This is a genomic window from Mycolicibacterium stellerae (assembly GCF_003719305.1).
GTDB classification, from domain to species: Bacteria; Actinomycetota; Actinomycetes; order Mycobacteriales; family Mycobacteriaceae; genus Mycobacterium; species Mycobacterium stellerae.
In genome coordinates this window covers 1-98,380 of record NZ_RARC01000025.1, presented here as the reverse complement: position 1 = coordinate 98,380, position 98,380 = coordinate 1, and the positions used below count along the sequence as shown (strand labels likewise).

Annotated in this window: 90 protein-coding genes and 2 pseudogenes; 66 read left to right on the top strand and 26 right to left on the bottom strand. The window is 65.6% G+C overall.

The window, feature by feature from the left end:
* The 6 genes from D6M19_RS24950 to D6M19_RS24925 form a co-directional block, all read left to right on the top strand.
* Positions 1-867 (top strand): L,D-transpeptidase (locus D6M19_RS24950; protein WP_123027966.1); only part of this gene is annotated, 867 nt, incomplete at its 5' end.
* Positions 868-911: 44 nt separating this feature from the next.
* On the top strand, positions 912-1,835 hold the full coding sequence (locus tag D6M19_RS24945; protein WP_123027950.1) for a DUF4129 domain-containing protein: 924 nt from the start codon (positions 912-914) through the stop codon (positions 1,833-1,835).
* Positions 1,832-2,323 carry a hypothetical protein gene (locus D6M19_RS24940; protein ID WP_123027949.1) on the top strand — a complete coding sequence of 164 codons (492 nt, stop codon included), beginning with the start codon at positions 1,832-1,834 and terminating at the stop codon, positions 2,321-2,323. Before D6M19_RS24945 ends, D6M19_RS24940 begins: the two co-directional genes overlap by 4 nt.
* On the top strand, positions 2,320-3,288 hold the full coding sequence (locus D6M19_RS24935; protein ID WP_123027948.1) for an AAA family ATPase: 969 nt from the start codon (positions 2,320-2,322) through the stop codon (positions 3,286-3,288). The genes D6M19_RS24940 and D6M19_RS24935 overlap by 4 nt, the downstream gene beginning before the upstream one ends.
* Positions 3,285-4,544, top strand: a complete 1,260-nt coding sequence (locus D6M19_RS24930; RefSeq protein ID WP_123027947.1) for a DUF58 domain-containing protein — start codon at positions 3,285-3,287, stop codon at positions 4,542-4,544. Before D6M19_RS24935 ends, D6M19_RS24930 begins: the two co-directional genes overlap by 4 nt.
* A gap of 5 nt (positions 4,545-4,549) precedes the next feature.
* Positions 4,550-5,023 (top strand): hypothetical protein, encoded by a 474-nt coding sequence (locus tag D6M19_RS24925; protein ID WP_407665404.1) that lies wholly within the window; start codon positions 4,550-4,552, stop codon positions 5,021-5,023.
* Here D6M19_RS24925 and D6M19_RS24920 read toward each other — a convergent pair.
* On the bottom strand, positions 5,007-6,998 hold the full coding sequence (locus D6M19_RS24920) for a M13 family metallopeptidase (RefSeq protein WP_123027945.1): 1,992 nt from the start codon (positions 6,996-6,998) through the stop codon (positions 5,007-5,009). The genes D6M19_RS24925 and D6M19_RS24920 overlap by 17 nt on opposite strands.
* Before the next feature lie 41 nt (positions 6,999-7,039).
* Here D6M19_RS24920 and D6M19_RS24915 point away from each other — a divergent pair, with 41 nt between their 5' ends.
* Together D6M19_RS24915 and D6M19_RS24910 are read left to right on the top strand one after the other, a co-directional pair.
* Positions 7,040-7,648: an Rv1363c family protein gene (locus D6M19_RS24915; protein ID WP_123027944.1), complete on the top strand. Its 609-nt coding sequence runs from the start codon at positions 7,040-7,042 to the stop codon at positions 7,646-7,648.
* Positions 7,645-8,334 (top strand): hypothetical protein, encoded by a 690-nt coding sequence (locus D6M19_RS24910; protein ID WP_123027943.1) that lies wholly within the window; start codon positions 7,645-7,647, stop codon positions 8,332-8,334. The genes D6M19_RS24915 and D6M19_RS24910 overlap by 4 nt, the downstream gene beginning before the upstream one ends.
* Here the strand turns inward: D6M19_RS24910 and D6M19_RS24905 are convergent.
* From D6M19_RS24905 to D6M19_RS24895, 3 genes are read right to left on the bottom strand one after another with little or no spacing between them, the layout of a single operon-like run.
* On the bottom strand, positions 8,321-8,728 hold the full coding sequence (locus D6M19_RS24905) for a CoA-binding protein (protein WP_123027942.1): 408 nt from the start codon (positions 8,726-8,728) through the stop codon (positions 8,321-8,323). The two genes, D6M19_RS24910 and D6M19_RS24905, sit on opposite strands and share 14 nt — an antisense overlap.
* Positions 8,725-9,252 (bottom strand): helix-turn-helix domain-containing protein, encoded by a 528-nt coding sequence (locus D6M19_RS24900; RefSeq protein ID WP_123027941.1) that lies wholly within the window; start codon positions 9,250-9,252, stop codon positions 8,725-8,727. The genes D6M19_RS24905 and D6M19_RS24900 overlap by 4 nt, the downstream gene beginning before the upstream one ends.
* Entirely contained in the window at positions 9,249-12,161 is a 2,913-nt protein-coding gene (locus tag D6M19_RS24895) for an MMPL family transporter (protein ID WP_123027940.1), read from the bottom strand. The genes D6M19_RS24900 and D6M19_RS24895 overlap by 4 nt, the downstream gene beginning before the upstream one ends.
* 312 nt (positions 12,162-12,473) lie before the next feature.
* On the opposite strand from D6M19_RS24895, the gene D6M19_RS24890 reads away from it, so the two are divergent.
* The 4 genes from D6M19_RS24890 (at position 12,474) to D6M19_RS24875 (ending at position 15,684) form a co-directional block, all read left to right on the top strand.
* On the top strand, positions 12,474-13,046 hold the full coding sequence (locus tag D6M19_RS24890; protein WP_123027939.1) for a hemophore: 573 nt from the start codon (positions 12,474-12,476) through the stop codon (positions 13,044-13,046).
* 169 nt (positions 13,047-13,215) lie between these two features.
* A complete protein-coding gene (locus D6M19_RS24885) occupies positions 13,216-13,596 on the top strand; it encodes a heme-binding protein (protein ID WP_123027938.1) in 381 nt (126 codons plus the stop codon).
* A gap of 50 nt (positions 13,597-13,646) precedes the next feature.
* The gene (locus D6M19_RS24880) at positions 13,647-14,324 is read left to right on the top strand and encodes a response regulator transcription factor (RefSeq protein ID WP_206428629.1); all 678 of its coding nucleotides are present in this window, start codon (positions 13,647-13,649) and stop codon (positions 14,322-14,324) included.
* Positions 14,325-14,337: 13 nt separating this feature from the next.
* The gene (locus tag D6M19_RS24875) at positions 14,338-15,684 is read left to right on the top strand and encodes a HAMP domain-containing sensor histidine kinase (protein ID WP_123027936.1); all 1,347 of its coding nucleotides are present in this window, start codon (positions 14,338-14,340) and stop codon (positions 15,682-15,684) included.
* Here D6M19_RS24875 and D6M19_RS24870 read toward each other — a convergent pair.
* The 3 genes from D6M19_RS24870 to D6M19_RS24860 are packed head-to-tail and all read right to left on the bottom strand — an operon-like array spanning position 15,675 to position 18,406.
* On the bottom strand, positions 15,675-16,043 hold the full coding sequence (locus D6M19_RS24870) for a DUF3054 domain-containing protein (protein WP_123027935.1): 369 nt from the start codon (positions 16,041-16,043) through the stop codon (positions 15,675-15,677). The two genes, D6M19_RS24875 and D6M19_RS24870, sit on opposite strands and share 10 nt — an antisense overlap.
* Positions 16,030-17,283, bottom strand: a complete 1,254-nt coding sequence (locus D6M19_RS24865; protein WP_234835035.1) for a M23 family metallopeptidase — start codon at positions 17,281-17,283, stop codon at positions 16,030-16,032. Before D6M19_RS24865 ends, D6M19_RS24870 begins: the two co-directional genes overlap by 14 nt.
* Positions 17,284-17,290: 7 nt before the next feature.
* Positions 17,291-18,406, bottom strand: a complete 1,116-nt coding sequence (locus tag D6M19_RS24860; RefSeq protein WP_123027934.1) for a lysylphosphatidylglycerol synthase transmembrane domain-containing protein — start codon at positions 18,404-18,406, stop codon at positions 17,291-17,293.
* 49 nt (positions 18,407-18,455) lie between these two features.
* Here D6M19_RS24860 and D6M19_RS24855 point away from each other — a divergent pair, with 49 nt between their 5' ends.
* A complete protein-coding gene (locus D6M19_RS24855) occupies positions 18,456-19,607 on the top strand; it encodes an AI-2E family transporter (RefSeq protein WP_123027933.1) in 1,152 nt (383 codons plus the stop codon).
* On the opposite strand, the gene D6M19_RS24850 is transcribed toward D6M19_RS24855, so the two are convergent.
* The 3 genes from D6M19_RS24850 to trmB are packed head-to-tail and all read right to left on the bottom strand — an operon-like array spanning position 19,608 to position 23,981.
* The gene (locus D6M19_RS24850) at positions 19,608-22,553 is read right to left on the bottom strand and encodes a trehalose monomycolate exporter MmpL3 (protein ID WP_123027932.1); all 2,946 of its coding nucleotides are present in this window, start codon (positions 22,551-22,553) and stop codon (positions 19,608-19,610) included.
* A gap of 52 nt (positions 22,554-22,605) precedes the next feature.
* Positions 22,606-23,274 carry an NYN domain-containing protein gene (locus tag D6M19_RS24845; protein WP_123027931.1) on the bottom strand — a complete coding sequence of 223 codons (669 nt, stop codon included), beginning with the start codon at positions 23,272-23,274 and terminating at the stop codon, positions 22,606-22,608.
* Positions 23,271-23,981 carry a tRNA (guanosine(46)-N7)-methyltransferase TrmB gene (trmB, locus tag D6M19_RS24840; protein ID WP_123027930.1) on the bottom strand — a complete coding sequence of 237 codons (711 nt, stop codon included), beginning with the start codon at positions 23,979-23,981 and terminating at the stop codon, positions 23,271-23,273. The genes D6M19_RS24845 and trmB overlap by 4 nt, the downstream gene beginning before the upstream one ends.
* A 226-nt stretch (positions 23,982-24,207) precedes the next feature.
* Between trmB and D6M19_RS24835 the strand changes: the two genes are divergently transcribed.
* From D6M19_RS24835 to D6M19_RS24825, 3 genes are all read left to right on the top strand, one after another.
* On the top strand, positions 24,208-25,218 hold the full coding sequence (locus D6M19_RS24835) for a hypothetical protein (RefSeq protein ID WP_206428627.1): 1,011 nt from the start codon (positions 24,208-24,210) through the stop codon (positions 25,216-25,218).
* On the top strand, positions 25,215-26,666 hold the full coding sequence (locus D6M19_RS24830) for a hypothetical protein (protein WP_123027963.1): 1,452 nt from the start codon (positions 25,215-25,217) through the stop codon (positions 26,664-26,666). Before D6M19_RS24835 ends, D6M19_RS24830 begins: the two co-directional genes overlap by 4 nt.
* A gap of 153 nt (positions 26,667-26,819) precedes the next feature.
* The gene (locus D6M19_RS24825; protein WP_123027929.1) at positions 26,820-28,649 is read left to right on the top strand and encodes a phosphoenolpyruvate carboxykinase (GTP); all 1,830 of its coding nucleotides are present in this window, start codon (positions 26,820-26,822) and stop codon (positions 28,647-28,649) included.
* Positions 28,650-28,764: 115 nt separating this feature from the next.
* On the opposite strand, the gene D6M19_RS24820 is transcribed toward D6M19_RS24825, so the two are convergent.
* Entirely contained in the window at positions 28,765-29,646 is an 882-nt protein-coding gene (locus D6M19_RS24820) for an alpha/beta hydrolase (RefSeq protein WP_164478680.1), read from the bottom strand.
* Between the two features lie 392 nt (positions 29,647-30,038).
* Between D6M19_RS24820 and D6M19_RS24815 the strand changes: the two genes are divergently transcribed.
* From D6M19_RS24815 to D6M19_RS24760, 12 genes are all read left to right on the top strand, one after another.
* Complete coding sequence (locus tag D6M19_RS24815; RefSeq protein WP_123027962.1) at positions 30,039-31,664, top strand: AMP-binding protein; 1,626 nt, start codon at positions 30,039-30,041, stop codon at positions 31,662-31,664.
* A gap of 63 nt (positions 31,665-31,727) precedes the next feature.
* The gene (locus D6M19_RS24810) at positions 31,728-33,209 is read left to right on the top strand and encodes an aldehyde dehydrogenase (protein ID WP_123027927.1); all 1,482 of its coding nucleotides are present in this window, start codon (positions 31,728-31,730) and stop codon (positions 33,207-33,209) included.
* Between the two features lie 318 nt (positions 33,210-33,527).
* Entirely contained in the window at positions 33,528-34,781 is a 1,254-nt protein-coding gene (locus tag D6M19_RS24805) for a cytochrome P450 (protein ID WP_123027926.1), read from the top strand.
* 284 nt (positions 34,782-35,065) lie between these two features.
* Complete coding sequence (locus D6M19_RS24800; RefSeq protein ID WP_123027925.1) at positions 35,066-36,193, top strand: NDMA-dependent alcohol dehydrogenase; 1,128 nt, start codon at positions 35,066-35,068, stop codon at positions 36,191-36,193.
* A 196-nt stretch (positions 36,194-36,389) separates the two neighbouring features.
* A complete protein-coding gene (locus tag D6M19_RS24795; protein ID WP_123027961.1) occupies positions 36,390-37,163 on the top strand; it encodes an MlaE family ABC transporter permease in 774 nt (257 codons plus the stop codon).
* 25 nt (positions 37,164-37,188) lie between these two features.
* Positions 37,189-38,019 (top strand): ABC transporter permease, encoded by an 831-nt coding sequence (locus tag D6M19_RS24790; protein ID WP_123027960.1) that lies wholly within the window; start codon positions 37,189-37,191, stop codon positions 38,017-38,019.
* 11 nt (positions 38,020-38,030) lie between these two features.
* A complete protein-coding gene (locus tag D6M19_RS24785) occupies positions 38,031-39,218 on the top strand; it encodes an MCE family protein (protein ID WP_123027959.1) in 1,188 nt (395 codons plus the stop codon).
* Entirely contained in the window at positions 39,215-40,240 is a 1,026-nt protein-coding gene (locus D6M19_RS24780; RefSeq protein WP_123027924.1) for an MCE family protein, read from the top strand. Before D6M19_RS24785 ends, D6M19_RS24780 begins: the two co-directional genes overlap by 4 nt.
* On the top strand, positions 40,237-41,313 hold the full coding sequence (locus D6M19_RS24775; RefSeq protein ID WP_123027923.1) for an MCE family protein: 1,077 nt from the start codon (positions 40,237-40,239) through the stop codon (positions 41,311-41,313). Before D6M19_RS24780 ends, D6M19_RS24775 begins: the two co-directional genes overlap by 4 nt.
* Before the next feature lie 2 nt (positions 41,314-41,315).
* Entirely contained in the window at positions 41,316-42,641 is a 1,326-nt protein-coding gene (locus tag D6M19_RS24770) for an MCE family protein (RefSeq protein ID WP_123027922.1), read from the top strand.
* A complete protein-coding gene (locus D6M19_RS24765; protein WP_123027921.1) occupies positions 42,638-43,807 on the top strand; it encodes an MCE family protein in 1,170 nt (389 codons plus the stop codon). Before D6M19_RS24770 ends, D6M19_RS24765 begins: the two co-directional genes overlap by 4 nt.
* The gene (locus tag D6M19_RS24760; protein WP_123027920.1) at positions 43,807-45,327 is read left to right on the top strand and encodes an MCE family protein; all 1,521 of its coding nucleotides are present in this window, start codon (positions 43,807-43,809) and stop codon (positions 45,325-45,327) included. Before D6M19_RS24765 ends, D6M19_RS24760 begins: the two co-directional genes overlap by 1 nt.
* A gap of 22 nt (positions 45,328-45,349) precedes the next feature.
* On the opposite strand, the gene D6M19_RS24755 is transcribed toward D6M19_RS24760, so the two are convergent.
* The gene (locus D6M19_RS24755) at positions 45,350-45,865 is read right to left on the bottom strand and encodes an Rv2253/PknI dimerization domain-containing protein (RefSeq protein WP_123027919.1); all 516 of its coding nucleotides are present in this window, start codon (positions 45,863-45,865) and stop codon (positions 45,350-45,352) included.
* Positions 45,866-46,115: 250 nt separating this feature from the next.
* On the opposite strand from D6M19_RS24755, the gene D6M19_RS24750 reads away from it, so the two are divergent.
* Complete coding sequence (locus tag D6M19_RS24750; RefSeq protein WP_123027918.1) at positions 46,116-46,895, top strand: SDR family oxidoreductase; 780 nt, start codon at positions 46,116-46,118, stop codon at positions 46,893-46,895.
* Between the two features lie 6 nt (positions 46,896-46,901).
* Here the strand turns inward: D6M19_RS24750 and D6M19_RS24745 are convergent, their stop codons facing one another.
* Genes D6M19_RS24745 through D6M19_RS24735 form a run of 3 tightly spaced genes read right to left on the bottom strand, consistent with a single transcriptional unit; the run spans position 46,902 to position 49,483 of the window.
* The gene (locus tag D6M19_RS24745; RefSeq protein ID WP_123027917.1) at positions 46,902-47,531 is read right to left on the bottom strand and encodes a TetR/AcrR family transcriptional regulator; all 630 of its coding nucleotides are present in this window, start codon (positions 47,529-47,531) and stop codon (positions 46,902-46,904) included.
* 45 nt (positions 47,532-47,576) lie between these two features.
* Positions 47,577-48,182 carry a TetR/AcrR family transcriptional regulator gene (locus D6M19_RS24740; RefSeq protein ID WP_268812334.1) on the bottom strand — a complete coding sequence of 202 codons (606 nt, stop codon included), beginning with the start codon at positions 48,180-48,182 and terminating at the stop codon, positions 47,577-47,579.
* A 20-nt stretch (positions 48,183-48,202) separates the two neighbouring features.
* Positions 48,203-49,483 carry a cytochrome P450 gene (locus D6M19_RS24735; RefSeq protein WP_123027915.1) on the bottom strand — a complete coding sequence of 427 codons (1,281 nt, stop codon included), beginning with the start codon at positions 49,481-49,483 and terminating at the stop codon, positions 48,203-48,205.
* A gap of 145 nt (positions 49,484-49,628) precedes the next feature.
* Between D6M19_RS24735 and D6M19_RS24730 the strand changes: the two genes are divergently transcribed.
* The 8 genes and pseudogenes from D6M19_RS24730 to D6M19_RS24700 all read left to right on the top strand — a co-directional run bounded on the left by D6M19_RS24730 (position 49,629) and on the right by D6M19_RS24700 (position 58,459).
* A complete protein-coding gene (locus D6M19_RS24730) occupies positions 49,629-52,280 on the top strand; it encodes an Ig-like domain-containing protein (RefSeq protein WP_164478678.1) in 2,652 nt (883 codons plus the stop codon).
* Between the two features lie 236 nt (positions 52,281-52,516).
* Positions 52,517-53,140 (top strand): TetR/AcrR family transcriptional regulator, encoded by a 624-nt coding sequence (locus tag D6M19_RS24725; protein WP_234835032.1) that lies wholly within the window; start codon positions 52,517-52,519, stop codon positions 53,138-53,140.
* Between the two features lie 17 nt (positions 53,141-53,157).
* Positions 53,158-54,036 carry an LLM class F420-dependent oxidoreductase gene (locus tag D6M19_RS24720; RefSeq protein ID WP_123027957.1) on the top strand — a complete coding sequence of 293 codons (879 nt, stop codon included), beginning with the start codon at positions 53,158-53,160 and terminating at the stop codon, positions 54,034-54,036.
* A gap of 150 nt (positions 54,037-54,186) precedes the next feature.
* A pseudogene (locus D6M19_RS35330) lies at positions 54,187-54,252 on the top strand (hypothetical protein); the annotation flags it as partial.
* 114 nt (positions 54,253-54,366) lie between these two features.
* Positions 54,367-54,900, top strand: a complete 534-nt coding sequence (locus D6M19_RS34935) for an IclR family transcriptional regulator domain-containing protein (RefSeq protein ID WP_234835030.1) — start codon at positions 54,367-54,369, stop codon at positions 54,898-54,900.
* A gap of 175 nt (positions 54,901-55,075) precedes the next feature.
* On the top strand, positions 55,076-55,972 hold the full coding sequence (locus D6M19_RS24710) for a TIGR03619 family F420-dependent LLM class oxidoreductase (RefSeq protein ID WP_123027912.1): 897 nt from the start codon (positions 55,076-55,078) through the stop codon (positions 55,970-55,972).
* The gene (locus tag D6M19_RS24705; protein ID WP_123027911.1) at positions 55,969-57,111 is read left to right on the top strand and encodes a sulfotransferase; all 1,143 of its coding nucleotides are present in this window, start codon (positions 55,969-55,971) and stop codon (positions 57,109-57,111) included. The genes D6M19_RS24710 and D6M19_RS24705 overlap by 4 nt, the downstream gene beginning before the upstream one ends.
* Positions 57,101-58,459 (top strand): hypothetical protein, encoded by a 1,359-nt coding sequence (locus tag D6M19_RS24700; RefSeq protein WP_234835029.1) that lies wholly within the window; start codon positions 57,101-57,103, stop codon positions 58,457-58,459. Before D6M19_RS24705 ends, D6M19_RS24700 begins: the two co-directional genes overlap by 11 nt.
* A 37-nt stretch (positions 58,460-58,496) precedes the next feature.
* Here D6M19_RS24700 and D6M19_RS24695 read toward each other — a convergent pair whose 3' ends face one another.
* Positions 58,497-58,886: a DUF3592 domain-containing protein gene (locus tag D6M19_RS24695; RefSeq protein WP_123027910.1), complete on the bottom strand. Its 390-nt coding sequence runs from the start codon at positions 58,884-58,886 to the stop codon at positions 58,497-58,499.
* A gap of 99 nt (positions 58,887-58,985) precedes the next feature.
* Between D6M19_RS24695 and fadD4 the strand changes: the two genes are divergently transcribed.
* The 4 genes from fadD4 (at position 58,986) to D6M19_RS24675 (ending at position 63,310) form a co-directional block, all read left to right on the top strand.
* Positions 58,986-60,518 (top strand): fatty-acid--CoA ligase FadD4, encoded by a 1,533-nt coding sequence (gene fadD4 / locus D6M19_RS24690; RefSeq protein ID WP_123027909.1) that lies wholly within the window; start codon positions 58,986-58,988, stop codon positions 60,516-60,518.
* A gap of 2 nt (positions 60,519-60,520) precedes the next feature.
* Entirely contained in the window at positions 60,521-61,516 is a 996-nt protein-coding gene (locus D6M19_RS24685; RefSeq protein WP_123027908.1) for a MaoC family dehydratase, read from the top strand.
* A 211-nt stretch (positions 61,517-61,727) separates the two neighbouring features.
* Complete coding sequence (locus tag D6M19_RS24680) at positions 61,728-62,120, top strand: VOC family protein (RefSeq protein WP_164478677.1); 393 nt, start codon at positions 61,728-61,730, stop codon at positions 62,118-62,120.
* Entirely contained in the window at positions 62,048-63,310 is a 1,263-nt protein-coding gene (locus D6M19_RS24675; protein WP_234835036.1) for an MFS transporter, read from the top strand. Before D6M19_RS24680 ends, D6M19_RS24675 begins: the two co-directional genes overlap by 73 nt.
* On the opposite strand, the gene D6M19_RS24670 is transcribed toward D6M19_RS24675, so the two are convergent.
* Positions 63,292-64,098 carry an IclR family transcriptional regulator gene (locus D6M19_RS24670; protein ID WP_123027905.1) on the bottom strand — a complete coding sequence of 269 codons (807 nt, stop codon included), beginning with the start codon at positions 64,096-64,098 and terminating at the stop codon, positions 63,292-63,294. The two genes, D6M19_RS24675 and D6M19_RS24670, sit on opposite strands and share 19 nt — an antisense overlap.
* A 159-nt stretch (positions 64,099-64,257) precedes the next feature.
* Between D6M19_RS24670 and D6M19_RS24665 the strand changes: the two genes are divergently transcribed.
* Genes D6M19_RS24665 through D6M19_RS24645 form a run of 5 tightly spaced genes read left to right on the top strand, consistent with a single transcriptional unit; the run spans position 64,258 to position 69,541 of the window.
* Positions 64,258-64,863: a tripartite tricarboxylate transporter TctB family protein gene (locus tag D6M19_RS24665; RefSeq protein ID WP_164478676.1), complete on the top strand. Its 606-nt coding sequence runs from the start codon at positions 64,258-64,260 to the stop codon at positions 64,861-64,863.
* Positions 64,864-64,894: 31 nt separating this feature from the next.
* A complete protein-coding gene (locus D6M19_RS24660; RefSeq protein ID WP_123027903.1) occupies positions 64,895-66,409 on the top strand; it encodes a tripartite tricarboxylate transporter permease in 1,515 nt (504 codons plus the stop codon).
* 36 nt (positions 66,410-66,445) lie between these two features.
* Complete coding sequence (locus D6M19_RS24655; protein WP_164478675.1) at positions 66,446-67,453, top strand: tripartite tricarboxylate transporter substrate binding protein; 1,008 nt, start codon at positions 66,446-66,448, stop codon at positions 67,451-67,453.
* On the top strand, positions 67,450-68,841 hold the full coding sequence (locus tag D6M19_RS24650; RefSeq protein WP_123027901.1) for an MmgE/PrpD family protein: 1,392 nt from the start codon (positions 67,450-67,452) through the stop codon (positions 68,839-68,841). Before D6M19_RS24655 ends, D6M19_RS24650 begins: the two co-directional genes overlap by 4 nt.
* Complete coding sequence (locus D6M19_RS24645; RefSeq protein WP_164478674.1) at positions 68,834-69,541, top strand: SDR family NAD(P)-dependent oxidoreductase; 708 nt, start codon at positions 68,834-68,836, stop codon at positions 69,539-69,541. Before D6M19_RS24650 ends, D6M19_RS24645 begins: the two co-directional genes overlap by 8 nt.
* Here D6M19_RS24645 and D6M19_RS24640 read toward each other — a convergent pair.
* A complete protein-coding gene (locus D6M19_RS24640; RefSeq protein ID WP_123027899.1) occupies positions 69,519-70,898 on the bottom strand; it encodes an MmgE/PrpD family protein in 1,380 nt (459 codons plus the stop codon). The two genes, D6M19_RS24645 and D6M19_RS24640, sit on opposite strands and share 23 nt — an antisense overlap.
* Positions 70,899-70,957: 59 nt before the next feature.
* On the opposite strand from D6M19_RS24640, the gene D6M19_RS24635 reads away from it, so the two are divergent.
* Both D6M19_RS24635 and D6M19_RS24630 read left to right on the top strand, forming a co-directional pair.
* The gene (locus tag D6M19_RS24635) at positions 70,958-72,331 is read left to right on the top strand and encodes an MmgE/PrpD family protein (RefSeq protein ID WP_164478673.1); all 1,374 of its coding nucleotides are present in this window, start codon (positions 70,958-70,960) and stop codon (positions 72,329-72,331) included.
* A 38-nt stretch (positions 72,332-72,369) separates the two neighbouring features.
* Positions 72,370-73,425: an aldo/keto reductase gene (locus D6M19_RS24630; RefSeq protein ID WP_123027898.1), complete on the top strand. Its 1,056-nt coding sequence runs from the start codon at positions 72,370-72,372 to the stop codon at positions 73,423-73,425.
* 4 nt (positions 73,426-73,429) lie between these two features.
* Here D6M19_RS24630 and D6M19_RS24625 read toward each other — a convergent pair whose 3' ends face one another.
* Positions 73,430-74,134 (bottom strand): GntR family transcriptional regulator, encoded by a 705-nt coding sequence (locus tag D6M19_RS24625; protein ID WP_123027897.1) that lies wholly within the window; start codon positions 74,132-74,134, stop codon positions 73,430-73,432.
* Positions 74,131-74,658 carry an HD domain-containing protein gene (locus D6M19_RS24620; RefSeq protein WP_123027896.1) on the bottom strand — a complete coding sequence of 176 codons (528 nt, stop codon included), beginning with the start codon at positions 74,656-74,658 and terminating at the stop codon, positions 74,131-74,133. Before D6M19_RS24620 ends, D6M19_RS24625 begins: the two co-directional genes overlap by 4 nt.
* Positions 74,659-74,767: 109 nt before the next feature.
* On the opposite strand from D6M19_RS24620, the gene D6M19_RS24615 reads away from it, so the two are divergent.
* From D6M19_RS24615 to D6M19_RS24590, 6 genes are read left to right on the top strand one after another with little or no spacing between them, the layout of a single operon-like run.
* Positions 74,768-75,883, top strand: coding sequence for a TIGR03364 family FAD-dependent oxidoreductase (locus D6M19_RS24615; protein ID WP_164478672.1), 1,116 nt, complete (start codon positions 74,768-74,770; stop codon positions 75,881-75,883).
* 19 nt (positions 75,884-75,902) lie between these two features.
* Positions 75,903-76,589, top strand: a complete 687-nt coding sequence (locus D6M19_RS24610) for a phosphonatase-like hydrolase (protein ID WP_123027895.1) — start codon at positions 75,903-75,905, stop codon at positions 76,587-76,589.
* Between the two features lie 15 nt (positions 76,590-76,604).
* Positions 76,605-77,660 (top strand): 2-aminoethylphosphonate ABC transporter substrate-binding protein, encoded by a 1,056-nt coding sequence (locus tag D6M19_RS24605; protein WP_123027894.1) that lies wholly within the window; start codon positions 76,605-76,607, stop codon positions 77,658-77,660.
* Between the two features lies 1 nt (position 77,661).
* On the top strand, positions 77,662-78,828 hold the full coding sequence (locus tag D6M19_RS24600) for an ABC transporter ATP-binding protein (RefSeq protein WP_123027893.1): 1,167 nt from the start codon (positions 77,662-77,664) through the stop codon (positions 78,826-78,828).
* Positions 78,825-79,751, top strand: a complete 927-nt coding sequence (locus D6M19_RS24595) for a 2-aminoethylphosphonate ABC transporter permease subunit (protein WP_123027892.1) — start codon at positions 78,825-78,827, stop codon at positions 79,749-79,751. The genes D6M19_RS24600 and D6M19_RS24595 overlap by 4 nt, the downstream gene beginning before the upstream one ends.
* The gene (locus D6M19_RS24590) at positions 79,726-80,523 is read left to right on the top strand and encodes an ABC transporter permease (RefSeq protein WP_123027891.1); all 798 of its coding nucleotides are present in this window, start codon (positions 79,726-79,728) and stop codon (positions 80,521-80,523) included. The genes D6M19_RS24595 and D6M19_RS24590 overlap by 26 nt, the downstream gene beginning before the upstream one ends.
* Before the next feature lie 4 nt (positions 80,524-80,527).
* Here D6M19_RS24590 and D6M19_RS24585 read toward each other — a convergent pair whose 3' ends face one another.
* Positions 80,528-82,696, bottom strand: a complete 2,169-nt coding sequence (locus D6M19_RS24585; RefSeq protein ID WP_123027953.1) for an acyl-CoA dehydrogenase family protein — start codon at positions 82,694-82,696, stop codon at positions 80,528-80,530.
* Between the two features lie 120 nt (positions 82,697-82,816).
* Between D6M19_RS24585 and D6M19_RS24580 the strand changes: the two genes are divergently transcribed.
* Both D6M19_RS24580 and D6M19_RS24575 read left to right on the top strand, forming a co-directional pair.
* Positions 82,817-84,040, top strand: coding sequence for an alpha/beta hydrolase (locus D6M19_RS24580; protein ID WP_123027890.1), 1,224 nt, complete (start codon positions 82,817-82,819; stop codon positions 84,038-84,040).
* 24 nt (positions 84,041-84,064) lie between these two features.
* Positions 84,065-85,483 (top strand): WS/DGAT/MGAT family O-acyltransferase, encoded by a 1,419-nt coding sequence (locus tag D6M19_RS24575; protein WP_123027889.1) that lies wholly within the window; start codon positions 84,065-84,067, stop codon positions 85,481-85,483.
* On the opposite strand, the gene D6M19_RS24570 is transcribed toward D6M19_RS24575, so the two are convergent.
* From D6M19_RS24570 to D6M19_RS24560, 3 genes are read right to left on the bottom strand one after another with little or no spacing between them, the layout of a single operon-like run.
* Positions 85,484-86,722: an alpha/beta hydrolase gene (locus D6M19_RS24570; RefSeq protein ID WP_123027888.1), complete on the bottom strand. Its 1,239-nt coding sequence runs from the start codon at positions 86,720-86,722 to the stop codon at positions 85,484-85,486.
* Positions 86,715-88,349: an acyl-CoA ligase FadD12 gene (fadD12, locus tag D6M19_RS24565; protein WP_123027887.1), complete on the bottom strand. Its 1,635-nt coding sequence runs from the start codon at positions 88,347-88,349 to the stop codon at positions 86,715-86,717. The genes D6M19_RS24570 and fadD12 overlap by 8 nt, the downstream gene beginning before the upstream one ends.
* 2 nt (positions 88,350-88,351) lie before the next feature.
* Entirely contained in the window at positions 88,352-89,161 is an 810-nt protein-coding gene (locus tag D6M19_RS24560) for a lysophospholipid acyltransferase family protein (RefSeq protein WP_123027886.1), read from the bottom strand.
* Positions 89,162-89,252: 91 nt separating this feature from the next.
* Here D6M19_RS24560 and D6M19_RS24555 point away from each other — a divergent pair, with 91 nt between their 5' ends.
* The 7 genes from D6M19_RS24555 to D6M19_RS24530 all read left to right on the top strand — a co-directional run bounded on the left by D6M19_RS24555 (position 89,253) and on the right by D6M19_RS24530 (position 94,649).
* Positions 89,253-90,032: a crotonase/enoyl-CoA hydratase family protein gene (locus D6M19_RS24555; RefSeq protein ID WP_123027885.1), complete on the top strand. Its 780-nt coding sequence runs from the start codon at positions 89,253-89,255 to the stop codon at positions 90,030-90,032.
* 10 nt (positions 90,033-90,042) lie between these two features.
* Positions 90,043-91,602: a helix-turn-helix domain-containing protein gene (locus D6M19_RS24550; protein ID WP_123027884.1), complete on the top strand. Its 1,560-nt coding sequence runs from the start codon at positions 90,043-90,045 to the stop codon at positions 91,600-91,602.
* 82 nt (positions 91,603-91,684) lie between these two features.
* Entirely contained in the window at positions 91,685-92,494 is an 810-nt protein-coding gene (locus tag D6M19_RS24545; protein ID WP_164478671.1) for a class I SAM-dependent methyltransferase, read from the top strand.
* A gap of 83 nt (positions 92,495-92,577) precedes the next feature.
* Complete coding sequence (locus D6M19_RS24540; protein ID WP_234835028.1) at positions 92,578-92,949, top strand: arylamine N-acetyltransferase; 372 nt, start codon at positions 92,578-92,580, stop codon at positions 92,947-92,949.
* The gene (locus D6M19_RS34930; protein WP_234835027.1) at positions 92,946-93,146 is read left to right on the top strand and encodes an arylamine N-acetyltransferase; all 201 of its coding nucleotides are present in this window, start codon (positions 92,946-92,948) and stop codon (positions 93,144-93,146) included. Before D6M19_RS24540 ends, D6M19_RS34930 begins: the two co-directional genes overlap by 4 nt.
* A 62-nt stretch (positions 93,147-93,208) precedes the next feature.
* Positions 93,209-94,126, top strand: coding sequence for a helix-turn-helix domain-containing protein (locus D6M19_RS24535; protein WP_123027952.1), 918 nt, complete (start codon positions 93,209-93,211; stop codon positions 94,124-94,126).
* A gap of 1 nt (position 94,127) precedes the next feature.
* Entirely contained in the window at positions 94,128-94,649 is a 522-nt protein-coding gene (locus D6M19_RS24530; protein WP_123027882.1) for a dihydrofolate reductase family protein, read from the top strand.
* On the opposite strand, the gene D6M19_RS24525 is transcribed toward D6M19_RS24530, so the two are convergent.
* Together D6M19_RS24525 and D6M19_RS34365 are read right to left on the bottom strand one after the other, a co-directional pair.
* Positions 94,646-95,221 carry a TetR/AcrR family transcriptional regulator gene (locus D6M19_RS24525; protein WP_206428625.1) on the bottom strand — a complete coding sequence of 192 codons (576 nt, stop codon included), beginning with the start codon at positions 95,219-95,221 and terminating at the stop codon, positions 94,646-94,648. The two genes, D6M19_RS24530 and D6M19_RS24525, sit on opposite strands and share 4 nt — an antisense overlap.
* Before the next feature lie 62 nt (positions 95,222-95,283).
* Positions 95,284-95,421: a hypothetical protein gene (locus D6M19_RS34365; protein WP_164478670.1), complete on the bottom strand. Its 138-nt coding sequence runs from the start codon at positions 95,419-95,421 to the stop codon at positions 95,284-95,286.
* Between the two features lie 279 nt (positions 95,422-95,700).
* Between D6M19_RS34365 and D6M19_RS24520 the strand changes: the two genes are divergently transcribed.
* The 3 genes and pseudogenes from D6M19_RS24520 to D6M19_RS24510 all read left to right on the top strand — a co-directional run.
* Positions 95,701-97,536 carry an acyl-CoA dehydrogenase gene (locus D6M19_RS24520; RefSeq protein WP_123027881.1) on the top strand — a complete coding sequence of 612 codons (1,836 nt, stop codon included), beginning with the start codon at positions 95,701-95,703 and terminating at the stop codon, positions 97,534-97,536.
* Entirely contained in the window at positions 97,536-97,994 is a 459-nt protein-coding gene (locus tag D6M19_RS24515; protein WP_123027880.1) for a MaoC family dehydratase, read from the top strand. Before D6M19_RS24520 ends, D6M19_RS24515 begins: the two co-directional genes overlap by 1 nt.
* Positions 97,995-98,120: 126 nt before the next feature.
* Positions 98,121-98,380, top strand: a pseudogene (locus tag D6M19_RS24510) (HNH endonuclease signature motif containing protein); the annotation flags it as partial.

Below are 98,380 nucleotides of genomic sequence, written 5' to 3'. Positions count from 1 at the left end.
CCAGCTCCCGCACCCGTGGACCCGCTCGCCCCGCCTGCCGACCCGCTCGCCCCGGCTGCCGACCCGTCCGCACCGCCCGCCGATCCGTTCGCCGCGCGACCCACAACCATTCCCGAGGGCACCCCGGCGGGTCAGAACCCGACCCCCTACACCGGTGATCCGGTGTTCCTCCCGCCGTCCTTCAACCCGGTCAACGGCTCCATGGTCGGCGTCGCCAAGCCGATCATCATCAACTTCCAGCGGCCAATCGCGGACCGCCCGATGGCCGAGCAGGCGATCCACATCTCGTCGAACCCGCCCGTGCCGGGCAAGTTCTACTGGATGAGCGACACCCAGGTGCGCTGGCGCCCGCTCGACTTCTGGCCCAAGGACACCACCGTCCTCATCGACGCGAGCGGTACCAAGTCGACCTTCCGCACCGGTGAATCGCTGGTCGCCACCATCGACGACAAGACGCACCAGATGACCGTCAGCCGGAACGGCAAGGTCGAGAAGACGTTCCCGGTGTCGATGGGCAAGCCCGACGGCAAGCACGAGACCAAGAACGGCACGTACTACGTCCTGGAGAAGTTCGCCGACATCGTGATGGACTCCTCGACCTACGGAGTCGCCGTCGACTCCGCGGAGGGTTACAAGCTGAAGGTCCAGGACGCGGTCCGGATCGACAACAGCGGAATCTTCGTGCACAGCGCTCCGTGGTCGGTCGGCGACCAGGGCAAGCGCAACGTCAGCCACGGCTGCATCAACCTCAGCCCGGCCAACGCGCAGTGGTTCTACGACAACTTCGGCAGCGGTGATCCGATCGTCATCAAGAACTCCGTCGGCACCTACAACCAGAACGACGGCGCCCAGGACTGGCAGATCTAACGCATTTCGTTGCGGCATTGACCTGACCGCGCCCAGGATGGGTTATGGCCCATCGGCCGCGCGTCGTCGCCGTGATTGTGTTGTTGATCGTGGCCGCTGTCGCGCTGCACGGGTACCTGCCGGGCGTCGAGACCCCGCCGCGAGAGCGGCCGACCAGCGGCCTCGGCAGCCTGTTCGCGGTCGTCGCGATGGTGGTGGTGTCGACGGCGATCATCGTCATCGCGATCGTCACGCAATCGCGGAGGCGACCCGCATCTCCTGGCGCAGGCGAACCCCCGCGGGAGATGGCGGGCGAGCGACGGCCGCTGACGTGGCGGATGGCTCTCATCTCCGTGGCCGTTGTCATTGCATGGCTGCTCCTGGTCGCGCTGCTGTCGCGGATGAACGCGCAGCTGGGCATCGAAGCGCCGACGCCCGACACGAGTACGCCGCCATCGGGCTCACCCCCACCCCCAGCTGAGCTGCCGGAGCCACCGCAGCCGTCGTCCGGCCTCTTCTCGCTATTGGCGGGGTCGATGGTGGTGCTCATGATGGCCGTGTTCGTCGGCGCGGCGATCGCGGGTCGCAGGCAGCGTCGTCGGGCCACCACACCGGTCTCGGCGGCAAGTGAATACCGTTCCGCCACAACGATGTCCACGTCTGATCCGCTTGCCAGGGCCGCCGAACTCGGGCTTGCCGAGGCGGGCGACCTGAGCCGCGAACCACGCGAAGCGATCATCGCCTGCTACGCCGCGATGGAGCGTGAACTCGAGAATTCTCCGGAAATCGTTCCGCGCGAGTCGGATACACCGTCGGAAGTATTGGCCCGTGCCGTCGAACACCACGCTCTGCGAGCCGACAGCGCAACCGGGCTCGTCGAGTTGTTCGAAGAGGCGCGGTTCAGCCCGCATGTGATGACCGAGGAACACCGTGAGACCGCGGTGCGGGTGCTCAGCCTCGTCCTCGACGAATTACGGAGCCCCGCATGACGCTCAAGAAGCTGGTGGCCGCCGGGCTGTGCCTGGTGATCGGCGTGCAGGTGCTGGCGATGCTGACACCCGACCGCCGCTTCGTCCTGGTGATCGTCGGGGTCGCGGTGGCCCTGGTGCTGCTGGCGCTGCGCTGGTATCTGGCGCGCGGAACGGGTTACGAGTCTGCCGAGCCGCCGATCAACGACGCCGAAGAGTCCTTGCGCCGCTGGCTGTCTCGGACCGAGACGCTGATCTCGTGGTCGGAGTCAACCCGGTCGGACTGGGACCGCCATCTACGTCCCATGCTCGCGCGGCAGTTCGGCATTGCCACCGGTCAGAAGCAGAACAAGAACCGCGACGGGTTCCGGGCCACCGGCCGGATGCTGTTCGGCGACGAACTGTGGGCCTGGGTGGACCCCGAAAACGTCGCACGAACCGATCAGCACGTGCCTGGGCCTGGCCGTGGCGCGCTCGACGAGATCCTTCGGAGGTTGGAGCAGGTATGACCCCTTCGTCACTGCCGGCCGCGACGACCACCGCCAACTGCGAAGCGGTACTCGACGAGATTCAACGCGTCGTGGTGGGGAAACGGTGGGCGCTTTCGCTGATCCTCACGTCGGTGCTCGCGCGAGGACACGTCTTGATCGAAGATCTTCCCGGCCTGGGCAAGACGTTGATCGCGCGGTCCTTTGCGGCCGCACTGGGTTTGGAGTTCACCCGCGTGCAGTTCACACCGGACCTGCTGCCCGCCGACTTGCTCGGATCGACGGTGTATGACATGCAGTCGGGCCGGTTCGAATTCCGGTCGGGGCCGATCTTCACCAACCTGCTGCTCGCCGACGAGATCAACCGGACACCGCCGAAGACCCAAGCCGCGCTGCTCGAGGCGATGGCCGAACGTCAGGTGAGCATCGACGGCGTCACTCACCGGCTACCCGACCCGTTCATCGTGCTCGCCACCGACAACCCGATCGAGTACGAGGGCACCTACCCGCTGCCCGAGGCGCAGCTTGACCGCTTTGCGATCAGGCTCGAACTGCGCTATCTGTCCGAACAGGAGGAGAACTCGATGCTGCGCCGCCGCCTGCAGCGCGGGTCGGCCGAGCCGACCGTGAATCAGGTGGTCGATTCCCATGATCTGATCGCGATGCGGGAATCGGTGGAGGAGGTGACCGTGCACGACGATGTGCTGGCCTACGTCGTCTCGCTGGCCAATGCCACCCGCCAGCATCCGCAGGTTGCCGTCGGCGCCAGCCCAAGGGCCGAGATCGACCTGGTTCAGCACGCGCGGGCACGCGCACTTCTGTTGGGCCGCGACTACGTGATACCCGAGGACGTGAAATCCCTTGCCGTTCCCACCATTGCCCACCGGATCAGCCTGAAGCCGGAGATGTGGGTGCGCCGCGTGCACGGCGCCGACGTGGTGGAGGAGCTCCTGCGCCGGCTGCCGGTTCCGCGGGCGCAGGCGTGATCGACACCCGCCGCACCGAAGCCGAGTTGCGTTGGCGTGCTTCACCGTTGACGCGCACGGTGGCCACCTGTGCAGGTGTCGTCCTTGCTGCTGTCCTGATCGGGTCGCGTTGGCAACTGATCGCGTTCGTCGCGCCACTGCTGGGTGTGCTGTGCTCGATCGGCTGGCAAAAGGCGCTGCCGAAGGTCTATGTGCACGCCGAGCCCGGCCTGCAGCGTTGCTTCGAGGGGGAGCAGACGCAGGTGAGCGTGTGGGCGAGCGCTGAACCCGACGACATCGCCGTGACGCTCGCGATAACCGGTGTTGACGGCATGCGGCTCGACGTCACGGGCGACGATCCCACAGGTAGGCGGACGGTCAGCGTCGCCGCCGACCGATGGGGCCGCTACCCGGTCCGCGCCACCGTCGGCATCGTCGCACCGGGCGGACTGCTGTCGGGCAGCGCGACGGTCGACGCCACCGACGTATTCGTGTTCCCCTTGGCCCCACCGCAATCCACCGCCATCCCGAAGACCGAACTGCTCGATCGGCTGGGCACGCATTTGACCCGGCACATCGGCCCTGGCGTCGAATACGCCGACATTCGGCCGTTCGTCCCCGGTGACCAGTTGCGGACCGTCAACTGGCCGGTGAGCGCGCGTCGCGGCAGCCTGCACGTCACCCAGCGGTTGACCGACCGGGCCGCCGACGTGGTCGTGCTGGTCGACATGTACTCCCAGCCGCCGGGTCCGGCCACGGCGGCGACCGAGCGGGCGCTGCGCGGGGCCGTCCAGGTCGTGCAGAGCGCGCTGCGCAGCGGCGACCGCGCCGGGGTGGTCACGCTCGGCGGGGGACGCCCGCGCTGGCTCGGCGCCGACATCGGCAGGCGGCAGTTCTACCGGGTGCTCGATACGTTGCTCGGCGCAGGCGACGAATTCGAAACCACCACAGGCACATTGGCACCCGGCGCCGCGCTGCCGCCGGGCGCGATCGTGGTCGCCTTCTCCACGATGCTCGACACCGAGTTCGCGCTGTCGCTGATCGACCTGCGCAAACGTGGACACACCGTCGTCGCCGTCGACGTCTTGGAAGGCGCGCCGTTCGAAGCCGGTAAAGACCCGCTGTTCACCCGGATGTGGACGATGCAGCGGTCGTTCATGTATCGCGATATGGGCACCGTCGGTGTCGACATCGTGTCGTGGCCGTCGGAGCACACCCTCGATCAGTCGATGCGGCTGGTGCCCGAGCATCGACGGCCGGTGCGGGGTCGGCGATGACGAACATTCTTCGCAGGGCCCACCCGCTGTCGACGGCATTCGGGCTGGTGATGGTCGCGGCGGCGGGATTCCAAACCGCCGGGCCCGCACTCATTTTCGCGATGCTGGCGGCGGGCGCAGTGCTGACGGGCATCCCGGTGCGGGTTGCGGCGACGGTGGCGGTGCTGTCGGCCGCCGCGGCGATCGTCGTCTCCGAAGCGCCACCGATGCTGGCCGCGGTGGCTGGCCTCTGCGCGGCCTGCTACCTGGTGTTGCGCTATACCGAGGGCGGCTCCACCCGGGTGCTGGGCGCGTCCGCGCCTGCACTGGTTGCGGCCCTTGGCTTTACCTTCGTCGGCGTGCTGGCGGCATCGTTTCCGTTCGAGCTGCCGTGGCTGCCGCTGCTTGCACCGTTGGCGGTGTTGGGGATCTACGTGCTGGCCACCCGGCCGTTCTACCAGGCGGCCGAGGGCAAACTGGAGATCAGTTCCAGATCCTGACCCGCCGCTGCGGCTCGAGGTAGAGGGCGTCGTCCTCGTCCACCTCGAACGCCTCGTAGAACGCGTCCATGTTCCTGATCACGCCGTTGCAGCGAAACTCGGGCGGTGAATGCGGGTCGACCGCGAGCCGCCGGATCGCCTCCGCATCACGGGATTTCGTGCGCCACACCTGCGCCCAGCCGAAGAACACCCGCTGCACGCCGGTCAGGCCGTCGATCACGGGCGCCGGCTCGCCGTTGCGGGACAGCTGGTAGGCCAGCAGCGCGATCGACAGGCCGCCGAGATCGCCAATGTTCTCGCCGACCGTGAAGGCGCCGTTGACGTGGTGGCCGTTGGACAGCGCGCGCGGCACGAACTCGTCGTACTGCTCGATCAGTGCCTTGGTGCGCGCCCCGAATTCGGCGCGGTCGTCGTCGGTCCACCAGTCCACCAGGTTGCCGTCGCCGTCGTACTTCGCCCCCTGATCGTCGAATCCGTGACCGATCTCGTGTCCGATCACCGCCCCGATGCCGCCATAGTTGGCGGCGTCGTCGGCATCGGCGTCAAAGAACGGCGGCTGCAGAATGGCTGCGGGGAAGACGATTTCGTTCATACCGGGGTTGTAGTACGCGTTCACCGTCTGCGGTGTCATGAACCATTCGTCGCGGTCAACCGGGCCGCCGAGCTTGGCCAGTTCGCGCTCGGAGCTCACGGCGTAGCCGCGGCGGTAATTGCCGTACAGATCGTCGCGCTCGATGACCAGCTTCGAATAGTCGCGCCACTTCGCCGGGTAGCCGATCTTCGGCGTGAACTTGTCCAGCTTGGTCAGCGCACGCTGGCGGGTGTCGGGCGTCATCCAGTCCAGCCGGCTGATGCTGACCCGATAGGCCTCCCGCAGATTGGCGACGAGTTCGTCCATCCTGGCCTTGGCGCCAGGCGGGAAATGCCGCTCCACGTAGAGCTTGCCGAGCGCATCGCCCATCAGGTTCTCCACCACCGAGACGGCGCGCTTCCACCGTTCCCGGATCGACTCGGTGCCGGACAGCGTGCGGCCGTAGAAGTCGAAGTCCTCCGCGACGAGGTCGTCGGTGAGCAGGAACGCACGCGCGTGGATCAGCCGCCAGCGGGCCCAGCGTTTCCAGTCCTCGAGGTCCGAGCCGGCCCACAGCGCCGCGAACGCGGTCAGGTAATCAGGTTGACGCACAACGAGTTCGGTGACCATCTCCGGGCTGGCACCCATCGCGCCGATCCAGCCGGCCCAGTCGAAGCCGGGAGCCTCTGCGGGCAGATCGGTGAACTTGCGCAGGTTGTAGGTGAGATCGGCGTCGCGTCGCTTTACGACGTCCCAGTGCGCGGCGGCAAGCTTGGACTCCAACGCGACGATGCGCTCGGCGGTGGCCTGCCACTCGCCGGGTTGGGGTTCCTCTCCGAAGACGAGCGCGAACATCGCGGCGATGTGGCGCGGATAGGCGGCCAGGATCTCGGCGTGCTGCTCGTCGCGGTAGTAGGACTCGTCGGGCAGTCCCAGCCCGGACTGGTTCAGGTGCAGCAGGTAACGCGTGGAGTCCTTGGAGTCGGTGTCGATGTAGGCACCGGTCCCGCCGCCGACACCGGTGTGCTGCAGCCCGCCCATCACCGAGGCGAGCGCGTCGGCATCTTCGGCGGCGTCGATCGCTGCCAGCTCGTCGAGCAGGGGCGCCACCCCGATCCGCTCGGCGGCCGCCTCGTCCATGAAGCTCGCGTACAGGTCACCGATGCGCTGCTGGTCGGTGCCCTTCTCGGCGTTTGCCGCGGCAGCCTGGTCGATGAGCTCGCGGATCTGCGCCTCTGCGCGGTCGTAGAGCGACCGGAACGCACCGTCGGTGGCCCGGTCGGCCGGGATCGCGTAATCGGCCAGCCAGCGGCCGTTCACGTGGCCGAACAGGTCGTCTTGCGGGCGGGCTTGTCCATCGACGTAGCGGAGGTCGATACCGGAATGAGTTGCTTCTACCGTCACCCCAACAGGGTGCCAGAAGTGCGGTAGGTACCCTCACGGCCATGCCCGACGACGAGCGCCCCGACGACGACGTCGCCGAGGACGACGGTCCCGTGTTTTCCGGGTACGGCGTCGCATCTGCAGCGCTCGGCCTGCTCTCGGCGGCTGCGATCGTCCTCGCGCTGATCATCTGGTCGGGCCACAAATCGGACGCCGACGAGCGCCGCTACCGGACCGAGGTGCTCGAAACCGCGGCCGCCTGGGTGACCGTGCTGATCAACATGAACTCCGGCGACATCGATTCCAGCCTGCAGAAGCTGCACGACGGCACGGTCGGCGAGCTGAACAACGAGTTCGAGGCGGTGGTCGAGCCGTACAAGAAGGTGGTCCAGACGCTGCAGAGCCAGACAAAGGGCCAGATCGACTCGGTCGCCATCGAGTCCATCTACCACCGTCCGCAGACCCTGCCCGACGGCAGGCCGGCGCCCCCGCCGACCCCGCAGCCCGCGCTCGCCGAGATGGTCAAGCGGACCGACACCGTGTTCGTGGTGGCGACGTCGATCAGTGACAACGTCGGCGGCAAGCCGCAAACGCTGCGGTGGAACGTGCGGCTCGACGTCTCCGATGTCGACGGCAAGCTGCTGATCTCCCGCCTGGAGCAGATCCAGTGAGGAACCGGCTTCGGGTGCTGGCGTTCGATGTCGCCGCGCCGCTCGCGGCGATCGCCGCCCTGATCTACATCGGCGTCGCGCTGGGATGGCCGCTGTGGTGGGTGTCGCTGGCATCGGTGCTGTGTCTGCTGATCGTCGAGGGCGTCATCGTCAACGCCGTGCTGGCGCGCCGCGACGGGGTGACGGTCGGCACCGACGACGACGGGCCGGTACTGCGATTGGCGGTCGTCGGGTTGGCGGCGGTCGCGTTGGTCGCCGCTGTGGTGATCGGCTACACGCAGTGGACGGTACCCGACCGCGCCATGGACGAGGACAGTGCGGAAGTCGTCGGCATCGCCAGCAGTGTGGCCGAGGCCAGCGCGACGTTCACACCGTCGAGTCCGACGGCGGCCATCGATCGCGCAACCGCGTTGATGTCACCGGACCGCGCGGACAAGTACAAGACCGAATTCGCCGCTGTGGCACAGCAATTGACGAAGAAGAATGTCTCGGCATCGGCCGCCACGATCTCGGCGGGGGTCGAGGCCATCGGCCCGCAGAACGCAAGCGTGGCCGTGGTCATGCGTGGCACCCAGAACGTGCCGGGTCAACCGCCCGACACGGCGGTGCTGGCGCTGCGCATCACGTTGGCGAAGGACAGTGGGCGCTGGCTCGTCGACGACGTGACACCGATCAACTCACGCTGAGCAGGCGAGCGTGCTCGACCTTCAGGCACCGGTCCATCACCACCTGCAGGCCTGCAGCCTCGCCGTCGCGGGCCACCTGCTCGTCGGCTAGGCCCGACTGCAGCCACAGGGTTTTCGCGCCGACCTTGATCGCGTCGTCGAGGACCGCGGGCAGATGCTCGTGGCGCCGGAAGACGTCGACGAGGTCGGGGACCACCGGTAGCGCCGCCAGGTCCGGGTATGTCGGCGTGCCGTCGATGTCGCTGACGGTCGGATTGACGAGGTAGCACGCGTAGTCACTGGCCGACTCGAGGTAGCGCCAGACGGAGTAGACGGCGCGGGCCCGATTGGCCGATGCGCCGACGATCGCGACAGTGCGCGTTTCGCGCAGGATGCGATCGATATCGGTGCTCAGTGAGGGCCGCCGCCCGTGCGGGGGGCCTTCATCTTCGCGAAGCGATCCGACAGCCGGCTCATCCGCACCATCAGCGAGGCGGACGGGCTGGTCTTGCCTTCGAGGTAGCCGGCGAGTTCCTCGCCGGGTACACCGATGCGCGACGCGAATTCCTGTGGTTTGAGCCCGGACCTGCCGAGCAGCACCCGAATCTGGCGGGCGACTTCGGCGCGTTCGTTGGCTTCCAGGCTATCCCTGGTGCGGGTCAGCACCTCTGACAGTGCCTTCGAAACCCCATATGGCCGTGTCGATTCCAACACCTCCTCGACTTGGCGCGCGGTCCTGCCGTACGGATCGCGCTTGATGGCGACGACGATGCGCTGCCATACCGTCAGGTCATCGGTTTCCAGTGCCTCGCGGATCGCGGCCGTCGGCCAGAATTCCACCGGCTGGTCGTCGTTGGCCGGGCGGCGGGACCGCTTCGGAGCGCCGGTGGGTATGCGTGCGGTGGCAGCGTCGCGGCCGGCGTCCACAGTCACCGTCACCTCGCCTCCTCCAGCATCGCGACCGCCACCGACAGGCACCGCTCCCTGACCTTGGCCCAATCAGCCTCCGCCTCGGGGCCCGACATCGGGATGTCGAACTCATCCGACGGATGCGGATCGGCCAATCGGCGCACCAGCTGGGTGGCCACCCATTGTTTCCTGGATGGCTCACCACAGTAGTACCGATCCATTCCGGCCAGAACCACAGCAGCGGTTTGAGTCTCCATCGAGTCGACCAAATCGGCAAACTCAGCGAAATCTTTCGTGCTGTTCCTGCACATGATCAGGTAGCTCTTCAGTCGCAGCGTCTCGGCGCCCGTCGGTATCGACAGCCGGTCGCCGGTCGGCAGTTGGACGTTGGTGGTCTCCATCGGGCTGTTGCGTTCCACCGGCGGGCGGTCCGTTTCGGCCTCGGTCTCCAGCGCGTCGAGGGCCACCGACAGCCGGCCGCGCCACATCGTCACGGGATGCATCGGCCGCGGACCGCGCTTCAGCTTGACCGTCTTGCCGTTGCCGACGACGTTGGTGTGCGAATGGCCGTTGGCGTGCAGGGCGTTGACCAATTTCGGGCCGTTGGCAGGCAGGCAGCCGCTGAACGCAAGGGGATCGGCGACGGAGATCGTGTGCGGGGCCATGTTCTTCAGCTTGGCCGCCGACTTGACCACCGTGCGGATGTCGATGCCCGACGCCGCAAGCGTCGAGATGTCGTCGGGGATGATGACCAGATCGCCGATGTCGGCCTTGGGAAGCGGCTTCTCGAAGTCCACCGACGGCAGGATGCGGTCCAGCCAGCAGGGCAGCCACCAGTTCCATTGGTCGAACATCGCCATGAGTGCGGGCACCAGGATCAGCCGCACCACGGTGGCGTCTACCGCGATGGCCACCGCGCACGCGACGCCGAGTTGGGCGACAAGCGGCATGCCCGCGAACGCGAAGCCGATGAACACCGCGATCATGATCAGCGCCGCACTGGTGATGGTGCGCGCGCTGGTGCTCACGCCGTAAGCGACGGCGTCGCGGGTGTTGTTGGTCTGCAGGAACCGCTCCCGGATACGGGTCAGCAGGAAGATCTCGTAGTCCATCGACAACCCGAACGTCATCGCCAGAACCAGCGGCGGGATCGTGCTGTCGAGCGACGAGATCGGCCGGAAGCCCAGCTCTTCGAGCCAGCCCCATTGGAAGACGATGACCAGGCTGCCGTAGGCGGCCGCCACCGACAGCACGGTCATCAGGACGCCCTTGAACGCCAGGAACACCGACCGGATGGAGACCAGCAGCATCACGAACGCGATGAGTGCAACGAACCCGAACACTGCGGGCTGCGTCTTGCTGACCCGGTCGTCGAAGTCCTTGATCAATGCGGTCGGGCCGCCGACGTCGATCGTCGCGTTGTCGCCGACCACCGGGGGCAGCTCGGCCCGCATCCAGTCGACGGACTCTCGGGAGGCCAGGTCCTCGGGGTCCACCGACAGCACCGCCGAGATCAGCGCGCTGCGGTAGTCGTTGCCGAACACCGCGGGCTGCACGGTGACCACGTTGGGTGCCTGCGACATCCGCTGTTGCACCTCTTGCAAGAGTGGTTCCTTGCCGGGCGCCGACGCGGGGTTACCGTCGGGGAACGTCACCAGAACGCGGATCGGGCCGAGCGCGCCGGGGCCGAGCGCATCGGCCGCCGCGTTCACGCCGCCGCGGATCTCGTGCGTCGGGTCGAACTGCCGCTGCATGCTGTTGCCGAGCACCATCGAGAACGCCGGTGCGGCCAGCGCAAGCAGAAGTACTGTCGCGCCAAGCGCCGACAGCCATGGCCGCCGCATCACCCAGCCGGTCCATCTGGTCCAGAACCGCGACTGTGTGGTCTCGGGCCGTCGCGACCAATGCAGTAGCCACGACCGTTTGGCCGCCGCCCGTCCGAACGTGGCCAGCACCGCGGGCGTCAGCGTCGTCGAGGTGAGCACGGCCACGGCCACCGCGAGGATCGCGCCCGTCGCCATCGACTGCAGCACCGGCGTATTGATCAGGTAGATACCTGTCACCGACGCGATGACAGTCAGACCGGACAACACGACGGCCAGGCCCGAGGTGGCCATTGCGGCGTCGGCGGCCTGCTCCGGCTCGCGGCCGGCCCGTAGTTCCTCTCGGAACCGCATCAGAATGAACAGTGAATAGTCGATGGCCAGTGCGATGCCGAACATCGACACCGTCGACGTCACGAACACCGACATCGTGGTGTACATCGACAGCAGATAGACCAGGCCCATGGTGACCGCGACCGTGCAGATTCCGAGGACCAACGGCATGGCGGCGGCGGCCAGCGAGCCGAACACCGCGAGCAAGACAATCAGGACGATCGGAAGGTTCCACTGTTCGGCCTGGGCGATGTCGTGTTTGGTGGCGGCCGTCGCAGCGGCGCCGAGCGCGCCCTGGCCGATGACGTAGAGCTTGACCTTGCCGTCGGAGAACTCGCCCGGCTGGTCGCCGTTGATCCCGACCTTCTGACGCAGCTGCTTGGCCACGTCGACTGCACCGGTGTTGTTGAAGTCCAACTGCAACGTCACGACGTAGGGCCGGTCCGGCTGGGGCGGCGGCTGCTGCGGGTTTGGCACCACCTTCACGCTGGGCACCTCGCCGGCAAGCCGCTCCAAATGCGCCACCGCGGCGTCCATGTCCGCGAAGGACGCATCGGCCCGCGGCGCCGCGACCAGGGCCAGCGGTGACGCCCCCTGGTCGGGGAACTGCTCCTCTAGCTCCTGCTGGACGTAAAGCGACTGCGAACCGGCGACCTCGAAGCCGCCGCCGGTGAGGTGGCCGGACTGGTTCATCCCGAGGTACACCGCGGGCGCGAGCAGAAGTAGCCACACCACGAACACCGCCCAGCGGAATCTGCGCAGGCCACTGCTCAAGCGCATCATGAACTGCTGGATAGCTTTCCCGCTTTCTCCCCGGCCCGGGTTACGTAGCGTGAGGATATATCAGCGTGCGACCGCCGGAAGCGGCCTAATTGACGCCTTAAGCTGCTCTAACCGACCTCTGGGAGTAGCGTCGGCTTGCTGTCGGCTCCCTATTGCCTGGCGTTCACCTGCGGGTTCGGTTGCTGGATTGGCCGCGCCGTTGCGCCGATGGCATTATGTCATCCTGGCCGCCACCGCTCCGGTGCCCCTTTGACCGCCAGCCGCAGCGGTTTGCGAGGCACCCGCTGCCTGCAAATCGTAAGGAGTTCATCGATGACCCCGACACACGCGCCTGCCCGTCGCATCCTGTTCGCCGCGTTCGCGGTCTGCGCCGCAGGCGGCGCCACGATCGCCGCACTTGCTGTTCCGGCGGGGTCGGCCATGCCGTCGGCAACCGCCGCATCGGATCCGTGTGCGGCCAGCTCGGTGGCCAAGACCATCGGGACAGTGGCCAACTCCACGGGTGCCTACCTGGACTCCCACCCGCAGACCAACCAGGCCCTGACGACGATCTCTCAACAGCAGGGCGGGCCCCAGTCGCTCGTCGCGCTGAAGACGTACTTCGACGCCAACCCGCAGGCAGCCAAGGATCTGCAGACGCTGCAGCAGCCGCTGACGGATCTGTCGGGCGAATGCAGGCTGCCGGTGACCGTGCCGCAGATTCTCGGTCTGCTGCAGGGCGCACAGCAGGGCGGCGGACTGCCCGGCGGTTTGCCAGGATCGCTGCCCGGCGCCCAGTCTGTCGGGATGCCGGGCACTTCCTTGCCTGCTCAGTCCTCTCCGGCCTCGGTCGTGACGCAGGGTACCGGCCCGCTGCCGGGTCCGGCGACGGTCGCCACGCGGTAGCTGGCCGAGCCACCACCGCGCAGCGGTCGCGACGCTGAGCTGGGGTTTTTGAAATTTTAAGTATCGGTTTCGCCGCAAGGCAGGAAAGTCGGCAGCGATTCTGATTAGCTTTCGGTGTGTGTAACCGCGATGGTTACTGCCACAACTCATTCGATGAAGGAGCCTGTAGATGTTGCTCTCTGCCCGTACTGCGCGGCGTGCGGTAGCTGGCGCGGTCGGAACCGGTGCGCTCGCCGGTGCGATGCTGTTCGGCGCTCTTCCGTCGGCGATGGCTGAGGAGCCCGCCAACTGCACCGCGGCCGACCTGGCATTCACGGCCGCAGGCGTCTCCAAGGCGACGTCCGACTATCTGTTCAGCCATCCAGACGTCAACTATTTCTTCACCAGCCTCGAGGGCAAGAACCGCGACGAGGTGCGCACCGAGGTGGACAAGTACATGAACGCCAACCCGATCGCGAAGGGCGAGCTGACCGGCATCCGCCAGCCGCTGGTGGATATCAAGAATCGCTGCGGCGACACCAACGGCGACGGCATCGCTGACACCCCGTAACCCGGGTGCGGGTCGGGGGAGAGCCGCCCGCCCAGGAGAGCACCGGTCGAATGGTGCTCATGGTCGACGACGATCCGGACGTCAGAACATCCGTGGCCCGAGGGCTGCGGCATTCGGGCTTTGACGTTCGGGTTGCGGCAACCGGGAAAGAGGCCCTGCGGCTCCTGTCCAACGAAAAACACGACGCCCTCGTTCTGGACGTCCAAATGCCCGAACTCGACGGCGTCGCGGTGGTCACCGCGCTGCGCGCGCTCGGCAACGACATCCCCATCTGTGTGTTGTCGGCGCGTGACACCGTCAACGACCGGATCGCGGGTCTGGAGGCAGGCGCCGACGACTATCTGACCAAACCGTTCGATCTGGGTGAGCTGGTGGCGCGGCTGCACGCACTGCTGCGCCGGACGAGTCTGTCCGACCAGTCGTCGGACACCATGACGGTCGGCCCTCTGACCATCGACACGGCGCGCAGGCTGGTGTTCGTCGACGGTGAGCGGGTCGATCTGACCAAGCGTGAATTCGACCTGCTGGCAGTGCTTGCCGAGAACGCCGGTGTGGTGCTCAGCCGCCAGCGGCTGCTCGAATTGGTGTGGGGTTACGACTTCGACGTGGACACCAACGTGGCCGACGTGTTCATCAGCTACTTGCGGCGCAAGCTGGAGCGCGACGGGCTGCCGCGGGTCATTCACACGGTGCGCGGGATCGGCTACGTGTTGCGAGACGAAGCTTAGAGACGAGCAGTGAGTGCGCCGGTTACCGAAGGTTCGTTCCCTCTCGCTGCGCACCAGGGTCGCGCTGGCCGCCGCGACCGCGGCCGCCGCCGTCGTAGCGGTGTTCACCATCCTGACATCGGTGGTTCTCGCCAATAACGATGCCGCACAACTGGATCGGCGGTTGGACTCGATCGTCGAGGCCAGCATGTATCCCGATCAGTTGTCCGACCCGCGGCAGGGTGTGCTGACCACCGGCCGGATGGAATCGACCGGGCAGGTGGTCTTCCAGCGCGGCCTTCAGCTGCCGCCGCTTCAACCCGGCACAGCAGACGTCGTGGTGAACGGCGTCGACTACCGGGTCCGCACCGTTCCCGTTGAGCAGCAGGGCGGTGTGCTGATCTCGATCGGCATCCGCGCCGACAGCATCCTGTTGAGCAGGGCGCGGATCCCGTTCTACGTGGCGGTGGGTCTGGTGACGGTGTTGATCGCCGCGGGCATGGGATGGCTGTTGTCCGGGCCGGCGATCCGACCGCTGCGGCGGCTCACCGAACACACAAGGCGGCTCGGCAAAGGGACCGAGGAGATGCCCGAAGTACACGGTGTCCGCGAGGCAGAGGAACTGTCCGAGGCGATGACGGGCATGCTCAGCCGGCTCGCCGCCGCACAGCAGGCCACCCAGAACTCGCTGCAGGCCGCCCAGGATTTTGCGGCGAACGCCGCTCACGAGTTGCGCACCCCGTTGACCGCGATGCGGGCCGACCTGGACACGTTGCGCATCCACGACCTGCCCGCCGATGAGCGGGCCGAGGTGGTCCTCGACCTGTCCCGGGCTCAGCGACGGGTCGAGGCGATCATCACCGCGCTCGGCCAACTCGCCTCCGGTGAGCTTGCACAGGTCGAGGACCGCGAAGTCATCGACGTGACCGATCTGCTCGACCGGGTGGCAAGGGAGAACATGCGGCCCGGCGGGTCGGTGGAGGTCGTCGTGGAGGCCGACGACAACCTTGGCACCATCTGGGGCTGGCCGGGCGGACTGCGGCTGGCCGTCGACAACATGGTGCGCAATGCCGTCAACCACGGACCGGCGACCAGGATCATGCTGTCGGGTCGCCGGATCGACGGCTCGATAACGATCACCGTCGACGACAACGGACGCGGGCTGCCGGCAGACGAGCACAACAACGTGCTCGGCCGCTTCGCGCGCGGAAGCACCGCTGCGCCAGGGGGTTCGGGACTGGGGCTGGCGCTGGTGGCCCAGCAGGCCACGCTGCACGGCGGGAGTATCGTGCTGTCGGACAGCCCGCTCGGTGGGCTGCGTGCCACCCTGACGGTGTCGGCAACGGATGAGCCGCAGTGGGATTCCGACGATCAGTACTGACCGGGGCGGCGGGCGATGGCCGCAACGGCGACGCGCCAGCCGAGCAGCACAACCGCCGTCGCAGCGGATGCCACCACGACGAAGCTGACCGCGACACCTGCGGAAGTGGCCTTGCGCAAGAGCATTCCGATCACCACCGTGGCGACCCACACCACCAGGCCGGTCGGAGTGATCGCGGTCGGACGCCGCCAGCCGCGGACAAGCAGCCAGCCGACCGCGGTGCCGACAAGGAACGGCCATGCGGTTTCGGCAACGCCCGCGACGGTCAGTCCTTCGGCATGGCTGCGGCGTCCGATGGTGCAGAACACCAGCACGCCGAAGACGTCCGCAAGCGCCGCAAGGGCGCTATTTCGTTTCATAGGTCATCACGTCGAGATCCATTGGGATCACCTTGGTTTCGTCTCGCTTGGCAACGCCGGGCTGCATTGATGCCTGCTCTCCGTCCAGAAGCGGGCCGAGCGCGTCTGCGTTGATGACCCTTGAGTCGAGCGTGAACGAGGTGAAGACGAAGGGCAGACCGTCAGACCGCAGCGGATCCGGGGTGCTCATCACATGGAAGTGCAGATGTGGCGCGTCGGTGTTGCCGGTGTTGCCCACCGAGCCGATCACCTGACCCGCCGTCAGTTGATCTCCGGGTTTCACCTTGACGGCGCCGGTCTTGATGTGCGCGTAGAGCGCATAGTTGCCGTCACCGAGGTCTTGCACGATGTGGTTTCCCGCGTATTCGTTGAGGGCAAGACCGGTCGGGGACTTACCGGGTACCTGCTCGGGCAGCCCGTCGACGGCGCCCACCACGGGACCGTCGGCCACCGCGTGGATATCTGCACCGAAGTAGGGATAGCTGTCCACCTTGGTCTGGTCGCCGGTGAACAGCAGGCCGTCGGCCCCCAGTTGCACGTAGTCGATCGCGAATCGCTCTGCGGCCCATAGCCCGCCGTCGATCGGGTTGAGCGCCATGCGGTGTGCCCCCATGTCGCAGCAACCGTTGCCGTCAAGCCATCCCGGCCCCGACAGCGGCGGCGAGATGACCACCGGCTTGCGGGTCTGCACGGTGACCGGCGCGACGACTTCGGTCATGGTGGCGGGAAACAGCGGCGGAATAGGCTTGGGAACCGAGATGCCGACCGTGTGCAGCAACGCGGTCGGCATGGCCGCATCCTTGTCCAGCGCGACGTCGAGCCACACGATCGCGGTTTGAGCTGGGCCTAGTTTCGTTGCGGGAGAGGGTGTTCCGATGATTCGCGTCCAGTAGGGGAGTCGATCACCTGACAGCTCCAGCAGGGTCCGGTCGCCCTCGCGGACGGCGACCGATGTCAACGTCACCTCCTGGTCGAGGACGTTGGTGAGCTTGAGTTCGTAGGCAAGGTGAACCTTGCCGTCGGTGCCGGGTACCGGGACGGGGGCCGCGACGACGTCGGCCACCACTGGGGTGGCGACCGGGGGGCCGGTCGTCGGGCTCGGTGCCGGTGACGCGGCCGACGTGGTCGCCGACTCCGACGACGCGGTGCTGCCCGACGGCGCCTCCGACGGCGAGCAGGCCGCTGCGAGCACTGTGAGAACGGCGAACACCGCTGAGATGGGTACAGATCGGCGGTTCACAGGTCTCCTACGGATCGGGTTGGCGCCTTGGCTCGGGTTCGGACGCGGGTTCGGGCGAGTCCGCTCCGTCGAACGGGGCGTCGGGGTCGACGTCCTTTTCGGTGCGGAACATGAAGAAGAACACCACCCAACCGATCAGGGCGATGAATATCCAGCTGACCAGTCGATAGATCAGCATCGCAGAGATCGCGGCAGCCAGTGTCATTCCGCTCGAAACCAGACCGGGCACCAGCACCGCTTCGACGACCAGCAGCCCGCCGGGCATCAGCGGAATCGACCCAACCGCCCGAGCCGCCGCGTAGGCGACCGTCAGCCCGGCCAGCGACGGCTTGCCGCCCGCGGCATAGGCGGCGAAGGCCAGACACGCGACGTCGGCGATCCAGTTGAACAGCGACCAGCTGAACGCGATCGTGAGGTCGCGGCGGCTCAGGCTGACCGACTCCAGTTGCGCAAGGTGTTCCCGCCACCTGTCCACCCCGGTGTCGGACGGTTTGCCGCGCAGCGAGTTGAACCGCGAAAGCACTCTGACCCCGATGCCGTCGATCAGATCGGGCCGCGATGCGACCGCCTGCGCGAGGAGCAGCAGGGCGATGAACCCGCCGAGCGTAAAGATAAGGGAGAACGGGCTTTTGGACGCACCGAGCAGGAACGCGCCGCCCAGACCGAGCAGGGCGAGACCGACCACCTGCAGCACACCCGACATCACCAGCTGCCAGGACGCCACCACCGGTGAGGCGCCCCAGATCCGCTGCTGGCGGTAGATGAAGGTGGCCGACAGCACCGGGCCGCCTGGCATGGTGGTCGACAGCGCGTTGCCCGCGTAGAAGGCGGCTTCCGATCGCCACTGGTGCACCTCGACGCCTGCCGACTTCAACAGCGTGCGCTGGATCTGGGCGAAGCTGTGCATCGATGCCATCGCCGCGACGACCGCGGCGAGCACCCACAGCCACTTGGCCGCGTACAGGCTGTGAAATGCCTTGAGTAACTGGTCCCACACCAGGGTGACCTCGACCGTCAGCACCACCACGGCGACGCCGATGATCGCCCAGCGCAACCACCAGTATTTGCCGCGGCTGGTTCCCCCCTGGCTGCCGGCGCCGTTTGCCGCCGCGTCGTGGGACACGAGTAAAGGGTAGCGGTGACGGTCTCCTACCGGCCGTTACGCTACCGGCATGGCCTCCACCGGATCTGGGTACGACGACGCGGTCCCGCCGCTGATCCACAAGGGTGCTGCCTGGTCGTGGCGTCTGCTGGTGATTCTCGCGTTCGCCGTCGCGATGGTCTGGGTGATCACGCGGCTCGAGGTCATCGTGGTGCCGATCGCCCTTGCGCTGATGCTGACCGCGTTGATGATCCCGGCGGTCGACTTCCTGGATCGCCGCGGCGCTCCGCGCGGTGGCGCGGTGGCGCTGGTGCTGCTCACCGGAATCGCGATCGTCGGCGGAATGCTGACGTTCGTCGTCAGCCAGTTCGTCACCGGCCTGCCCGGGCTGGTCGAACAGGTCACCCAGTCCATCGAGAGCACCCGCACGTGGCTGATCGAGGGGCCAGCGCATCTGAGCAAGGACCAGATCACAAATGCGGGCAACTCGGCGATCGAGGCACTGCGCAACAACCAGGCCAAGTTGACAAGCGGTGCGCTTTCGACGGCGGCCACCGTGACCGAAATCGTCACGGGCGCACTGCTTGTGCTCTTCACCCTGATCTTCTTCCTGCACGGCGGGCGCAATATCTGGCAGTTCGTCACGAAGATCTTCCCGACGAACGTTCAGGAGCGGGTGCGCGATGCGGGCCGGGCCGGGTTCCAGTCGCTGATCGGCTATGTGCGGGCGACGTTCCTCGTCGCGCTCGTCGACGCCGTGGGCATCGGCACCGGCCTGGCGATCATGGGTGTGCCGCTGGCTCTTCCGCTGGCGTCACTGGTGTTCCTCGGCGCGTTCATCCCGCTGGTCGGTGCGGTCGTCGCCGGATTCCTCGCCGTCATCGTCGCATTGCTCGCCAAGGGCTTCATCTACGCGCTGATCACCCTCGGGCTCATCATCGCTGTGCAGCAGCTGGAGGGCCACGTGCTGCAGCCGCTGGTGATGGGCCGGGCGGTGTCGATTCATCCGTTGGCCGTCGTGCTGGCGATCGCCGCGGGTGCGGTGTTGGCCGGCATCGTCGGGGCGCTGCTTGCGGTGCCGACGGTGGCGTTCCTCAACAGCGCGGTGCGGGTGCTGGCCGCCAAGGAACCCGAAGCCGAAGTTGAGGCGCAGGAAACCGGGCAGGGCAAGGTCATCGAGGCCGACGCCGACGACGTCTCGCCCGCCGACGAGCCCGCGTAGCTAGCGCCCTCGGCCTTCCCTGCGCAACAGGTCAGCGGCGCTGACGCCGCCGGCCGCACCGCGACGCCTGCCCTCTTCCTCGGCCTGCTGTGCGGTCAGCTTCTCGGTTGCTTCCGGGTCCGGATCCCGCTGCACGGGAATCGCGGTGGTCGGCTCCGCAGCCTCGTGGGCGGGCCGAGTGGCACGCGGGTTCTGCACCGGGATCGCGGTGGTTGGCTCTGCACCCTTGGGCGGACGGTGCTTTGCCACTGGGGGTGGCGCAGCTGCGGGGCCGTTGCCCCGCAATTCGCCCAGCCACGACTCGATCTCGCGGTCCTCGCGCACGGGCGGCGGCGGTGCCGCGCGCTTGCTGCGTTGCGGCGCCGCGTTCGCGTTGTTCACCGCGTTGCGGGGCTTGCGGCTGGTGGCGGCCGGAATCCGGGTGGTCTGCGGCTCGCCCGCAGGCGCAGGCCGCGGCGTCCGCATCCGGGTCGTTCCTGCAACCGATGGTCCGTTCGTACGGGCGGGCGCGGTCTGGATCCGCGTCGTCGCGGAGCCCGGCCGTGAGGACCCCTCGACAGCGGGATGCGTGGGGTCGTGCGGCGGCAGCGGTCGCGGTGGCAGCGGCGCGCCAGCGCCGACCAGTGCGTCCTCCTGCTCGCGAACGGCCGGGCGCTTGCGCTCGTCGGGCAGCTCGGTCTCGCCGAGGCCGAGGCGCTCCTGGAGGCGCTTCATCCACTTCGGCGCCCACCAGCAGTCGTCGCCGAGCATCTTCATCACGGCGGGCACAAGGAACATGCGAATCACGGTGGCGTCCAACAGCAGAGCGATCAGCAGGCCGAACGCCAGGTACTTCATCATCACGAGGTCGGAGAACGCGAACGCACCCGCGACGACCGCGAGGATCAGCGCCGCACCGGTGATCAACCGGCCGGTGGTGGCCGTACCGACGCGGATCGCTTCTGCGGTGGACAGGCCGCGCTCACGCGCCTCCACCATGCGCGATACCAGGAAGACCTCGTAGTCGGTGGAAAGACCCCAGATGATCGCGATGATCATGCCGATCATCGGCGCCATCAGCGGCTGCGGCGTGTAGTTCATCAGGCCGGCGCCGTGTCCGTCGACGAACATCCACGTCAGCACGCCCATCGTGGACCCAAGCGTGAGCGCGCTCATCACCGCCGCCTTGATCGGCAGCACCACCGACCCGAACGCCAGGAACATCAGGATCGTGGTCGTGATGATCAGCACCGTGACCATCAACGGCAGCTTGTCGAACAGGCTGTGGATGCTGTCCTGCTCCAGCGCCGGGGTACCGCCCACCGACAAGGTCACGCCGTGCGGCGGCGGGATGGCGCGCAGTTCCTCGATCTTCTTGGCGGCGTCGTTGCGGCTCTCCAGACCGTTCTGGATCACCCGAACCGAGGGGTCCTTGGACGCGCCGTCGAGATAGGACCGTTCCTGCCACATCTTCGACGGGTCGTTGTTGGCGTCGATGAAGCCCGGGATCTGCATCGCCTTGTTGCGCACCTCGGCGATCTGCGCGTCGGTGACCGGCTGGCCGTTATCGCTTTCCATCACCAGCGTCAGCGGTTCGGTGCGGAACCCGGGGAATGTCTTGTCGAACTGTTCCTGCGCCTGACGCACGGTGTTGTCCGGCGGCAGGTACTTCTCGCTGATACCGCCGAGAGCCAGCTGGCCCAGCGGGATGATCAGCAGGATCATCACGATGATGATCGGCGCGGCGAAGGCGACCGGCCGCTTCATCACCCGGTTGACGAGCTTGCCCCAGAAGCCCTTCTCGACCTCTTCGCGGGTCTTGGTCTTCTGCGTCTTCTCGGCGAACCAGTCGATGATCCGCCGGGAGAATGTCCAGTTCCGCAGGAACGGAATCCGCAGCAGCGTCCGCACGCCGAGCGCGTCGATATTGGGGCCGACGATGGCCAGCGCCGCCGCAAGCACGGTGATCGACAGGATCGCCGAGAGCATGACGGTGGCGATGATCGCGTACGTGATGGACTTGAGGAAGCCCTGCGGGAACAGCAGCAGCGGGAGCGCCGACGCGACGATGATCACCGCGGAGAAGGTCACCGTGCGGCCCGACGTCATCATTGTGCGGCGGACGGCCGCCTCGGTGTCGTAGCCCTCGGCGATCTCCTCCCGGAACCGGCTCACGATGTACAGGCCGAAGTCGATCGCGATACCGAGTCCGACAAGCGTCACAACGGGTTGTGCGAAGAAGTGCACGGGGATGAACTCGGCTGCCAGGCGCATGATCCCCAGTGATCCGGCGATGGTCAGGCCGCCGACGATCATCGGCAGGCTGGCCGCGATCACGCCGCCGAACACGAAGAACAACACGACCATCACCAGCGGCACGCCGAGGAGTTCGCCGCGCTGCTGATCCTCACCGATGGTTCCGGTCAATTCGCTGGCAAGGGGCTGCAGGCCGGCCTGCTCGACGTCGACGCCGGGGATGGCGAGTGCCTCTTTTACCGTCTTGCCGTCATCGCCGACGTTCTTGTTGTAATTGTTCAGGATCGCGTCGTCGTTGTCGCCCTTGAGCTGGATCGACATGAACGCGTGCTGCTTGTCGGCGTCGGCCATGTTCTTGAGCACTTCGGGGCTCTTGAAGTAGCCGATGGAGCGCAGAATCTGGTCGGGGTGGTCCTTCTCGACCTGGGCCAGGTTGTCGAGGACCTTCTTCTGGAACGCCGGATCGTCGACGGTCTTGCCCTCGGGGGCGGTGTAGATGCCGATGATGTGGCCGGACGTGTCGCGCCCGTAGGTCTTGTCGGCGATGACCGAGGCATGCACGGACTGGCTGCCCTCGTCGTAGAAGCCGCTCTGCGTGACGTGCTGGCCGAGGCTGATGCCGTAGACGCCGCCGCCAAGGCACAGCGCGACCATCACACCGATCACGATGTATCGGTAGCGGAAGACCATGCGGCCCCACCAGGCGAACACCTAAGCTCCTAACACTTCACAAGTCTGCTTGCGCCTCGCGCAGTTCAATTGTTCACACACGAGACGTCAGTAGCGAGGACAGCGGCCGGAATGGCTGCAGCCAAGCCCCCTGTTCGGGGAGCGAATCTAGGCCGATTCGCGGTAGCGGTTCCCGGAAGACACCTTCGATGTCCTCAAGGTCGACGAACTCCAAAGTATCCGAGGCTAGCGCCCAACTCGCATGTTCGCGAAATCCGAGCACTTGAACAGGGACACCCGAACGGGCGATGTCCTCGAGCGGCGCACGGAACGCCTGTCCGTCGGCCGAGGCCACCAGCAGTCCGGCCAGCCCCTCGTCGCGGCGAAGGGCGATGTGGTTGAGCATGTCGACGTCGACGTCGCTGTCTTCGTCGATCTTGGGTTTGGCGAACACCGCGAAACCCACGTTACGCAGTGCCTCGACCCACGGCCTTACGACGTCGGCGCTGCCGGGCGCGATATTGGTGAATACGGAGGCCTCCGGCTCGACGGAGACGCCCTCGTGGCCTGCGGAAAGCTCGGCGGTGCGGTTGAGCAGCCAACGGCCAAGAGCGTCGAAGCGGGGCCTGTGCGCGGCCGTCGGCCGACCGCCGAGGATGGAGCCCAGGCCCATGTCGAGGTTGGGCGCATCCCAGACCAGCAGGACGCGAGATGTGCCTGGCGCAAGCGCAGGCGTCTCGACGACCTCTTCGGTGATGCTCATGCCGGGTGCTTCTCCCAGACCAGTTCGGCGATGGCGCTGCCCGCGTCGCGCGCCTTCCCCTCGTACTTGGTCACCGGCCGCGAAACCGAAACAGGAAGGCAATCTGCGCCGGTGACGCGCTTCAGTCGGGGTTCGGCGTCGCCGGCGTCGGCGATCTGCTCGGCGTACCCGGCGTGGTCGGTGGCGGCGTGCAGGACACCGCCGGGGCGGAGCCGGTCGGCGATCAGGGCGACGGTGCCTGGCTGCAGCAGCCTGCGCTTGTGATGGCGCGCCTTGGGCCACGGGTCGGGGAAGAACACCCGCACACCGGTCAGCGATTCGGGCCCGAACATGTGCTCGAGCACGTCGACGCCGTCGCCGCGGACAAGGCGGATGTTGCCGACCGCTTCCCGATCGATCGCGCTGAGCAGTTGGGCCAGCCCGCGCCGGTACACCTCGACGGCGACCACATCGATGTCCGGCTCGGCCTTGGCCATCGCGAGCGTCGATGTTCCGGTCCCGCTGCCGATCTCCAGCACCACAGGCGCCGACCTGCCGAACCACGCCCTGGTGTCGAGCAGCCTTGCGGGCCCTTCAGCCGAGCGGGCATGCGCACCCAGCTCCGGCCAGAGCCGATCCCATGTCTCTTGCTGGCTAGCCGAAACCGCGGATCGCCGGGACCGGTAGGCGGTCACCCGAGGATGCAGATGCGAAGCGGGGTGGCTCATCGCCGCCTCTGAGACGGCGTGCTCATACCCCAGCGCTGCCCGTGCATCCGTCCATGGTCCCGCATCAACACCGCCGAACCCGCATCGTGGTGCAGATTGATACCCAACAGTTGCCTACGGCTGCTACCCGGCGTCGGCGAAAACAAGCGCTCGCACAGGGGCCACGGAGATGCCACCATTTGCGGTGGGGGCCGGGCCAGAATCCGGCGTGGGGGACGACGAGGGCATGCGCGTGCGCGAGACGGCGAACAGGGAAGGCCATCAGATTTTCACCAACGAGCTGACTCGGTTCGCGCGGCGAGCGGATGATTCGCGGCTGACCGCGCTCATCGGCGAGCTTGACGCGCCGCTGCGGGTTGCGGTTGCTGGGCGTGACGGCGTTGGTCGGGGGACCGTGGCGGCCGCTCTCGCCGCAGCCGGGCTTTCGGTCGCCGACGACGACATCGGCGCCGATGTGCAGGTCGTGGTCGTCGCCGAGGCCCTCAAACCCGAGGACCGGGCGATGCTGGGGGTGGGCCCGACGCTGATGGTGCTGAACAAGGCGGACCTGGCCGGTTTCGGGGCGGCGGGCGGCCCGATCGCCGTTGCCGACCGCCGGGCCGCCGAGATCTCGGCGCTGACCGGGGTGCCGACGGTGTCGATGGTGGGACTGCTTGCCGTCGCCGCGCTCGACGACGATCTCGTCGCCGCACTGCGCACGCTGACGTCCGAGCCCGCCGACCTGACGTCCACCGACGGCTTCCTGGCCGCCGGGCACAGCGTGCCGCTCAACGTCCGCGCACGGCTTCTGGACACCCTCGACCTGTTCGGCATCGCCCACGGCGTGCTCGCGCTGCAGCAGGGCACCGAAGCCGTCGCGCTGCCCGCTGTGATGCGCCGGCTCAGCCGGCTCGACCGCGTGCTGGCGCGGCTGGCTGTGGTGGGCGCCGAGGTGCGATACCGGCGGGTGCGCACGGCTCTGGTCGCGCTGCACACGATGGCGGCGAGCGGCCCACCCGCCCTGGCCGAGTTCCTTGCCTGCGACGACGCCGTCATCGCCGTGATGGCCGCCGCCGTCGACGTGGTGGCGGCCGCCGGTATCCCGGTCGACACCGGCGACGAGCCGTCGGCGCACCTGCACAGGGCGCTGCACTGGTATCGCTACAGCCGTGGACCCGTGAACCGCCTCCACCGGCAGTGCGGCGCCGATATCTGTCGCGGCTCGCTGAGGCTGCTGCGGCGGGTGGAGGCCCGGTGACCGACGTCGATCAGGCGGGTGACCCGGTTGCCGCGGTCGACGCACTTGTGGCAGGCGTCGATCCGGGCCTGAGCACACCCGGTGTGCAGAGTCGCGACGTCGTGCTCGTCACCGGGCCGTGGTTGGCCGGTGCGACCGGTTTGATTGCCGCGTTGCGGGACCGACTGCCCGAGCACGAGTTCGTCGAAGCAGAAGACATCAAGCCCGCCGAGGCCCCGGCTGCGGTCGTGTTCGTGGTGTCCGCGGTGGCCCCGATCGCTGAATCCGATTACGCCTTAATCGATGTCGCCGCGCGGCACACCGACATGGTGATCGGTGCGGTGTCCAAGATCGACGTCCACCGCAATTGGCGCGATGTGCTCGCCGAGGACCGCTCCCGCCTCGGCGCCCACGCCGAGCGCTACCTGGATGTGCCGTGGGTGGGTGTCGCTGCGACGCCCGATATGGGCGAACCGACGGTCGACGAGCTCGTCGAGCTGCTGGCTTCGCGCCTCGACGATGTCGATGTGAAGCGTCGAAACAGGCTGCGGGCGTGGGAGTCTCGACTGCGCAACGCGATATCGCGGCACGACAAGGACGGCGCGGGCGCCGACCGGCAGGCACGGGTGACGGCATTGCGGGAACGGCGCGACACTGTCCAGCGTGAGCGCAGGGTGTCCAAGTCCGAGCGCACCATCGCACTGCGCAGCCAGATCCAGCAGGCGCGGGTGCAGCTGGCGTACTTCGCCCGCAACCGGTGCACCTCGGTGCGGTCGGAGCTGGGAGAGGATGCGTCCGCCATGACGCGACGTCGGCTGCCGGAGTTCGAAACCTACGTCGGCACCCGGGTCAACGAAGTCGTCGGCGAGGTGGAAGCCGGCGTCACCGCGCATCTTTCGGACGTCGCGACCGAACTCGAACTGACCGCACCGCAGCCGCCCGCGCCCCCACCGCGGTCGACGGTGCCGCCGCCACCGCTGAAGTCGCGCCGGTTGGAGACCCGGTTGATGATGGTTTTGGGCGCGGGTTTCGGCCTCGGCGTCGCGCTTGGCGTCAGCAGGCTGTTCGCCGGACTTGCTCCCGGCCTGACGATCGCAGGGCTGGTGGCGGGCGGCGTGGTCGGTTTGCTGCTCACCGTGTGGGTGGTCGGCATGCGCGGGCTGCTCAGCGATCGGGCGGTGCTGGACCGCTGGATCAACGAGGTCACCGCGACGCTGCAGTCGACGCTCGAGGAGCGGGTCGCTACCCGGGTGCTGGCCGCTGAAGCCACGCTGACCGCCGACCTTGCGCGGCGCGACGAGGCCGAGGCGGAAGTGACCGCCGGTCAGGTTTCCGAAATCGATGCCGAGTTGCGTGAGCATGCCGTCGCGACCGCGAGGGCCGCGGCGCTGAGGGATCGGCGCCTGCCCGCCCTGCAGAGGGCTCTGGACACCGTGCGCGCGGAGCTGGCGGGTGGACCAGGGGTGTGATCAGGTCTTCTGAATCGTTCCTGTGAGTGATCGGACATAGATCCGATTTACTAAGGGTATGTCACCCGCGTTAACCTCTATTACAGGGCAGACAAGCACCAGTGGCGCGATTGACCTGCGTCCTGGCACAAAAAACCTACGCAGGAGATTGTGATGACGTCAGCGACCATTCCCGGTCTGGACACCGCACCCACTACGCACAAGGGCCTGCTCGCCTGGGTCCAAGAGGTCGCGGAGCTGACGCAGCCCGACCGGGTGGTGTTCGCCGACGGCTCCGATGAGGAGGACGCCCGGCTGTGCGAGCAGCTCGTGGAGGCAGGCACCTTCAGGAAGCTCGACGAGAGAAAGAAGCCGAACTCCTACCTGGCGCTGTCTGACCCGTCCGACGTGGCGCGCGTGGAATCGCGCACCTTCATCTGTTCCGAGCGCGAGATCGACGCGGGCCCAACGAACAACTGGATGGACCCGAGCGAGATGCGCGGCATCATGTCCGACCTGTACCGCGGCTGTATGCGCGGCCGCACCATGTACGTGGTGCCGTTCTGCATGGGCCCGCTTGGCGCCGAAGACCCCAAGCTCGGCGTCGAGATCACCGACTCCGAGTACGTCGTCGTATCGATGCGGACGATGACCAGGATGGGCAAGGCAGCGCTGGACAAGATCGGCGACGACGGGTTCTTCGTTAAGGCGCTGCATTCGATCGGTGCCCCGCTGGAGGCGGGCGAGAAGGACGTGCCGTGGCCCTGCAACGACACCAAGTACATCAGCCACTTCCCCGAGACCCGTGAGATCTGGAGCTTCGGCTCGGGCTACGGCGGCAACGCGCTGCTTGGCAAGAAGTGCTACTCGCTGCGGATCGCCTCGGCGATGGCGCACGACGAGGGCTGGCTCGCCGAGCACATGCTGATCCTCAAGCTGATCTCGCCGGAGAACAAGTCGTACTTCATCGCCGCGGCGTTCCCGTCGGCGTGCGGCAAGACCAACCTCGCGATGCTGCAGCCGACCATCCCCGGGTGGCGGGCCGAGACCGTTGGCGACGACATCGCGTGGATGCGGTTCGGCAAGGACGGCCGTCTGTACGCCGTCAACCCCGAGTTCGGCTTCTTCGGTGTCGCGCCGGGCACCAACTGGTCGTCGAACCCGAACGCGATGAAGACCATCTCCGCCGGTAACACCGTCTTCACCAACGTCGCGCTGACCGACGACAACGATGTGTGGTGGGAAGGCCTCGAGGGCGAGCCCGACCACCTCGTCGACTGGAAGGGCAACGACTGGATCCTGCGCGAGACCGAAAGCAAAGCGGCGCATCCGAACTCGCGCTACTGCACCCCGATGTCTCAGTGCCCGACCCTGGCTCCCGAGTGGGACGACCCGCAGGGCGTGCCGATCTCGGCGATCCTGTTCGGCGGCCGCCGCAAGACCACGGTCCCGCTGGTGACGCAGGCCCGCGACTGGCAGCACGGCGTCTTCATCGGCGCCACGCTGGGTTCCGAGCAGACCGCGGCCGCCGAAGGCAAGGTCGGCACCGTGCGGCGTGACCCGATGGCGATGCTGCCGTTCCTCGGCTACAACGTCGGCGACTACTTCGCGCATTGGATCGATATCGGCAAGAACGCCGACGAGTCGAAGATGCCGAAGATCTTCTTCGTCAACTGGTTCCGTCGCGGCGGCGACGGCCGCTTCCTGTGGCCGGGCTTCGGCGAGAACAGCCGCGTGATGAAGTGGATCATCGACCGCATCGAGCAGAAGGCTGGCGGCAAGACGACGCCGATCGGCATCGTGCCGACCGCCGAGGACCTGGACCTGTCCGGCCTGGATGTCGACCCGGCCGACGTCAACGAGGCGCTGGCGGTCAACGCCGCCGAGTGGCGCGAGGAAATCCCGTTGATCGAGGAGTGGTTCGAGTTCGTCGGCGAGAAGCTGCCGACCGGCATCAAGGACGAGTTCGACGCCCTCAAGCACCGCCTCGCCGAAGCCGAGTAGTTCTCAGCGCGAGTCACCTTCTACCGCGAGCAGACGCAAAAGTCCCCGAATCACCCAGGTTTCGGGGACTTTTGCGTCTGCTCGGCCGTCGCACCTGACCAGTCAGGGAAGAAAACTAGCCGAGAACGCCGCGAACGTAACGCCACGCATCCTTGCTCAACCACCCGTGGATCCCACCGTCAATCTCATACCAGCCAATATCTACACCCTCGTCGCGAGCTCGATCGCGAAATGCCCTCGCATCGGGATTGAGCAGGTCGTGCGTGCCTGTCACGATGGTGACTCGCGGCAGGTCAGTAAGGGGTCCCGCCGCCGGACTCAAAAGCGGATGATCAAGCGGATCGCCCCCCGCATACCGGGCGGCCACCTCACGCATCAACTCGAGGTTCAGTATCGGATCGATCTCCGCGACAGCCGCCACGTCAGGGGATGGAAAGCCCACGTGCAGCCACGGCGACAACAGGACCACATCGCGGGGCTGCGGCATGCCGACTTCGCGCGCAGCGTGGCACAGGCCGAGCGCAAGCCCGCCGCCCGCTGAATCACCCATGAACACAATCGATTTCGGATCATGGGTAGTCAGGATCCGTCGGTACACGTCGAGCAGCAAGCGGTACGCCTCGCGATACGTGTGCTCAGGCGCCAGAGGATAGATCGGCACTGTGACGGTGCGACGCAAGTCCACGCCGGCTTTGGCGATGAATGGAAGGTGCATCGCGCCTACCAGGTCCAGCACGTAACCACCGCCATGTAGATAGAGCAAGTGGCCGTCAACCTGGGACGAAGCAGGCAATTTGGGGGTCATTTCATACACGGGCCAGCCGGCGAGGTCGTTTCGCGCCACGTCCGCCTTCATGCGTACCAGCAGCCCCGGTCGGCCGGAATACGGCCGGCGCGGATTGGCGGCCCAACTCTCGATCTTGCGTTGGGTCACCAGCCAGTCGCGGATGCGGCTCAGCCGCAACACCTTCTCCAGGCCCCGCATGGTGGCGCTCATAGCTCGCCCGTCACTCCGCCGCCTCCATATCTGGATTCGATCGTAACGACAGACCTCATGCGTTCCGATGGCGGTCTCATCCTCTGGAACCACGCGCACACGCCGTTCGTACATCGTCAAGACTCGGTGTCGATGGAACTGAACATGCGTCGGTTCATGCCGTATCGCGCATCCGAAATCCGCTGGGCGCCAAGGACCGTCGCCCGGACCAGTCGGCGGTCCCACCGAACAAGGCAATCGGGCATCGCTGGCCTAACCGGGGCGCGGGTTCTGTCCGTCCAGTGAGACCGAAGAGTCGGCGGCCCGCCGGGATCAGGCATGCTCGGCCGAAGTCGCATCGTTGTCGTGGGCACCGGGGCGTGGCAAGCCGGGGAAGGGAAGGAAAGCGGGTCGTGTCGTTCAACCTCGCAGACATCTTCGAGACGGTTGCGGCCGCCGTGCCAGAAAGAACGGCACTCACATGCGAAGGCGAGCACCTCACGTATGAGACGCTCAACCGCAAGGCCAACCAGGTCGCGCACCTCTTCACCGACAACGGGATGAGGGCCGGGGAACACGCGGCGCTCTTCCTGCGTAACAGCGTCGAGCACGTCTTATCCATTCTGGGCCTGATCAAGATCGGCTGCTCGCCGATCAACGTCAACTACCGCTACACGGCGGCTGAGCTTCTCTATATCTTCGAGAACGCCGATGCGACAGCGATTCTGGTCGAAGAACTGGATGACCAGGACCGGTTGGCCGAGATCATCGATGATCTTCCTGTTCTCAAGACGGTATTCGTCGTCGGTGAGGCGGTCGGGAACGGACTTGCGACGGCAGCCAGTGCCGCAGGGGTCGACGTCGTGCTTTTCGATCCCGAGGGGCATTCGGCAGAACAGAACTTCACCCCACGGTCCGGCGACGCTCTTTACCTCCTCTATACGGGAGGGACCACTGGGTTCCCGAAGGGCGTGATGTGGCGTCACGACGACTTCTTTCACCGCCCGCTCTCGGGCGGTAACCCCTGGGGGGAGGCGCGAAAGAGCCTCGAAGAGATAGCTGCGGCATCGCAGCAGTCCGCGGAGCTTTCGGTACTCGTGGTCGCGCCGTTGATTCACGGATCGGCGCTGTATGCAATGTTCAGCCTCTTTTTGCAAGGTGGACGCGTCGTCCTACTACGTTCATTCGATGCCGAGAAGCTCGTGTGGACAATCGGCTACGAGAAGGTCAACGTCGTCACGATTGTCGGAGACGCGATGGGATCGCCTCTGGCAGAAGCGATGTCGAAGTTGCAGTCCGACGTCGACCTGTCGCCACTGGTGGCCGTGACTTCCGGAGGAGCGGTGTGGTCCCAAGGTGTTCGGGCCAGGATTCTGGCCGTGAAACCCGAACTTGCCCTGATCGACAGTTTTGGCGCATCGGAGTCCGGAAACGACGGGCAGATGACCCTGCGGCCCGATGGAAGCCTCGCCATGTCCCCCTCGCCGTCGGTCTCGGTACTCGGCGACGACCTTGAACCGCTCGCGCCGGGTTCAACGACGGTGGGCATGATCGTTCGAGTCGGAAATCTTCCGCTGGGCTACTACAAGGACAAGCACAAGACCGATCGAACCTTTCGAACCCTGGCCGACGGGCGGCGCGTGGCGGTCCTCGGCGATGCCGGAATTGTCGAATCCGACGGAACCATCGTGTTCCTCGGTCGCGGGTCGCAGTGCATAAACACCGGAGGCGAGAAGGTCTACGTCGAGGAAGTCGAAGCATGCCTGCACAGCCATCCCGCCGTCACCGATGCAGTCGTCGTTGGCGTACCGGACCCGCGGCTCGGGCAAACCGTCGCGGCAGTAGTGTCGCTGCGCCCGGACTTTCCGCCCGTCGGGCTTCCGCAGCTGCAGGAGCACTGCCGGCAGTCGCTGGCTGGATACAAGGTGCCGCGACGCCTGGCCGTCGTGCCTACCGTTCAGCGCTCTCCGGCGGGTAAGGCCGACTACAAGTGGGCCGAGAGCATCTTCGGCGAATCCGATGTGGCGGTTGGGACATAGCCGGGTTCTACCCAGTGGTCTCGATCGCCAATTGCGGCGGCCCATCGCCTACTGTCGCTCGCCATGGTCGAACACAACACCACACAACCACAGACGGAATACGACACGTTGTTCATCGGCGGTCGATGGGTGCAACCGTCGACGGCCGATGTCATCGAGGTGTTCTCGCCGGCGACCGGCGAAAAGGTGGGTCAAGTGCCACTGGCGCACGAGGCCGATGTGAAGGCGGCCTGCGCGACGGCCCGCAAGGCCTTTGACGAAGGCCCTTGGCCCAGCACGCCGCCGGCCGAGCGCGCCGCGGTCATCGGTGCGGCGGTCAAGCTGATCCAGGAGCGCGCCGACGAGTTCAAGCACCTGCTGAGGCTGGAGACGGGGCAGCCCGCGATGACCATCGACCTGACGCAATTCGGTTCTGCGGTAACCGCGCTCACGTACTACGCGGGTGCGGCAGACAAGTTCACCTGGCGCGAGATCAGAGATGGCATCTACGGCCAAACCTTGGTGACGCGTGAGCCGGTCGGCGTGGTCGCTGCGGTGGTGGCGTGGAACGCACCCCTGTTCCTTGCCGCCAACAAGCTGGGCGCCGCCTTACTGGCGGGCTGCACGGTGGTGCTCAAGCCTGCCGCCGAGACGCCGCTCAGCACGAACGCGTTAGCCGAGGCGTTCGCCGAGGCGGGCCTTCCCGAGGGGGTGCTGTCGGTGGTGCCCGGCGGTATCGAGACAGGCCGGGCACTGACCGGCAATGCCGATGTGGACAAGTTCTCGTTCACCGGCAGTTCCGAGGTCGGCAAGGAGATCGGCATGCTGGCTGCCGAGAAGCTGAAGTCGTGCACGTTGGAACTCGGCGGCAAATCCGCTGCGATCATCTGTGCAGACGTCGACTTGGACGCGTCGCTACCCATGTTGGTGCTGTCCGGCATGATGAACTGCGGCCAGGTGTGCGTCAGCCAGACCCGGATCCTCGCGCCACGGTCGCGGTATGACGAGATCGTGGATCGGATCGCAACTTTCGTGTCCGCGCTGCCGGTCGGCCTGCCTGATGATTCGAGCACGGCGATCGGTCCGCTGATCTCGGAGAAGCAACGCGACCGCGTTGAAGGCTATATCCGCACAGGGATCGAGGAGGGTGCCCGCCTCGTCGCCGGTGGCGAGCGACCCGAAGGACTCGAGGGCGGTTGGTTCGTGCAGCCGACGGTGTTCGCCGACGTGGACAACTCGATGACGATCGCGCAGGAAGAGATCTTTGGACCGGTACTCGCCGTCATCCCGTACGACACGGAGGACGATGCGATCCGCATCGCCAACGACTCGGTGTATGGACTGGCGGGCAGCGTGTGGACCACCGACTTCGCTCGCGCGGTGCAGATCGCGGGAAAGATCCGCACCGGAACCTACGCGGTGAACATGTACGCGTTTGATCCCGGTGCACCGTTCGGCGGCTACAAAAATTCCGGGTTAGGGCGCGAAGGCGGTCCTGAGGGCATCGAAGCGTACTGCGAGCACAAGAGCCTGTTACTCCCGTTCGGCTATGTACCTCAGATCTGAACCTTTCTCAGCCTTCGGGTAACACCGCGGCCCGAGGACATTCCGCGATGGATTGTTCGACCAGCTGCTCGGCCGCGACCTCGGAGACTTTGACGAAGGCGTAATCCTGCTCGCCTAGGGCCTGCTTCGCGACCTCCTCTGCTCGTTGACCGGTCCGCGCTATCCACGGGGCCTCGATCTTGGGGAAACGTAGGCCGTCATATCGGGGCTACGTGAGTCGATTTCATCCACCGAAACCGCGTGCGGTCGCGGTTAGGGCCTCGCGCTTAGCATCGGGTGTCCTGACCCTCAGCGATCGTGAGAAGGCGAAGACCGGTTATGCAATCAGCCAGCCAATGTCCGTTCGGAAGCGGCTTCGACTTCACCGATCCCGACATCATGCTCGGCGGTCGACCGGTCGAGCAGTACGCCCGCCTCCGGCGAACCGCCCCCGTCTGGTGGAATGCGCAGCCCCCCGAAAGGAGCGGCGGATTCCGCGACGGCGGCTACTGGGTGGTCTCAAAGCATGAGCACGTCCGTGAGATGTCCTTGCGCAGCGACCAGTGGTCGACTTGGGACAACACGGTGAACATCCGGTTTACCGACGACGCGTCGCCCGAGCAGATTGAAATGTCGAAGGCGCTACTCGTCAACCATGATGCGCCGCAACACACCAGGCTTCGGAAGTTGATCTCCCGCATGTTCACTCCCAGGGCCATCGAGGCGCTTCGACCGCGGCTGGAAGCAGAAGCCCGACGCATCGTGACGCGAGCAGCGGAAAAGGGCACCGGCGAATTCGTCGCCGACATCGCCATGCAACTCCCGCTGCTTTCGATAGCCGATCTTCTCGGTGTGCCAGAGGAGGATCGGCGCGACCTCTTCGGCTGGACCAACACGATGACGAGGTTCGACGATCCCGACGTCTCGACGCAGCGGGCTGCCGAGGCGACGGCCGAAATCCTGGGTTACTCCTACCAACTCGCCGAAAAGCGGAAGAGCTGCCCGACAGGCGATATCATCAGCACTTTGGTGCAGGCCGATGTGGACGGACAGTCGCTGACGGAAATCGAATTCGGGTTCTTCGTCCTCATGCTGGCCGTTGCGGGAAACGAAACAACCCGCAACGCTACAACATTGGGGCTGATGGCGTTGCTGCAGAATCCCGATCAATGGGAGATCTTCAAACGGCAACGGCCGGCCACCGCTATCAACGAGATCGTCAGATGGTCCACCCCCGTAAACGTCTTTCAGCGCACAGCCAGGTGTGATCTCGAGCTTGGTGGCGTCCGGATCGCGAAGGGGCAGCGCGCCGGAATGTTCTACGGGTCAGCGAACTTCGACGAAGATGTATTCGACCAGCCCTTTTCGTTCAACATCCTCCGGGATCCCAATCCTCACGTCGGTTTCGGTGGTCACGGCGCTCACTACTGCGTCGGAGCCAACCTCGCTCGATTGGGCCTCGAGCTGGTGTTCAATGCGATCGCAGACGTTGTTCCCGATATCACGATGACGGGTCCGCCGGTTCGTCAGCCCTCGGCTTGGCTGCACTCCATTCTCGAACTGCCCGTCGACTACGGTACGGCGCCGGGTTAGACGGCTGGGTGCCGTACCCGAAGAAATCCAAAATGGACTTCAGTCCAGTAGTTGCGCCTAGTTGACCGCCAGCACGCATCCGGTTGGCATTGAATACCCTCGATAAGACACTGCTGGACAGCAATTTTCGTAGCACACTAGCCAGCCGAAGACATCTGGTTTATTCTGGACCACAGTCTATTTTAAGCTCACTGAACGATCCGACGCCTCCCCGAGGCGTCGTCGGACGCTGCGGACACGCACCAGTCAACGACACGAAACATTGGGACCTGGACGGAGGTGGCATGAAGACCAAAGGCGCGATCCTGTGGAACTTCAACGAACCATGGTCGATCGAAGAGATCGAAATCGGTGACCCACGTGAGGGCGAGGTCAAGGTCCAGATCGAGGCGGCTGGAATGTGCCACTCCGACCATCACCTGGTCACCGGCGCGATTCCCATGGCGGGATTTCCCGTCCTCGGCGGCCACGAAGGTGCGGGCATCATCACCGAGACTGGGCCCGGCGTTCGCGGCCTCGAAGTCGGTGACCACGTTGTCATGTCATTCGTGCCTTCGTGCGGCCAATGCCCTTCCTGCCGCGAGGGAATGCACAACCTCTGTGATCTGGGGGCACTGTCGCTGGGCGGCGCGTCGGCATCAGACGGATCCTTCCGCGTCACCGCCAATGGCCGTAATGCATTCCCCATGTGTCTGCTCGGCACCTTCTCGCCCTACGCCGTGGTGAACCAAATGTCGGTGGTAAAGATCGACACCGCGATCCCCTTCGAGTTGGCGTGCATTGTCGGCTGCGGCGTCCCGACTGGATACGGGTCGGCGACGACCATCGCAGATGTGCGCCCAGGCGAGGACGTTGCAATCGTCGGGTTGGGCGGAGTTGGCATGGCTGCGTTGCAGGGAGCGGTCAACTCCGGTGCACGCCATGTCCTCGTCGTCGAACCGGTTGAATGGAAACGGGATCAGGCGGTGAAGTTCGGCGCCTCGGCCGGCTTTGCCACCATCGAAGCCGCGACGGCCGGTGCCGCCGAGATCACCGCGGGCAGGATGTGCAAAAAAGTGATCGTGACGGTGGGCGAGCTCAAAGGTCAGGACGTCGACAAATACATGGGCATTACCGCCAAGGGCGGCACGTGTGTGCTCACCGCGATGGGTGCGATGACCGAAGACCAAACGACACTGAACACATCGATGCTGTGCCTGTTGCAGAAGACGTTGAAGGGCAGCCTCTTTGGCGGCGGCAATCCGCAATACGACATCGGACTGATGCTGTCGCTGTACAGGGCGGGAAGACTCAACCTCGACGATATGGTCACGCGCGAATACGCACTCGAGCAGGTCAACGATGGATACCGAGATATGCTGGCGGGCCGAAACATTCGGGGCATCATTCGGTTCACCGACGCCGACAGGTAACCGACCACTGGACTGGGTGCCGCGTGCGTGAACGTGCAGTGCCAATGGGTGAGACTCGTCGAGGACTCAGCTGGAGTTCGCTCTACCGTGAGGAAGTGACCATCGGGATGCTCACCGAATTTCGACCCGAGGATTCGAAAAGCACTGGCGGCGACCACGATTTCCGCCCGAGCAGTGAAACAAGTCGTTACCTGTGATGCTACAGGCGGACCGGCTCGCCCAACCAATGCAAGCAATCGGCGGCTTCTTCGCCATGGCGGCTGAGGCCGTCGGCCATGTCTTCCGGCGTCCCTTCCAGGGCAAGGAGTTCGCTCAGCAGGCTTGGTTTGTGGCACGGGTCTCACTGGCGCCAACCCTCATGGTGGCTATCCCATTCACGGTGCTGGTGAGCTTTACCTTGAACGTCCTGCTGCGTGAACTGGGCGCTGCGGACCTGTCGGGCGCCGGCGCCGCGTTCGGTGCGGTAACTCAGGTCGGACCAATGGTCACCGTTTTGATCGTCGCCGGGGCGGGAGCTACTGCGATGTGCGCCGATCTGGGAGCGCGCACCATTCGCGAAGAGATCGAAGCCATGGAGGTGCTCGGAATCAACCCGGTGCAACGGCTGGTGACTCCGCGAATGCTGGCATCAGGCCTGGTCGCTCTGCTGCTGAACAGCCTGGTCTGTACCATCGGAATACTTGGCGGATATGTGTTTTCGGTTTTCGTGCAAGACGTCAACCCCGGTGCATTCGCCGGCGGCATCACCCTGCTCACGGGCATCCCCGAAATGACGATCTCATGCGTCAAGGCCGCATTGTTCGGCCTGATCGCCGGCCTGGTCGCCTGCTATCGAGGGTTGTCGGTGACCAGGGGCGGGGCCAAGGCAGTCGGCAATGCCGTCAACGAGGCCGTCGTGTATGCATTCATGGCGCTTTTCGCCGTCAATGTTGTCGTCACCGCCATCGGTATCCGGATGACAAGCAGTTGAGGACACACGTGTGACCGCGCGAACGATGTTTCCCCGTTTGAGTCGAGAAGTCGAACGGCCGGTCGCTGCGGTCCGCGGCATCGGTGATCACACTCTTTTCTACCTCAGAGCGATCGCTGGCGTGCCGTTCGCAGCGACCAACTATCGCAGCGAAGTCATCCGCCTCATCGCTGAGATCAGCATGGGCACAGGGATGTTGGCGATGATCGGCGGGACAGTGGTCATCGTCGGGTTCATGACGCTCGCGGCGGGGGGGACGCTTGCCATCCAGGGGTACAGCTCCCTGGGCAATATCGGCGTCGAGGCGCTGACGGGATTTCTTGCGGCATTCATCAATGTGCGAATCACCGCACCTGTGGTCGCTGGTATCGGATTGGCGGCAACCTTCGGCGCCGGCGTGACCGCGCAGCTTGGCGCCATGCGCGTCAACGAGGAGATCGATGCCCTCGAGAGCATGGCGATTCGACCTGTGTCGTACCTGGTGAGTACCCGGATCATTGCGGGTCTGATTGCCATCGCACCGCTGTACACGATCGCGGTGATCCTGTCCTTCCTGGCTAGCCAGTTCACCACGGTCGTCATCTTCGGGCAGTCCGGCGGCCTCTATGATCACTACTTCACGACGTTTCTGAACCCGACCGATCTCATCTGGTCTTTCTTGCAGGCAGTGCTCATGGCGTTGAGCATCTTGCTGATTCATACCTTTTTCGGCTACTTCGCCGCCGGCGGCCCGGCAGGCGTGGGGGTTGCCGTCGGAAATGCGGTCCGAACGTCTCTGATCGTCGTCGTGTCGTTGACGATGTTGATCTCGCTCGCCGTCTACGGCGCCGACGGCAATTTCAACCTGTCGGGATAAGGGTGAACGAATTGAGCCAAAACGCCATCCGCCTGCTTGCCGGTCTATCCAGCATCGCCGCCCTCGTCGCCGTAATCACCCTCGCCGTCACACTGTTCCGCGGCGGCCTGACACCGACGGTGCCCATAACCGTGGTGTCGCCGCGCGCCGGTCTAGTGATGAATCCCGATGCCAAGGTGAAGATGCGTGGTGTCGAAGTCGGTCGCGTGGCATCCATCGAACCGCAACCAAACGGCGGAGCCGCCCTGCACCTGGCGATGGATCCCGCAGAGCTGCCTTTGATTCCGGCCAATGTGGGGGTTCGCATAGCCGCGTCGACGGTCTTCGGAGCGAAGTTCGTCGAACTCGTCGCGCCTGCGGAGCCGACGAGCGACGTGCTACGAGCAGGCCAGGTCCTGTCGGCGGCCAACGTCACGGTGGAAAACAACACGTTGTTCCAACAGCTCGGCTCGGTCCTGTCCCAGATCGAGCCCATGAAACTGAACGAGACACTCGGCGCAGTCTCATCGGCATTGGACGGGCGCGGTGACAAGCTCGGCGCGACCACGTCACAACTCGATGCGCTAATGGCCACGCTGGAGCCGACATTCGCCCAACTGCAACACGGTCTGGAGGTCGCGCCAACAGTATTCGATACATACGCCGACGCGGCACCGGATGTCCTGACGATCGCATCCAATGCTACGAGGATGAGTCGGACCATTCGCGAGGAGCAGCACAACCTGGATGCATTCCTGGTCAACACAATAGGTTTGGCAGATGTCGGCAACGATGTCGTGAGCAGTAACCGCCAGCCGCTCACCGATGTGGTGCACCTGCTTGCACCGACCACCGACCTCACCAACGAGTACAACCGCGCGCTCAATTGCGCATTAGCGGGAACCTTGCCGCTGGCGAAGTCACCACCGCCGTCATTGCCGGGCTCGATGATCATGGTTGGCTTCGTCCTTGGCGCCGAGCGCTACCGCTATCCTGCCAATCTGCCGAAGGTGGCTGCCAGCGGTGGTCCGCAGTGCACGGACCTGCCGCGGGTCGCGCCGGGAAAGCGGACGCCCTATGTCGTGGCAGACGTGGCGGCCAACCCATGGGAGTACGGAAACCAGGGCATCGTGCTGAACTCGGATGGGCTCAAGCAACTGCTGTTCGGCCCCATCGATGGACCACCGCGCAACACCGCACAGATCGGGCAGCCAGGATGACCGGCGCCGGGACGGGGGTGAAGCTCGGCGCCTTCGTAGCATCGATGGTGCTACTCACTGCGGCGCTGTTCTTGACATTCGGGCAGCTGCGAACGGGGTCGACCTACGCTTATACGGCGGTCTTCGCCGACTCGTCGCGCATCAAGGCGGGCGATTCCGTGCGGGTCGCAGGCATTCGGGTCGGCACTGTCACCGACGTGTCGCTGCGACCAGACCTCAACGTGTTGGTGACATTCGACGCTGACCGAGCCGTCGTGCTCACGACGGGGACAAAGGCGGCCATCCGTTACCTCAACCTCGTCGGTGATCGCTACCTCGAGCTGGCCGACGGCCCTGGATCGACACGATTGTTGCCTGTCGGCGCGCAGATCCCCCTCGACCACACGATGCCCGCACTTGATCTCGACCTACTGCTCGGTGGCCTGAAGCCAGTTCTGAAGGGGCTCAATCCGCAAGACGTCAACGCCCTCACCTCTTCACTCCTGCAGATCTTCCAAGGCGAGGGCCCAACTTTGGAGTCGCTGTTCTCGAATGCCTCGTCGTTCGCGACCGCCATGGCCGACAACAGTCAGGCGGTTGAAGATGTCATCGACAATCTCAACAAGCTGGTCACCACACTGTCAACGAATGGCGAACAGCTTTCGGGGGCGACCCAACGCCTCGAGACGCTGATCACCGGGCTTGCCCGCGACCGCGACCCCATTGGTGCAGCCATCGACGCGCTCAGTGATGGCACGGGTTCCATTGCAGACCTGCTCGCCAACACGCGAACCCCGCTGAAGGGCACCATCGACCAGCTCGGCAGACTGGCGCCGTTGCTCGACCAGGACAAGATCCGCCTCGAGACGGCGCTGCAGAAGGCGCCCGCGAACTACCACAAGCTCGTCCGCCTCGGAAGCTACGGAAGCTTCATCCAGTACTACATCTGCGGCATCAGTGTTCGGGTCACCGATCTTCAGGGGCGTACCGCGGTCTTTCCCTGGACGAAGCAAGAGGGCGGGAGGTGCTCGGAACCACAATGAACCGATACCGCCGAAAGAACCTCGTCCGAACGGGGCTCATCGGAGTCATCCTCTCCGTGCTCGTCGTCGCCGTTGGTCTGCAGCCCGAACGGCTGGTGCAATGGGCGATCTCGATTCGCCACCATGCCGTCTTCTCCGAAGCAGGTGGGCTCGCCGCGGGCAACGAGGTTACCCTGTCCGGCATGAAAGTCGGTGCAGTAACGGATGTCTCACTGCACGGGGGCGATGCGATCGTGACCTTCACGGTCGACAGCCGGTACCGGCTCGGTTCGGAAACCACCGCGCATATCCGCACCGGAACGGTGTTGGGAGCGCGGGTCCTCACCGTGGAGTCGGCGGGCAGCGGGACGCTAAGCAGCGCGGACGTCATCCCGGTGACGCGGACGTCCTCGCCGTACTCGTTGACGGACGCGGTGAGCGATCTCACCACCAATACGGCCGACACCGACACCGACACGCTGAACCAGTCCCTGGACACCCTCGCGGCCACAATCGATCAGGTGGCGCCACAATTGGGGCCGACGTTTGACAGCCTCTCGCGAATTTCACAGTCCATCCATTCGAGGGACGGATCTCTCAAACAGCTTCTGGCGAGCGCGGGCAATGTCACCGCGATACTGGCGCAGCGCAGTCAGCAGGTGAATGCACTCATCCTCAACGCCAACGACTTTCTTGGCGTCCTGTCCGAGCGCCGGGACACCATCGTGATGCTGTTGGCCAATGTCTCAGCAGTAGCAAAGCAGCTTTCCGCGATGGTCGCCAACAATGAAGAACAGCTGGGGCCCGCCCTGGACAGGTTGAACTCGGTGGCCGCGATGCTCGAGAGGAATCGCGACAGTATCGCAAAGGCGTTACCGGGATTGGCCAAATACCAACTCACCCAGGGCGAGACCGTGTCGAACGGTGCCTATTACAACGCCTTCGTCGGAAACCTCATGGGCCCCACAATTCTTCAGCCCTTCCTCGACTACGCGTTCGGCTTCCGCCGCGGCGTCGACGCCGGGCAGCCGCCAGACAATGCGGGCCCCCGGGCGGAGATCCCAATTCCCAGGAACGGAATTCCAGGCGGGTGACGATGATCAGCCGAGAGGTTCTTGTTCGCGTCACCGCAACCCTGCTGACGGTATCGGCCGTCGTCGGGTCCGGTCTGTTGGTGTATTCGTCGCTGTTTCGTGCGATGACGGTCACCGCCTTCTTCACCTCTGCGACCGCCATCTATCCCGGTGACGAGGTACGCGTCTCGGGGGTCAAAGTCGGCGAGATCGACTCGATCAACGCCGACGGCGCCCAGATCGGGATCACGATGAAGATAGCTCACGATGTGCCCGTGCCCGCTGACGCCAAAGCCGTCATCGTTGCGCAGAACCTGGTCTCGGCTCGCTACGTTCAGCTGACCCCGGCCTATCGCTCGACAGGACCACGCTTGCAGGACGGGGCGGTAATACCTGCAGAGCGCACCGCAGTCCCCGTCGAATGGGATGAGGTAAAGGACCAGATCATGCGCCTGGCAACGGAATTGGGGCCAACCAGCGAGGTGTCCACGCCGGCCGTGGCGAAGTTCATCGACAGTGCGGCAAGCGCAATGGACGGAAACGGCGAAAAACTACGGGCAGCACTGGCCCAGATGTCGGCTGTCGGACGGATACTCGCCGAAGGCGGCGGCAACATCGTCGACATCCTGAAAAACCTGAACACGTTTGTGGCTGCACTCAAAGACAGCAATCAACAGATCGTGGAGTTCGAAAATCGGCTCGCGACGCTCTCCAGCGTGCTCGACGACAACAGATCAGACCTCGATGCCGCAGTGTCGGACTTGTCGACGGCAGTCGTCGATGTAGAGCGATTCATCGCAAACACCCGGGACAAGACTTCCGAGCAGGTCCAGCGGTTGGCCAACGTCACACAGACTCTTGTCGACCATCGGCTGGACCTGGAGAACGTTTTGCACATCACACCGAATGCACTGGCGAACGGCTACAACATCTACAACCCCGATACCGGCAGCGGGATCGGCTCGTTCTCCCTGATCAACTTCGCCAATCCATTACACCTGATCTGTGGTGCGATCGGAGCCATCGAGAACGCGACTGCTCCCGAGACGGCGAAGCTGTGCGCTCAGTACTTCGGACCGGCACTTCACACGGTGAGCATGAACTTCCCGCCGCTGCCGATCAACCCCTATCTGGGGAAATCGGCTAGTCCGGGCAACATCATCTACACGGATCCCAGCCTGGCTCCCGGCGGCAGTGGGCCGGCCGATGGCCCTCCCGAGACGCCGCCGGCAATCTCTGCATACACGGGCTCCGCCGAGACTCCCGTTCCTGCCGCCGTCCCAGACCTGCTGCTTCCGGCCGGATCCATACCGCCGCCGCCCAGCACCGAAGGGGCACCACAACCATGATTGGTCGGCGCAATCTCGGCCGCTTACTTTCCGTCGGCGCGTGCACAGCGCTGGTTTCGACGGGATGTGCATTCCAAGGGCTGAACTCTCTACCGTTGCCCGGCACCGTCGGTCGCGGCGCCGGAGCCAGCGTCTACCACGTCGAGCTCGCGAATGTCGGTACTTTGGAGCCGAACTCACCGGTGTTGATCAACGATGTGGTTGTCGGCAGCGTCGGGAGAATGACCGTTGACCGCTGGCATGCCGATGTCGAGGTATCGGTGAAGCCCGGAGTAGTGGTGCCGGCCAACGCCGTTGCCACGGTCGGGCAGACCAGCGTGCTCGGGTCCATGCATTTGGCGCTCGACCCGCCCCTTACCCAACCGCCTGTCGGGCAGCTGGCACCGGGTGAGACCATCGGGCTCGCCGGCTCATCGACATATCCCTCAACCGAGCAGACGCTGGCCTCGCTGGCTGCCGTGGTCAACGGCGGTGGGCTGGGGCAGGTCGGCGACATCATTCATTCGTTCAACGCCGCGCTGACTGGACGACAGGAGGAGGTCCGCGATCTGATCACGCGACTGGACACGTTCTTGGTCACGTTGAACGAACAGCGCGACAACGTCGTCCGGGCAATTCAGGGGCTGAACCGGTTGGCCGCCACATTGGCCGCCGACAGCGACGTCATCGCGCAGGCGCTCAACGAGATACCACCGGCGTTGGACGTCTTGATCAAGCAACGGCCCCAAATCACGACTGCCCTGGAAAAGCTTGCGACCTTCAGCGAGACCACGACCGGACTCATCAACGACACGCAAACCGACCTCGTGCGGAATCTGCGGAATCTCGAGCCGACAATCCGCTCGCTGGCAGACGTCGGGCCCGACCTCGACATGGCGCTCGGATACGCGACAACGTTCCCGCTCAATCAGAACTTCATCGATCGAGCGGTCAGAGGCGACTACGTGAACCTCTACACGGTATTCGACCTCACCGTGCCTCGCCTGAAGCGAACATTGCTTCTCGGGACTCGCTGGGGTCAGGAAGGTGCGCAACTTGTTCCGGCTCCTGGTGATCCCTCCTATCTCAACTACACATACGACCCGCTGTCGGTAGGAGTTGCGCCGCCGCCGGACGCGCCGCCGCTGGATACGCCTCCTTCGACGCCGCCAACGGACGGCGGCTGATGCTGACCAGACTCGTCCGAATCCAGTTGACAGTCTTCACGATTGCCGCCGTAGCCGGCATCGGCGTGATGCTATTCTCCTACATGCAACTTCCGACGCTGTTGGGCATCGGCCGGATCACCGTGACGCTCGAGTTGCCTGCCGCCGGAGGCCTGTACCGGTTCGCCAACGTCACCTACCGGGGACTTCAAATTGGCAAGGTCACAGAAATCAGGCTGGTCGCCGGTGGGGCGCGGGCGACGCTGATGCTGAATACTTACCCGCGGGTTCCAGCCGATCTCACCGCCGAGGTGCGAAGCGTTTCGGCGGTCGGCGAGCAGTACGTGGATCTTCGGCCGCGGTCCAACTCGGCTCCATACCTTGCCGACGGATCCGTGATCACGTTGGCAGACAGCAAGATTCCGCAGCAGGTGGGTCCGATGCTCGATCAGGTGAGTGCGTTGATCGGCAGCATCCCTCGTGACGAGGTTCGCGGATTGCTCGACGAGTCGTTCGATGCATTCAATGGCGCCGGCTATGACCTCGGATCGCTGATCGACTCATCGTCGTCGCTGGCCGACGACGTGAACGGTGTCGCTGACCAGACGGCGAATCTCATCACGAACACCCCACCGCTTCTTGACTCACAAGCGCAGACATCGGCGGAGATTCGGGCCTGGGCGCACGGTGGCGCCGGCGTTTCAGACCAAGTGGTGCAGAATGACCCCGAGATTCGAACGGTGCTGCAGAAGGCGCCTGGCGCCGCCGAAGAAGCTTCGCGACTGCTGGAGCAACTCAAGCCAACCCTGCCCGTCTTGTTGGCCAACCTCACGACGATCGGACAGATCGGGGTCACCTATCACGCGTCACTGCAGCAGATCCTCGTTCTGCTACCGCCATTCGTTGCCGCAATCCAGACCGTGGGCCTGCCGACGAACAACCCGACAGGTATTCCCCAGGGCGACTTCAGCCTTACCGTGAACGACCCTCCGGCGTGCACGGTCGGATTCTTACCGCCTTCGTCATGGCGTTCTCCTGCCGACACCACCGACATCGACACCCCCGACGGGCTTTATTGCAAGCTCCCTCAGGATTCGCCGATCTCGGTGCGCGGTGCGCGCAACTACCCCTGCATGGCAGTCCCGGGAAAGCGGGCGCCAACAGTTCAGCAGTGCGACAGCGACCTGCCCTACGAACCCTTGGCGATGCGCCAGCACGTGCTCGGCCCGAATCCCTTTGACCCCAACCTGGTCTCACAGGGTGTACCGCCAGACGGCAGGATTACCGACCCCAATGCGGGGATCTACGGTCCGGTTGAGGGCACTGCCCCACCACCGCCGGTGGCGTCGGACGGCGCCGCCGCACCACCGGTGACACCGAGCGCTTTCCATGGTGGCGCCAGCGGGACGGGTCCGCTTGTTGCCTACGCTCAATATGACCCGCGAACTGGTAGCTATATCGCATCGGACGGCAAGCGATACACCCAATCGAATCTTGCTGGTCCGCTGCCAACGTCGTGGACGGACCTCCTGCCGAGGTAGACCCCGACGGGCGCCGTGCCAACTATGACAGTCTGGCCAAGGTGAATGGCAGGCGAATCGCCAGCCATTGGTTCACTCCGCACGCACCGCTTTCACCGATCGTGGTGTCCTGGCCGGCGAACATGCCCGAGCCAGGGGCGACCTGCCCATCCTCATCCACGGGATAGAACGTGTACACCTGCGCCCCATCAGACGCGGTGTTGTCTGCGCATGTCTGCCAACCTTCCACGGTTCGCCTGACATACCAGAGGCCGTTCGTCGTGTAGATGGACGCGCGCCAGCCCAGGTCGCTCGTCACTTCACCGGTGCACTCGTCGGGACCGGTGCACGTCGAGCTGATCGTCCATTGGCTGACCACTGTCGCCTCGTCGTGATACACGTCGTTGGTCGTTGCCCATTCACCGTTCGATGTAGCTCGGTAAACGCCGTTGATTGCCCAATCCTGCTGTGTCGCTTCGGCGGTGGCCGCCATGCCGAGGCCGAGCAGTGCGACGGCCGAATACACTGCGCCGAGTCGCCGCTGCGAGGTGTTGGTCATGACGCCCCTCCTAAGCGGCCGTGGTGGACTGCTGTCCATATTTGCCATTCTCAGACGGCGGATACTAGCGCTGTCCGTTGGTTTCACGGACACGAGCTGTGTAGCCTCCTGCCGGAATCATTTGGTACGAGCCTATATCAGGTGGATGCTTGTTCTGATGGGATCGCTACGCTAATCTGGACTGAAGTCCATTATAAGGGTGAGCAACGGCCGTGCTGCGTCTCGTCCACTGAGGATCGAAGGAGTCGGCATGGCCCGCTTCGAACCGTCGCCCGCTCGCAGGCCGGCGATCGTCGCCGGCGCCTCCTCTGGTATCGGCGCCGCCACCGCCCGCGAGCTTGCGCGTCGCGGCTTCCCCGTCGCCCTTGGCGCGAGACGTATCGACAAACTGGCCGAACTGGTAGATCAGATCCGGAACGACGGTGGAGAAGCGGTCGCCTTTCCAATCGACGTCACCGACGACAGCTCGGTGAAATACTTTGTCGGGCGGGCGATCGAGGCGCTGGGCGGGATCGAATTGGTTGTGTCGGGCGCGGGTGACATGACCCCTGGGCGCATCCACGACATCAGCACAGGCGACTTCCTCGAGCAGATCCAAATCCATCTGATTGGAGCCAACCGTCTCGCAACGGCGGTGCTGCCCGCCATGGTCTCCCGCCGACGGGGCGATATCATTTTCATCGGGTCCGACACAGCGCTACTGCAGCGGCCGCACATGGGCGCCTACGGAGCGGCTAAAGCCGGTCTTCTCGCTATGGTGAAGAACTTGCAGATGGAGCTCGAGGGCACCGGTGTCCGTGCGTCGATAATCCACCCGGGCCCCACCTCGACCAACATGGGCGGGGGGCTACCCCTCGATCAGCTCGATGCGATGTTGCAGGACTGGGTGACCTGGGGGCATGGCAGGCACTCGTACAGCCTTCGGGCCTCTGACATCGCCCGAAACGTCGCCTTCGTCGCGCAAACGCCTCGAGGGGTCAACATCACGCAGATCGAGATTCAGCCCGAAGCACCGTTGCACACCCCGTAGGTGACGTCACGGATTGATATTGGGAGCGCGGAGGATCAGACGCACTGCCTCGTCTAGGTGTTCGGCGATTTGCGGGTAGGACAGGTAGCCGCCCTTTGCCGTGATCAGCGCACCATTGAATGTCATTTGGATTATCGTCACTACCTCGCGCGGCCAGCCTGGTCCCAGGGCTGCCGAAATCCGTTGGCCCACTTCGGCGGCTATCTTCATGCGCGCGGGTTCCACTCCTGGGTCATCGGAGATCAGCGCGTTTGCGCACGCAGCCGCCATCTCCGGATGGTCGGCTACGACGAATGCCATCTCACGCAACGTGGCGCTGACCCGCTCACGCGCTGACTGGTTCACGTCAGTGAACATCGGGACGTCCTGCAGCTGTCGAAGGTAGGCGTCTGCGACGAGCGCACTCTTCGATGGAAAATACTTATAGGCACTCGCGGGTGACACCCCGGCGCGCGACGCCACCCCCCGCACCGTCAGATCCAGGTACGACGACTGGCGCAACTCCTCGATCGTGGCGTCCAGCAGCTTGCGGATCGTCTTCTCCGGGCGCGTGTTTCGCCGCTTAGCAGGCGGCTTCTTGATTGCGGAGGACGCCCGGGTAGACACAAGTCCACAATAAGACCCCGTACCGCACATTGACAACCGACGCACCCGGCGGCGACGCCGTCGTCAATGCAATCTCTAACCGCCGTCGGTGTTGACGCTTGGCAGTTGGACACGGGACTTGCCATGCGATGACGCGCCGTATAGCGCCGCCACCACATTCTGGAGGATGTCGCGCTCGAGGGTGAACAGCTCCTCAGAATCGATGTTCTGCGGCAACAAGCGTTTGGCGACGGCGAAGCCGAGCACGACGTTGAGCTGCGTGAGCAGAATCAGACGACGCTCAAGGGGGCCGAAGTCGGCACCGCCTTCGAGTGCCACGACGCTATCGGCCTGGGAGAAAAGCAGATCCAACCAGTGGTCAAGGTCCGGGTGTATCGGCCGGTCGAGCTGAATGAGCTCCTGCAGCAGCAGGTGGGAGACGTCCGGGTTGTCGCCGAGTATCCGCAACGAGGTCGCCGACAATGCCCTCGGGTTCTGGCCTGGACTCTTCGAGTTCAGCACATCGTCGATGGCTGCAGAGAACGGTATCAACGCCTGCTGCAATACGGCGCTGTACAGGTCATCCTTGCTGGCAAAGTGCTTGTAGAGGCTGGGTTTTCGGATCCCGAGTGCGTCAGCGATATCCTGCATCGACGTGCCGGAAAACCCCCGCCTCGCGAACAATTTCGCGGCGGCGTCGATGACGCGTTGTTGCGCGGCGCTCAGCGGCTGAGCCTCTTCGATTTCCGGGGCGCTGTCGGCTCGAACTCCACCTGTACAGCATCCGGTCCGCGCACCGCGGCCCCCCAGAAGCGCGGGCTTCCTGTCAAGCGCAGGCCTGGCAGTCGCTCGAGGAGGACTCCTAACGCGGCCAGCAGTTCGGCCCGAGCGAGATGCGAGCCGAGGCAGAAGTGCTCACCGACGCTGAACGACAGGTGTTGGGTCGGACGCCGCTCGAGTATCCACCGATCAGGCTCGGGGAAGCGAGCGGGATCGCGGTTGGCCGCCGCGATGGCAAGCATGGTCAGTGAACCGGCGGGAATCGTTGTCCCGCATACCTCGATGTCCCTGATGGTGAGCCGGGGCTGAAGTGCCACCGGCGGACCCCATCGCAATGTCTCCTCGACGGCCCAGTGACGCATCTCGGGTTTGTGTGTGAGCTCATCGACAGCGCCGACTGTGGAGAGCATGGCGACGAGCATAGTTCCTAGTGACAGCCACGTGGTGTCGACGCCTGCGGGAAACAGCAGCAGCATGAAGCTCATGATCTGTTCGTCGGTCAACGGTTGGCCTTCTACGAGACCGTTGGCCAGCAGGGTCAGCGTGTCGTCGGCGGAGCTACCGCGGCGCTCGTCGATCAGCGGCGCCAGCCACTCGCGGAAGTCGCGCGCCGAGGTCTTGCGTCGAGCGTCGACCTGGTCCGCGGAGAGTCCTTCGCCATCGGGATCTCCGCCCAGCACCAGATCGTTGGCCCAGCGCGCCAACCGGTCCCAGTCCTCCACTGGCAAGCCAAGGAGTTCCCCGACGATCGCCAGCGGGTAGAGCTTCGCGAAATCCTTCATCAGGTCTGCTTCGCCGCGTTCGCAGAACCGATCGACCACGGCGTGCGCCTGTGGAACCAGCAGGGAGTCAACGTATTCCGCACAAGTGCGCTTACTGAAGGTGGGCTGCACCACTTTGCGGTGGACGTAATGCTTGCGGCCCTCGTAGCCCAGAAATGTCGGGCCCATGAGCGGAAACGAGAACACCTTCTGGGTGGCCGCAGGAGAGAACGTGGCGGTGTCCAGAAACGCCGCCTTCACGTCGTCGTATCGCGTCAGGATGTAGGCGGGAACGGGGTCGAAGAACCATCCGCGTGCGATCCCACCTCGATCGTCGATCTGACGCAACGCCTGGAACAGGTCGGGGATTTCGATCCGCATCGGCTGTACCGCCCCGAACTGGATGTGCGCATACTCCGGGTCCACCGCCAACGCATCGGCGCGGTCATCGGTTGCGGTCATAAGCAACGGTCCTCTCGATCGATCCCACGAAATAGGCTACCGATCGATAGCCAGCTCTGCTACATTAACGCTCCTTGTGATTTCTGCCACGCAGGCCTCGTAGTTGTGAGGTGAGGCACTCGGGCATTCGGCAATGGAGGCGAACTTGACGACCACACGATTTGGCACCGGTCAACCTCGGGAGCGCGACCGAGCGGCCGCCGACGTCGCGACGCGCAACCCTGCGACGGGGCTGCCGCCGGGTGATTCGACGTCGCGGGGACTCAGGACGTCGCGCAGTGCCCGCTACATCGGCCGCGTGGGTGCACTGGCGATCGCCCTCGGCATCGGCGCGGCGATCACCAACAATCTGGGCGTCGCACACGCCGAAACCGGCGATGCGAGTTCTGGCACCGACACCACCTCGTCGAGTCCGGAGGGTGAGACGGCGCCCGCGTCCACGTCGGAATCCGACAAGACCGACTCGACGACGAGCACGGGAACCAGACGCTCCCGCCCGACCGTGAGATTTGGTTCGATAACCGGGATCTCGCCCGCCAGCGTCGGCAGGCATTCGGTCTCCGAGCGCACGAGCGGAACACGAGCGCACGCCGATGATGCCGATGACGTCGGCAACACGCTCCCTGCATCGGTGGACAACACAGACCAGACCCCCGTCGATCGTGAGGCCGACACCGACACTCCGGCCAAGAAAGGCCGACATCCGATCGCCGAGAGCCTCGTCGGCACCCTGGCGAGCAATGTGACGACCAGTGTCCGCAAGTTCGATGCCGCACAGTCGGATTCGACGGCAGTGCCGTTGCGCGCCGCCAGAGAAGATACCTCGAGGTCCGCCGGCGTAGACGCTCCGTCGACGTCGTTGGCAGCACAGAATCACCCTTCGAGGCCGTCTGTAGCGGAGGCGATCGAATCCGCACTGACCGGGGCAAGACAGAGTGCTGACGCTTCGAACGTCGCGGTGTCGCCGACGACGACACCGCGGGCCGTGGTGTCCAACGTGGTCGTTGGCCTCTTCTCGAGTGTGATGAAGGTGTTTGGAGTCGACCCGTTGGCGAGCAATAACCCGGTGACACCACCGAGCTCCGCCACCCTGCTCGGCGCTTTGGACTTCATTCGCCGCGAACTCGAGTACAGCCTGTTCAACAAGGGGCCTGCACTCACTTACAACGCATCGCAGAACAGCCAAACGTACTACGGCGTGGTCACCGGGCGTGTCACTGCGGCGGGCACCACGGGCACCCAGTTGACCGACGCCAGCGGAGACCCGTTGACATTGTCTGTCAGCAGTCAGCCGTCCAACGGCACCGTCGTGCTCAACCAAGACGGCACGTTCACCTACACCCCGAACACCACGCTCGCCGTCACCGGCGGTACGGATACCTTCACCGTCACCGCCGACGACCGTCCTGGAAATCCTGCGCACACCAATTTGTTGGCTCTGTTCTCACCCGACAAGGGTGCAACGACGTCGATGACCGTCACCGTGACCGTCGAGCCGGTGAGTCCACTCGGGACGCCAGAGCAGACGGCAAACGAGGCTCTGGTCGAACAGATCGTGAACTCGCCCGGGATGCAGGCCGCTATGGCCTACCTACGCGCCGGATTACTCGCCGATGTCCAGGCAAAGTACGCCCTGGTCGGGGGTCCCGACCAGACGAACCTCGACCAGCTCGACGAAGCGGTCGAAAACTACGCCAATTTTGCGGCGATGACAGCGCTCAACCTGGACCCCAATAATCCGGAGATCACGACGCTGCTGCTGCCCGAGCACACCTGGTATGGCACGACGGCAGGCGGAACGGTCGTGACCTATAACAATCCCGACACCGTGTACCGAGCCGCACCGATCAGTAGCTCGTCGACCTATGTGATCACGGGTCAGTTCGTCGGCGAACGTCCCACCGACGTGAACTTCAGCATCTTGTCGGGGTCCACGGGCACCACGACCGAGACGCTGTCCATGCAGGACCTTGTGGTCAACGAGGACGGCACATTCACCATCACGCTTGACTCGAACCCAACGGCTGAAGGGCAGACGAATCACCTCCAGCTGACGAGCACGACGACTGGGATCATCATTCGCGACACCCTGGGCGACTGGAACACCGAGACGCCGATGACTCTGTCGATCGAAAAGACAAGCGGTCCGGATGTGCCGCCCATGACAGAGGAACAAAAGGTGGCATATGCGACGCAAGTCGCCGCACAAATCACCGCGGGCGGGGTTCAATCGCTCAAGCAGTGGACCAAACTGGCGACCACCGATCCCGTCACCGGCGAGCTGCGCGAGCCCAATGTGGTGACCCAGCCGGCTAAGACCGGCACCGATGTCTTGACGACACAGCTGCAAAGCGTCGGGTACTTCGAGCTCGAGGACGACGAGGCACTGGTGATCACCATCGATCCCGGGAAGGCCGGTTACTTCATCGTCCCGGTGACCAACGATTGGACGATCTTCTCTGACTACGGAGACGTCCAGAACAGTCTCAACAACACGCAGGCGGTCGCCAATGCCGACGGCACCTACACGTTCGTCATCTCGAAGACGGATCCCGGTGTCGCCAACTGGGTTTCAACAGGTGGCCTGAACCAGGGGTCGCTGTTCATCCGGTTCCAGCAGCTTGATGCGAATTCGACCGTCGACCCGACCGTGCAGTCACAGGTCGTCTCGCTGGAAGACCTCGACACCGTTCTACCGGCTGGCACGACGTACGTCACCACCGAGGAGCGGGAAGCTCAGCTCGCGCTTCGGAAAAGCGGATACGACAGGCGCTTCTCGCCCTACCCCCAAGATTAGGAAGGATCGAGACCAGATGGCCAGCGGCGTCCGCGTCGCTGGCCATCTGCGTCCGCCGCTGACCCGCTCAGGCCCCTTCCTTAATACGGACCAGTGTCCGTATTTGGCGCCCATTGCGTACGCGGACGTCCTTTTCAATGAACCCGCACGCGAGCCGCAATGGCCGAAAAGAACTTACTTACAGGGCAATACGCGGATTTGTTGCCTTCGATCCCCGGTTACGTTATTCTGGACACGTGTCTGAAAACGAACTGGTCCGGTCACCGACCTGTCCCGTACGCCAGCTGCACGTGTGGCCTGAGCAGAGCATGAGCAAGCTGATGGCAGCGGCGGTGGACGAGTTGAGCCGGTCGACGTACGGCGAGTTGACGGTCCGCACCGTGGCGGCCAGGGCGGCCGTATCGCCCGGCATCGCCTACAGCCACTTCCCGTCCAAGGATGCCCTCATCGCCGGGGTTTACCTCCACCTGCTTCGCGATGCGGCCACTTTCACCGACGGCAACGACAGCGCCGAAACGCGGGTCATTGCCCAGTTACGGGAACTCGTACTGTTACTCGCGGACAAACCGCACCTGGCCGACGCGTGCACCATCGCACTCATGGCCGACGATCTGGTTGTAGACGACATACGCGGGCAGATCGCCGTCGAGATCAGTAGCCGAATCGCGTCGTCCTTGGGGCCTGGGTTTCCAGCCGCAGTGATCTCCACGCTGCACATGCTCTTTTCCGGCGCAATGATGCATGCGCGATCCACCGTCGGTGGCTACGGCCATATTGCCGAAAAGCTAAGCGAGGGCGTGTCCTTGGTTTTTCGTTCGCGGCTTGTCCAAACCGTGTCCGCCTCGAAGCAACCGGCATAGTGGACCGTCGGATCAACATGGACTTTGGCATTGTTCTCTTCACCAGTGACCGTGGAATCTCCCCAGCGGACGCGGCGGTGGCGGCGGAGAAGAACGGGTTTCGCACCTTCTATGTTCCCGAGCACAGCCATATACCGACCAAGCGGGAGGTCGCTCACCCGGTGACGGGCGACGCCAGCCTGCCCGACGATCGCTACATGCGGACGTTGGATCCATGGGTCAGCTTGGCCACGGCCTGCGCGGTGACCACCGAGATCCGACTGTCCACCGCGGTGTGCCTACCCGTTGCGCATGATTGCATCACGTTGGCCAAGTCGATAGCGAGCCTGGATCACCTTTCGGGCGGCCGAGTTGAAGTATGTGCCGGCTTCGGCTGGAACCTCGACGAGCTCGCCGATCACAATGTTCCCGCCGGCAGCCGCCGAAACATGCTTCGCGAGTACATCGAAGCCATGCGTGAGCTCTGGATCAAGGAAGAAGCCTCATACAGCGGTGAATTCGTCAACTACGGGCCTAGCTGGGCTTGGCCGAAGACCGTCCAGGAACACGTGCCAGTGCTGATCGGCGCGACGGGCAACGAAAAGAACTTCAAGTGGATCGCGAAGCACGCCGACGGCTGGATGTCGACTCCCAAGGACGCCGACGTCCAGAGATCGGTCAATTCGTTGTACGCCGAATGGGATTCGGCTGGCCGCACCGGACGGCCGCGGGTCGTCGTCCTCGATATGCAGAAGCCCGAGCCGTCGAGACTGTCTCTGTTGGCCGACCTGGGCGTGTCTGAAGTGGTCTACGGAATTCCCGACAGGCCCACCGAAGAGGCACAGGCTCATCTGGCCAGGCTGGCGGACAAAGTGGACACATTCGGCCGTATCGCCGCCGGCGCGGCGGCTCAGTAGTCAACCCACGAAGGGACGATCCTCGTGACCAACCGCCTGAAAGACAAAGTAGCCATCATCACCAGCGCGTCCGCCGTCACAGCTGTCGACGACGATTTCGACGACAGCAAGGCGCATAGGTCGGGAGTCGTCGAGCGGGTCACGTTGGTCATGGACGTGTTCGGCCCGCACCGCCAATACGCTCGGCTCGAGGAAGTCGCCGACCACAGTGGCCTGCCACGATCGACCGCCTTCCGTATCCTGCGTCAGCTCGTGAATCTGGGCTGGCTCGAGCATGGTCCAGACGGCTTCCGGCTCGGGAGGAGGCTCCAGGAACTTCACGGGTGCACGGTGGACTACACAGATATTCGTGCGGCGGCGTCGACTGTGCTGGTTGACCTCAATCTCACGACGGGAGCGGTGGGTCACCTCGGCGTACTGGACGGCAGCTTCGTGCACTACCTCGACAAGGTGGGTGGCGCGGCAACGCATAGCGTGCCGTCTCACGTCGGTGCGCGGTTGGCTGCCGAGGAGACGGTCACCGGGCGTGCGCTGCTCGCGCAATTGCCCCCGGAAGACGTCGATCGGCGATACGCCGCCGATCGGCGTTGGACCACCCGCGATGGAATGGGCATCGAGCATCTGCATCGGCGGCTGGATCGAGTGCGGCGGCGGCGAGGTGTCGCATTTTCGAGCGCCGAGCGGTGCGGGATGGGAATCAGTTCGGTGGCCGCGCCGGTGCTCGGACCCCATGGGGTGATCGCAGCGATCTCATTGGCGACGCGACGGCCCATGCAGTTGGAAGCGCTGGGCCCGGTTGTTTCGGCGGCCGCGCGGACAACGAGTGCCCGCTTGTTCCCTGATTGGCAGGCATCGGCGCGATGATCAGAAGCCAGCGGAAGAGTTCGCCCCCCAACGATATTGGCATCAACGTCTCCGCGACGATCAGCACGATTTCGTGAAGGTATTGGCGCGGGCGATCCAAGAATCCCTCGGGTAAGTCCCCGCGCACGGTCCAACCTGACGACATCGATCCCAGCGAGCATTGAAAGAGGTCGCCATGCGCTTCACGTTCACCGATGTGATGACGCGTTCAGAGTATTTGCCCCCCCTTGCCGTCGCCGCCGAGGCCGCCGGTTACGACGGCTTCACGATCCCCGACTCCATCGGCTATCCGGAGCACTCGGAAGCCGTCTACCCCTACACGGCCGACGGTGACCGCAGCTTCCTTGACGGCAAAGAGTTCATCGAACCGTTTGTGCTCGCGGCCTTCCTCGGCGCGATTACTCAACGCATCCGCTTCAACACCTTCGTGGTGAAGTTCCCACTGCGCGCGCCAGTGCTGGCTGCCAAGCAGGCGTTCTCGGTTGCGAAGATGACGGGCAACCGCCTTGGCCTCGGCATCGGCATCGGGACCAGCCCATTTCCCGACGACTACCTGATGGCCGGTGTCGACCCCGCCCACAAAGGCGCGCGCATGGACGAAGCCATCGAGGTCTTTCGAGGGCTGGAGTCCGGAGACTTCTTCGAGTTTCGCGGACGCTTCTACGACGTCCCGTCGCTGAAGGTGTGTCCGGTACCGACACGGCCGATTCCGTTGCTCATCGGTGGCCACTCAGACGCTGCGCTGCAGCGGGCGGCGACGAAAGGCGATGGGTGGATGCACGCAGGCGGGCCGAACGACGCTCTCGAGTCGATGCTCAAGAAGTTGCACGGGCTGCGCGCGGATTCAGGGAAGGGTAACGAACCCTTCGAGATTCATGCCGTCAGCCAGGATGCGCGCACCGTCGACGGGTGCAAGCGCCTCGAGGACATGGGTGTCACCGACGTTGTGGTCGGCTTCCGCAACCCCTACGTCAAGGGCGGTGACGCAGAGGCTCTTTCGGACAAGGTGGCCAAGTTGGAGCGGTTCGCGGAGGCCGTAATCAGCAAGGTCAAAGGTGATGGTGTCCGATGAATAACGTCTTCTACTTCGACTGGCGCACATGGTGGACAATGGTGCGCCTGATTCGCCGTGAACAGGACCCTGCCCGGCGCCGCCGCCAGTACCGCACGCTGTGCGTCGTCGTCCCGGTGCTGGCCGCACTGCATACCGTGACGTTCGCGCTCGACCCCATTTTCTTTCCAGTCCTCCGACGCACGGAAGTGCGCGGCCCGGTATTCGTGGTGGGTCACGCGCGCAGCGGTACGACCTACTTGCACCGCATGATGACGAACGATCCCCAGTTCTCCTATGTTCTGCTCTGGGAGATGTTCTTCCCTTCGCTGCTGGAGAAAAAGGTGCTGCGGGCGGTATTGCGCTGGGACCGAAGGCTGGGAGGGCGGCTGCGCGGCCGCATCGACGCTCTCGACCAACGCTTGTTCAGCAAGAGCCAACGGGTGCACGAGTCAGGCCTTTTCGCGCCCGAGGAGGACGAGTTCCTGCTTTCGATGTCGTGCGCATCGGGCTTCTGGGTTGTGCACTACCCATATGTCGAGGAGTTGGACTTCTACTACGTCGACGACCGGTGGGCCGCGCGCAAACGGCGCCGCGTCATGGCGTTCTACAAGGAGTGTCTGCGCCGCCAATTGGTACTGAACGGTCCGGGGCTGACGCACCTGTCCAAGGCGCCAATCCATTGCGGCAGGGTCGAAAGCCTCATCGAGACGTTCCCCGACGCTCGATTCGTCGTACCGGTGCGCAACCCATACGAGACGATTCCGAGCTTCCTCAAGCTCATGCAGTTCGCATGGTCAGCCCGCAAGCGCTCCGAGGACGACATGCGAAAGTCGTTCCGGTCCTTCGTGGATTCGTCCTACCACTACTACCAGCACCCACTCGATGTGTTGGACGCCCACCCGGAGGTGCCGACCGCGATCGTGGACTACAGCGACCTCGTGACAAACCCGGCCAAGACGATGCTGCGCGTCTACGACGAGATCGAGATCGGCATGGCGCCGGAGCAGGAACAGGCACTGGCCGGCGAGAAGGGTCGGGAGTACCGATCCGGGCACACCTACAGTCTCGAGGAGTTCGGGCTGCAAGCCGACGAGATCCACGCGCGGTTGGCGCCGCTGTTCAAACGATTCGGATGGGAGTCGAGCCGTGCCGGATGACCACGGTGACGTGTTGCGCGACGCCTGGGATGAGATGATCGACCGGCTGGGTCGGGCGCGGGAGGCACTCGAATCCCCCGACCTGCACGCGCCGCCGGCGACTGGGCCGCGCGTCCTCGCGGAGGGCTACCGATACCTGCTGGGCTTCGTGCACTCGGCCATCGAACGAGCCTTCTTCGGGGACCCCGCATTCCCGTACTTCCGCCGCAGCATCCAGGTGATCGACAAGGCCACCATCGACAACGCCGACGCCATGTACCTTTCGACGCCGGTCGATGGCAGGTTCTCCTACCGGATCACCGGCCACCTACAGGACTCGCGGCACTGGCGCGGGGAGGCACCTGCACCGTCGGGTCCGACCGCGCCCCAGTACGTCATCATCGAGGCGCACACGGGCTATGCCGGTGACAGTGGCGACCTCGGCGAATTGCAGCCGGGAGGGCGCGGCAACACCGGAAAATTGGACTCCTCGGAGCTCATCGTGGATGACGACGGCCGCTTCGAGATACTGCTGGCACCCGAGCGGCCGACGGGTTACGCGGGCAATTTCATTGCCACACAGCGGATCTCACAGCGAAGCGGTACTACATTCTTCGCAGAGCATGTGACTGTGCGATTCCTGTTTCACGACTGGGAACGGGAGGAATCGCCGGAGTTGCTCATTCGCCGCCTGGACAAGGTCGGTGAACATCCGCCTGCGTTGGACGCGCCGACCGCCTCGGCGGCGATGCGCCGCATCGGCGAGATCGTGGACAACCAGACCCGCTACTGGAACAAATTTTACGACGTAATCCTGGAAGCGCACGGGGACCGCAACGGCGACGGCGTAAGTTTCATGCCGCGCAACGACTTCAACACGCCGGCCGGTGCCTCGCTCGCGACCGGCGGAGGCCAAAGCACCAACGTCTACGCCGGGGGCGTCTACGACCTGGCCGACGACGAGGCCCTTCTGATCGACGCCGAGGTGCTCGAGGTACCGGCGTACATGGGCTTCCACCTTTCGAATGTCTGGGGTGAGTCGCACGACTTCGCCAACCACGTAAGCAGCCTGAACGGCACTCAGGCCATCCGCGACGACGATGGCCACTACCGGTACGTCGTCGCCCACCGCGACCCGGGTGTCCCAAACTGGCTGGACACCACCGGGCTTCGCAGCGGCTTCATGGCCATGCGCTGGACCTACCCGCAGCCAACTGACCGGCTTCCCACGGTAACCGTGCGCAAACTATTGCTCGGCGAGCTGGGCGACCACCTTCCCTCGTCCACACCTCGCATATCGCAAGAGGAGAGGCGCGAACAGGTGCGCGTCCGCCAGGAGCACGTTCAACGCCGCTACCGGCAGTACTGATTCCCGCCGTCATACGACGGCGCTGCTGGAAGCGTGCTCACCCCGTCACGATGAAGAAGACGCCGAGGGCGGCGACAAGCGCTCCGATGCCGACGCCGACGACGAGGCGACTGCGCCCGCCCGGTTCGTCGACGGTCACCTGTGTCGGGTCGGCGGGGTCGTACCAGACGTCGACAAGTTCCCTTTGCACCGGCTTCGAGTGGCCTTGCATCGAAACATGTTCCAGCCACTGACCATCGGGTCCGGGGAAGCGCACCTTGGTGTGGTAGAAGCGGGAACCCTCGGCGCCGACTTCGACCTCCTCGCCGATCACCTGCGCGGAGACTCTCACGCCGGTGTGCTTTGCGTTTTTGACGGTTCGATCGCCGAAGATCACCAGCGCGACCATCGCGAGCCCGAAGGCGATGCAGAACAGCCCGCCGAACATCTCCGACAGCCTACTGGCCGAGGGTCGCGCCGGCGGCGGTGATCGGCCAACCTAGGGTAGTTGACACCCGTCAAGTTCGGCCGTCGTAGAGTCTCAGCCATGCAGATTCGCGAGCATGCGCAGGCGAACCCCGGCAAGCCGGCCGTCATCATGTATCCGTCGGGCACGACGGTGACATTCGGCGAGCTGGAGGCCCGCGCCAACCAACTTGCGCACTTCTTCCGACGCCACGGCCTGCGCGAGGGTGACGCCGTCGCGATCCTCATGGAGAACAACGAGCACTACCACGCCGTCATGTGGGCGGCGCGGCGCAGCGGCCTCTACTACGTCCCGATCAACACCCACCTGACTCCGGCCGAGGCCGCCTACATCATCGACAACAGCAACGCCAAAGCCATCGTCGGCTCGGCGGCGCTTCGAAAAACCCTCGAGGGCTTGGAAGCCGAGTTGCCCGATGGGCTGCCGCCCCTGCTGCTCATCGCCTGCGACGAAGTCGACGGCTGGCACAGCTACCCCGAATGCGTTGCCGGCGAACTTGATACGCCGATCGAAGACGAGATAGAGGGCGACCTGCTGCAGTACTCGTCGGGCACCACGGGCCGGCCGAAGGGCATCAAGCGAGAGCTGCAGCACGTTGCGCCTTCGGAGACGCCGGGCATGATGTCGGCGCTGGTCAGCTTCTGGCTCGATCCCGATGCGATCTACCTCAGCCCCGCGCCGCTCTACCACACCGCCCCGTCGGTGTGGTCGATGACGATCCAGTCGGGCGGCATCACGACGGTGGTGATGGAGAAGTTCGACGCCGAGGGCTGCCTGGACGCCATCCAGCGTAACGGCGTCACCCACGGCCAGTTCGTTCCGGTCATGTTCACCCGGATGCTGAAACTTCCTCAACCCGTGCGTGATTCGTACGATCTGTCCAGCCTCAAGCGCGTGATGCACGCCGCTGCACCGTGTCCGGTCGAGATCAAGAAGCAGATGATCGACTGGTGGGGGCCGATCGTCGACGAGTACTACGCCTCATCCGAGGCGATCGGCTCGACGCTGATCACCGCCGATGAATGGCTGGCTCATCCAGGGTCGGTCGGCAGATCGATGATGACCCCGCTGCACATCCTCGACGAGGACGGCAACGAGCTACCACCGGGCCACGCGGGAGAGATCTACTTCGAGGGCGGCTTGGACTTCGAGTACCTCAACGACCCCGAGAAGACGGCGAAGTCACGCGACAAGCACGGCTGGAAAACCGTTGGCGACATCGGATATCTCGACGAGGACGGCTACCTGTACCTGACCGACCGGCGCCATCACATGATCATCTCGGGCGGGGTGAACATCTACCCGCAGGAGGCCGAGAACATGTTGGTCACCCACCCCAAGGTGATGGACGCCGCGGTCTTCGGCATTCCCGACGACGACATGGGGCAGAGCGTCAAGGCAGTGGTGCAGACGGTCGATCCGACCGACGCCACCGACGAGTTCGCCGACGAGCTTCTCGTCTGGTTGCGGGGGCAATTGGCGCACTACAAGTGTCCGCGTTCGATAGCGTTCGAGGCGCAACTTCCGCGCACGGACACCGGCAAGTTGTACAAGCAGGAGCTGGTAGTCAAGTACTCGTCGGGCAAGCTGTGACAATGCACGGTCACGAGCCAGGCGGCCCATACTTCGACGATCTGGTGCTCGGCCAGGTCTTCGACTGGGCACCGTCGATGACGCTGACGGCCGGTGCCGCGGCGGTGCACCAATCGATCATCGGCGACCGGCTGCGGCTGGCGTTGGACGCCGATCTCGCGATGGCGGTGACGGGCGCGACGACCGCACTCGCGCACCCGCAGTTGGTCTGCGACGTCGCCATCGGTCAGACCACACTGGTCACCCAGCGGGTGAAGGCCAACCTCTTCTACCGCGGGCTGTCCTTCCACCGGTTTCCCGTCATCGGGGACACGCTGTTCACCCGCACGGAAGTTGTCGCCCTCAAGCAGAACGCGGCCAAGCCGGGCCGGCCGCCGACCGGGCTCGCGGCGATGCGAATGACCACCATCGACCAGATCGGCAGGCTGGTCCTCGACTTCCACCGCTGCGCGATGCTGCCATTGCGCGAGACAACCGCCGACACGGGCCACGCCGACGACATGTCGGCGATCGGAGCCGACTCCTCGCCTGCGCCCGATCCGACCGCCGATTGGGATGCCGACGCATTCCGGACCAGGGTCCCCGGCACCCACTTCGACTCGGGCATCGCAGGCGCGGTGCTGCACAGCACCGCCGATGTCGTGAGCAGCGCGCCGGAGTTGGCCCGGTTGACGTTGAACATTGCGGCGACGCACCATGATTCACGCGCAGGTGGCCAACGCCTCGTCTATGGCGGCCACACCATCGGGCTGGCCTTCGCGCAGGCCACTCGGCTGCTGCCCAACATCGCCACGGTGCTGGGCTGGGAGTCGTGCGACCACGTCGGTCCTGTGCACGAGGGCGACACCCTCTACAGCGAGCTGCACGTCGACGCCGCGGTGCCGTTGCCCGACCACCGCGGCGGGGTGCTGAAGCTGAGGTCGCTGGTGTACGCCGTCGGCGACGGCGCCGAGGACCGTCAGGTACTCGACTGGCGCTTCACCGCGTTGCAGTTCTGACCGCACCCCTTAGCGCGAGCTGGGCCCCCGCGAGCAGACGCAAATGTCCGCACCGTCCTGGGGTTTTGCGGACTTTTGCGTCTGCTCGGCGGAAAAAGTGACCCGCCGTGACTCATTGACGCGCGCTGCGCTCGCGCCTAGAGTCTGATTTGCAGAAAATATTTCTACACTACGGAAGACGGTAAAGCTCCAGAAGAAAGAGGAGGAAGCAGTGCGTATCCGACATCTCGGGATCGTCGTCCAGGACCTCGACCGGACCGCGGAGTTCTACGAAGACGTGCTTGGCTTCAAGCGCCTCGGCGATGCCCGCACCCCCGGCCACTATCCGGGGAAGGCGCTGGATCTCAGCGACGGCGAGGTCAACTACTCGCTGCTGCAACCGAATCCGGACATCGAGCGCTCAGAATGGACATACGGCGCGATGGGTCCCAACCACATCGGTGTGACGATCGAGGACACCGGCGCCGTCGTCACCAAGCTGAAGGAACGTGGCATCGAGGTTTACGGCGCCGAGCAGGCCGACCCGCCCCGATTCTTCAAGTTCCGCGACCCCGACGGCGTAGAGGTGGACGTGGCCACGCCGGAGCGTGGCTGGAAGTTCTGACCAACCGCGCGCCGCTCTGGCTCGTCGGCACCGTCGCCAGCATCTTCCTGCTGCAGGTTGCGGTCACGCTCGCCCGCCCGGTATCGACCTATCGGCTGCTGGCGCTCGGTGCCGACGGGACCACCCTCGGCCTGACGGCGGCGTGCTTCGCCATCCCGCCGATGTTGTTCGCGGTCAGTTTGGGCCGATGGACCGAGAAGCATCACCCGGCGATCCTGCTGGTGCTCGGCTTCGTCGTCGCCGCAGCCGGCGCCTTCGCTCTCGTGTTCATCGAGACGATTCCCGCGTTCGCGATCGCGACCACAGCACTCGGCATCGGCCACACGACTGGCACCATCGGTGGGCAGAGCATCATGGCGCAGGCGCAGAGCTCGCTGACGCGCATCAGCCGATTCGGTGCTCTCACCACGATTTCCGCCCTTGGCCAGATCGTCGGCCCTGTCCTCGGCGGCGTGATCATCGGCCACAGCGACAACCCGAACCTGGCCGCCACGTCGTCGGCATTACAGGTCGCGGCGTGGGTGTTCGTCGGCGGCCTGCCCGCCGCGGTGCTCGCGATGCGCACCACCGCGATCCAGAAGTCGACGGTGCGCACCGGCAAGCCCCAGCGGGTGTGGGGCTTGCTCCGCATCAGGGGCATGCCCGCGGCGTTGATGACGAGCTTCTCGGCGAAGGGCGGCAACGACCTACTGCTTGTCTATGTGCCGCTACTGGGCGCCTCGGTTGGGCTGACGTCGTCGCAGGTGGGCATTCTGCTCGGCATCAGCAGCAGCGGTGCGCTGTTCGCACGGGCCGCGACACCGTGGTTCGTCCGCAGGATCGCGAGTGTGAACCTCACGGTGGTGGCAACGGTGGTCGCGGCGATCTGCCTTCTCATCGTCGGGCTGAGCCACAACCTGACCCCGATGATGTTGGCGATGTCGGTGCTCGGATTCGCGATCGGGCTCACCCAGACGACCACGATGGATTGGGTCGTCGACCTGGTGGACGACACCAGCCGCGGCTCGGCGCTCGGTATGCGGGTGGCGACCAACCGCGTCGGGCAGACATTCATCTTGGCGGCGGCGGGTGTGATCTCGCAGTGGTTCGGCGTCGAGGCGGCCTTCGGGCTTCTGGCGCTCGTCATGTTGGTGACGGCGGCCGCAGGCGCGCTCAGTGCGCGCCGCGGTGCTCAGTCCGAGGGCACCTGAGCGATCACCGGCGACTCGGGCGCGCGGGCGATCGTCTGGATGATCAGGTCCCCGATATGTGCGATCCGGGGCGTGGTGAGCCGACTCGTCGGCGCGGCCACCGCGATGGCCGCGGGCCGCCCGGCGAAGTCACGAAAGGCGACGGCCACCGAGCCGACATCGTCTTCCGTCTCACCCGCGTTCACGGCGTATCCGCGCGATCTGACGCGCGCGACCTCCTTGATCAGTTTGGCCTGCGTCGTGATCGACTTCTCGGTTCGGGCGCTGAACGGCTCGGCGGACGTCGGATACAGCGCGGCCACCTGCTGGTCGGTCAGCTGGCCAAGCAGGGCCTTGCCCAACGACGTGCAGTGCGCGGGCACCAGGGTCCCCGTCCGCGCTACCACCCGAAGGGCCCGTTCGGACTCCACCGCGTCGACGTAGCGGACCTGGTCGCCCTCGAGGACGCCCAGGTGCACGGTCTCGCCGGTCTCGGCGGCGAGTTCCTCCATCATCGGACGGGCCTGCTCGCGCACGTTGAGGGAGCCGACGACGGCCAAGCCCACCTCGACCAGCGCGGGGCCCGCAATGTATGCGCGGGTCACCGGCTCCTGTTGGACGAAGCCGTGGTGGGCGAGCATCGCGAGCAGGCGGTGCGCCGTCGAGTGGGCAACGCCGAGGTATTTGCAGGCGTCGGTGAGCCGCACCCTTGGCTGCTCGCGGAACAGCAGAAGCAGCAGAAGAGCGTTGTTGACCGAGGCTATGGGATAGGCAGGTCCGGTTTCGCTCTCCGGTCGGGACTTCTGCATAGAAGAAGCCTACCGCCATCCATCCAGGTGTTTGCCAACTCGCCGCGCCTCGATGTCGCGTCAAAGTGATGCTTGACACATCGCCGCCGTAGTCCTAACTTTTTCCTACAGCCAGAAAATGTGTCCAGCATGAAGAATTGGTTACCGAAGAGGTTCTGCATGGATCAGGACGTTCAACCGAAGGCGAAAGCCTCGCCCGGCGACAACCGCAAGCCGGTCGCCGACGTCACGCCGCCGGACGTCGTCGACGTCGGCGGCCCGGTCGACGACGCCGACCATGCCCGCGATCAGCGCACCACCCGTGTGGTCCACATAGTCCTCGGCCTGGTCATCGCCTGCGTCGGGGCCTGGCTGCTGTATCGCAGCATCACCGAACTCGCGTTCCGCGGTCCCAACGGCGAACCGGGCCCCGGCTACCTTCCGGTGCTGCTGACCAGCTGCCTGATCGTGCTTGGGCTGCTGCTGACCGGGGCGTGGGCGTTCGGTGGAAAGGCGCGCCGCGGCGAAGCGCCGACCCTGTCTCTGCACCCGCGCCAGATGGGCCGGGCGCTGCTGGTCTGGGGCGCGCTCGTGGTCTGCGGGTTCCTCATCGAACCGCTCGGCTTCCTGCTCGCAGGCGAGGTCTTCGTGCTGCTGATCATGGCGATCGAGCGCATCCGCTCCATCCCGCTGATCGTCACCCTGCTGCTGGTCCCGCCCGCGATGTACGTGCTGTTCGACACCCTGCTCGAAGTGCAACTCCCCGGAGGAACCCTGTGGTACTGAACGACTTCGGTGACTTCGGCGAGGCCCGCCGGTGAACGCGTTCGAGGGGCTGCTGCACGGCCTTCAGGCCGCCATCACGCCGACCAACCTGCTGTGGCTTCTCGTCGGCTGCCTGCTCGGTACCCTCGTCGGCATCCTGCCCGGGCTCGGCCCGCCCGCCACGATCTCGATCCTGTTGCCCATCGCGACCGGGTTCGACCCGGCGACCGGCCTGATCATGATGGCAGGCATCTACTACGGCGCGAAGTACGGTGGCTCGACGACGTCGATCCTGCTCAACATCCCCGGCGAGTCGTCATCGGTCGTCACCTGTATCGACGGCTACGAGATGGCCAAACAGGGCCGTGCGGGCCAGGCGCTCGGCATCGCCGCGATCGGCTCGTTCGTGGCGGGCACAATCGGCGTCATCGGCCTGACGTTCCTCGCGCCGATCGCGGCCGACGTCGCGGTGAACTTCGGGCCACCCGAGTACTCCGCGCTGATGGTGTTCGCGCTGCTGCTGGTGATCATGTTGGCAGGCGACTCGATCCTCAAGGGCTTCATCTCGATGTTCATCGGGCTGTTCCTCGCGACGATCGGCACCGACCTGTTCTCCGGTGAACAACGCTTCACCGGAGGCCAGATCGAGCTCGCGGGCGGCATCGAGTTCATTGCGCTCTCCGTCGGCATCTTCGCCATCGGCGAGGTGCTGGTGAACATCGAAGACAAGACAGAGAAGAAGCTCTTCGAGGTACCCAAGAAGCTCCGCGAGCTGCTTCCCTCCAAAGCGGACATCAAGAAGTCGACGCCCGCGATGCTGCAGGGCGGCTTCGTTGGCTTCCTCATCGGCATCCTGCCCGGCGCGGGGTCGACGGTCGCCTCGTTCGTCTCCTACATCATCGCCAAGAAGACGTCGAAGACTCCCGAAGAGTTCGGCCACGGCTCGATTGAGGGCGTGGCTGCCCCCGAGGCGGCGAACAACTCGGAGACCGGCGGGGCGATGGTGCCGCTGCTGACCATGGGTATACCTGGATCCGGCACGGGCGCAGTACTTCTGGGCGCCCTCGTACTGTATGGGTTGAACCCGGGTCCCCTCCTGTTCCACGAACACGCCGACGTGGTGTGGCCGATCATCGCCAGCATGTACCTGGGCAACATCGCGCTGTTGATCATGAACCTGCCGATGGTGCCGTTCTTCGCCAAGCTGTTGAACACGCCGTACAAGGTGCTGTACCCGGCGATCATCTTGATCTCCGTCGTCGGCGTCTACAGCGTCAACTTCTCTCTGTTCGACGTCGGCCTGCTGGTCGTGTTCGGCCTGCTCGGATATGCGATGCGCAAGCTCGACATTCCGCCGGCACCTCTGGTTCTGGCCTTCGTGCTCGGTCCGATTGCGGAGAACTCCATCAGGCAGTCGCTGCTGCTCTCCGACAACAGTCCGATCATCTATCTTCAGCGACCGATCTCGGCAGTGCTCATCGGTGTGGCCGTCCTGCTGTTCCTGGTGCTGACGTTCGGCCGAAGGGCGCGCAAGGTGCGCGAGCAGGTCATCGAAATCGACGCTTAGTCAAAAGTTTTCGGTCAACCCTAGGAAGGAATGCCGATGATGTTCCGAATAAGGCAACTGCTCACCGTCGTGCTGGCTGCCATCGCACTCGTCGCCCTCGCGGCGTGCGGGAGCGGGGGAGGTGGCGGAGGCGGAGGCGGAGGCAAATCCGGCCCCGTGGAGGTCGTGACGCACAACGCCGTAGGCGGCGGCAGCGACGTCTTCACCCGCCAGATGATCAAGGTGATGTACGAGAACAAGATCATCGACACCAACTGGCCGGTCCGCAATGTGCCCGCAGGCGACTCGATCGGTGCGATGTCCTACATGGTCGACCGAAAAGGCAACGCGGGCTTGATCGCTCAGGTGACGCCCACCTGGGTGGCGACCCCGATGACCGTCGCGAACTCGAAGGTCAGCCTCGCGGATCTGACGCCGATCACGCTGGTCGCCACCGAGCCGCAGGTGATCGTTACCAACGCGAAATCGCAGTTCAATTCGTTCTCCGACTTCGTCAACGCGGCCAAGGCCGCGCCCGACACGCTGGTTCAGGCCGGCGGCTCCAGCACCGCCAACGACGCGCTGACCCGCCTGGTGCTGCAGGACACCCTCGGAGCGAAGTGGAAGTTCCTGTCCTTCGAGGACACCGGTTCCCGGATCACCGCTCTGCTGCGCAACGACGCCAACATCATGCTCGGCAGTGCCTCCGACGTCACCGAACAGGTGAAGGCCGGTCAGCTCAAGGTGATAGCGGTCGTCGGTGATCAGAAGCTGGACACCTTCCCCGATGTCAGCACCACCACGGAGCAGGGCATCGACTCGTCGAAGGTGCCCGTGCAGTTCCGCGCGGTGATGGGTGCCCCCGATATGCCAGCCGACGCCGTCCAGAAGTACCAGGACGACCTCTCGAAGATGGTCGAGACCGAGGACTGGAAGAACCTGACCAAGTCCGACGGTCTTGTCACCCAGAACCTTCAGGACGACAAGTTCGAGGCGTACCTCAAAGAACAGACCGACATCGTCGGCGGCTTGCTGCAGGGTCTGGGCCTTAGGAAGGATCAGTGACCCAAGGTGACGGTCCGACGTCGCTTCTCGCCAGGTTCGTCGCCGAGCATCAGCGCGAGCAGATACCCGAACCGGTTCTGCACGCCGCTCGGCGCGCCCTTGTCGACCACATCGGGGTCTCGGTGAGCGGGTCGACGGACGACGCCACCCGCCGGGCAAGAGACGCGGTCGCCGCCGGCGAAAGTGGCGGCGCGGCAACGGTAGTCGGGGTCAGCATGCGGGCGTCACCTCCGTTCGCCGCCTTCCTCAACGCGTTCGCCTCGCATGTCCTTGACCTCGACGATGTGTACAACCCGCCGGGGACGACCGTGCACGGGAGCTGTTCGGTGTGGCCGGCGATCCTCGCGGTCGCCGACACCAGGACGGTCGCCGGACGCGACGCGCTGGCGAGCTTCGCGGTCGGCTTCGAAGTCGAGACACGGGTCGCGCACGCCGCCGGGCAGACCCACTACGACGTCGGCTGGCATGTCACCGGCACGTCCGGCCATGTCGGCGCGGCGGCGGCAGCAGCACGCACGATGGGGTTGGGCCGCAAGGAGATCGAGCACGCGATCGCCGCGGGGGCTACGCAGGCGGCTGGGCTGCGCATCATGGCGGGCAGTGACCTCAAGAGCATGCATCCCGGCAAGGCGGCGATGGACGGTGTGCTCGCCGCGACGCTTGCCGCCCAACAGCTGACGTCGGGGGCCAAGGCGCTCGAGGGCGACTACGGCTACCTCGCGGTGATGAGTGACGAGCCGGCGCCGGAAAAGATCAGCGCGGGCCTCGGCGAAACCTGGAACCTGACCAGCAACGGATACAAGCTCTACCCGAGCGGTTCGCTGACCCACCCGATGATCGACGGCGTGATCGCCCTGATGACGGAGAACGATCTCGTGCCTGGCGACGTGACCGGCATCGACATCCGCGTCTCCGCACCGGCGGCGCGCTTCACAGACCTGCCGCAGCCGTCCACCCCCATGCAGGCGAAATTCAGCCTGCGCCACTGCGCGGCTGCGGCAGCCATCTTTCGTCGGCTCGGGCCCGACGAGCTGGCGCACGCGATCCTGACCAGACCCGACGTGGTCGACCTGCGCGACCGCGTCAAGGTGGTCAGTGATCCGGCGCTGGGCAAGCAGGACGCCGACGTCGAGATCACGCTGGCCTCCGGGCAGTCGTTGGCCGTCCAGGTGCGGGGCAACCGCGGGACGCCGTCGGCCCCGCTCGACGACGACGAGCTCGACGCGAAGTTCCGCGAACTGGTGGGTCCCGTGCTTGGCGCCGAGCGGACCGAACGGCTGTTGGCGACCTGTTGGCGGCTCGACGAACTCGACGACGTCTCGGAGCTGCTCGCGCAAACCGTGCCGCACGAGGCGCCCGGGCGGCGACATGACGCCTCAGATGGCTGACTCCACACCAGAGATCGCTCTGGTCACCGGGGCGGGCAGCGGTCTTGGCGCGGTGATCGCCGAACAGCTTGCCGCGGAGGGACTTACGGTGGCCGTCAATACCAGGGCCCATACCGGGCGGGCCGACGCGGTGGCCGCGGAAATCCGCGCCCGAGGCGGACACGCATTCACCGTGACCGCCAACATCACCGATCCGTCCGCGGTGCGGCACATGTTCGACGGTATCGCCGCGCGAGGTCGGCTGCGGGTCCTCGTCAACAACGCGTCCTACCGTCCGCGTCAGCGGGTCGAGGCGATCACCGAGGACGACTGGTATCAGGTCCGCTCGGTGACGCTCGACGGCGCATTCCGGTGCGTCCGGCACGCGCTGCCCGCCCTCATTCCCGGTGGGCGCATCGTCAACATTCTCGGCCGCAATGCGCTGGCGGGCGATCCGGAGCGGGTGCACCTTTCGGCGGCCAAGCATGGTCTGCTCGGGCTCACCGTGGCACTTGCCGAGGCACTGCGGGACAAGGGGGTGGCCGTCAACGCCGTGTCGCCCGGCGTCGATTCAGGCGGGCAGGCGCTGGACCGGTGCCGCGCCGAAATAGCCTCGCAGGTCACGCGTCTGGCCTTCGCCGACGCCTCCGAGCTGACCGGCACCGTGGTACACGTCGACTGCGACGGCGCAGAGGTGGTCAGCGCGTCGCAGGCGTGGTGAGCTCGAGCAGCGCTTCCACTGTGCCGGTGCTCCTGAGCGAAAAGACCGCTTCGGCAAGCCTTTCCGCGCGATCGCGCCCGATGACCCCGTCGGCGAGCCCGTGGAACTTGTGGGCGAGATCGTCGTCGCTCAGCCGGTTACCCGGGGTGCCACGCGCGTGATCGACCCACGTTTTCACCGTCTCGCCGGCACTGGTGAGCGCGGTAGCACCGGCCTGCGTGTGCGGCACGTCGGCATCGGGGACGACCTCGATCTTGGCCATCAGCGCACGGACGTCGTCGCGGTAGACGGCGGTGTCGGAGAACTCCTGCTCGCCTGCCCTGCCTTCCAGCAGCGCGATGGCGCACGCAAACGTCACAGAGAATTTGCCCTCCAAACCGGTTCGGGGATCGGTCTTTCCGGTGAGTTCGCGAACCAGCGGGTGCACGTGCAGCTCGATCTTGTCGATCCGGTCGGCGGTCAAGCCTTTGCGAACGGCGAGGTCGCGGACGGCGTCGATGGCCGGATGGATCACCACGCCGCATGCATACGGCTTCACCCCGTTGTCGAAGATCTGCCAGCGGTCACCGAGACCGTCCACCAGGTCGGCGGGCTTGCTGGTCGACGACATCACGGCGAACATGGCGCGCCGGCCCTGAAGCGGATCCGGCGTTGCGGTGAACCCGCCTGCGGCCAGCAGGCCTGCCCACACGCCTGCCTGGGCGGCGTGCCCGGCGTGGAACGGCTTGGTCATCGTGCCGAACTGTTCGCGGTGACCGCAGGCCTGCGTGGCCGCGATGCTAAGGCAGTGCGTCGCGGCCACACCCTCGAGGCCGAGCAGCCGGATCGACACCGTCGCCGACGCCAGCGCGCCGGTGGTTCCCGTCATGTGCCAGCCCGCGTCGTAATGCTCGGGATAGAGCGCGTTGCTGACCCTGGCGGCGAGCTCGTAACCGAACGAGTGCGCGGCAAGCAACTCGATGCCGCTCCTGCCCCGCCACTCGGCAAGCGCCGTGCCCGCGGCGTACAGCGGTGTCGTCGGATGCAGAATGGTAGGGACATGGGTGTCATCGAAATCCAGCGCGTGGCAGGCGATTCCATTCACCAAGGCGGCATCGGTGACCCGCAGTCGCTCGCCTGTGCCGATGGCCATTGCCTGCGGGTCGCCGCCGAGGATGCGGCACTGATCCCTCGCGATGGCTGCGGCCGGTTCCGCGGCGCCCGCGATGGCAAGCCCGAGGTGATCGAGCAGGCATCGGGTGCTCTCGTGCAGCACGTCGGCGGGCACCGCATCGGCAGGCGTGCGCGCAACGAAGTCGAGCAGGGTCCGTGTCTCGGTGGAAGTCCGATCGTCGTAGTCCGAGAGGGTGCTGGCCATGTAATCTGTATAACAGAAATCATTTCCGTATCACAGACGCAAACCGACAGGAGTGGTCGGTGACCGATGAGCAGGCGGTAAGCCGCACGCTGGCCGGCTTCGCGACGGCGCTGCGGATCGACGACCTTCCGGCCGAGGTGGTGCACCAGGCCGTGAGGTGCCTGGTCGACTGGCTGGGCTGCACCGTCGCGGGCTCGGCGACCGCGGAGGGCCGACGGGTCCGCACGGGGATCGGTGCGCTGGATGCCGGCGACGGATCACGCACCGCGCCCATCGTCGGCACCCGCCAGCGCGCCGGGGCCGGCTACGCCGCGTTGGCCAACGGAATCGCCGCGCACGTGCTCGACTTCGACGACACCTTCAACCCCGACCGCACCACGATCCACGGCAGCGCCCCGCTGTGGCCCGCCATCGTCGCCGCCGCCGAACTGGTCCCCGTCTCCGGTGAGGCCGCCGTCGAGGCGTTCGTCGCCGGTTTCGAAGTGCAGACGCGGGTCGCCGTCGCCGCCGGGCCGGGCCATTACGACGCGGGCTGGCACGTCACAGGAACCGTTGGTCACGTGGGCGCCGCCGCGGCCACCGCGCGACTGCTGAACCTGTCACCCGAGCAGACACTGGCCGCGATCGGAACCGGCGCCACCCAGGCGGCGGGGATGAAGGTGGTCTACGGGTCGATGGGCAAGTCGCTGCACCCCGGCAAGGCCGCCATGGACGGGCTGTTGTCCGGATTCCTCGCGCGCGACGGCTTCACCTCCAGCCCCGAGTCCATCGAGGGGCATCGCGGGTTTCTGCACCTGTTCTCGCCCGACCCGGTACCGGCGCGGGCCGTCGACGGTCTCGGCACGACGTGGTATCTGCCCCGCGACGGCTTCAAGCCCTATGCGTGCGGCTCGCTCACCCATCCGCCCGCGCAGGCGCTGCTCGAGTTGCGTGCCGAGCACGGCCTCGGCCAAGACGACGTCGCGTCCGTGGACGCCTACGTGCACGACTACGTCAAGTCGACGACCGGGCTGAACGAACCACAGACCGGTTTGCAGGGGAAGTTCAGCATCTACCACGTGCTCGCGGTCGCGCTGGCCGACGGAGCGGCGCTGCTCGACCAGTTCACCGACGAGCGGGTGGCCGATCCGGCGCTGGCGGGCCTGCGCGAGCGGGTGCGCGTCTACACCGATGACGGACAAGGCAAGGACTCGGCTCGAATCGTGTTGACGCTGAAAGACGGTCGCACGCTCGAGCGCCATGTCGCCCACAACCTGGGCACACCCGACAACCCGATGACCGACGATCAGTTGGAGGGCAAGTTCGTTGGTCTGGCCACCCCGGTGCTCGGCGGCGCCCGCGCGGAGGAGATCGCGTCTGTCTGCTGGCGCCTGATGGAACTTCCCGACGTCCGCGCGGTGCCCGACCTGACAGTTCCCCACGAATCGGAGTGATTCCGAATAAACCTGGCCGCCGGGCGGTTGATCGCGATATGCGACATTTCACCTTCGGACGCAACAACGGCCTACGCGTTTCGGCGCTCGCGCTGGGTGCGGGCATGTTCGGTACGCGGTGGGGCTACGGCGCGGCCCCCGAGGATGTCCCCCGGATCTTCGCCACGTTCGCCGATGCGGGCGGCACGTTCATCGACACCGCCGCCAGCTATCAGGGTGGGGAGGCCGAGGAGAATGTCGGCCGCCTACTCGACGGCAGACGCGACAACTTCACCGTTGCGACGAAATTCGCCATCGGGGGACCCGACGGCAGCGGGGTCTTGCAGACCGGCAACAGCCGCCGCCCGATGTTCCGGTCCGTGGAAGGCAGCCTGCGTCGGCTCGGCACCGACTACATCGACCTGCTGTGGGTGCACTTTCCCGATTTCGTCACCCCGCTCGACGAGATTGTGCGCGGCCTCGACGATCTCGCGAGGGCGGGCAAGATCCTGTATGCGGGGCTGTCGAACTTTCCGTCATGGATGACCGCACGCGCCGCGACGCTCGCGGAGTTGCGTGGGGCGATACCGATTTCGGGTGTCCAGTTGGAGTACAGCCTCGCCGAACGCAGCGCCGATCGGGAGAACCTGCCGATGGCCGAGTCGCTCGGCCTCGGTGCGGCGCTGTGGTCGCCGCTGGGCGGCGGGCTGCTGAGCGGAAAGTACCGGTCGGGTTCGAAAGGCAGGCTCACCGATTGGAAGCGGCTGGTACATACCGAGGACGAGCCGACCAAGGCGGCCACCGTCGACGCCGTCCTCGCGGTCGCCGACGAGATAGGCGTGCCCGCAGCGCAGGTCGCGGTGGCCTGGCTTCTCGAACGCGCCGCGCGGTCCACCACCGCGCTGGTGCCGGTGATCGGTCCGCGAACCGTCGAACAGACCGACTCCTATCTCGCCGCGCTCGATGTCCGACTGGACGACAAGCAGTACCTGCGCCTCGATCAGATCAGCCGGGTTCCGATGGGGGCGCCGTTCGACCAACTCGCATCCGAGGCCCTCATCCCGCTGGGTGGCGACGCCGCAGTCTTGGCACCCGCGCGAATTCCACGGGGCTGACGGTTCACGACAGCAGAGTCTCGAACGCGACGCGGTCGCCGCGGTAGAGCGCGCGGACCATCTCGATGGGCTGGCCCTCGGTGTCGAGCGAGCGTCGGTTGAGCAGCAGCATCGGCATGGCTGTCGTCGAATCCAGCAGCGCTGCCTCCCGGGGCGACGGCAGTGCCGTCTCGATTCGCTCGACCGCCGAGCCGAACTGCACGCCACCCGCCCTGATTGCCGCGTACAACGACGTGGTGGGGTCGAACGTCGCGGTGAGGTGACCGAACCGGTGCCGCGGCAGGTAGCTGCTCTCCAGGCCGATCCGCTGCCCGTCGGCGAGCAGCACACGTTCCAGGTGCATGACCTCGGCGCCGGGTGAAATCGCCAGTCCCTGCGCCATATCCGCGGTCGCTTCGATGTTCTCCCATGTGACGAGCTCACGCCCGGGAACGCGTCCGCGCTCCCGGGCACCCTCGGTGTAGGAGCGCAACGACAGTGGCTGGACGAGCTTGGGGCGCGACACCACGGTGCCGCGGCCACGCCGCTCGATACGGCCCTCGACGAGAAGTTCGTGCAGCGCCTGCCGGACGGTCTCGCGCGACACCCCGAACCGCACCGCGAGCTCGCGCTCAGGCGGAACAGCGTCGCCCTCGTCGAGGTTGGCCAGTATGTCGTCGACCGCGGTGCGCACCAGGTAGGGCTTTGGTAGTCGATCGGGCGCGGTCATGCCGAATGCGCCTGCCGCACAACTCTTTGCGCCACTGCAAGTACGTCGTCGATCGAAGCCGCTCCAGCCCGAGGAACCTTGGCGGCGTCGTCGTAGCGGCGCAGGCGCAGCGCATCGGGCCACCACAGGTGCTCGACGAACACCGGATCCACCCCGGCACCGCCCTGATGATGCAGTGAGTCGATCGACACGTCAGACATCGTTGTCGCGTAGTGGGGATCGGTCGCCACCAGATACCGCTTGGCGGCGACGTGTGCACCTGCCAGCCAGCCGACCCGGTCGCCGAACCGTGGGGTCAGCCACTCCGCAGCGACTCTGTCGTGCCGTCCCGCCCCGACGTCACCGAACAACGGGCTGTGCGCGAGGTCGTGAAGGGCGGCGGCGAGCACGAGTTCGTCGTCGGCGCCGTCCTCGATCGCCCGCGCGGCCGCCTGCAGTGCGTGGTCGAGTTCGTCGACCGATTCCTCGTCCCACACCCCGCGCAAGGAGCGCAGGATGGCACCGACTTCATCGACTGTAGGCATGCGCTCAGCGTACCCGAAATTGGTCTATACCAATTGTTAACCTGTTGTTCGGCGCCGCAACACCCGCAGGTCGGGCGGCCTTCGTGAGCGATCGGAAGGCTCAACCGCCATGCGTGTGACGATCGTCGGGGGTGGCATTCTCGGTACCGCACATGCCCTCGAGGCGGTCGCGCGTGGCCACGAGGTGGTTCAGCTCGAACGCGAGCCGGAGGCCCGCGGCGCGACCGTGCGCAACTTCGGCCTTGTCTGGGTATCCGGCCGGGCCCGCGGCGAACTCGCTGCCGCGCTGCGGTCACGGGAACTATGGGAGAAGCTCGGTGCCGAGATCCCAGGAATCGGATTCCGGCCAGCCGGGTCGATCACGCTGCTGCGTACACCCGGTGAGGTCGCGGTAGCCGAAGAGGTAGTGGCGCGAGCAGACGCGCAATGTCGCGGCTTCACGCTGCTGGATCCTGCGGACGTGCGGGCGCGCAACCCGGCGCTGCGCGGCCGATACCTGGCGGGACTGCACTGCGCCAACGACGCCGCCGTCGAATCCCGGCAGGCATTGCCCGCGATGCGCGAACGCATGACGGCCAGCGGCAGGTACAAGTTCGTCACCCGCACCGAGGCGAGATCCGTGACAGGCACCGCGGTGGTCGACGATCACGGTGGCACACACGACGGTGACCTCGTCGTGGTGTGTGCCGGCGCCGCGCACGGCGGCCTCGTCCGCGAGCTCGCAGGCGAACTGCCGCTGCGACGGGTTCGGCTGCAGATGATGCAGACCGATCCCCTCGACGAACCGCTCACCACCGCGATCGCCGACGGCGACAGTCTCCGCTATTACCCCGGTTTTGCCGGCGCGACGCTGAACTCGTTGACACACAACGAATCCCAGAATGCGGTGGCCGATGAACACCGGATGCAGTTGCTGTGTGTGCAACGGCTGCACGGTGGGCTGACGATCGGAGACACCCACGCCTACGACGAGCCGTTCGACTTCGACGTCACCGAGGCGCCCTACGCATACCTCGTGGACGTCGTCGAGGAGCTACTCGGCCGGGCACTGCCGCCGGTACGCAACCGGTGGGCCGGTGTCTACAGCCAGTGCGTCGATCCCGACCAGTTGGTGTGCAGGACTTCTCCCGACGACGGCGTCTGGGTGGTCACCGGCCCAGGCGGTCGCGGCATGACCCTCGGACCCGCCATCGCCGAACAGACCGCCGACTTGATCGGCCTTTGATAAGAACACGAGGAAATCTATGGGAGACAAAGCGATTCAGCTGGCCGTCATTGACATGGCGGGCACCACCGTCGCCGACGACGGACTGGTCGTCAGCGCGTTCGAGACCGCGGCCACCGCAGCAGGAGTGCCGGAGTCAGGGCCGGAACGCGACGATGCGCGGCAGTACGTACTGGACACGATGGGTCAGTCCAAGATCACCGTCTTTCGCGCGTTGTTCGGGACCGAGGAATTGGCACAGCAGGCGAACGCGGCGTTCGAGCGGGCCTACTCGGAGCTCATCGACGAAGGGCGGGCAGAGCCCATCGACGGTGCCGCACAGGCGATCACGCACCTGCGAGACGGAGGTGTCAAGGTCGCGCTCACGACGGGCTTCAGCGCAACGACCCAGGACAAGCTGCTCGCCGCACTGGGCTGGCAGTCCCTGCCCGACCTGGTGCTGGCACCCGGCGACGGGGTTCGCGGGCGCCCATATCCCGACCTCATCCTCACCGCGCTGATGCGGCTGGAGGTCGACGGTGTGCGCAACGTCGCGACGCTCGGTGACACCGCAAACGACGTGGAAAGTGCGATACGCGCAGGCGCCGCGGTGGCCGCGGGCACTCTCACCGGCGCCCACAACGAAGAGCAGCTCCGAACCGCGGGAGCCACCCACGTCGTCGGCTCGGTGTCCGAATTCGCCGACCTCATCCTGCAAGACCGTTAACCAAGAGAAGGAAACATGAAGCGACACAACATCCTGCGCGCCGCCGCGATAGCGGTGATCGCAGCCACCACGGCCATGACCGCGGCGTGCGGCGGCACCGGCTCCTCCGGCTCGGCCTCGGGCGAGACGCTAACCGTCTACAGCGCCGACGGCCTTGCCAACTGGTACAAGCCGCAATTCGAGAAATTCACCTCCGACACCGGTATCGCGGTGAACCTCGTCGAGGCCGGCTCGGGTGAGGCGGTGTCGCGAGTGGAGAAGGAACAGTCCAACCCGCAGGCCGACCTTCTGGTGACACTGCCGCCGTTCATCCAGAAGGCCGACAAGTCAGGCCTTTTGGTGGCCAGCGGCGTGAACACCGACGGGATCGCTGCCGACCAGGTCGGACCAGGTGGAAACTATGTGCCGATCGTCAACAACGCGCTCAGCTTCATCGTCAACCCGGGAGCCAACCCGAAGCCGACGACGTGGGACGACCTGCTGGCGCCGCAGTTCAAGGGCAAGCTGCAGTACTCCACACCCGGCCAGGCCGGCGACGGCACCGCGGTGCTGGTCCTGCTACAACAGCTGCGCGGCAAGCCGGGCGCGCTCGACTACCTCACCAAGCTGCAGGCCAACAACGTCGGCCCGTCGTCTTCGACCGGCAAGCTGCAGCCAAAGGTCAGCAACGGCGAGCTGCTGGTGGCCAACGGTGACGTTCAGATGAACCTTGACTCGATCCGCAGCGACGGCTCGAAGTTCGAGATCTTCTTCCCGGCAGGCGCCGACGGCAAGCGCACCACGATCTCGGTGCCCTACGTGGCGGGTGTCACCAAGGGTGCACCGCACGAGGAGTCGGCCAAGAAACTGTTGGACTTCCTGCTCTCCGACGACGTGCAGAAGACAGTGGAGCCCGATGCGCTCGGCATCCCGGTGCGCGATCAGATCCGTACCGCGTCGTCCGGGACCCCCGCGCCCAACACTCCGGCCGCGGTGCTCGACGGTGTCGACGTCTGGGTGCCCGATTGGAACACCGTGCTGTCTGAACTCGACGCCGACCTGGCCGCCTACCAGAAGGCCACCGGTAACTGACGTGGCCAGAACAGGGGTCGGTCACGCGCAGACCACCGCGGCCAAGGTCGAATCGCAGGCGCGGGAAACCACCACACCGGCAATCACATTCGACCGCGTCGGGGTGGCCTACGGGCGTGGCGGCAAGGCGACGAAGGCGCTGATCGACTTCAACCTGCGGGTCGCGGCGGGCGAGACCGTCGCGCTGCTCGGACCGAGCGGGTCGGGCAAGTCGACAGCGCTCAACGCGCTGGCCGGTTTCGTCCGGCCGACCACCGGCCGGGTTCGGTTGGGCGGCCGCGACGTCACCGACCTGCCGCCTGCAAGGCGGGGCATCGGTGTGGTGCTGCAGTCCTACGCGCTGTTCCCGCACATGCGGGTCGCCGAGAACGTCGCATTCGGGCTCAAGGCGCACCGGGTGCCGCGCAGGGAAGTCGGCCCGCGTGTCGCAGAGGCACTCGACATGGTCGGCATGGCGTCGTACGGAAAGCGGCTACCCCGTGAGCTGTCCGGCGGGCAACAGCAGCGCGTGGCGATCGCGCGCGCACTGGCGATTGCGCCGAAGGTACTGCTTCTCGACGAGCCGCTGGCGGCACTGGACGCGCAGCTTCGCCAGTCCACGCTCGCCGAACTGCAGCGGCTCAAGGAGTCGCTGCCCGACACCGCGATGCTCTACGTCACACACGACCAGGCCGAAGCGCTCGCGCTCGCCGACCGGATCGTGGTGATGAACAACGCCAGGCTGATGGACGTCGACACCGCCGAGAACCTGTGGAGGCGACCGCCGACCAGCTTCACGGCCGCCTTCCTCGGCGGCGCGAACCTCATTCCGTGCACGGTGGGCCGCGTCATCGGGACGTCGGCGTTGGTGGCCATCGCGCACAAGACGATCAGCGCGGAGGCTCCACAGCCGGCCGTCGGCAAGATCGACTGGGCGCCCGACTCCAAGGCGCTGCTGTGCATTCGCCCGCACGCGATGAAGATCGTCTCGCTCGGTGACCGCGATGCGCTGCGGGCCACCGTGAAGGCAGCCGTCTGGCGCGGCGCCACCACCCGCCTCGTGCTGTCGGTCGGCGGACTTCCGGATCAGCTCGTCGACATCGACGTGCCGGGCAACGCCCAGATCGACATCGGCACCGAGGTGGGGGTGCGGTTTCCCGAGCCGGCCGGGGTGCTGGTCCAGGCATGACCGCGCTGCTCGAACGGCCGGAATCCGAGACCGACGCGCCGGAGACGTCGGCGCCGAGGCGTTCACTCGCCTGGCTGTGGGCGATTCCGCCACTGGCCGTTGTGCTCGTCGCCGCGGTGTACCCGTTGGTCCGGGTCTGTCTGGAGTCCGTCAAAGTCGCTGAGGGGCAACGTGGCTGGGGGAACTGGTCGACGGTGCTGGCGTCGGAGATGTTCCGTGACGCGTTGTGGCGCACGGTCGCGATCGCGGTGACGTCGACGGCAGGCGCCCTGGTGCTCGGCACCTTCCTCGCGATCGTCCTGGCCTTCGTTCCGTTCCCCGGTTCGCGGCTGGTCGGCCGACTGATCGATACGGTGCTCGCGCTGCCGTCGTTCCTCATCACGCTGGCATTCACGTTTCTCTACGGAACGGCGGGTGCGGTGAACGCCGCGATCGCCGGCTTGACCGGCGGGACGTCGCCCGCGCTGAACTTCCTCTACACACCCGCGGGGGTCATCGCCGCGGAGATCACGTTTTTCACCCCGTTCGTGGTGCGGCCGCTGCTTGCCTCGTTCTCGGTGTTGCCGCGTGCCCAGCTCGACGTCGCGGCCAGTCTTGGCGCTTCGCCGCTACGGGTGCTGCGCTCGGTGGTGCTGCCAGAGGCGTGGCCCGCCATGATGGCGGGCGGCAGCCTGGTGTTGCTGTTGACGCTGAACGAATTCGGCATCGTGCTCTTCACCGGCGCCAAGGGCGTCATCACGCTGCCGGTGCTGATCTACACGCGAGGCATCGTCACCTTCGATCTGCCGGGTGCCGCCGTGATCGCCACCGTGCAGATCGCGCTGTCGCTCGCCCTGTACTCGATGTACCGGTTGATCTTCGCGCGGTTGATGATTGGACGAGGAAAGGGGGAGGCCGATGTTGTTGTGGAGCAGGCGAAGTAGGCTCGCGGTCCTCATCGGGTTCGCCGTCGTAGTGCTCGTCGTGTTCGTCGCACCGCTTGCGACGGTGGTGATCGCCGGAATGGCGGGCTCGTGGACCGACGCGCTGCCGTCCGAACTGGGGTTAAGCCACCTCGGTGATGCGTTGTCGGGTGAGAACCTCGCCAGCCTGTCGGTCAGCCTGCAGACGGCGTTCATCGCAGGCGCGATCGCATTGGTGCTCGGCACCTGGGCTGCCCTGGCCGCCAGGGAGACACCTCAGTGGCTGAGCCGCGTGACCGACGCGGTGTTCCATCTGCCGATCGCCGTGCCGTCGGTCGCGATCGGCCTCGGGCTGTTGATCGCGTTCAATTCCCGGCCGCTGCTCTTGGGCGGTACCCGGTGGATCGTCATCCTTGCCCACGCTGTCTTGGTGCTGGCGTTCGCGTTCAGCGCGGTGTCGGCTGCACTGGACCGTCTCGATCCTGCCTTCCGGCAGGCGGCCGAATCCCTTGGCGCAGGACCGTTTCGGGTGCTGAGCAGGGTCACGTTGCCGCTACTGTTGCCTGCACTGGGCGCCGCGGCGGGTTTGGCGGTGGCCCTTTCGATGGGCGAACTCGGCGCCACCGTGATGGTCTATCCGGCGACGTGGAAGACGCTGCCGGTGACCATCTTCGCGCTGACCGACCGCGGGCAGGCGTTCCAGGCCGCGGCGTGCACGACGATCCTGCTGCTGGTGACGCTGCTTGCGCTGGTGTTGCTCGGCCGGGTCCGCGGCCGCGCTGCCCTTCGCTGACCGCCTACTTCAGCAGTGGGTCGCGGGGAAGGCCGAGGATGCGTTCGGCGATGGTGTTGCGGGTGATCTCCGACGTGCCGCCGGCGATCGTCATCGCCCTGCCGCCAAGGTAGCTTCGGATCAGCTTCTTGTTGGCGCCGACGACGGCCGCAGAACCCGCCAGTGCGATACCCAATTCGGTGAGGTGCTGGCCGGATTCGGCCACCAGCAGCTTGGTCACGTTGCCCTCCGGCCCCGGCTCCGCACCGGCGATGGCGCGGCTGGCCCGGCGCAGATTCAGCAGCCGCAGCGTGTGCAGCTCCGCGATGACTTCACCCGCGCGCCGCACATGATGGGCCGCGACGTCGGCAGGGACGCTGTCGAGGAGCTTGATGAGATCGTCGGCGTCGAACCCGGTCTGGCCGCCGGATCCGCCGCCGATCGAGATGCGCTCGTTGCCGAGCGTGGCCCTTGCCACCAGCCAGCCCTTGTTGACGTCGCCGACCACGTCGGCGTCCGGAACGAAGACGTCATCGAAGAAGACCTCGTTGAAGTGGGCATCGCCGGTGATGCCGCGCAGCGGATTGACCGTCACGCCTTCGGCTTTCATGTCGATCGCCATCATGGTCACGCCGGCGTGCTTGGGTGCGTCCGGATCGGTGCGAACCGTGGCCAGTCCCCACTGGCAATGCTGGGCCAGGCTGGTCCACACCTTCTGTCCCGTGACCCGCCATCCGCCGTCGACCTTCTTGGCCGCCGTTCGCACCGCGGCCGCGTCGGAGCCCGCACCCGGTTCCGAGAAGAGCTGGCACCACATCACCTGACCGCGCAGCACGGGTTCGACCCAGCGCTCGCGCTGGTCGTCGGTGCCTGCCTGCGCGATGGTCAGCGCCACCCAACCGGTGATGCCCATATCCGCCCGCGCGAAGTCGGCGAACTCCTCCTCGATGACCAACTGCTCGAGTACGTCGGCCGCCCGGCCCCACGGCTTCGGCCAGTGCGGCACAAGGTATCCGGAGTCGACGAGGAAGTCGCGCTGGTTGTCCTCGGGCAGCGCTTTGACCTGTTCGACGGCTTGAGCGGCCTGACGCCGATACTCGTCGGCCTCGGCGGGCAGCGTGAACGATGCGCCCTGCGCCTGACCGCTCCGCTTGCCTTCGACGACGTCGAGCAGCGGGTCGGCGCCCTCGCCCATCAGCGCCGCCAGCGTACGGGCCCGGCGAAGGTAGAGGTGCGCGTCGTGCTCCCAGGTGAACCCGATCCCACCGTGCAGCTGAATATTGTTCTGCGAGTTGAAGACCTGCGCGCGGATGGCGTGTGAGGCGGCCACCGCGGCGGGGAACCAGGCGCTGTCCAGATCGTCGGCGCGGGCGGCATCCCAAACGGCGGCCGTCGTCTGCTCGGCGTCGACGAGCATGTTCGCGGCGTGGTGCTTCACCGCTTGAAAGGTGCCGATGGTCCTGCCGAACTGCTCGCGGACCTTTGCGTATTCCACCGCCATCTCCAGGCTGGCCCAGGCCACCCCGGCGGCTTCGGCGGACGCCAGGATGCGAAACACCGTGCGGGCGCGCCGAGCAGCGCCGCGCAGGACCCGGTCCTCGCCGACGGTGACGCCGCGCAGCGCCACCGATCCGACACTTCGCGAGGTGTCGAGGCTCTCCAGCGCGTTGACCGTGACCCCGTCGGCTGTGGAGTCGACGACCACCACGTCGGCACCGGCCACGAGCACCAGCACGTCGGCATCGGGCGCGCCGAGCACCGCGGGGATTTCCCCTGTGACGTCCCGATCCGAGCCGACGACCACGCTTGCAGACAATCCGAGCGCGCCGACCGTGCTGCCATCCGCCAGTCCTGGAAGCAGTTCAGCGCGAAGCGAGTCGGACGCGCACCGGTCGATCACCAGCGAGGCCGCCACGGTCGGCAGGAACGGCCCCGGGGTCAGCTCGCGGCCGTGCGCCTCCTGGACAACCGCCAACTCCGCGAGCCCGAACCCCGAACCGCCATGCTCTTCGGCGATGGCGAGGCCCAGCCAGCCCAGTTCGGCCGCCGCCTTCCACACGGGTTCGGGATTCGACGAACCGCCGTCGAGCGTGGCCCTGGCGGCCGCCCTCGTCGACAGACGCGCCAATTGTCCGACCGCCGCGTCCGCGAGAGCCTGGTGTTCGTCGGTGATTGCTAGCGCTGACTTGCCCATAGGGCATTGAAGCAGGCCACCGGCTGTGATCCAGATCACATCCATGGGCAAATAGTGCGATTCGTAGACAACCTTCGAATGTTGGCGTTTGGCGCGGGGGTAGCGGGGTACATTCGGCCAATGACGGTTAGGCCGGACGGCCGGTTCTCCGCACCCTCATTACGGAAGCGCGCCTGCTGGTTTCTGCGCGCCGGGCCAACCGACTACCTGTTGGCGATGAGTGTCGCTTCGGCATCGCTGCCGATCATCGGGAAACACCTTGAGCCACTTGGTGCTGCGACCGCCATGGGCATCTGGGGATACCGACACGTACCCGAGTTCTTCTCACATAGCGCACAGCCGCGGAACGCGTCCGATCAGGCGGCGGTTCGCAAGCAGGAACGCGACTCCACCAATGCCGTCATCGACGCCGCGTTGCGCGGCGTCGTGTCGCAGGCCGATCTGGCGATCGAATGGCCCGCGCCGCAGCGGTCCGCTCCCGTATTGAAGATGCGGCAGCACCGGCGCAGCCTGCATCGCTCCTCGGTTCGGTACGGCGACCACCCGTCGCAGTTGCTGGATGTGTGGCGCCCCAAGGAACTGCCGGTCGAACCGGCTCCGGTGATGATCTTCGTTCCCGGCGGCGCGTGGATCCATGGCGGCAGGCAACTGCAGGGATATGCCCTGATGTCCCATCTGGCGCAACAGGGCTGGGTTTGCCTGTCGGTGAATTACCGGGTTTCACCTCACAATCGCTGGCCGCAGCACATCACCGATGTGAAGACGGCCATCGGGTGGGCGCGCGCGAACGTGGACCGCTTCGGCGGCGATCGCAACTTCGTTGCGATAGCGGGTTGCTCGGCCGGCGGCCACCTTTCGGCGCTGGCGGGTCTGACCCCCAACGACCCCGAGATGCAGACCGATCTGCCCGAGGGCTCCGACACCTCGGTCGACGCCGTCGTCGGCATCTACGGCCGTTACGACTGGGAGGACCGCTCCACCCCCGAGCGCGACCGGTTCGTGGACTTCCTCGAGCGAGTGGTGGTCAAGCGCAAGATCGACCGCCATCCCGAGATCTTCCGCAAGGCCTCACCGATCGCGCAGGTTCATCCCGACGCCCCGCCGTTCCTGGTCATCCATGGCTCCGGTGACTCGGTCATCCCGGTCGCGCAGGCGCGTAGCTTCGTCGAACGGCTGCGTGCGGTGTCCCGTTCGGTGGTCAGCTACGTCGAGTTGCCTGGTGCAGGCCACGGGTTCGACATGACCGACGGCGCCCGCACAGGTTCGGTCGCCACCGCAATCGGCTTGTTCCTCAACCAGATTCACCGAAACCGGTCGCTGATGAAGGCCAAAGAGGTTATATAGACGCCTCCGTAGGAGGTATCAGGGGTGAAGAGGCTCAGCGGCTGGGATGCGGTACTGCTGTATTCCGAGACGCCCACCGTGCATATGCACACCCTCAAGTTGGCCGTCATCGAGATCGGTGATCTGGAGGGCCGCAAGTTCGGCATCGACGAGTTCCGCGACGTCATTGCGGCGCGGCTTCACAAACTCGACCCGTTCCGGTATCAGCTCGTCGACATCCCGCTGAAGATGCACCACCCCATGTGGCGGGAGAACTGCGAGGTCGATATCGAATACCACGTCCGCCCGTATCGCGTTGACAGTCCCGGTGGCCGCCGCCAACTGGACGATGCGGTCGGCAGGATCGCCAGCACCCCGCTCGACCGCAGCAAGCCGCTGTGGGAGATGTACTTCATCGAAGGGCTGGCCAATGGCCGGATCGCGGTGCTCGGCAAGATCCACCATGCGCTTGCCGACGGCGTCGCTTCGGCCAACCTGCTGGCGCGGGGCATGGATCTACAGGACGGTCCGGCATCCGAAGACGCCACCTACACGACCGACCCGGCCCCGAGCACGGGCGAGCTCGTACGCTCGGCATTCGCCGATCACATGCGTCACATCGGTCGGCTGCCCGGCGTGATGCGCTACACCGCCCAGGGCATCGGCCGGGTGCGCAAGAGCAGCAAGAAGTTCTCATCGGAACTGACGCGGCCGTTCACCCCGCCGCCGTCGTTCATGAACCACCGGGTGGATGCCCAGCGGCGGTTCGCCACCGCCACACTCGCCCTTGCCGACGTCAAGCAGACCGCCAAACACCTCGGCGTCACCATCAACGACATGGTGCTGGCGATCTCGGCAGGCGCACTGCGCAAGCTGTCCCTGAAGTACGACGGGCATGCTGATCATCCGCTGTTGGCTTCCGTCCCAGTGAGTTTCGACTTCTCCAGGGATCGTGTCTCGGGGAACTACTTCACCGGCGTGATGATGGTGGTGCCGATCGAGCTAGAGGACCCGTTGCAGCGGGTACAGGCTACCCACGATGCCGCGGTCGACGCCAAGGAAACCCATCACCTGATGGGTCCCGAACTGGTCAGCAGATGGTCGGCCTACTTCCCGCCCGCCGCGGCCGAGAAGCTCTTCGGTTGGCTCGCCGACAAGGACGGCCAGAACAAGGTGCTCAACCTTCCGATCTCGAATGTGCCTGGGCCCCGCGAGTACGGCCGGGTCGGCGGCGCACTCGTGACCGAGATCTACTCGGTCGGTCCGCTGACGACCGGCAGCGGTTTGAACATCACGGTGTGGAGCTACGTCGACCAGCTGAACATCTCGGTGCTCTCCGATGGCGCCACGCTCGCAGACCCGCACGAGCTGACCGACGCGATGATCGAGGCGTTCGTCGAAATCCGCCGCGCCGCGGGTCTTTCCGAGGAACTGACGGTGATCGCCAAGGCGATGGCGCAGTAGCTACTTCTCGTCTCGGGTGGCGTGCACCCATGACAGAAACTTCTCGACAGCGTGCGCGGTGTAGTAGCCGCGTGGCGACCCGAAGAAGTCGAAAGCGTGCTGTGCATGCGGGATCTCGGAGTAGACCACCGTCTCCTTGGAGACATCTTTCAGCGCCTCGACGAACGCTCGCGCCTCGGGCACGGGAATCACCGAGTCGTCCACCCCGTGCAGCACGTAGAACGGCGGAGCGTCGGGTCGCACCCGGGTGATCGGCGACGCGTCGCGGTAGACCTGCAGGTGCTTTGTCAGACGCTTCTTGACGACCAGCCTCTGCAGCAGTACCAGGACGAACTCCCAGCGGCCGGGCCCCCTTGTGCTGAACCAGTCATAGCGCCCGTAGATCGGAACTGCCGCCACCACCGAGGTGTCGGCGTCCTCGAAACCCGGCTGATACTGCGGGTCATCGGGGGTCAGGGCGGCCAGCGCGCACAGATGCCCACCCGCCGAACCACCGGTGATCGCGACGAAGTCGGGGTCGCCGCCGTATTCGGCGATGTGCTCCTTGATCCAGGCCAACGCGCGTTTGACGTCGACGATGTGGTCCGGCCAGGTGTTCATCGGGCTCACCCGGTAGTCGATCGACACGCACACCCAGCCGCGCTCGGCGAAGTGGCTCATCAACGGATAGGCCTGCGGCCTGCGCATGCCGATCGACCAGGCCCCGCCGGGGACCTGCAGCAGCACCGGCGCCTTGCCGTCTCGCGGCAGGTCGCGTCGGCGCCAGATGTCGGCGAAGTTGACCTTCGGGTGCGGTCCGTACTGGACGACGTTGGTCTTCTCGACATACCGCCTGCGGATCAGGTCGTGCGGTGGCACGCCGACCAGTTGGCGTCGTCGCAGCGGCTGGGACTGCGCGGCGACGGTCTCGTAATCGTCGCCGAGTGTCTCCTCGAGCGGCCGATCGAAGTACTGCTTGGAATTCACGTTGCGGCGCATGATCAGACCCAGCACGCCCCAGGTGATCACCTTGAGCGCCAGGGCGATTCGGCCGTCTCTGCTCGCGTAGTCGCCCCGCAGCCACCGCACGACCGCGCCGAGGACCGAGCCCGCCAGGTACAGCGGGGCCATCTCGGATGTGGGCCAGCCAAGGAAGAACGCGGGGATGGTGGGGTACCCTTCGCGGCCGAACGGCCGAACGCCATTGGCGGCGTTCGCAAGCTCCAAGCCTGCGCGGAGCAGCGGCCTGCGCTTACCCATTGTCGACCAGTGCATTGAGGTCGGTGCGCACGATCTTGCCGGTGATGCTGCGCGGGAGTTCGTCGAGCACGGTGATCTGCCTGGGCACTTTGTAGTTCGCGAGGGACTCGCGCACATGCTGTTTCAACGTCTCGGGTGTGGCGCCCGCGCCCGCATTCAGCACGACGAACGCGGCAAGCCGCTGACCGTATTGTTCGTCGTCCACCCCGATCACCGCGGCTTCGGCGACGTCGGCGTGCGACGCCAGCGTCTTCTCCACCTCGATGGGGTAGACGTTCTCGCCGCCGGAGACGATCATCTCGTCGTCCCGCCCGACGACGAACAGCCTGCCGTTCTCATCGACGTAACCCATGTCGCCCGAGGCCATGAAACCTTCGTGGAAGTCCTTGGTGTTGCCCGAGGTGTAGCCGTCGAACAGCGTGCCGCTTCGGCAATAGATCTGCCCGACCTCGCCGGTTGGTAGCTCGCTGAAGTCCTTGTCCAGCACGCGAATCACCGTGCCTGGCGCGGGCTTGCCCGCGGTGTCGGGTGCCGCCCGCAGGTCTTCGGGGGTGGCCGAGGCGATCAATCCGGCCTCCGTGGCGTTGTAGTTGTTGTAGATGACGTCGCCGAACTGGTCCATGAAGGCCGTCACCACGTCGGGGCGCATCCGAGACCCCGACGCAGCGGCGAACCGCAAAGACCGTCCGCTGTATCGGTTTCTTACCCCGTCGGGAAGCTCCATAATCCGGTCGAACATCACCGGGACCACAGCGAGACCCGTCGCCTTGTGGCGGTCGACCAACTCCAACGTCGCCTCGGGGTCGAACTTGCGCCGGGTGACGATCGTGCACGCCATCGTCGCGGCGAAGATCAGCTGTGAGAAGCCCCACGCGTGGAACATCGGCGCCGCAACCACGATCGCTTCCTCGGTGTGCCACGGGGTGCGGTCAAGGATCGCCTTGAGCGCGCCGGGGTCGCCACCGGTCAGCTTGGCACCCTTGGGGGTGCCGGTGGTGCCCGACGTCAGCAGGATGGTCCTTGGCTTCTCGCTGGCACGCTTTGGTTCCTGCCCCGCGTGCGTGCCGATCATCTTCTCGACGCTCAGCGAGTCGCTGTGCGCCGACGGGTCGTCGGTCCAGGCGACGATGCGCGTTGCGTCCGGTCTGTCGGCCAGCGCCCTGTCGACGATCTCGGTGAACTCCTCGTCGTAGACGACGGCGTCCGCGCCTTCGCGGGCGACCACCTCGGCAAGGGCCGGTCCGGCGAACGAGGTGTTCAGCAGGAGCAGGTCGGTGCCGATGCGGTTCGCCGCGACGACGGCCTCGACGAAGCCGCGGTGGTTGCGGCACATGATCCCGATCACCCGCGGCTGGCCGCCGGGCAGGGCCTGCAGGGCCGCGCCGAACGCGTCGCAACGCTGATCGATCTCCCGCCAGGTCAGCGTGCCGAGCTCGTCGACGAGGCCCGGCCGGTCGGGGCATCGTTGCGCGGCGGAGGCGAAACCCGATACGGCCGAGATGTTCTCGCGGCGCATGGCGGCGGCGATCCGCAGATACTTGTCGGGCCGCAGCGGCGCGATCATGCCGGCCCGCACCATGGTGGCGACCAGGCCCGCGGTGTCGTTCAGTCGGTCCAACACAGCCATGGTCAGCCGAGGATCGGCAGGCGGCGTTCGGCGGCGAGTTCGTCAAGTGCGCGCTGCATGACATGGCGCACGTGCGCGTCGACCTCATCGATGTCGGGGTTCTCGCCGAACTCGGCGACGATGTCGATCGGCGGCAGCACTTCCATCGTGATCTTGGCAGGCAGCGGAATGTTCGGCGGGACGACCAGGCTCAGGCCGAACGGGAAGCCGAACGAGATCGGCACGATCTTGGCGCGGGCCAGCCGGGCGATCGGGCCCAGGCGCTTGGCCAGCCAGGTGCCGCGGGTCAGAAAGATCTGTGTCTCCTGGCCGCCGATCCCGACCGTCGGGACGATCGGCACGCCCGCGTTCAACGCGGCCTTCACGTAGCCGGTGCGGCCACCGAAGTCGATCTTGTTCTCCTCCAGCGTCGGCCGGTACACGTCGTAGTCGCCGCCGGGGAACACCACGACGAGGCCGCCGGATCGCAACGCCTCGTCGGCGTTCTCGTGGTTGGCGCTGATGTAGCCGATCTTCTTGAAGAAGTCCCCGGTGGGGCCGATCGAGAGCATGTCGTGGCTCAGCGTGTACAGCGGCCGGTCGTAGCCGTACTTCTCGTAGAAGTCCGCCGACAGGATCGGCACGTCCATCGGCAGCATGCCGCCGGAGTGGTTGGACACCAGCAGCGCCCCGCCAGGGGGCATGTTGTCCAGCCCGCGCACCTCCGACCGGAAGTACCGCTTGAGGAACGGCCGCATGATTCCCATGACGCGCTCGGTCAGGGCCGGATCCCACTTGGTGAGTTCCGACGGCTCGATATCGGTCGTGGCCATGGGGTCCCCTCATCGAATTAGAACGTGTTCTAGTTTTACATACTACCCAGTCTCTGTAGCGTGCCAAACCCTGCTCGCTAGCATCACCCGCGTGAGCGAAGAAGCCAAAAGCGAAGACGTCGTCCTTGTCGAACAGCGCGACCGCATCCTGATCATCACCATCAACCGCCCGCAGGCCAGAAACGCCGTCAATGCCGAGGTCAGCCGCGGACTGGCCGACGCAATGGACCGGCTGGACGGCGAGGAGGGCCTGTCGGTCGGCATCCTGACCGGCGCAGGCGGCTCGTTCTCCGCCGGCATGGACCTCAAGGCGTTCGCGCGGGGGGAGAACGTCGTTGTCGAGGGCCGCGGCATGGGCTTCACCGAGCGGCCGCCCGCCAAGCCGCTCATCGCGGCCGTCGAGGGATACTGCCTGGCGGGTGGATGCGAGCTGGCGCTGGCCACCGACCTGATCGTGGCGTCGAAGGACTCGGCCTTCGGTATCCCCGAGGTCAAGCGTGGCCTGGTCGCAGGCGGCGGCGGCCTGCTGCGCCTACCGCAGCGCATCCCGCCCGCCGTCGCGATGGAGCTGGCGCTGACCGGTGAGAACCTCTCTGCCGAGCGCGCGCACGAGCTCGGGTTGGTCAACGAGCTGGCCGAGCCGGGGTCGGCACTTGAGGCCGCGATCGGGCTTGCCGAGCGCATCGCCAACAACGGTCCCCTCGCGGTAGCCGCCACCAAGCGCATCATCGTCGAATCGCGCGGCTGGAGCCCCGAGGAGATGTGGAAAAAGCAGACCAAGATCCTGGCGCCCGTCTTCATGTCCAACGACGCAAGGGAGGGTGCGGTGGCCTTCGCCGAAAAGCGGCCGCCGAAGTGGACCGGCACCTGACACTGGAGGTATGACGCCGTCGACCGACGCGTCGGATCACGAACGGGCCGCGATTCAGGCATTCCTGCGCGGCGACGACGACGAGTGCGCCTCGCGGTGGGAGGCTGCGCATCGCACCGCGCTGGCCGCCGGTCACCTTGATGAAGCGGCCCGCTATGCCTTCTGGCTGGGCTTCCTCTTATTGGCGGGCGGCCAGACGGCACGAGCCAACGGCTGGTTTGTGCGTAGTGGGTCGTTGATCGCGCACACCGTGACAGAGTGCCGCGCGTCGGGCTACCTCCTCATCCCGCAGAGCCTCGGCGCCCTGGAAGCCAGTGATCCGCAACGCGCCCAAGCGCTGGGTGCCCGGGCCGCCGAGATCGGCGACCGCTTTCACGACGCCGATCTGCGGGCGTTCGGAAGGCTGTGCCACGGGCAGGCGCTGATCGCGGCCGGCGAGCCAGACGCAGGAATGGCCAAGCTCGACGAGGTCATGCTCTGGGCGGCGGCAGGCGAACTCGGTGCGATCGTGACCGGAATCGCCTACTGCGCTGTCATTCTCGAGTGTGTCGCGCTCTTCGATCTGAAACGCGCTGCGGAATGGACCGGCGAGCTCAGCGGGTGGTGCGACGCTCAATCCGGTCTGGTGCCGTTTCGCGGGCAGTGTCTGGTGCACCGATCCCAATTGCAGCAGGCGGAAGGCGACTGGCCGGGCGCTGTCGAGAGCGCGCTGCAAGCATGTGCGCGACTTGCCGATCCGCCGCACCCCGCGCTCGGTCTCGCGCACTACCAACTTGGCGAAATGCGTCGTCTGCGGGGAGATCTCGACGGTGCCGAGCATTCTTACCGTGACGCCGGTCGGCATGGTTGCGATCCGGTGCCCGGCGTGGCGCTGCTTGAGCTTGCAAGGGGTGACGGGACCGCCGCCAGCGCCACGATCCTGCGGGCGTTGGCGGAGTCCGGTCTCTCGGTGTCGCGGCCCGCCCTGCTCAGTGCCGCCGTCGAAATCCATCGCGCCAACGGCGATATCACCGCAGCACACCAGGCATCCGACGAGCTGTCGGCGATCGCAATGCGGTCCAGCTCGGAGCTGCTCACGGCGATGGCTGACCAGGCGGCGGGGTCGGTGCAGATGGAGTACGGAAAGGTGCCGGCCGCACTGAAGGCATTGAGGGCCGCGGCGACAGCTTTTCGCGCTGCGCACATGCCGTACGACGTTGCGCGTACCGCGGTGTTGCTTGGGCTGGCATGTGCAGCGATGGGCGACCAAAGTAGCGCCGGGGTGGAATTCAGCACTGCCAAGATCCTTTTCGGTGAACTGGCCGCCACACCCGACCTGAATCGAGTGGAGCGTCTGCTGGTCGGTCTCGCCGCCGATGTGGGTCGAGGCGACCCATCCACGACATTGTCAGCCCGCGAGCTCGAAGTGCTGGCTCACATTGCGGCAGGCCGAACCAATCGGGAGATCGCCGGGCGACTAGTCGTCAGCCCGCACACCGTCGCGCGTCACGTTGAACACATCTACGCCAAGCTCGGCGTCGCGAACCGGGCGGCGGCGACCGCCTACGCCTACGAACACCATCTGGTGTGACCCGTGGGGTGTTCGACCCATATGCACAGATGGGTTGTTCGGCCGATGCCGGATCCGCGTGCGATCACCAGACTTGCTGTCCATGTCCTCCGTCTCCTATCAGCATTTCACCGGGCGCTCGGCCGAAAGGTATCAGCGCATCTTCGTCCCCCTCATCGCCGAACCTGTGTCGAGAGACCTTCTGCGGGTAGCGCATCTGCAGGCGGGTGAACACGTCCTCGATGTCGCATGCGGCACCGGCCACATCGCCCGTGCCGCCGCGGAGCGAGTCGGCGGCACTGGATCGGTGACGGGAATCGACATCGCACCCGACATGATCCAAGTTGCCAAGACCGTTCGGGTGCCGAGCAGTGCCCGCGTCGATTGGCAAGTCGCGGAGGCCGCCGCGCTACCGATACCCGATGCCTCGGTGGACGTCGTGCTATGTCAGTTGGGGTTGATGTTCATGGAGAACAGAGCAACCGCAGTCGCAGAGATGCGCAGGGTGCTGGCGTCGCCGGGCCGACTCGTGATCAGCACGCCGGGGCGAATACCGCCGTTCTTCGCAGCACTCGAGCGAGCAATCGTCGAGCACATCAGCCCCGATCTCGGCGGCTTCGTCGGAGCGGTCTTTTCCATGCATGACCCCGAGGTCGTCGCCGATCTGCTCCGCACCGCCGGTCTGCGGGACGTGTCCTCGACGGTCTTGACGACCACGCTGAGGCTGCCTGCCCCCGCCGAGTTCCTGTGGCAGTACATCGGTCTGACCCCGATGGCGACGATCATCGAGCAGGCTCCGGACAAGGCGAGGTCGGCGTTGGAAAGCCAGTTCGTCAGCGAGGTGCAGCGGCACGTAACCGGCGGCGTGACCGTGGTGGATCTGCCCATGATCGTCGCGACCGCACGGCGTTGACGCGGCGAGCCCCGGGCACCGAACCGTTGCGTTTGTTGCGGCGTTACTCGAACTTCTCCGCATAGAGCCGCAACACTCGGTCTATGACCGCCGACTCCATTGCCGATTACTTCTATCGCGTCTCCTACACCGGCCCGACCGGCCCGACGTCGGATGCCCTCGCCGCGCTGGTGACCGCGCCCAACCGCTCGCTTCCGTTCGAGAATCTGGACCCGGTGATGGGTATACCCGTGGTCGACCTGCGGCCGGATGCTCTCTTCGACAAGCTGGTTCGCCGCCGCCACGGCGGCTACTGCTTCGAGCAGAACGGCGTGATGGCACATGTGCTGTCGCAGTTGGGTTTCGGGGTCGACGTGCTCGGCGGCCGTGGTCTGGATGAACAGCAGCGGCGAACTGCCCGCACAGACGCGGCTGGGAACCGCTCTACATGTTCAGCACCAGACCATTCCCGATGATCGACCGTCGGGTCGGGAGCCGGTATATCTCAACATTTCCGGAGTCCGGCTTCGTCGTCGGCCTGTCCGTTGCACTCGTCACCGACGACGCGCGGTGGAACCTGCGCGGCCGCAACCTCGCGATACACAGCGCGGGCGACAGCGAGCGGATCCGTTTCGACACTGCGGCCCGGGTCCGCGAGGTGCTGGACAGCTGACGACGCAGTGCAGCAGGAATTGTCATGTCCAACCTGGCGGCGAGAGACCATACTCGGTGAACGTGACCGATCCCGCTCGTCGCGACCGACTGCGCGAACTGCTCGACGCCGTCGTCGACGCCGACAACACCGATGTCGGCGACATGGCGCGCAGCAGTTTCGCGTCGGAGTTCCACTTCTCGCGGGAGGTGCGCAGGCTGACAGGGGAGTCGCCTGCGGCATTGCGGCGCCGGATCATGCTCGAGCGCGCGGCGTGGCGGTTGGGTGGCGGCGAGCCGGTGTCCGTGGTCGCCGCCGCGGAAGGGTGGTCGTCGGCGGAGGTGTTCTCGCGGGCATTCCGCCGCACGTTCGGGGTGCCGCCCTCGAAGGCTGCCGACATCGAGTTCCGCCTGCCCGCGCCCAACGGCCTGCATTTCCATCCGCCGCAGTCCTTGTGGCTGGACGGCGATGGCGACACTAAGGAGCCAGACATTTCCCAGCTGATGGTGGCGCACGACATCGCCGACACCGCATATCTGATCAACGAGGCCACGCAATTGTCGAAAGAGCAGTGGTTGGACGAGATTTCACCCGGGCAGGTGATCCTCGAATGGGACGGCAGGGAACCGAGCGTTGGCGCGGTGCTCGGCGCCATCGTGTGGACGAAGGAGGTCTGGCTCGCCACCATCGAAGGCCGCGACTTTCCGGGTCGCGAATCGACCCAACCCGATTCCGCCGGGGCGACGCAGCTCGCCGCTCATCACGCCGACCTCGGTAGCCGTTGGAGCGCGATGGTATCCGAGTACACCGCCGAGGGCCGTCTCGGCGACACCATCATCGACGCGCTGTGCGACCCGCCGGAGTCGTTCCAGCTCTTCGGCATCATCGCGCACGTACTGACCTATTCCGCACACCGCAGGCAACTGGCCCGCACGATGCTGGCGCGCCACGGTATCGACACCCGCACGGGCGATCCGCTCGACTGGATGAGAGGCAACTGACTTGGCGACCATCTACTACACGGCATCCAGCATCGACGGTTACATCGTCGACGACCGGGCGAGCCTGGACTGGTTGATAACCCGCAACATCGACGCCGACGGTCCATTCGGATACCGCGCTTTCAGCAACTCGGTCGGAGCGCTTGTGATGGGGGCGACGACATACGAGTGGATCCTGGCCAACGACCCCGACGAGTGGCAGTACGAACAGCCCACCTGGGTGATGACGCACCGACCCGACATCGTGCGGACCGGCGATGGAGTGCGCGCCTTTCACGGAGACGTGACCGAACTGCACCCACTGCTGGTACAGGCGGCGGCGTATCAGGACATCTGGGTGGTGGGCGGTGGTGATGTGGCCGCACAGTTCGCCGCCGCCGGGTTGATCGACGAGATGATCGTCAGCTACGCGCCGTGCACGCTTGGCACCGGTGGGCGGCTGATGCCTCTGCACACGGAGTGGGTATTGGTGGAGTCGGGGGTCAATGGCGAGTTCGTCTGCGCCAGGTGGCGCAAGGCCTAGTGGTCGCCGGTCGGCAGACCGTTGCGACGGACGAATTCCCTTGACTTGATGAGGAATTCCATCTGGCATGCGACCTGACGCAACGGCTCGGCATTGCGGATGGAGCGGCACAACACCACGGCGCCTTCCAACGACGCGATGCAGGTGACGGCGAGTGACTCGGCCTCTGCGGCGTCGAAATCGTCGGCGACGAAGGCGCGCGTCAATGCGTCGCGCCAGCGCCCGAAGATGTCGCTGGCGATGTTGGCCAACTCTGCTTCGTCGCTTGCGCAGCCGATCGCCGCCGCGACGACGGGGCAGCCCGCTCCGAAGTCGCTCTCCTGCAGCGTCCGTTCCCAGAACTCGGTGAAGCCACGGACAAGTGACAGCGCGCCTCGCCCGGCCGCGTCATCGATGCTGTCGGCGATCATGTCGCCTGCCCAGCGCAATGCCTCGGCCAGGATCTGGTTCCTGCCCTCTGGGAAGTGGTAGTAGACCGATCCGCGTGGTGCGCCGCTGCGGGCGAGCACCTCGTCGATCGTCACACCGGCGGCGCCGCGCTCACGCATCACCTCGGCGGCACTGATCAGCATGTTGCTTCGGGTTGAACCCCGCTTGGTCCGCGTCTTGGTTGCCGGCACGTTCTGAAGCGTCTTCACGCAGCCTGCTGGTTGCGCAGCTGCGACGGCCGCCATCCAACGGTTCGGGTGGCCAGCTGGTAGAGCCGCTGACGACGATCAGGCACACGGTGTGTGAACTGTCGGCCTGCGAAGTTGAGCTCGATGACCCACATCGTGTGCCTCCTACAGGTGAGCCGGCGCCGTTGCCGACCCGCTGATTATGATTTACACCATAGAACGCTTCAGGGACTTGTGCAATTCCACCAGCTGCCGATTCGCGCCGATCTCCCAGTAAACACCAGGTAAACACGTGTCAACTCGCTGGTCAGCCGGCCGGTTCTGCGGGAGCCAAATTATGGGACAGACCATAATCCGATGCAACGTGCTTCGGGTTAACTCCGGGGCTGCCGGGAAGGGTTACGCTCGCCCCAGTCGCTGCAGAAGGGCTAGCCATGGGCCATTACAAGAGCAATGTGCGCGATCTCGAGTTCAACCTTTTCGAGGTGCTCCAGCTCGAGAAGGCGCTGGCGCCCGGTGAGTTCGGCGACCTCGACGGTGAGTCCGTTCGGCAGATGCTCTTGGAGGCGTCGAAGCTGGCCGAGGGACCGCTGGCCGAGGCGTTCGCCGACGCCGACCGGCACCCGCCGACGTTCGACCCCGAGACGCACGTGGTGACGATTCCTGGGTCGTTCAAGAAGTCGTTTCGCGCCTGGCAGCAGGGCGAGTGGTTCCGCATCGGGCTGGATGAGGACATCGGCGGCGTGCCCGCGCCCGCGATGGTGGCGTGGGCGGTCAACGAACTCCCGCTCGGCGCCCAGCCTGCGGCGTTCATGTACCTGGCTGGCCCAGTCCTGGCCAACATCCTGTATCACATCGGCAACGACGAGCAGCGACAGCTGGCATCGCTTGCGATGGAACGTAGTTGGGCCGCGACGATGGTGCTGACCGAACCCGACGCAGGCTCGGATGTCGGCGCGGGTCGAACGAAGGCGGTGCAGCAGGCCGACGGCTCCTGGCATCTCGACGGGGTGAAGCGCTTCATCACCAACGGCGACACAGACGATCTGTTCGAGAATGAACTGCACATGGTGCTTGCCAGGCCCGAGGGTGCGGGACCCGGCACCAAGGGCCTGAGCCTGTTCGTCGTGCCGAAGTTCCTGCCCGATCTTCAGACCGGCGAACCGGGTGAGCGCAACGGCGTCTTCGTGACCGGGCTCGAGCACAAGATGGGCCTCAAGGCGTCCGCGACGTGCGAGTTGACGTTCGGCCAGCACGGTGTGCCCGCCGTCGGCTGGCTGGTCGGCGATTCGCACAACGGCATCGCCCAGATGTTCAAGATCATCGAGTATGCCCGAATGATGGTCGGCACCAAGGCGATTGCGACGTTGTCGACGGGGTACCTGAACGCACTGGAGTACGCCAAGACCCGGGTGCAGGGCGCGGACATGACCCAGATGACCGATAAGACCGCCCCGCGGGTCACCATCATTCATCACCCGGATGTGCGTCGCGCACTGATGACCCAGAAGGCATACGCCGAGGGGCTGCGGGCGCTTTATCTGTTCACGGCCGCACACCAGGACCCCTCGGTGGCCCAGCTCGTGTCGGGGGCCGATCCCGAGCTTGCCGAGCGGGTCAACGATCTGTTGCTGCCGATCGTCAAGGGCGTCGGCTCCGAACGTGCCTACCAGTGCCTGACCGAGTCGTTGCAGACGTTCGGCGGATCGGGGTTCCTGCAGGACTACCCGATCGAGCAGTACATCCGCGACGCCAAGATCGACTCGCTGTATGAGGGCACGACTGCGATCCAGGCGCAGGACTTCTTCTTCCGCAAGATCGCGCGCGACCAGGGCGTTGCGCTTGCGCACGTCGTCACCCAGATCCAGAAATTCCTGGACAGAGACACGGCAAGGCCGGAGTTGGCCGCCGGTCGCGCGGTGCTGGCCGCGGCACTCGCCGATGCCCAGGCGATGACGGTCGCCTTGACCGGATACCTGATGAGCGCCCAGGAGAACGCCCGCGAGCTGTATCGGCTCGGTCTTGGGTCGGTGTCGTACCTGCTCGCAGTCGGGGACCTGTTCATCGGATGGCTGCTGCTCGAGCACGCCGAGGTGGCGCTCAACGCCCTCGAAGCGAACCCGTCCGACCGTGACCGCGCGTTCTATTCCGGAAAGGTAGCCGCCGCAAACTTTTTCACGAAGAATGTGTTGCCGCGGCTGACCGCCGACCGCAAGATCGTCGACGATGTCGAGCTGACGGTCATGAACCTACGAGAGGAAGCATTCTGATGAAGGTGATCACGTCCATCGACGATGCCGTCGCTGCGGTGGGGGAGGAACTCGGCGTCAGCGAATGGCAGGAGATCGACCAGGAGCGCATCAACGCCTTCGCCGATGCGACCGGGGATCACCAGTGGATTCACATCGACGCCGAGCGCGCCAAGAGCGAAAGCCCCTACGGCACAACGATTGCGCACGGATTCCTGACGCTGTCGATGATCCCGGCGCTCACCAAGGACAACTACCGCGTTGAGAACGCGAAGATGGCGATCAACTACGGGTTGAACAAGGTGCGGTTCATCGCCGCCGTGCCGTCTGGTGGGCGAATCCGCGCACGCTCTGAACTCATCGACGCGGCCAAGGTGGACGACAACACCATCAACATGACGGTGAAGAACACGATCGAACTCGACGGCTCCAACAAGCCGGCGGCAATCGCCGAGACGATCGTGCGGGTGTTGTTCTAGCTGTTTCTTCCACGGCCAACGAGGGCGGACGCCGGTTTCACAGAGTTATCCACAGTTGCGAGTTCGTCCACAGCCCTGCGGTTGACCTGGTGATTTTGGTCGGGGGCTCTGGGTAGGTTCGAACCTATGTTCGATGGTTCGTTGCCTGAGATCGCCGGCCTGGCGGCGCTGGATGATGCCGCGCTGACCCAGGCCGCCGGGGGGTGGGCGCGCGCGGAGAACGCCGCGTGTGCCCGCAAGTTGGCGGTGCTGGCCGAGCTGTTCGCCCGCCGCACCGGGCTGCCCGCCGGGCAACGCGAACTGTGGTGGGTCGACGCCCAAGCGTCTGCGGTCGCCGAGATGGCCGCCGCGGTCAACGTCAGCCACGCCATGGCGCTACACCAAAC

Bases quoted from the DNA above. Each gene is read 5' to 3' on its own strand.
- D6M19_RS24640 (WP_123027899.1), bottom strand. From the start codon at position 70,898: ATGGCCAGCACCCTCTCGGACTACGACGATCGGACTTCCACCGAGACA.
- D6M19_RS24550 (WP_123027884.1), top strand. From the start codon at position 90,043: ATGACGCCGTCGACCGACGCGTCGGATCACGAACGGGCCGCGATTCAG.
- fadD4 (WP_123027909.1), top strand. From the start codon at position 58,986: ATGCAGATTCGCGAGCATGCGCAGGCGAACCCCGGCAAGCCGGCCGTC.
- D6M19_RS24810 (WP_123027927.1), top strand. From the start codon at position 31,728: ATGGTCGAACACAACACCACACAACCACAGACGGAATACGACACGTTG.
- D6M19_RS34365 (WP_164478670.1), bottom strand. From the start codon at position 95,421: ATGTGGGTCATCGAGCTCAACTTCGCAGGCCGACAGTTCACACACCGT.
- D6M19_RS24540 (WP_234835028.1), top strand. From the start codon at position 92,578: ATGACCGCCGACTCCATTGCCGATTACTTCTATCGCGTCTCCTACACC.
- D6M19_RS34930 (WP_234835027.1), top strand. From the start codon at position 92,946: ATGATCGACCGTCGGGTCGGGAGCCGGTATATCTCAACATTTCCGGAG.
- D6M19_RS24695 (WP_123027910.1), bottom strand. From the start codon at position 58,886: ATGTTCGGCGGGCTGTTCTGCATCGCCTTCGGGCTCGCGATGGTCGCG.
- trmB (WP_123027930.1), bottom strand. From the start codon at position 23,981: ATGAGCCACCCCGCTTCGCATCTGCATCCTCGGGTGACCGCCTACCGG.
- D6M19_RS24670 (WP_123027905.1), bottom strand. From the start codon at position 64,098: ATGCAGAAGTCCCGACCGGAGAGCGAAACCGGACCTGCCTATCCCATA.
- D6M19_RS24795 (WP_123027961.1), top strand. From the start codon at position 36,390: ATGCTACAGGCGGACCGGCTCGCCCAACCAATGCAAGCAATCGGCGGC.
- D6M19_RS24545 (WP_164478671.1), top strand. From the start codon at position 91,685: ATGTCCTCCGTCTCCTATCAGCATTTCACCGGGCGCTCGGCCGAAAGG.
- D6M19_RS24720 (WP_123027957.1), top strand. From the start codon at position 53,158: ATGGACTTTGGCATTGTTCTCTTCACCAGTGACCGTGGAATCTCCCCA.
- D6M19_RS24580 (WP_123027890.1), top strand. From the start codon at position 82,817: ATGACGGTTAGGCCGGACGGCCGGTTCTCCGCACCCTCATTACGGAAG.
- D6M19_RS24825 (WP_123027929.1), top strand. From the start codon at position 26,820: ATGACGTCAGCGACCATTCCCGGTCTGGACACCGCACCCACTACGCAC.
- D6M19_RS24625 (WP_123027897.1), bottom strand. From the start codon at position 74,134: ATGACCGCGCCCGATCGACTACCAAAGCCCTACCTGGTGCGCACCGCG.
- D6M19_RS24780 (WP_123027924.1), top strand. From the start codon at position 39,215: ATGACCGGCGCCGGGACGGGGGTGAAGCTCGGCGCCTTCGTAGCATCG.
- D6M19_RS24745 (WP_123027917.1), bottom strand. From the start codon at position 47,531: ATGTGCGGTACGGGGTCTTATTGTGGACTTGTGTCTACCCGGGCGTCC.
- D6M19_RS24585 (WP_123027953.1), bottom strand. From the start codon at position 82,696: ATGGGCAAGTCAGCGCTAGCAATCACCGACGAACACCAGGCTCTCGCG.
- D6M19_RS24845 (WP_123027931.1), bottom strand. From the start codon at position 23,274: ATGAGCATCACCGAAGAGGTCGTCGAGACGCCTGCGCTTGCGCCAGGC.
- D6M19_RS24615 (WP_164478672.1), top strand. From the start codon at position 74,768: ATGCGTGTGACGATCGTCGGGGGTGGCATTCTCGGTACCGCACATGCC.
- D6M19_RS24915 (WP_123027944.1), top strand. From the start codon at position 7,040: ATGCCCGACGACGAGCGCCCCGACGACGACGTCGCCGAGGACGACGGT.
- D6M19_RS24885 (WP_123027938.1), top strand. From the start codon at position 13,216: ATGTTGCTCTCTGCCCGTACTGCGCGGCGTGCGGTAGCTGGCGCGGTC.
- D6M19_RS24935 (WP_123027948.1), top strand. From the start codon at position 2,320: ATGACCCCTTCGTCACTGCCGGCCGCGACGACCACCGCCAACTGCGAA.
- D6M19_RS24620 (WP_123027896.1), bottom strand. From the start codon at position 74,658: ATGCCTACAGTCGATGAAGTCGGTGCCATCCTGCGCTCCTTGCGCGGG.
- D6M19_RS24605 (WP_123027894.1), top strand. From the start codon at position 76,605: ATGAAGCGACACAACATCCTGCGCGCCGCCGCGATAGCGGTGATCGCA.
- D6M19_RS24835 (WP_206428627.1), top strand. From the start codon at position 24,208: ATGCGCGTGCGCGAGACGGCGAACAGGGAAGGCCATCAGATTTTCACC.
- D6M19_RS24520 (WP_123027881.1), top strand. From the start codon at position 95,701: ATGGGCCATTACAAGAGCAATGTGCGCGATCTCGAGTTCAACCTTTTC.
- D6M19_RS24525 (WP_206428625.1), bottom strand. From the start codon at position 95,221: ATGCTGATCAGTGCCGCCGAGGTGATGCGTGAGCGCGGCGCCGCCGGT.
- D6M19_RS24655 (WP_164478675.1), top strand. From the start codon at position 66,446: ATGATGTTCCGAATAAGGCAACTGCTCACCGTCGTGCTGGCTGCCATC.
- D6M19_RS24750 (WP_123027918.1), top strand. From the start codon at position 46,116: ATGGCCCGCTTCGAACCGTCGCCCGCTCGCAGGCCGGCGATCGTCGCC.
- D6M19_RS24770 (WP_123027922.1), top strand. From the start codon at position 41,316: ATGATCAGCCGAGAGGTTCTTGTTCGCGTCACCGCAACCCTGCTGACG.
- D6M19_RS24755 (WP_123027919.1), bottom strand. From the start codon at position 45,865: ATGACCAACACCTCGCAGCGGCGACTCGGCGCAGTGTATTCGGCCGTC.
- D6M19_RS24590 (WP_123027891.1), top strand. From the start codon at position 79,726: ATGTTGTTGTGGAGCAGGCGAAGTAGGCTCGCGGTCCTCATCGGGTTC.
- D6M19_RS24595 (WP_123027892.1), top strand. From the start codon at position 78,825: ATGACCGCGCTGCTCGAACGGCCGGAATCCGAGACCGACGCGCCGGAG.
- D6M19_RS24735 (WP_123027915.1), bottom strand. From the start codon at position 49,483: ATGACCGCAACCGATGACCGCGCCGATGCGTTGGCGGTGGACCCGGAG.
- D6M19_RS24800 (WP_123027925.1), top strand. From the start codon at position 35,066: ATGAAGACCAAAGGCGCGATCCTGTGGAACTTCAACGAACCATGGTCG.
- D6M19_RS24775 (WP_123027923.1), top strand. From the start codon at position 40,237: ATGAACCGATACCGCCGAAAGAACCTCGTCCGAACGGGGCTCATCGGA.
- D6M19_RS24760 (WP_123027920.1), top strand. From the start codon at position 43,807: ATGCTGACCAGACTCGTCCGAATCCAGTTGACAGTCTTCACGATTGCC.
- D6M19_RS24805 (WP_123027926.1), top strand. From the start codon at position 33,528: ATGCAATCAGCCAGCCAATGTCCGTTCGGAAGCGGCTTCGACTTCACC.
- D6M19_RS24870 (WP_123027935.1), bottom strand. From the start codon at position 16,043: ATGAAACGAAATAGCGCCCTTGCGGCGCTTGCGGACGTCTTCGGCGTG.
- D6M19_RS24710 (WP_123027912.1), top strand. From the start codon at position 55,076: ATGCGCTTCACGTTCACCGATGTGATGACGCGTTCAGAGTATTTGCCC.
- D6M19_RS24940 (WP_123027949.1), top strand. From the start codon at position 1,832: ATGACGCTCAAGAAGCTGGTGGCCGCCGGGCTGTGCCTGGTGATCGGC.
- D6M19_RS24790 (WP_123027960.1), top strand. From the start codon at position 37,189: ATGTTTCCCCGTTTGAGTCGAGAAGTCGAACGGCCGGTCGCTGCGGTC.
- D6M19_RS24645 (WP_164478674.1), top strand. From the start codon at position 68,834: ATGGCTGACTCCACACCAGAGATCGCTCTGGTCACCGGGGCGGGCAGC.
- D6M19_RS24515 (WP_123027880.1), top strand. From the start codon at position 97,536: ATGAAGGTGATCACGTCCATCGACGATGCCGTCGCTGCGGTGGGGGAG.
- fadD12 (WP_123027887.1), bottom strand. From the start codon at position 88,349: ATGGCTGTGTTGGACCGACTGAACGACACCGCGGGCCTGGTCGCCACC.
- D6M19_RS24705 (WP_123027911.1), top strand. From the start codon at position 55,969: ATGAATAACGTCTTCTACTTCGACTGGCGCACATGGTGGACAATGGTG.
- D6M19_RS24820 (WP_164478680.1), bottom strand. From the start codon at position 29,646: ATGAGCGCCACCATGCGGGGCCTGGAGAAGGTGTTGCGGCTGAGCCGC.
- D6M19_RS24665 (WP_164478676.1), top strand. From the start codon at position 64,258: ATGGATCAGGACGTTCAACCGAAGGCGAAAGCCTCGCCCGGCGACAAC.
- D6M19_RS24610 (WP_123027895.1), top strand. From the start codon at position 75,903: ATGGGAGACAAAGCGATTCAGCTGGCCGTCATTGACATGGCGGGCACC.
- D6M19_RS24570 (WP_123027888.1), bottom strand. From the start codon at position 86,722: ATGGGTAAGCGCAGGCCGCTGCTCCGCGCAGGCTTGGAGCTTGCGAAC.
- D6M19_RS24945 (WP_123027950.1), top strand. From the start codon at position 912: ATGGCCCATCGGCCGCGCGTCGTCGCCGTGATTGTGTTGTTGATCGTG.
- D6M19_RS24630 (WP_123027898.1), top strand. From the start codon at position 72,370: ATGCGACATTTCACCTTCGGACGCAACAACGGCCTACGCGTTTCGGCG.
- D6M19_RS24685 (WP_123027908.1), top strand. From the start codon at position 60,521: ATGCACGGTCACGAGCCAGGCGGCCCATACTTCGACGATCTGGTGCTC.
- D6M19_RS24560 (WP_123027886.1), bottom strand. From the start codon at position 89,161: ATGGCCACGACCGATATCGAGCCGTCGGAACTCACCAAGTGGGATCCG.
- D6M19_RS24890 (WP_123027939.1), top strand. From the start codon at position 12,474: ATGACCCCGACACACGCGCCTGCCCGTCGCATCCTGTTCGCCGCGTTC.
- D6M19_RS24880 (WP_206428629.1), top strand. From the start codon at position 13,647: ATGGTGCTCATGGTCGACGACGATCCGGACGTCAGAACATCCGTGGCC.
- D6M19_RS24765 (WP_123027921.1), top strand. From the start codon at position 42,638: ATGATTGGTCGGCGCAATCTCGGCCGCTTACTTTCCGTCGGCGCGTGC.
- D6M19_RS24895 (WP_123027940.1), bottom strand. From the start codon at position 12,161: ATGATGCGCTTGAGCAGTGGCCTGCGCAGATTCCGCTGGGCGGTGTTC.
- D6M19_RS24855 (WP_123027933.1), top strand. From the start codon at position 18,456: ATGGCCTCCACCGGATCTGGGTACGACGACGCGGTCCCGCCGCTGATC.